We start from the raw sequence: 114359 nt of genomic DNA, 5'->3' as shown, positions 1-114359 counted from the left end.
CTGGTGGTCAAACCGCTGCGCAGCCTGGTGCAGGAGGCACAGGCCATCCGCCGCTTCGACTTCGCCTATCCGGCCAGCGGGCGCTCGCCGATTCTCGAGGTCGACCAGTTGGCGGTGTCCATGAGCAGCATGAAGGACACCCTGTCGAGCTTCCTCGACATCGCCGCCAGCCTGTCTGCGGAAACCCAGTTCGAAGCACTGATCAAACGCGTGATGGACGCTACCGTCTCCATCAGCGAGGCCCAAGGCGGCCTGCTCTACCTGCTGGACAACGACAGCGGCCGTCTGGAGCCCCATGGGCTGATCATCGACGGTCAGAGCCGCAACCTCGCCGACCTCGGCATCCACGGCCTGGCCCATGACGACCCAACCCTGCCCACCTGGTTACAACGCCCAGCCAGCGGTGGTAACAGCATCGCCACCTCCATCGGCTTTGATCAGGCGGGGAAATTCCAGGGGCTGCTGTCGGCCATGGATAGCCCGCGCCTGCACCTGATCGCGGCCGGCCTGCACAACCGTCAGGGCGATACCGTCGGCGTGCTGGTGCTGCTGCAACGTGACACCGGCGAGAACAGCGAGAGCATGCTCAGCCCCGACCGTGTCGCCTTCGTAGATGCCGTCTCAGACAGTGCAGCCCTATGCATCGAGAGCCAGCGTCTGCTGGCCAGGCAGAAGCAGTTGCTCGATGCCTTCATCCAGCTGATCGCCGGCGCTATCGACGCCAAGAGTCCCTATACCGGCGGCCACTGTCAGCGCGTACCGGAAATCACCCTGATGCTGGCGCGCGCCGCTGCCGAGAGCGACGCCCCCGAGTTTCGTGATTACCACCCAAACGACGAAGAATGGGAGGCGCTGCATATCGCTGCCTGGCTGCATGACTGTGGCAAGGTAACCACGCCGGAATACGTTGTCGACAAGGCGACCAAACTGGAAACCCTGTACGACCGCATTCACGAAGTGCGCATGCGTTTCGAGGTGCTCAAGCGCGATGCCTGGATCGCCTATTGGCGTGCCCGCACCGAAGGTGGCGAGGAGGCGGCGCTGGCCAGGCTGCGCGACCAGTTGCTGAGCGATCTGGACGACGAGTTCGCCTTCATCGCCCGCATCAATCTGGGGGGCGAAGCCATGGCCGATGCCGACCAGGCGCGCCTGCAGCAGATCGCCGAACGCCGCTGGCTACGCACCCTGGACAATCGCCTGGGCGTGTCCTGGGAGGAAGCCAAGCGCCTGGAACGCTCGACACCTGCAAGCCTGCCGGTGGAAGAACCGCTGCTCGCCGACCGCCCCGAGCACCTGATCGAGCGCGTTGGCCAGGAGGTGATCGCACCGGACAATCCCTGGGGCTTCAAGCTGGAAGTGCCGCCGTACAAATTCAACCGCGGCGAGTTGCACAACCTGAGCATCGCCCGCGGCACGTTGACGGCCGAGGAGCGCTACATCATCAATCATCACATCGTGCAGACCATCCTGATGCTCGATCGCTTGCCCTTCCCCAAGCATCTGCAGAGCGTCACCGAGATCGCCGGCGGGCACCACGAGAAGATGGACGGCAGCGGCTATCCCAAACGTCTGACGCGCGAACAGATGAGCCTGCCGGCACGCATGATGGCAATCGCCGATATCTTCGAAGCACTAACGGCGGTGGATCGCCCCTACAAGAAAGGCAAGACGCTGTCGGAGGCGCTGAACATCATGGTCGGCATGTGCAAGGGCGCGCACATCGACCCGCAGCTGTTCGCGCTGTTCATTCGCGCCGGCATCTATCGGCGCTACGCCGAACGTTTCATGCAGCCCGAACAGATCGATCAGGTGGACGAACAGATGCTCTTGGAAAAGGCAGGAGTGCTGTAGGAGCGAGCTCTGCTCGCGAAACGTTGGTCAACGCTTCGACTCGAGAGCAGAGCCGCTCCTGCAGTCAGGTATCAGGCCATGGCCTGGATCAGCCAAAAGCTGAGGCAGCGCCTGGGAACCCGGCGCCGAGTAGCTATCAAGCCTGGTTGATCGGGTTTTCCGGGTACCAGACGTCCTGCAGCGGGCTGAGCTCGAACTTCTCCAGTTCGTCACGGCCTTTCAGCCAGGCCTCGACGGCAGCGCGCTGCTCTTCATTGACCGAGCCACGCTTGGCCAGGCAGACCAGGCCGAAGTCTTCACCACCGACGTAATCCAGACCATTGCCGGCGATGGCCTGATCGAGGAACTGATCGACGAAATCGTCGAGGGTCTGATCGCTCAGGTCAGCCTTGAAGTTCAGGGTCAGCTCGAAGCCCAGCTCCTGGAATTCATCGACACAGAGCTTCTTGCGCAGACGGCGGGAACGGTTGGTCGCCATGAAACAATCCTCAAAGGTAATAACGCGCGGCACTCTAGCAGTTTCGCAGGCAGAGCGCCCGTTTTGTGTCGCCCCGCAGCCCCTCGAACATGTTGAACGCCAGCTGTTTGCAGTGGCTGTTTTTAAATAGACGAGGCCGACTGCAAGCCAATTCTTACGGCATAATGCCGACAACTTTTCCCCGAGTCGGACTGTCGTTTGTCTGTCTCTCTCGTTACTCCCGCCTGACTGCGGAAGGTTCTTGTCGATGATCCAGCGGTTTCGCCAACTGGCGCTGAGCGCCCTGCTTCTCCCCCTTGCCCTGTCCTGCCATGCTGCCAGCGCCGCACTCCCTGCCAAGGTCGAGCAGGCCCTGAAGGCCAACAAGATTTCCAACAACTCGCTGTCGGTGATGACCGTACCCCTGGGCGGCCAGGCTGGCGGCCTGCAGTTCAATGCCGATGTTTCGGTCAACCCGGCCTCGACCATGAAGCTGGTGACCACTTATGCCGCATTGGAATTGCTGGGGCCCAACCATCAGTGGAAGACCGAGTTCTATGCCGACGGCCCGCTGAAGGATGGCGTGCTGCATGGCAATCTCTACCTCAAAGGCGGCGGCGACCCGAAACTGAACATGGAGAAGCTCTGGCTGTTGCTGCGCGACCTGCGCATCAACGGCGTGCGTCAGGTCCAGGGCGACCTGGTGCTCGATCGCAGCTTCTTCGTCGCCCCGCAGTTGCCGGCATTCAACGACGACGGCGGCGATGCCAACAAGCCGTTCCTGGTGAAGCCCGACTCGCTGCTGGTCAACCTCAAGGCGCAACGCTTCATCACCCGTGCCGAAGACGGCAAGGTGAGCATCGCCATGGACCCGCCCATCGCCTCGATCCGTATCGATAACCAGGTCCGCCTGCTCAAGGCCGCCCAGTGCCCATCCTGGCCTGACATTCGCTACAACGCAGTGGATCAGTTCGATGGCACCACACTGATCGTCAGTGGCCAGTTGGCCGAAGGCTGCAGCGCGCAGACCTACCTGTCGTTGCTCGACCACCCCAGCTACGCAGCGGGCGCGGTACGCGGCATCTGGCAGGAACTGGGCGGCAAGATTCTCGGCAAGGACCGCCAGGGCCCCGTGCCGGAAAAAGCCCGCATGCTGGTACGCGCCTTCTCGCCCGATGTGGTGGAGATCGTCCGCGACATCAACAAGTACAGCAACAACACCATGGCACGGCAGTTGTTCCTCAGCATCGGCGCACAGTTCCGTACCGAAGCCGACAAGGATGACTCCATGGCCGCGCAGCGCGTCATCCGCAGTTGGCTGGCACGCAAGGGCATCACTGCACCGCACCTGGTGATGGAGAATGGCTCTGGCCTGTCGCGCGCCGAGCGCATCAGCGCACGGGAAATGGCGCTGATACTCCAGGCGGCCTGGCGCAGCCCTTACGCTGCGGAGTTCCGCAGCTCGATGCCGCTGGTGGCCATGGACGGCACCATGCGTCGACGCCTGCAGCGCACGCCGTTGGTGGGTGAGGCGCACATCAAGACCGGCACCCTGAATAACGTACGTGCCATCGCCGGCTTCAGCCGCGACAGCAACGGCCAGGACTGGGCCGTGGTCGCCATCCTCAACGACCCGAAACCCTGGGGCGCCACCTCGATTCTCGATCAGGTACTGCTCGACACCTACAGCCAACCCAAGCGCTGACGATCACGTAGCCCGAATGCAATCCGGGGCTTTTATGAACCAGGCCCCGGATTGTGTCCGAGCGACGCAATCAGCGGGCGGTGAAACGCCAGGCGCGATGGATCTTGGGATTACGCGCGAAGTCCGGGTCCAGCGTCTGCGTGCTGATTTCCTCGACCTGATAACGCGCCACCAGGCTCTCATCCAGCTGGAACTTGCGGAAGTTGTTGGAGAAGTACAGAACGCCGCCACGGGCCAGACGCGCCATGGCCAGGTCGAGCAGCTCGACGTGGTCACGCTGCACATCGAACACACCTTCCATGCGCTTGGAGTTGGAGAAGGTTGGCGGGTCGATGAAGATCAACTCGTACTCACCGCGGTCCTCTCCCAGCCAGGCCATCACGTCGCCCTGCTCCAGGCGGTGCTTGTCGGAAAAACCGTTGAGCGCGAGATTACGCCGCGCCCAGTCCAGATAGGTTTTTGACAGATCGACGCTGGTGGTGCTGCGCGCGCCACCCTTGGCCGCGTGCACGGTGGCCGTCGCGGTGTAACAGAACAGGTTGAGGAACCGCTTGCCGGCCGCCTCACGCTGCAGACGTAGGCGCAACGGGCGGTGATCGAGAAACAGCCCGGTATCCAGATAATCGGTGAGGTTGACCAGCAGCTTGACCCCACCTTCGTTCACTTCCATGAACTCGCCCTGCGCCGCCTGACGCTGATACTGCTTGGTACCGGCCTGGCGTTCACGACGCTTGATGACCACACGACTCTGCGCCACGCCCAGCGCCTGCGGGATTGCCGCCAGGGCATCGAGCAGGCGTGCCTGCGCCTTGTCCGGGTCGATCGAACGGGGCGCGGCATATTCCTGAACATGTACGTAGTCGCGGTACAGATCGACTGCCACGGCATACTCGGGCATGTCGGCATCGTACAGCCGATAGCACTCGACGCCTTCGCGGCGCGCCCACTTACCCAGTTGTTTGAGATTCTTCTGCAGACGATTGGCGAACATCTGCCCGCCTTCGGACAGACGCGCCTGTTGCGGCGCATCCTGCGCTGGCTCTTGATCGTCTTCGCGCGCACGCCGCTCACCGGTAACGAACTGCTCGGTCTGCACCTTGATCAACAACAGTTTGCAGGGCAGTGCGCCGTTCCAGAACGCGTACTGCTTGTGGCTACGCAGGCCCATGCGCTTGCCCAGTTCGGGCGCGCCGGTAAATACCGCCGCTTCCCACCCCAGGCAGGCCTGGCGCAGGCGCTCGCCGAGGTTTTGATAGAGATACAACAGGCTGGCTTCGTCGCCCAGGCGCTCGCCATAAGGCGGGTTGCTGATCACCAGGCCCTTCTGATTCTGGTCCGGGCGCGGCTCGAAACTGCCCAGCTCGCCCTGATAGATTTTCACCCAGTCGGACAGACCGGCGCGCTCGACGTTGTTGCGCCCAGGCTGGATCAGCCGCGGATCGGCTTCGTAACCACGAATCCACAACGGCGGCTTGGCCAGACCCGCTGCCGCGCGCTGCTCGGCTTCGGCGTGCAGCTTCTTCCAGATTGCCGGCACGTGGCCGAGCCAGTTGGAGAAGCCCCAGCGCTCACGCTTGAGGTTGGGGGCGATATCGGCTGCCATCAACGCCGCCTCCACCAGGAAGGTGCCCACACCGCACATCGGGTCAGCCAGGGCGCCACCCTCAGCGGCAATGCGCGGCCAACCGGCACGGATCAACACCGCCGCAGCCAGGTTCTCCTTCAGCGGCGCAGCCCCCTGCTGAAGGCGGTAACCGCGCTGGTGCAGGCTATGACCGGAAAGATCCAGGGAAAGCACCGCCTCACCGCGGTCCAGGCGCAGATGCACGCGCAGGTCCGGGTTGAGTTTGTCGATGCTGGGCCGCTCGCCGCCCGCGGTACGCAACCGGTCGACAATAGCGTCCTTGACCTTGAGTGCACCGAAGTGGGTGTTGTCGATACCCGAACCGTTGCCACTGAACTCCACTGCCAGGCTGCCGGACGGCTCCAGATGGTCTCTCCAGTCGATCGCCTGCACGCCGTCATAAAGCTCGTCGGCGTTGTTCATGGCAAAACGCGACAGCACCAACAGCACGCGGTTGGCCAGACGCGACCACAGGCACAGCCGATAAGCCACTTCGATTTCAGCGTGGCCGCGGATCGCAGCCGTTTGCTCGCGCGCTTCTTCCAGCCCCAGCGCCCTGGCCTCTTCCAGCAACAGCCCTTCTAGCCCCTTGGGGCAGGTCAGCACGATTTCGTAACGATCAGACATGGATGTTCCACTGCCTATGGCAATCAGAGAGGTGCGGCGGCGCACCTCGACTCAAAATAAGTGACAAAAGGTCACAGCGCGACCCTTCGTCGGAATAAGCAAGCACTCTCATTTGCACTAGCAAAATGACGGCATCTGCGTGCATAGCCAGATATGACGGTGCCTGGCCGAAAGAGGCTGGACGTATCACCAGCCCCCTTATGGCCTCACCCGCATTTAGGTTACGCCCTTATGACAAATCGATCATTCACAGGCCCCGGTGCATTCGTTAGAACACTACCTAAGGCTTTCGCTGCAACGGCGAAGGCACAGAAAGTTCGCCACGCCGGCAGCGGACTTTCGCAGGCAGAAGATTCTGCCCGGCCTTGCCACAAGGCCAACGGGACATAACAGTCAACAGTGAGGGCAACACCCTATGAGAAGACTTAAGCGTGATCCGTTAGAAAGAGCTTTTTTGCGCGGCTATCAGTACGGCATCAATGGTAAATCCCGCGAACTTTGCCCCTTTACCCTACCTTCGGTTCGTCAGGCCTGGCTCAATGGCTGGCGTGAGGGCCGTGGCGATAACTGGGATGGGCTGACCGGCACAGCCGGTATTCATAGACTCAACGAACTTCACGCTGTCGGCTGATCAGGAACACACCCGACTTCACCATGCCGACCCCCTCCGGGCGGCGGGCGCAAGCCCAGGGGCTCCTTCGGGAGCCCTATTTATTTACGCAGCTTATTTGCGCAGCGCGGCAATCGCATCAACCGCCTCGCGAATCAGGGCCGGTCCTTTGTAGATGAACCCTGAATAGATCTGAACCAGGCTCGCACCCGCAGCGATCTTCTCCGCCGCATGCTTGCCTTCGGTAATACCGCCAACCGCGATGATCGGCAGACGCCCCGACAACTCACCGGCCAGTACCTTGACGATATGCGTGCTCTTGTCACGTACGGGTGCACCCGACAGACCACCTGCCTCATCCCCGTGGGCCAGCCCTTCGACGCCCTCACGACTAAGCGTGGTGTTGGTGGCGATCACCGCATCCATATCAGCACCCAGCAACGCGGAAGCCACCAGCGCGGTCTCTTCATCGCTCATGTCAGGGGCAATCTTGATCGCCAGTGGCACGCGTTTGCCATGCTCCTGGGCCAGATCTTCCTGACGACGACGCAGCGCCTCGAGCAACTCCTTCAACGAATCACCGAACTGCAGACTGCGCAGCCCCGGCGTATTGGGCGAGCTGACGTTGACCGTGACGTAACTGGCGTGGGCATAAACCTTGTCCAGGCAAGCCAGGTAATCATCCACTGCCCGCTCGACCGGCGTATCGAAGTTCTTGCCGATATTGATACCCAGCACACCATTGAACTTCGCTGCCTTGACCCGCTCGAGCAAATGATCGACGCCACGGTTGTTGAAGCCCATGCGATTGATCACCGCCTCGGCCTCCGGTAGACGAAACAGTCGTGGCTTGGGGTTGCCCGGCTGCGGACGTGGGGTCACGGTGCCGATCTCGACGAAACCGAAGCCCAACTGGGCGAAACCATCGATGGCATCGCCATTCTTGTCCAACCCCGCTGCCAGACCGACCGGATTGGCGAACTGCAAACCCATCACGTTTACCGGCAGGCTGGCCGGCGCCTTGGTCAGCAGGCCGTTGAGCCCCAGCCGACCACCAGCACCGATCAGATCGATGGACAGCTCATGGGAAGTTTCCGGGGACAGTTTGAACAGCAGCTCGCGGGCCAGGGAGTACATGATCAGGCTCAGCTCGACAGGTAGAGGGTTGGCAGCCGGCGATTATAGCCGCGCAGGCGGCTCCGGCGCGAGGCAAGTGCGCCAGATCAGTCCAAAGGGCGTAAGCTCAGTAACTCGCCGGAGCTATTGAATTCCAGCACGAAGGAACCAAAGATGCCGGCGTGGGTCAAATACGGCCGCAAATGATGGGCCGGCAAACTGACGCGGCGCCCGTCGCGGCTTTGCGCCATAATCCGGTTAGCTTGGCCACGATAGATGGCCTGCAACCGTTCGGCCGATAACGCAATATCCAGCACCAAGCTGGGCATGGAGGCACCCTCGCAAATGAATGCGGCTATTTTGCCACAGACCTGTAACGCGACAGGCACTCACGCGCCGCGCTACGCTATATGGGCAATAGCCATCCGCGTCTGCCACACTGCAGCAGACGCTTCAGGAGCGATCTGCCGGCCATGAGCCTGTCCGAATCCTCAACTCTCAGCAGCCGCCTGGCTGCACTGGCTCAGCGCATGGGCCTGCTCGGCCGCAGCTCACGGCAGATATTCGCCAGGGCCAGCGCTCTGCGCCTGCCATTCAAACCCTTGCCAGCAGCGGTCGAAAGCATTGGCTGGCACGACGGCCCGCAACTGCAGCTTCTGCTCAACCTGCCTCGCGGCGCACTTTCCGGCCCCGTGCAGGAAGACAAAGCACAGGCCCACTCCGCACTGACTCAAGTAGTGGAAGCGCAAACGCAGCAACTGCAATCGTTCGATCTGCGCCTGATCGATGGCTTCGCCTGTCCTTGTCCGGTACCAGGCTACGTGAGCTTCGAAGACTACGCGGCAAGCGAACACTGCAAGCAGGTGCGCATCATCAGCTACAAGGATTTCGTCAAGACCGTCAGCCAGGCGTTGCCGCGCTTTCTCGCCGGCGAGCCGATAGAGCTGCGTCAAGCCAACTGGCGCGGCTCGCGCACCTTCTGGTCAGGGGATATGCACGGCGAAGCCTTCGCCGGAGCAATCGCCTATGCGCGCAGACGCGAACTGGAAGTGTTGCTGCCAGCCAATCTGGTTCGCTATCGTTTGAATGAAGCGGGCCTGGACAACCTGCAAAATCGCTATCACGTACTGGCCATGCCAGAGGCGGCGTGGAGTGATCCCAGTTTCATGGGGCTGCTTCTGGACAACGGCATCCCCTATGCACGCCTGTCGCTACTGAAGAAAGCCGGCACCCCGGAGTTCCTCCTCCTGCCCAAAGAGCATCAGGAAGCCACTGCACTTGGTGAGGGGTTGCGCCTGGCCGGCGCACCAGACGTGCCGAGCCATCTACGTCAGTTGGCCATCCAGCCAGCCTGAGCAGACTGGCGCGCTATTCATCGCAACCGCGCAACAGACGCCCGATCATATCCAGCGAATAACCACGATAGGCCAGAAACCGGCCTTGCTGAGCACGCTCTCGAGCATCCCCAGGAAGCCGACTGGCAAACTTGCGCTGCCAGGTTTCACGCAACTGCTCGAACCAGTCGATACCACTTTCACGCAGAGCCTGATCGACATCGCTACGCGCAAGCCCACGCTGGCCGAGCTCCTCGCGAATACGCAACGGCCCGTAGCCAGCACGCGCACGATAAGCAACGAAACTTTCCAGATAGCGGGCCTCGGATAGCAAGCCCTCCTCCGATAGCCGCTGCAAAGCCGCGTCGATCATGTCCTCGGAAGCGCCACGCTTGCGCAACTTGCGCGCAAGCTCGACGCGTCCATGTTCACGCCGCGCCAGTAGATCCATGGCCGCCCGCCTGACGGCGAGCGGGTTATCCAGTACGACGGTCATGCTCTGACGACTTAGAAGTCGACTTCAGCATCAGCCAGATCGGCAGCCGGAGCCTTGGCCGGAGTGCTGCTGACCAGCAGCTTCTCGCGAATGAGACCTTCGATCTCGCGCGCCACTTCCTGATTGTCTTCCAGGTACTTGGCCGCATTGGCCTTGCCCTGACCGATCTTGTTGCCTTTGTAGCTGTACCAGGCACCCGACTTCTCGACCAGGCCCTGTTGCACGCCGAGATCGATGATCTCGCCATTACGGTAGATGCCTTTGCCGTAAAGGATCTGGAACTCAGCCTGGCGGAAAGGTGGCGCGACCTTGTTCTTGACGATCTTCACGCGAGTTTCGCTGCCCACGACCTCTTCGCCTTCCTTCACCGCACCAGTACGGCGGATATCCAAACGAACCGAGGAGTAGAACTTCAGGGCGTTACCACCAGTGGTGGTTTCCGGGCTACCAAACATCACGCCGATCTTCATACGAATCTGGTTGATAAAGATCACCAGGCAGTTGGCGTTCTTGATGTTACCAGTGATCTTGCGCAGCGCCTGGCTCATCAGACGCGCCTGCAGACCTACGTGCATGTCGCCCATCTCGCCTTCGATTTCCGCCTTGGGCACCAGAGCTGCCACGGAGTCGACGATGATCACGTCGATAGCGTTGGAGCGCACCAGCATGTCGGTGATTTCCAGCGCCTGCTCACCTGTGTCCGGCTGCGATACCAGCAGATCATCGACGTTGACGCCGAGCTTGCCGGCATAATCCGGGTCGAGTGCATGCTCGGCATCGACGAAGGCACAGGTGGCGCCAAGCTTCTGCGCTTCGGCGATCACCGAAAGAGTCAGCGTGGTCTTACCAGAGGATTCCGGGCCGTAGATCTCGACGATACGTCCCTTCGGCAGGCCGCCAATACCCAGTGCGATATCCAGCCCCAGCGAACCGGTGGAGATAGCCGGAATGGCCTGACGCTCATGGTCGCCCATGCGCATGACCGCGCCCTTGCCGAACTGCTTCTCGATCTGACCCAGGGCAGCCGCCAAAGCGCGCTTCTTGTTCTCGTCCATTACCATCCTCACGTATTAACAAGGGCCCCTAGGGCCGCCAACAACTGTATAAGTAGCCAGTATTATTCCACAGGGCAAGTCGCCCGCCTACCCCATAAGCGGATTTTCCTCCGCCAACAGGCGCAGAAGCCCCGCCAGAGCGGCCTCGACCGTTTGTCGGCGCACCTCATCGCGGTTACCAGCAAACTGCTTTCGCACACTGAAAAGACGCTCGCCGTCGCCCCAGGCCAACCAGACCGTACCGACTGGTTTGTCCACGGAACCACCTCCCGGCCCCGCCACACCACTGACAGCCACGGCATAGCGCGCCCCGCTGTTGGCCTGAGCGCCACGCACCATCGCTTCGACTACCTCACGGCTAACGGCGCCCACACTGGCGAAAAAGTCGGCACACACAGCCAACTGCTTGGTTTTCTGGGCGTTGGAGTACGTCACATAGCCGGCCTCGAACCAGGCCGAACTGCCAGGGATACGAGTGATTGCCTCGGCAATACCGCCGCCTGTACAGGACTCCGCAGTGGTGACCTGGGCAGCTTGCACCTGTAATGCTGCACCCAGTTGTTCGGCCAGTTGGCTGATTCTGTCCATATCCACTCCTCGCTCATCGAACGGCAAACCCTACACAGCTTGCACCGCCAGTGGAAACGGCAAATTTCGTCTACTGTTATCACGGCTAGGGTGCGACAGGAGGCACTGCAATGTGGCTGTCACGGAACAAGGAACACAAGGACGCGCAGGATCTGGGAGCGGCGGAGCTACAGGCCATTCGCCAATCGATGGCGATGATCGAATTCACCCCGGACGGCATCATTCTCGACGCCAACCCAGCCTTTCTTGGCGTGGTGAATTATCGCCTGGAGGATATTGTCGGCAAACACCACCGCATGTTTTGCCCCAGAAGCCTGAGCGAGAGCCTCGCTTATCAGCAGTTCTGGCAGCGCCTACGCCAGGGTGAGCACTTCAGTGATCGATTCCCTCGAGTGACGCGAGACGGCAAGGAGGTCTGGCTGGAAGCGACCTACATGCCAATCCGTGACGCCCAGGGCTCGGTGACCAAGGTCATGAAGATTGCCACCGACATCACCCGGCAGGTAGCGGCCGAACATATGCACGAGAGCTATATCAAGGCCATCGACCGCTCCATGGCGGTGATCGAGTTCAACCTCGAGGGTCAAGTTGTCAGTGCCAACCAGAACTTCCTTGACCTGATGGGTTATCGCCGAGAGGAGGTGGTTGGCCAGCATCACCGGCTCTTCTGCCTGAACGAGGACAGCCACAGCGAGGACTACCATCAGTTCTGGGCTCGCCTTAACAAAGGCGAGTTCATGTCCGATCGCTTTCGTCGAGTGACCAAACAAGGCCGTCAGGTCTGGCTGCGCGCCACCTACAACCCCCTGTACGACGCTAACGGCCGCGTCTATGGCGTCGTGAAATTCGCCAGCGACATCACCGCTCAGGTCGAACGCCGCGACTCGGAGGCTGCCGCCGCCCAGTTGGCTCACGACATCGCCAAGGAAACCGACGTTTCCGCCGATCACGGCACGCGCACGGTAGCCCAGACCGTCGAGGTGGTTGCCGACATTGCCAGCGAACTGGCTCATGTGGCCGAACAGATAGAAGGCCTCAACAAACAATCCGAGCAGATCACCAGCATCGTTCAGGTGATCCGCAGTATCGCCGATCAGACCAATCTACTGGCACTCAACGCGGCCATCGAAGCAGCGCGCGCCGGTGAACAGGGCCGCGGCTTCGCCGTAGTGGCCGATGAAGTGCGCCAACTGGCCTCGCGAACCAGCCAGGCCACCCAGGAGATCAACGGCGTCGTTCAACAGAACCAGAGCCTTACGCGCAACGCAGTGGCCAGCATGGCAACCACGCGAGAGCGTGCACGCACCGGCGTAGACCTGGCCAACCAGGCCGGCGAAGTGATTCGTGAGATACGCAGCGAGTCGCAGCGCGTGGTTGAGGCTGTGGCCCAGTTCTCGGTGACCTTCACCGACTGACAGGTAATCGCGTCAGATTCGCAGCCCACGTGAGGGACGAAGTATGGGAAAATTCCCGGCTTCGTCACACCCACTGCACGTAAGGCCCGGCATGACCGATCTCTCCGCACACACCCCGATGATGCAGCAGTACTGGAAGCTGAAGAACCAGCACCCGGATCAGTTGATGTTCTATCGCATGGGTGACTTCTACGAGATTTTCTACGAAGACGCGAAGAAGGCAGCCAAGCTGCTCGACATCACCCTGACCGCACGCGGCCAGTCGGCCGGCCAATCGATCCCCATGTGCGGTATTCCTTTTCATTCGCTCGAAGGCTATCTGGCCAAGCTGGTCAAGCTCGGCGAGTCTGTGGTGATCTGCGAGCAAATCGGCGACCCGGCCACCAGTAAAGGCCCGGTGGAGCGCCAGGTGGTTCGTATCATCACCCCCGGCACCATCAGCGACGAAGCCCTGCTCGATGAGCACCGTGACAACCTGCTGGCCGCCGTCCTCGGCGACGAACGTCTGTTCGGCCTGGCCGTACTGGATATCACCAGCGGCCGCTTCAGCGTGCAGGAGATCAAAGGCTGGGAAAACCTGCTGGCCGAACTGGAACGCTTGAGCCCCGCCGAGCTGCTGATCCCGGATGACTGGCCGCAAGGTCTACCCGCCGAGAAGCGCAAAGGCTCGCGCCGCCGCGCGCCGTGGGATTTCGACCGCGACAGTGCCTTCAAGAGCCTGTGCCAGCAATTCAGCACTCAGGACCTGAAAGGCTTCGGCTGCGAAAACCTGACCCTGGCCATCGGCGCCGCCGGCTGCCTGCTCGGCTATGCTAAAGAAACTCAGCGCACCGCCCTGCCCCACCTGCGCAGCCTGCGTCACGAGCGCCTGGACGACACGGTGATCCTCGACGGCGCCAGCCGCCGCAATCTCGAGCTGGACATCAACCTCGCCGGCGGCCGCGACAACACCCTGCAGTCGGTGATGGATCGTTGCCAGACCGCCATGGCCAGCCGCCTGCTGGGCCGTTGGCTGAACCGCCCGCTGCGTGATCGCGCGGTGCTGGAGGCGCGCCAGGACGCCATCGCCCGCCTGCTCGATGGTTATCGCTTCGAAACGCTGCAACCGCAGCTCAAGGAAATTGGCGACCTGGAACGCATCCTTGCCCGTATCGGCTTGCGCAACGCCCGCCCACGCGACCTCGCCCGCCTGCGCGACGCTCTGGCGGCACTGCCCGAACTGCAGATGGCGATGACCACGCTGGACACCCCGCACCTGCAACAGCTGGCCGGCAGCATCTCCACCTACCCGGAACTGGCCGACCTGCTGGCCCGCGCCATCATCGACAACCCGCCGGCGGTGATCCGTGACGGCGGCGTGCTGAAAACCGGCTACGACGCCGAGCTGGACGAGCTGCAGGCGATGAGCGAGAACGCCGGCCAGTTCCTCATGGATCTGGAAGCTCGGGAGAAGGAGCGCACCGGCCTGGCCAACCTCAAGGTCGGCTACAACCGCGTGCACGGCTACTTCATCGAACTGCCGACCAAGCAGGCCGAGTCGGCGCCAGCTGACTATATCCGCCGACAGACGCTCAAAGGCGCCGAGCGTTTCATCACCCCGGAACTGAAGGAGTTCGAGGACAAGGCGCTCTCAGCCAAGAGCCGCGCCCTGGCACGGGAAAAGATGCTCTACGACGAGTTGCTCGAGCGTCTTATCGGCCATCTGGCGCCGCTGCAGGATAGTGCCGCGGCCCTCGCCGAACTGGACGTACTGAGCAACCTGGCCGAGCGCTCGCTGAACCTTGACCTGAATCGCCCGCGTTTCGTCGACGAACCATGCATGCGTATCGACCAGGGCCGTCACCCGGTGGTCGAGCAGGTGCTGACCACGCCCTTCGTGGCCAACGATCTGGATCTCGACGACAGCCGCCGCATGCTGGTCATCACCGGGCCGAACATGGGCGGTAAATCGACTTACATGCGCCAGACTGCGCTGATCGTGCTGCTGGCCCATATCGGCAGCTTCGTGCCGGCGGCGGCCTGCGAGCTATCGCTCGTCGACCGTATCTTCACCCGTATCGGCTCGAGCGATGACCTGGCTGGCGGCCGCTCCACCTTCATGGTGGAGATGAGCGAAACCGCCAACATCCTGCACAACGCCAGCGAGCGTAGCCTGGTGCTGATGGACGAGGTAGGCCGCGGCACCAGTACCTTCGACGGCCTGTCGCTGGCCTGGTCAGCCGCCGAGCACCTGGCGCGCCTGCGCGCCTTCACCCTGTTCGCCACACACTATTTCGAGCTGACCGTGTTGCCGGAAAGCGAGCCGGTGGTGGCCAACGTGCACCTCTCGGCCACCGAGCACAACGAGCGCATCGTCTTCCTCCACCACGTTCAGCCAGGCCCCGCGAGCCAGAGTTACGGCCTGGCCGTAGCGCAACTGGCTGGTGTACCCGGCACGGTAATCAGCCGCGCACGCGAGCACCTGGCGCGCCTGGAAGCCACCAGCCTGCCGCATGACCTGCCGCGCCAGGAAGCCGGCCAGCCCCAAGCGCCGATGCAAAGCGATCTGTTCGCCAGCGTGCCGCACCCGCTGCTGGAGCAATTGCACAAGATCAATCCGGATGATCTGACTCCACGCAAGGCGCTGGAGCTGTTATATACATGGAAGACGCAGATCTAACGCTCAATACAACAAACTGCTAGAATCGCGCGCAATTTTACGACCGCCCGGTTTACAGCCTGAGCCGCGGCCACAGAAAGAGCGCCTGACAGCCCTTCATAGAAAGGGCTCAGGCCGCCGCCCGAGGAGAGAATCAGAATGACCTTCGTCGTCACCGACAACTGCATCAAGTGCAAATACACCGACTGTGTGGAAGTCTGCCCGGTGGACTGCTTCTACGAAGGCCCGAACTTCCTGGTCATTCACCCGGATGAATGCATCGATTGCGCCCTGTGCGAGCCGGAGTGCCCAGCGCAGGCGATCTTCTCGGAAGATGAAGTGCCCGAAGACCAGCAGGAGTTCATCGAACTGAACGCCGACCTGGCTGAAGTGTGGCCGAACATCACCGAGAAGAAAGAAGCACTGCCGGACGCCGAAGAGTGGGATGGCGTGAAGGACAAGCTGCAACATCTGGAGCGCTGAGTTCGCCCAGAAACACAAAGACCCGCCAAGTGCGGGTCTTTTACTTTCAGGCTCCGGAACGACGGAGCGTCAGGCTGGCACTACGAATAACGCGCAAAAAAAGGGGCGGCTTGCGCCGCCCACTTTTATTCCCTAGTCCCTTTGTTTCCCAACTCATCATCCTGATGAATCGCGTCTTGCGATGTTCCTGACCCTCATCCTGATGGCCTGTGCTTGTCCCTGAGCACGGGTGTGATATTAGCCGCTTCAGGCAACCGCACAACCCGACTCAGATTGACCCAGCTTGTTCATGATTTTTTTAAAATCTTTAAAAAACAAATAGTTAAGTAAAATCTCAGTAAAAACCATGTGCTTTCAGAACATATACTGACAATACCTGTAAGCGATGGCTTACATAAGCGCGCATAAAAAACCCGGCCGGAGCCGGGTTCGTGGTCGAAGCGAAACCTCACTGAAACAAGGCGTCGCTGGACAAGCCGTTCTTCTCGAGAATCTCCCGCAGGCGCTTGAGCGCCTCGACCTGAATCTGCCGCACTCGCTCACGAGTCAGGCCGATTTCCTGCCCTACTTCTTCAAGGGTACAGCTTTCATGGCCGCGCAGACCGAAGCGGCGCACAACGACTTCCCGTTGTTTGTCGGTCAGGTCGGAAAGCCACTGATCGATGCTCTGCGACAGATCATCGTCCTGCAGCAGCTCGCAGGGATCGGTCGGGCGATCATCGGTCAGGGTATCGAGCAACGTCTTGTCCGAGTCAGGGCCTAGCGAGACATCCACCGAAGACACCCGCTCGTTGAGGCCGAGCATGCGCTTGACCTCACCCACCGGTTTCTCCAGCAGGTTGGCAATTTCTTCCGCAGAAGGCTCATGGTCGAGCTTCTGGGTCAGCTCACGAGCCGCTCGCAGGTAGACGTTGAGCTCCTTGACCACATGAATCGGCAAACGGATGGTTCGCGTCTGGTTCATGATGGCGCGTTCGATGGTCTGGCGAATCCACCAGGTTGCATAGGTCGAGAAACGGAACCCCCGCTCCGGATCGAACTTTTCCACGGCGCGAATCAAGCCGAGGTTACCCTCCTCGATCAGATCGAGCAGGGAAAGACCGCGATTGACATAACGTCGGGCGATCTTCACGACCAGCCGCAGGTTGCTCTCGATCATGCGCTTGCGCCCGGCAGGATCGCCCTTCTGCGCCAGACGCGCGAAGTGCACTTCCTCTTCGGGAGTGAGCAAGGGAGAGAAACCGATTTCGTTGAGGTAAAGCTGAGTGGCGTCTAGCGCCCGGGTGTAGTCGATGTACTTGTGCTGCTTGGATGGGGTGGCGTTCTTGGCCTTGGTACGTGCGACCGGCGCTTCCACCTCATCGCCCTGAACCTCGCCGAAAACGATGCCAGGCTCCATGAGGAGCAGTTCATCGTCGACGTCAAACTCCGGCGCTTCTTTTTTGATGAGAGCCATTGTTGTTGTCCCTAGCTGAGTTCGACAACAGACTCTGGCGGAACCGTCCTGGCCACACCTGAGCCCGTCCCTCCTACGTGATGGAACGGGTCAGCGACGGATCAACGACGTGGCAGATATTGCAGCGGATCGACAGGTTTACCTTGGCGGCGAATCTCAAAATGCAGCTTCACCCGGTCGGCCCCTGTGGACCCCATTTCGGCAATACTTTGCCCGGCTTTGACCTGCTGCCCCTCCCGTACCAACAACCTGCGGTTATGACCGTAAGCACTTACGTAGGTATCGCTGTGCTTGATGATGATCAACTCGCCGTAGCCCCGCAAACCACTCCCGGCGTACACCACTGATCCATCAGACGCAGCTAAAACAGGCTGGCCTAATTGCCCAGCGATATCAATGCCTTTATTCAAACTACCGTTTGAGGAAAAACGACTGATCACCGTGCCTTCAGTTGGCCAGGACCAACCACTGGCAGAGCGACTCACTGGAGTGACTGGCGTCGTCGCTGGCGTATTGGCTACCGGCGGGCGAGCGGGCTGAGTTGCAGGCGGCGCAGTCACGGCAACCGGTGGACGGCTGGGCACTGGCTGGGTGATAACCGTCGAGGTGGTTGGAGGCGGTGCCGAAGCGACCGGCTGACTGTTACCCACCGGGCGGTTGTCGAAACGGATCGTCTGGCCAACGCGGATCACGTAAGGATCACGCAGGCCGTTATGGGCAGCCAGCGCCTTCCAGTCCCAGCCGAAACGAAAGGCAATGGAGTAGAGCGTGTCGCCACGCTGCACCACATAGTGGCCGCTGCGCACGGGCTGACGCTGTACTACTGGAGCACGCCCCTGGTTCTGTCCACGGTCGACTACCTGCACACCACCTGGGGGCGAGCTGGCACAGCCGACCAACGCGGAGGCAGCAAGCATGGCCAGAGGCAGGCGAATGGCTGCTACTGCGCGGACTAGCACGTGAAGGACGGTCCAACTCACCCAACAGCTCCCTGAATGATTCCGAGTACGACGCCTATTGTGCCGTATTTATTCGGCGCGACCAGTATCGACTGGCCGACGACTCGCCAGCCACTCCAAACCGAGCACCAGAACGATGCCGCCGATTGCCAGCGCAATGGCAAACAGCAACTGCGGATCCTGACCACTGATTTCGGCAAATTTCCCTGGCAGCAGGTTGCTCTCCAGTAACGGCACCTGCTCGCCCTTGCTGTCGATACGCCAGCTCAGAGTCTCCTTCCAGGGCCAGACCTTGTTCAGCGAACCCAGCATCAGGCCAGCGAGAAACGCCAGACTGAGGTCACGCCAACGTGAAAGCAGCCAACTTAGCAGGCGAGCGAAACTGAGAATGCCAACCAGACAACCGCTGGCAAACACCGCCAAGACCATAAGATCGAGCTCTTTCACCGCCCCCAATACCACCGAGTAAAGACCCAGCAGAAGCAGGATGAAACTGCCCGAAATACCCGGCAGGATCATTGCGCAGATAGCGATGGCACCAGCCAGAAACAGAGTCGGCAGGTCACTGCCCCACTGCATGGGCGCCGCAACGGTGATCCAGTAGGCGAAAGCCAGACCGAGCACAAAACTCACCACCCTGCTCCAGTTCCACCGCCCGATCTCGCGCCCCACCAGATAGGTGGACACCAGAATCAATCCGAAGAAAAACGACCACACCGGAATTGGATGATGGTGCAGCAAATAGGTGATCAAGCGCGCGAGCGTCAGGATACTGGTGAGGATGCCGCACAACAGCACCAGCAGAAAGGTCGCGTTGGCCATCTGCCAGGCGTCCTTGATGCGACCACGCAGCAAAAGCAGGAGCGCTTCGGGAATGCTGGCGATGGAGCGCAGCAGCTCGTCATAAATGCCACTGATGAAAGCGATGGTGCCGCCGGAAACGCCGGGCACGACATCTGCAGCGCCCATGGCCAAGCCCTTGGCATAGAGCAGAAAATGTTTCTTCATGGATCCTTCCGGAGCGAAAAAGCGATCAGGCCAGCGGCCCGTTGAGTAATGGCACGAAACGCACCGCATCGAGCACATGCCGGGAAAAGCCCTGCTCTTCACGTACGATCAGCAACAACTGCTGCACATCGCCACTGCCGACCGGGATGACCAGCCGTCCACCTGGAGCCAGTTGATCGAGCAAGGCCTGCGGCACTTGCGCGGCAGCGGCGGTGACGATAATGCCGTTGTACGGGCCGAGCGCGTTCCAACCTTCCCAGCCATCACCCCAGCGAAAGACCACGTTGCGCAGCTTGAGTTCGACCAGACGCTCCTTGGCGCGATCCTGCAGCACCTGGATGCGCTCCACAGAGAACACCCGCTCGACCAGCTGTGCCAGCACGGCGGTTTGGTAACCGGAACCGGTACCGATCTCCAGCACCTTGTCCAGCGGGCCAGCGGCCAGCAGCAGTTCGGTCATGCGACCGACCATGTACGGCTGGGAAATCGTCTGGTTATGCCCAATGGGCAGCGCCGTGTCTTCATAGGCACGGTGCGCCAGGGCCTCATCGACGAACAGATGACGCGGTGTACGGCGGATCACTTCCAGTACCCGCGCGTTCGACAGCCCTTCTTCATAGAGGCGCTGGATCAATCGCTCACGGGTGCGTTGCGAGGTCATGCCGATCCCGCTGCGCTGCATGTCGTCCTGGCCACGCATCAGAAGATGCCCTCCAACCAGCCATCCATAGTTTCGAGAGCCTCATTGAACGTGCGATCAAGCCGTAGCGGCGTGATCGATACATAACCTTGCATCACCGCATGAAAATCAGTGCCCTGACTGCCATCCTCGACATCACCGGCTGCAGCAATCCAGTAACCTTCCTTGCCACGCGGGTTGACCACCTTGACCGGAGCCGCCGCGCGCGCGCGATGGCCAAGCCGGGTCAGCTGTACGCCACGGATATGCTCAAGCGGCAGGTTCGGCACGTTGACGTTGAGCACGGTGCGCGGCGGCAGTTCGAGCTGATCGTGCGCCTCGACCAATTTACGGGCGAAATAGGCAGCGGTCGGCAGGTTGTCGGGGAGACGCGACAGCAGCGAGAAAGCGAACGCTGGCTTGCCCAGGAAACGCCCTTCGAGCGCGGCGGCGACGGTGCCGGAATAGAGCACGTCATCACCCAGGTTAGCACCGAGATTGATGCCAGAGACGACCATGTCCGGCGTCTGCTCGAGCAAGCCATTGAGCCCCAGGTGCACGCAATCGGTCGGCGTGCCATTAAGGCTGATGTAGCCATTGGCCAAGGCCATGGGATGCAGCGGACGATCAAGAGTCAGCGCGCTGCTGGCGCCGCTCTTGTCTTCGGCAGGCGCGATCACTACGCACTCGGCATAGTCGGCCAGCGCTTGGTGCAACGCAGCGATACCGGGTGCGTTCACCCCGTCGTCGTTGGAAATCAGAATTCGCATGGAGTATCCGTCTGCCCTGCTGGCACCAGATCGAGCAATTCGCGCACCACCACGGTGGCGAAACACCCGGCCGGCAGGACGAATGCAAGTTGCAGAATATCGGGTTCGGGATAATGCCATGACAGGCCGCCGATGGGGAGGCGCAGAATTCGCCGTTCGTGCGCCATGTCCGCCTTGATCAGCCATTGCACCAGTTGCCCGGCCTCATCGGCCACCGCCTGCTCCAGCTGCTGGGTCTCACCAGCGGTCGGCAACGGACCGTCCCCCCAAAGCGGGCCGGTGGGATGCAGATCGAGAATAGCCAGGCGCGGGTCAACACACTCGGCCTCACCAGCCATGAAGAAACTACGACTGGCAGTGAAGGCCAGCAGGTCGCCGACCTGCGCCTGGTTCCAGGTACCGGCAGCCACACGCTTGGCCAGCACCTGGTTGAACAGGTAACTGCGCGCCGAAGAGAGCAGGCGCGAACGCAGATTGCGTTGCACCGGCAATTCCTGGCGCGAGGCAAAATCACGCGCCTGCTCGACGTTGCCGCCATCGAAGCCAAAGCGCTGCAAGCCGAAATAGTTGGGCACGCCTTGCTCGGCGATACGCTGCAGACGCTGCCCCAGCGCGTCGCGGTCCGCCTCAAGGGCAGTCAGGCGCAAGGTGAAGCCATTGGCGGCATGGGCACCACGCTGCAATTTGCGGTTGTGTCGCTGGCTGCGCAGGATGGCCAGATCATCGCCCTGCGCAGCGGCCAGGTCGGGGTCGGCCTTGCCCGGCAGGTGCAGACTGAACCACTGTCGGGTCAGCGCCTGACGATCCTTGAGTCCCGCGTAACTGACCGCCTTGAGCGGCAGGCCGGCAGCGCGGGCTATCCGCCGGGCGGCCTCCTCGGTATTCAGGCCACGCTTTTCCACCCACAACCACAGATGCTCACCCTGGCCAGTGAGCGGGATATCCAGTACTTCATCGACCTGAAAATCCTCGGCAGTGGCCTTGAGTACCGCACGACCACAGGCCTCGCCATGGGCGCGCGGCCCCAGCAGTTGCAGCTCGTTCATGCCTTGACCAGCAAGGCGACGGCGTGCACCGCGATACCTTCCTCACGTCCGGTGAAACCGAGCTTCTCGGTGGTGGTGGCCTTGACGTTGACCTGATCCAGTTCGATACCCAGGTCCTCGGCAATGCGCTCGCGCATGCTCTGGATATGCGGCGCCATCTTCGGTGCCTGAGCGATGATGGTGGCATCGACGTTACCCACCGCGTAGCCCTTGCCACGCACCAGGCCCATCACATGGCGCAGCAGCGCACGGCTATCGGCACCTTTGAAAGTCGGATCGGTATCGGGGAAATGTTTGCCTATATCGCCCAGCGCTACTGCACCAAGCAGGGCATCGCTCAGCGCGTGCAGCAGCACGTCGCCGTCGGAATGAGCGACAAGACCAAACTTATGGGGAATCCGTACGCCGCCGAGGGTGATGAAATCACCTTCGCCGAAGCGGTGTACGTCATAGCCATGACCGATACGCATAAAGAACAACGCCCTGAAAAAGTCAGGGCGTGATTCTAACCGCATTGCCCCGTAGCCCGGATGAAATCCGGGAAATTCGCGCCCCGGATTTCATCCGGGTTACGCCGGGAGCAAAGCGGCTGCATGGTGATGCAGGTGATCGTCGATAAAGCTGGCGATGAAGTAGTAGCTGTGGTCATAGCCTGGCTGCATGCGCAGGGTCAGCGGATGAGCAGCGGCCTTGGCCGCAGCCTGCAGTGCCTGCGGTTTTAGCTGGCCTTCGAGGAAATCATCACGATCACCCTGATCGACCAGGATCGGCAGTTTCTCGCCAGCCTCGGCGATCAGCACGCTGGCATCCCACTCACGCCAGCGCGAACGCTCCTCGCCGAGGTACAGCGAGAACGCCTTCTCCCCCCACGGACAGTTCATCGGATTGCTGATCGGTGAAAAGGCCGATACTGACTGATAACGTCCCGGGTTCTTCAGCGCGCAGATCAACGCACCGTGGCCGCCCATGGAATGCCCGGCGATACCGCGCTTGTCCGATACAGGAAAATTGGCCTCGATCAATGCAGGCAGCTCCTGCACCACGTAGTCGTACATGCGGTAGTGGCGCGCAAAGGGCTCCTGAGTGGCATTGACGTAGAATCCTGCGCCGAGGCCGAAGTCATAGGCACCATTGACGTCGTCGGCCACGCCTTCGCCACGCGGGCTGGTGTCGGGTGCGACGATGATCAGCCCCAGCTCGGCCGCCATGCGCTGGGCACCGGCTTTCTGCATGAAGTTCTCGTCGGTACAGGTCAGGCCGCTCAGCCAGTACAACACTGGCAGCTTGGCACCCTGCTCCGCCTGCGGAGGCAGATAGACGGCGAACACCATGTCGCAGTTGAGACTGCTGGAGCGATGGCGATAGCGCTTGTGCCAGCCACCGAAGCTCTTGTTGCTGGAAACGATTTCGAGGGTCATGAGCCGCTCCGTAGGGTGCGCCATGCGCACCAGGGGGTTGCGGTGCGCACAGCGCACCCCGCGAGAATCCTTGCAGCCATGAGGCCGCACGGTGTTTCGTCAGAAATGAATGACGGTGCGGATGCTCTTGCCTTCATGCATCAGCTCGAACGCCTCGTTGATTTCTTCCAGCGGCAGGTTGTGGGTGATGAAGGTGTCCAACGGAATTTCACCGTTCTGCGACTTCTCGACATAGCTGGGCAGCTCGGTACGACCCTTGACCCCACCGAAGGCGCTGCCACGCCAGACGCGACCGGTGACCAGCTGGAACGGACGGGTGCTGATCTCGGCACCAGCTGGTGCCACGCCGATGATGGTCGACTCGCCCCAGCCCTTGTGGCAGCACTCCAGCGCAGCGCGCATCAGTTGTACGTTGCCGATGCACTCGAAGCTGTAGTCGACGCCGCCATCGGTCATCTCGACGATGACTTCCTGAATCGGCTTGCTGTGCTCCTTCGGATTGACGAAATCGGTGATGCCCAGCTCACGCGCCACAGCTTCCTTGGCCGGGTTGATATCGATGCCGATGATGCGCGAAGCCTTGGCCATCTTGGCGCCGATGATCGCCGCCAGACCAATGCCACCCAAACCGAAGATGGCCACGGTGGAGCCCTCGGTAACCTTGGCGGTATTGAGCACGGCGCCAATACCGGTGGTCACGCCGCAGCCAAGCAGGCAGACCTTCTCCAGCGGCGCCTCCTTGGGGATCTTCGCCAGAGAGACTTCCGGCAGCACGGTGTACTCGGAGAAGGTCGAGCAACCCATGTAGTGGTAGACCGGCTCGCCGTTGTAGGAGAAGCGGCTGGTGCCATCGGGCATCAGCCCCTTGCCCTGGGTGGCGCGTACCGAGCTGCACAGGTTGGTCTTGTTGGATTTGCAGAATTTGCACTCGCCGCATTCAGCGGTGTACAGCGGAATCACGTGGTCGCCGACCGCCAGCGAAGTGACACCTTCACCCACCGCCTCGACGATACCGCCACCCTCGTGACCGAGAATGCAGGGGAACACGCCCTCGCTGTCCTGGCCGGACAGGGTATAGGCATCGGTGTGGCAGACACCGGTAGCGACAATACGTACCAGCACCTCTCCGGCCTGAGGTGGCGCGACATCGACCTCGACGATTTTCAGGGGCTCATTCGGGGCGAAGGCAACGGCGGCGCGGGACTTGATCATGGCAGTTCTCTCCAGGGAGCGTGGACAATGGCCGGCAGTCTAGTTCACGGCCACCAAGAGATAATCAGCGAAATAGCAAAACATTATTGCCATACAGAAATAATGTTAGCCTTCCTGTACAAAAGCAGGCCTGTCGCCGGCTGCACTCGGATCACCCACAGCGAGCTCCCAAAGGCGCAGCACGAATGCAATCAGGTACACGGGAGAAGGAGTGTCGATGAATCGCTGGGAAGGACTCGACGAATTCGTCGCCGTGGCCGAGTGCGGGCAGTTCAGTGCCGCGGCCGAGCGCTTGGGATTGTCCACTTCGCAGGTCAGCCGCCAGGTCGCACGCCTGGAAGAGCGCCTGCAGAGCCGTCTGTTCTACCGCAGCACCAGGCGGGTAGCCCTGACCGAAGCCGGCCAGTTGTTTCTGCAACACTGCCAGCGCCTGCAGGATGCCCGCGAAGAAGCGTTGCGTGCAGTCGGCGATCTTGGCGCCGAGCCAAAAGGGCTGCTACGCATGACCTGCGCCGTGGCGTATGGCGAGCGCTTCATCGTGCCACTGGTCAATGACTTCATGGCGCGACATCCACAGTTACGCGTCGAGATAGAACTGTCCAACCGCCCGCTCGACCTGCTGCACGATGGCCTGGACCTGGCCATCCGCCTGGGGCGCCTGCAGGACTCACGCTTGATGGCCGCACGCCTGGCGCCCCGCGAGATGTACCTGTGCGCAGCACCCGAGTACCTGCAACGTTACGGCCGCCCTCATTCGCTGTCGGAGCTGGCGCGCCATAATTGCCTGATCGGCAGCAGCGAGACCTGGAGCTTCGCCGAAAATGGACGGGAAACCCAGGTGCGGGTGCAGGGCAACTGGCGCTGCAACAGCGGCCAGGCCGTGCTCGACGCTGCGCTACGCGGTTTTGGCCTGTGCCAGCTACCCGATTACTACGTCCTCGAACATCTGCGTAGCGGGCGGCTGACCTCTCTACTGGAGCAGCATCGCCCACCCAATACCGCAGTGTGGGCGCTCTACCCACAGCAACGTCACCTTTCACCCAAGGTGCGCCAGTTGATCGACGCCCTGCACCAGGGGCTCAGCCAACGCATCGAATACCTCGCTCCCGCCTGAGATTTTGCAACAACCTTGTCACCCAGCTGAACAGTCATGGAATGTCACAAGTCAGGGCGAAACTTGGGCAAGACGACCGCGTCACAACCTATGCACCCCGCTCAAACGGGGCCTCACGAACTCAGCTACATGAGGACATGGTTATGCAGGTTCTGGTCAACAGTGGTAAGCACGTCACCTCCTCGATGGACTTCAAGGACGACATTCGCGGTCGCGTCCGGGACAAGCTCCAGCGCTACGAGGACCACCTCACCCGGATCGAAATTCATCTCTCCGACGAGAACGCGCTAAAAAGTGGCCCGCAGGACAAGCGCTGCAAAGTCGAGGCGCGGATGAAAGGACGCGATCCACTGACGGTCTCCCACGATGCCAGCGAACTGCAGCAGGCAATCGACGGTGCCATGAACAAGCTGACCAACGCGCTGGATCGCAACCTGGGAAAAGACGCCAAGCGCTGGACGCACTGATGCTGCGGATCGCTCAGCGACTCTCGCGCCAGATACGTTGTAGATAATGCAGATCCTCCGGGCGGGTGACCTTGAGGTTGTCCGCCCGGCCCTCGATAAGCCGGGGCGACTGCCCTGCCCACTCCATGGCCGAAGCTTCATCGGTCACTGTCACACCTTCTTTCAGCGCTTGCGCTAGAGCCTCGCGCAGCGCACCCAGACGAAACATCTGCGGCGTGTATGCCTGCCAGATCACGCGACGATCCACGGTCTCCATCACCCTGCCATCGCTTCCGGCACGCTTGAGCGTGTCGCGCGCCGGCACTGCCAGCAGGCCGCCGACCGGATCATCAGCCAGACTGCCCAACAGTCGCTCAAGGTCTTCCCTGGACAGATTGGGTCGCGCAGCGTCATGCACCAGCACCCAATCTTCGCTGTCCGCGCCCTCTGCGACTAGCGCCCCCAGCCCTGCCAATACCGAGTCGGCCCGCTCTTTCCCGCCAGGCGCCCGGCGGATACGCGCGTCGTTTGCCACAGGCAATTGTGGCCAGAACGGGTCATCCACGGCCACGCATACCACCGCTCCCAGCAGATCGGGATGGTCGAGAAAACAGTGCAGGGTATGTTCGAGAATGCAGCGGCCGGCGATCTGCAGGTACTGCTTGGGACGGTCGGCTGCCATACGTGCACCGACACCGGCAGCTGGAATCACCAGCCAGAATTTCGTGGTCATTCAGTCAGCAGATAGAGGGTTTCACCCTCTTTGAGCATGCCTAACTCCTGACGTGCCCGCTCTTCCACGGTTTCCATGCCGCGCTTGAGCTCCATCACCTCGGCCTCGAGGATACGATTGCGCTCCAGCAAACGCTCGTTCTCGCCCTTCTGTTCGGCGATCTGCTGTTGCAGACGGCTGGCAGCAGCCAGGCTGCCGTCGCCGACCCACAATCGATATTGCAGGCCAGCCAGCAACAGGATCAGCACGATGAACAGCCAGTAGGGACTACGCATGGAGCGGCTCGCAGATTGAGTCATCGGCATGGTAGGGGCTGCGTTCATGCTTGAAAAGAAGCCGTCTGATGAGTGACATGGGGTTTCGGTACCTGCATCCGTGCATTGGTTCCCAAGGATCGACGAAGCGTCCACGAAAAAGGCCATGCCCGCAATGACGCAGCCTTTGTAGGAGCGGCTTCAGCCGCGAAAAATCGCGGATAAATCCGCTCCTACAGCATGCAGCGCAAACGCAGGAATAACCACGAAAAAGGGCGACTTGCGTCGCCCTTTTCTACCACGCAGATGTCAGCCGCGGAACTCGGCGCGGCCCTTGTATGGAGCCTTGCCGCCCAACTGCTCTTCAATGCGCAGCAGCTGGTTGTACTTGGAAACGCGGTCGGAGCGGCACAGCGAACCGGTCTTGATCTGACCGGCGGCAGTACCAACGGCCAGGTCGGCGATGGTGCTGTCTTCGGTTTCGCCGCTGCGGTGCGAGATCACGGCGGTGAAGCCAGCGGCCTTGGCCATCTGGATGGCTTCCAGGGTCTCGGTCAGCGAGCCGATCTGGTTGAACTTGATCAGGATCGAGTTACCAATCTGCTCGTCGATACCGCGCTTGAGGATCTTGGTATTGGTGACGAACAGGTCGTCGCCAACCAGCTGTACCTTGGCGCCAATCTTGTCGGTCAGGACTTTCCAGCTGGCCCAGTCGGACTCGTCCATGCCATCTTCGATGGAGATGATCGGGTAACGCTCGGTCAGGCCAGCCAGGTAGTCGGCAAAGCCTTCACCGCTGAATACCTTGCCTTCGCCAGCCAGGTCGTATTGACCGTCCTTGTAGAATTCGCTCGATGCGCAGTCCAGCGCCAGGGTCACGTCGTCACCCAGCTTGTAGCCGGCGTTGGCAACGGCCTCGGCGATGGCGGCCAGGGCATCTTCGTTGGAAGCCAGGTTCGGCGCGAAACCACCTTCGTCACCCACAGCAGTGTTCAGGCCACGGGCCTTGAGCACGGCTTTGAGGTGATGGAAGATCTCGGCGCCCATGCGCAGGGCATCGGCAAAGTTCTTGGCGCCAACCGGCTGTACCATGAACTCCTGGATGTCGACGTTGTTGTCGGCGTGCTCACCGCCGTTGATGATGTTCATCATCGGTACCGGCATGGAATAGACGCCTGGGGTACCGTTCAGATCGGCGATGTGCGCGTAAAGCGGCACGCCCTTGGCCTGAGCAGCGGCCTTGGCGGCAGCCAGGGACACGGCGAGGATGGCGTTGGCGCCCAGAGTCGCCTTGTTCTCGGTACCGTCGAGCTCGATCATCGCGCGATCCAGAGCTTTCTGGTCGACAGCGTCTTTGCCCAGTAGCAGGTCACGGATCGGGCCGTTGATGTTGGCGACGGCCTTCAGCACGCCCTTGCCCAGGTAACGGCTCTTGTCGCCGTCACGCAGCTCCAGCGCTTCGCGCGAGCCAGTGGAGGCGCCGGACGGAGCGCATGCGCTGCCGACGATGCCGCCTTCCAGAATTACATCCGCTTCCACGGTGGGGTTACCACGGGAGTCGAGAACCTCACGACCCTTGATGTCGACGATCTTTGCCATTCTTGATAACGCTCCAAAGGTTGACGATAAGACGGCAGCAGCAGGCTGCACTGGGCCGCCGCTGCCGGAGGGCAGATCGACGGCTCACTCTGACTCACGGGTCAGGGGGATTTTTCTCGGGCGGCACTTTACCGGATTACAGCCGGCTCAGGCAGTCTCGATAGGAGGAAAACTCTTGATCAGGTCATCCAACTGCTTGAGCTGGGTGAGAAACGGCTCCAGCTTGTTCAGGCGCAGAGCGCATGGACCGTCGCACTTGGCGTTTTCCGGATCCGGATGGGCTTCGAGGAACAGGCCTGCCAGGCCCTGGCTCATGCCCGCCTTGGCCAGGTCGGTAACCTGGGCGCGACGACCACCAGCAGAGTCGGCGCGACCACCCGGCATCTGCAGGGCGTGGGTCACGTCGAAGAACACCGGGTACTCGAACTGCTTCATGATGCCGAAGCCGAGCATGTCCACCACCAGGTTGTTGTAACCGAAGGAGGAACCGCGCTCGCAGAGAATCAACTGATCGTTACCGGCCTCTTCGCACTTGGCCAGGATGTGCTTCATTTCCTGCGGGGCGAGAAACTGCGCCTTCTTGATGTTGATCACCGCGCCGGTCTTGGCCATGGCCACTACCAGATCGGTCTGCCGCGACAGGAAAGCCGGCAACTGGATGATGTCGCAGACTTCGGCCACGGCAGCCGCCTGGTGCGGCTCGTGCACGTCGGTGATCACCGGCACGCCGAAAATCTTCTTCACTTCCTCGAAGATCTTCATGCCCTCTTCCAGGCCCGGGCCGCGGAAGGAGGTGACGGAGGAACGGTTGGCCTTATCGAAGCTGGCCTTGAACACGTAGGGAATGCCGAGCTTCTCGGTCACCCGTACGTACTCCTCGCAGGCCTGCATGGCCAGGTCGCGCGACTCGAGCACGTTGATGCCACCGAACAGCACGAAAGGCTTGTCGTTGGCGATCTCGATGTCGCGAACCTTGATGATCTTCTGTGCCATGCCTTAAGCCTTCTTCGCTTTCTGCGCCAGGGCAGCATTGACGAAACCGCTGAACAGCGGATGGCCGTCACGCGGCGTGGAGGTGAACTCCGGGTGGAACTGGCAGGCAACGAACCACGGATGATCCGGCGCCTCGACCACTTCGACCAGTGCACCGTCGCCAGAACGGCCAGTGACCTTCAGGCCAGCCTCGGTCAGCTTCGGCAGCAGGTTATTGTTCACCTCGTAACGGTGACGATGACGCTCGACGATCACGTCCTTGCCGTAGCAGTCGTGTACCTTGGAGCCGCCCAGCAGTTGGCAATCCTGCGCCCCCAGGCGCATGGTGCCGCCGAGGTCAGAGCTTTCACTGCGTTGTTCGGTGGCGCCGGTCGCGTCTTGCCATTCGGTAATCAGGCCCACTACCGGATGAGCGCTGGCCATGTCGAATTCGGAAGAGTTGGCGTCAGTCCAACCCACGACGTTACGGGCGTACTCGATGACCGCTACCTGCATGCCGAGGCAGATGCCCAGATAGGGAATCTTGTTCTCGCGAGCGTACTGCACGGTCTTGATCTTGCCTTCCACGCCACGCAGACCGAAGCCGCCCGGCACCAGGATGGCATCGACGCCTTCGAGCAGGCCAGTGCCCTGGTTCTCGATGTCTTCGGAGTCGATATAACGCAGGTTGACCTTGGTACGGTTCTGGATGCCGGCGTGGCTCATCGCTTCGATCAGCGACTTGTACGCGTCCAGCAGCTCCATGTACTTGCCAACCATGGCGATGGTGACTTCTTTTTCCGGGTGGAGCTTGGCATCGACCACGCGATCCCACTCGGACAGGTCGGCACCGCCGCACTCCAGGCCGAAACGCTCGACGACGAAGTCATCCAGACCCTGAGCATGCAGCACGCCCGGTATCTTGTAGATGGTGTCGACGTCTTCCAGGCTGATCACCGCACGCTCTTCGACGTTGGTGAACAGAGCGATCTTGCGGCGCGAGGAGACATCGATCGGGTGGTCGGAGCGGCACACCAGCACGTCAGGCTGCAGGCCGATGGAGCGCAGTTCCTTGACCGAGTGCTGAGTAGGCTTGGTCTTGGTCTCACCAGCAGTGGCGATGTACGGCACCAGGGTCAGGTGCATCAGCATCGCGCGCTTGGCGCCCACTTCCACACGCAGTTGGCGGATGGCCTCGAGGAACGGTTGCGACTCGATGTCACCCACGGTGCCGCCGATTTCCACCAGGGCCACGTCGGCATCGCCGGCGCCCTTGATGATGCGACGCTTGATCTCGTCGGTGATGTGCGGGATGACCTGAATGGTCGCGCCCAGGTAATCACCACGGCGCTCCTTGCGCAGCACGTCCTCGTACACACGACCGGTGGTGAAGTTGTTGCTCTTGCTCATCGTGGTGCGGATGAAACGCTCGTAGTGACCCAGGTCGAGGTCGGTCTCGGCGCCGTCGTGGGTGACGAACACCTCACCGTGCTGGAACGGGCTCATGGTGCCCGGATCGACGTTGATGTAAGGGTCCAGCTTGAGCATGGTGACCTTCAGGCCCCGCGCCTCCAGGATGGCCGCCAGTGAAGCCGAGGCGATGCCTTTCCCCAATGAAGAAACAACACCACCCGTGACGAAGATGTAGCGCGTCATGAAAAACCCTAGAAGTCTGCGTTTAAGCGGTCAATGCCGCCGGGGAAAGCGAAGGAGCGCCATCAATAGCAAAAATGGCAAGCTCGCCAAGCTCCCTGAGGGAGTCGGCAAAAGCTGTATTAAGACGGGAGCGTAGTCTACCGGAAAGGCCTTACCAGCTCAAACCTTGCACGCCGATAGGCGGCGACCACTGCAGACGCACCCCGCTCGCCTGAATTACTGACGACTGCGTCAGGTTCGCCACCGCCATCAACTCATCGCCATCGAACAACAGCGGCAGGCGCGGGCGCACGAATTCCGGTACGCGCAGCTCATTGAGCAGACGCTTGAGATCGCGCCTGCCGCGCCCCGGCAGCTGCAGTGACTCACCGCCCTGGCGGTAACGCAAGTGCCAGCGACCTGGCGGCAACTCACCCTGTAGATGCACACAACCGTTACCGGGCAGCTCGACAGGCTCGGGAAACGAGCTGAAGGAAAGATCGAGTGGTTCGAGCGGCTGCAGCCACTCACCGCCAAGCCACCACAGCCGACCATCGGCACGGTGCAGCTCACCATCGGCCAGTCGCCAGATCGGTGATGCATCCACACCCGCATCACGCAGGTCACACCAGCCGGCCCAGTGGTCGCTATCGGGCATACGCGTATAAGGCGCCAACCAGTGGCGCAGCAAATTGCGCTGGCGCGCCTCACTCAACGCAGTGACAGCCGGCAGATACAGCGACGGCAACGACAACCAGGCAAACGCTGAGCCGCCATGGGCAGCGGCAAGGTCGATCTCGGCCAACTCATCCAGCAACTGCTGCGCCTCAGACAGATGGCCTGCGCTGCGCACCAGACTGCTCGACGCTTGCGGCCAGCGCTCCGCCAGCAGCGGCATCACCTGTCGCCGCAGGAAGTTGCGACTGAAACGCTCATCGGCATTGCTCGGGTCTTCGATCCAGGCAAGACCATGACCCTGCGCATAGGCCTGTAATTCAGCCCGAGAACAATCGAGCAGCGGCCGAATCAGGTGGCCCTTCCCCAACGCTCGACCAGTCGGCATAGCCGCCAGCCCGCGCACGCCGGCGCCGCGCAGCAGACGAAACAGCAGGGTTTCGGCCTGATCATCACGATGCTGAGCACTGAGCAACACCTCGCCCGGACCAAGCCGCGCAGTGAAAGCCTGATAACGCGCGTTACGCGCTGCCTGCTCGAGACTGGCGCCTGGCGCCACCTGCACCCTGACGATGTCCAGAGCAATACCCAGCCGTGCGCAAACCTGCGCGCAATGCTCTGGCCAGGTGTCAGCTGCCGACTGCAAACCATGATGGACATGAATGGCGGAAAGCGGCGGCAGCTTCTCACGCCGAGCCAGATCGGCGAGCAAATGCAGCAGCACGGTGGAGTCGAGACCACCGGAGAAGGCGATACACCAGGCAGGAGCCGTACACCACGGCTGCAGGGCCTGGCGCAGGCGAATAGAGAGATCGGTCATTGGCCAAGCTTAAACAACAACGGGCCCGAAGGCCCGTTGAGATAGACGTAGAACGAACTCAGGCGATGCCGTAGCTCATCAGACGATCGTAACGACGCTTAAGCAGCGCGTCAGTGTCGTGCTTCTGCAGACTGGCCAGTTGCTTGGTCAGCTCCTGACGAATCGACTCGGAAGCTGCGGCCGGGTCACGGTGCGCACCGCCCAACGGTTCGGCGATCACCTGATCGACGATGCCCAGATCCTTCAGACGCTCGGCGGTGATGCCCATGGCTTCGGCGGCATCCGGCGCTTTCTCGGCGGTACGCCAGAGAATCGAGGCGCAGCCTTCCGGCGAGATCACCGAGTAGGTGGAGTACTGCAGCATGTTGAGCTGGTCGCAAACACCGATGGCCAGCGCACCACCGGAACCACCTTCACCGATGACGGTGGCGATGATCGGCGTTTTCAGACGCGCCATCACGCGCAGGTTCCAGGCGATAGCCTCGCTCTGGCCACGCTCCTCGGCATCGATACCTGGGTAGGCACCGGGGGTGTCGATGAAGGTGAGGATCGGCATCTTGAAACGTTCGGCCATTTCCATCAGGCGGCAGGCTTTGCGGTAGCCCTCGGGGCGCGGCATGCCGAAGTTGCGGCGCACCTTCTCACGCACTTCACGGCCTTTCTGGTGGCCGATGATCATCACCGGCTGGTCGCCCAGGCGGGCAATGCCACCGACGATAGCGGCGTCATCAGAGAAGTGACGATCACCGTGCAATTCATCGAACTCGGTGAAGATGTGCTGGATGTAATCCAGGGTGTAAGGGCGACGCGGGTGGCGCGCGAGCTGCGCGATCTGCCAGCTGGTCAGATTGCCGAAGATGCTTTCGGTCAGGGAGCTGCTCTTGTCCTGCAGGCGGGCAATTTCATCGCCGATATTCAGCGAGTTGTCGTTACCAACCAGGCGTAGCTCTTCGATCTTGGCTTGCAGGTCGGCGATCGGCTGTTCGAAATCGAGGAAATTCGGGTTCATAGTCATCCGTCTTGCGTCGACGGCCAAGTGGCCGGGGAGCTGTATCCATTAGGCGTCCTACCTTAAGGGATAGGGCGCAGCGGGTCGACACCCTCGGGTGCCTTTGCTGTCACGAAGAGGAATTTTCCTCTCGTATATCAGCGGTAGTGCAAAAAGACGTTGTCGCGCCCGAACTGGTCACGCAATGCCTGAATCAAAGTGTCAGCCGGGTCGATTCGCCAGGCATCGCCGAATTGAAGCAAGGCCCGTGCCTCCTCGCCACTGTAGTCGACGGTCACCGGGCAAGCGCCCTTGTGCTTGCTGCACAGCTCGGCCAGCCAGCGCAGGCGGTCGCCCTTCAATGCCTCACTAGCGACCTTCACCCGCAGGCTGTCGGCCAGGCCGGTGCGCGCTTCTTCCAGGCTCATCACGCGCTTGGCGCGCAGGCGTAGGCCACCGGAGAAGTCGTCGTTGCTGACTTCACCTTCGACCACCACCAGCGCATCGTTCTGCAGCAACGCCTGGTTGCTGGCGAAGGCGTCGGCGAACAGTGAGGCTTCGATGCGCCCGGAGCGGTCGTCGAGGGTGATGAAGCCCATCTTGTCGCCCTTCTTGTTCTTCATTACCCGCAGGTTGACGATCATCCCGGCTATGGTCTGGGTATCGCGCGCCGGCTTCAGTTCGACGATGCGTTGACGGGCGAAACGGCGAATCTCGCCTTCGTACTCGTCGATGGGGTGGCCGGACAGGTAGATGCCCAGGGTGTCCTTCTCGCCTTTCAGACGCTCCTTGATCGGCAGTTCACGGGCCTTACGGTGGTTGGCGTAGACATCCGCCTCGGGCTCGGCGAACAGGCCACCGAACAAATCCATATGGCCGCTCTCGGCGCTGCGCGCAGTCTGCTCGGCGGACTGCACGGCCTCCTCCATGGAAGCCAGCAGCACCGCGCGGTTCTTGTCCACGCTGGCCTGGTAGGCCTTGAGCTCGTCCTGATAGTACGGACCGAGACGATCCAGCGCGCCGCTGCGGATCAACGCTTCCAGAGTGCGCTTGTTAATGCGCTTGAGGTCGACGCGATTGCAGAAGTCGAACAGGTCCTTGAACGGCCCGCCCTCGGCGCGGCATTCGACGATGGCCTCGACCGGCCCCTCGCCCACGCCCTTGACCGCCCCCAGGCCGTAGACGATGCGACCGTCGTCGTTGACGGTGAACTTGAATTCGGAGACGTTCACGTCCGGCGGATCGATGCGCAACTTCATGTTGCGGCACTCTTCCACCAGGATCACCACCTTGTCGGTGTTGTGCATGTCCGCCGAGAGCACCGCGGCCATGAACGGCGCCGGGTAATGCGCTTTCAGCCAGGCAGTCTGGTAGGACACCAGACCGTAAGCGGCCGAGTGCGACTTGTTGAAGCCGTAACCGGCGAACTTTTCCACCAGATCGAAGATGTTGCCCGCCAGGTTGGCGTCGATGCCGTTACTGGCACAACCTTCGATGAAGCCGCCGCGCTGCTTGGCCATCTCCTCCGGTTTCTTCTTACCCATGGCGCGACGCAGCATGTCCGCACCACCAAGGGTGTAACCGGCCATCACCTGAGCGATCTGCATCACCTGTTCCTGGTACAGGATGATGCCGTAGGTGGGCTTGAGCACCGGCTCCAGGCCAGCGTACTGGTAGTCGGGGTGCGGGTAGGACAGCTCGGCACGACCGTGCTTACGGTTGATGAAGTCGTCCACCATGCCCGATTGCAGCGGGCCAGGGCGGAACAGCGCCACCAGTGCGATCATGTCTTCCAGGCAGTCTGGCTTGAGCTTCTTGATCAGCTCCTTCATGCCGCGCGATTCAAGCTGGAAGACCGCAGTGGTCTCCGCCTTCTGCAGCATGTCGTAGGTTTTCTTGTCATCCAGCGGGATGAAGTCGATGTTGACCAGATCCTCATCCGGCGCGCCGTCGCGCTTCTGGATACGGTGGATAGTCTCCATCGCCCATTTGATGATGGTCAGCGTGCGCAGGCCGAGGAAGTCGAACTTGACCAGGCCGGCTTGCTCGACGTCATCCTTGTCGAACTGGGTCACCAGGCCGCCGCCCTCTTCGTCACAGGCGATCGGCGAAAAGTCGGTGAGTTTGGTCGGTGCGATCACCACACCACCAGCGTGCTTGCCGGTGCCGCGCACCACGCCTTCGAGCTTGAGCGACATGTCCCAGATTTCCTGGGCTTCCTCGTCGTTCTTGAGGAAGTCGCGCAGCGGCTCCTCCATCTCGTAGGCTTTCTCCAGGGTCATGCCCACTTCGAAGGGGATCATCTTCGACAGACGGTCAGCCAGGCCGTAGGACTTGCCTTGCGCCCGGGCCACGTCGCGCACCACCGCCTTGGCCGCCATCGAGCCGAAGGTGATGATCTGACTCACCGCATTACGCCCGTACTTCTCGGCCACGTAGTCGATCACCCGGTCGCGGCCATCCATGCAGAAGTCGACGTCGAAGTCGGGCATGGAAATCCGTTCCGGGTTGAGGAAACGCTCGAACAGCAGGTCATAGGCCAACGGATCGAGGTCGGTGATCTTCAGCACGTAGGCCACCAGCGAACCGGCACCCGAACCACGGCCCGGGCCAACCGGCACGCCGTTGTTCTTGGCCCACTGGATGAAGTCCATAACGATCAGGAAGTAACCGGGGAAACCCATCTGGATGATGATGTCGAGCTCGAAGTTGAGGCGATCGATATAGACCTGCTTCTTCGCCTCATAATCCGGCGTGCTCTTGGGCAGCAGCACTTCCAGGCGCTCTTCCAGACCCTCGAAGGAGGCGTGGCGCAAGTAATCGTCGATGCCCATGCCATTGGGCGTGGGGAAATCCGGCAGAAAGTATTTACCGAGCTGCACGTCGATGTTGCAGCGCTTGGCGATCTCGACCGTGTTCTCCAGTGCCTCGGGCAGGTCGGAGAACAGCTCCCACATTTCGTCGGCGCTTTTCAGGTACTGCTGATCGGAGTAGTGCCGCGGCCGGCGCGGATCGTCGAGGGTACGGCCTTCACCGATGCAGACGCGGGTTTCGTGGGCCTCGAAGTCACCCTGCTTGATGAAGCGCACATCGTTGGTCGCCACCAGCGGTGCCTCGACGCGATCGGCCAGCGCCACGGCGGCATGCAGGTATTCCTCGTCACCCACTCGGCTGGTGCGCTGCACTTCCAGATAGAAACGGTCCGGGAATACTGCCATCCATTCGCGCAGACGCGTTTCGGCCAGGGCTTCGTCACCGGCCAGCAGCGCCTGACCCACTTCGCCCTCACGGGCGCCGGACAGCGCAATCAAACCTTCTGCCGCATCCTTGACCCAGTCACGCTGGATGATCACCAGGTCGTTGCTCTGACCTTCGGACCAACCACGAGAGATCAGCTCGGTGAGGTTGCGATAGCCCTTGGCATTCATCGCCAGCAGGGTCAAGCGCGTCAGCGGGCCGTCTTCCTCGGCGCTGGCCATCCAGATATCGGCGCCGCAGATCGGTTTGACCCCAGCGCCCATGGCCGTCTTGTAGAACTTCACCAGCGAGCACATGTTGCTCATGTCGGTGACCGCCACCGCCGGCATGCCGGCCCCGGCAACGGCCTTGATCAGCGGTTTGACCCGCACCAGGCCATCGACCAGGGAGTATTCGGTGTGCAGACGCAGGTGGACGAACGCTTGAGTCATGGGCGGCCTTGCAGGTGAAAACGACAAAGCGCGGATTGTAGCCTAAGAGGGTCTGGCTGAGGGCCAGAGGTTCAACAGGCGTGGCATTTCCCGGCTTGCATCCGGGTCATGCAGCTACACGCCTTCGAGCAAGGCACGTACCGGGGCGAAGGAGCGCCGATGAATCGGCGTAGGCCCCAAGCGTATCAGCGCTTCGAGATGAACGGGCGTGGGGTAACCCTTGTGACCGGCAATTCCGTAGCCGGGATAGAGACGGTCCATTTCGAGCATTTCGCGGTCGCGGCTGACCTTGGCCAGGATCGAAGCGGCGGCGATAGCCGGAACCCGGCTGTCGCCCTTGACCACCGGCGCACTCGGCACGGCCAGCTTGGGGCAACGGTTGCCGTCGATCAGCGCCAGTCTCGGCGTTACGCTCAACCCCTCGACGGCGCGCTGCATCGCCAGCATGGTGGCATGCAGGATATTCAGGCGGTCGATCTCCTCGACTTCGGCGCGAGCGATGCACCAGGACAGGGCTTTCTCGCGGATCTCGTCGAACAGCGCTTCACGGCGCGCCTCGGAAAGTTTCTTAGAGTCGTTCAGGCCGATGATCGGCCGCGCCGGATCGAGGATCACCGCCGCCGTCACCACGGCGCCGCAGAGCGGGCCACGACCAACCTCGTCAACGCCGGCGACCAGCTCTTCGACCAGGGTAAAGTCCAATCCCAGCTGCATCAGACTCGCCCAGCGAGCTTGAGAACTGCATCAGCCGCAGACAGTGAAGCATCGCGACGCAGCGCACGGTGAATGACGTCGAAACCTTCGGTCTGCACTTGCCCACCATCGATCAGCGGTGCCACGGCCTGGGCCAATGCCTCAGGCGTCGCGGCATCCTGAATCAGCTCAGGCACCAGCAAACGCTCGGCCAGCAGATTAGGCAGCGAGATATAGGGGCTCTTCACCAGGCGCTTGAGGATACGGTAGGTCAGCGGCGCTACGCGGTACGCCACCACCATCGGCCGCTTGTACAGCAGCGCTTCCAGGGTCGCGGTGCCCGATGCGATGAGCACAGCATCACAGGCAGCCAGCGCTTCGTGGGATCGACCGTTGAGCAACGTCAGCGGCAAATCACGCCCTGCCAGCATCTGCTCCAACTGCTCACGGCGCTCGGGGGTGGCGCAAGGCAGGAGGAAACGAACACCCGGGCGAAGCGCACGCAGGCGGATCGCCGCCTCGAGAAACAGCTCACCCAAGCGCGCGACCTCGCCACCACGGCTACCTGGCATGAGCGCGACCACGGGCTCGTCTTGCGGCAGATCCAATGCCTCGCGCGCGGCGGCACGATCAGCTTGCGGTGGAATCGCATCGGCCAGCGGATGACCGACAAAGCGCACCGGCACCAGATGTTCGTCGTAGAACTGCGCCTCGAACGGAAACAGGGTCAGCATCAGATCGCAGGCTTCACGGATCTTCAGCACCCGCTTCTGCCGCCAGGCCCAGACCGAGGGGCTGACGTAATGCACGGTCTTGATCCCGGCACGGCGCAGCTTGAGTTCCAGACCCAGATTGAAATCGGGGGCATCGATACCGATGAACACATCCGGCTGCGCGGCGATCAGGTCGCGCGCCAACTGGCGGCGACGGCCAAGCAGTTCGAACAAACGACCGAGCACCTCGACCAGGCCCATCACGGCCAGGCGCTCCATCGGGAAGTAGGATTTCAGGCCCTCGGCTTCCATACGCGCACCGCCAACACCGATGAACTCGGCATCTGGATAACGCTGTTTGATAGCCTGCATCAGGCCGGAGCCGAGAATGTCACCGGACGCCTCACCGGCGACCAGTGCGACGCGAATAGGTCTGCTCATAGGAATCAGCGCGTGATGCCGCGCGTGGAGGCCTGGATCGAATCGCGGAAGATCGCCACCTCGGGGAACTGAGCAGCAGACTCGGCCAATTCGGCCAGTGCTTGCTCTACGGTCAGCCCCTGGCGATAAACCTGCTTGTAGCCCTTGCGCAATGCGGCAATGGCCTCGGCTGAGAAACCACGACGACGCATGCCCTCAAAGTTCATGCTGCGCGCTTCGGCCGGGTTACCGAATACGGTAACGAAAGCAGGCACATCCTTGCCAATCGCGGTGCCCATCCCCGAGAAGCTGTGCGCGCCAATGCGGCAGAACTGGTGCACCAGGGTGTAGCCGGACAGAATCGCCCAGTCGTCGACCCATACATGGCCAGCCAGTGCCGTGTTATTGACCAGAATGCAATGGTTACCGATCACGCTGTCATGGCCGATATGGGCATAAGCCATGATCAGGTTGTGGTCGCCAATGGTGGTTTCACTGCGATCCTGTACGGTGCCGCGGTGAATGGTGACGCCTTCGCGAATGGTGTTGTGATCGCCGATCACCAGGCGAGTGAGCTCACCTTTGTACTTCAGGTCCGGCGTATCTTCACCGACCGAAGAAAACTGGTAGATGCGGTTGTGCTTGCCAATCACGGTCGGTCCCTTGAGCACTACGTGCGGACCGATGACTGTACCCTCGCCAATTTCCACATCGGCACCAACAATGCTCCAAGGGCCAACGACAACGTCGTCAGCCAATCTGGCACTGGGGTCGATGATCGCGCGTGGGTCAATCAAACTCATAGCTTGCGTTCCGCACAAATGATTTCAGCGGAGCAGACTTCCTTGCCATCGACAGTGGCGCGGCACTCGAATTTCCAGATGCTGCGACGATCGCTCAGATACTTGGCTTCCAGCGTCAGTTGGTCACCCGGCAACACCGGCGAACGGAAACGCAGCTTGTCGGAGCCAACGAAGTAATACAGGGTGCCATCAGCCGGCTTCACGCCCATCATCTTGAAGCCGAGGATACCGGCAGCTTGAGCCATCGCCTCGATGATCAGAACGCCCGGCATGATCGGGTGCTCGGGGAAGTGACCGTTGAAGAACGGCTCATTGATGCTGACATTCTTATAGGCGCGAATCTGTTTGCCTTCGACGTCCAGGTCCACCACACGGTCCACCAGCAGGAACGGATAGCGGTGCGGCAAATATTCACGAATTTCGTTGATGTCCATCATGTCCGGTTAAGCCTGTAAGAAAAGAAAAGAGCACGGCCGCGCCGTGCTCAGGCATCAGATGAGACGTTTGCCGTCTGGGTCACGGCGGCCAGCTGTTTTTCCAGCTCACGCAGTCGCTTGGCCATCTCGTCCAACTGACGAATACGGGCCGCACTCTTCTTCCACTCGCCCGCCGGCTGCATGGCGGTACCGGAAGAATAGGCGCCCGGCTCGGTGATCGAACGGGTCACCATGGTCATGCCGGTGACGAACACGTTGTCGCACACTTCGATATGACCAACCATCCCCACACCGCCAGCGATCATGCAGTTCTTGCCGATCTTGGTGCTGCCGGAAATACCGCAGCAGCCCGCCATTGCAGTGTTGTCACCAATCTGCACGTTGTGCGCGATCATGATCTGGTTATCCAGCTTCACACCATTGCCGATCAGGGTGTCGGACAGCGCACCGCGATCCACCGTGGTGTTGGCGCCGATCTCGACGTCATCGCCGATGGTTACCCCACCGATCTGCGCGATCTTCTGCCAGACGCCCTTCTCGTTGGCGAAACCGAAGCCTTCACCACCGATCACAGCACCGGACTGGATCACCACCCGCTTACCGATCTGCACGTCGTGATAGAGCGTCACGCGCGGCGCCAGCCAGCCGCCATCACCCACCACACTGCGCGCACCGACTACACAATGGGCACCGATGCTGACATCAGCACCGATACGCGCACCGCTTTCGATAACCGCAAAAGCGCCAATACTCGCACTCGGATCGATCTGAGCGTCTTCGGCAATCTGTGCCGTGGCATGAATACCCGGCGCAGCCTTGGGCTTGCGATCGAACACATGCGACAGCTGGGCATAAGCCAGGTACGGGTTGGCAACGATCAGGGCATCGCCAGCGTAGCCTTCAGCATCGGCTGCGGTCAGAAGCACGGCACCGGCCTGAGTCTGCGCCAGAAACTTGCGGTACTGGGCATTGGCCAGGAAGCTCAACTGTTCGGGCCTGGCCTCCTGTAAGGTGGCCAGGCCCGTGATGACCTTCGCTTCGGCGCCACGCAAGGTGGCGCCAAGACGCTCAGCCAATTGGCCGAGAGTAACTGTCACTGTCATGCTTAACGCATCTGGTTCATGCGCTCGATGACCTGGCGAGTGATGTCGTACTGAGGCTTGACCTCGATCACCGCACCACGCTCGAGCACCAGGTCGAAGTTGCCGTTCTTGATCACGTCTTCGACGGCCTTATCCAGGTTCGGCTTCAGCTTGCCCAGCATCTCGCGGTCGGCGATGGCCTTGGCTTCGTTCAGTTCCTTGGATTGGAACTGGAAGTCACGGGCCTTCTGCTTGAATTCGAGCTCGAGACGCTCGCGCTCAGCCTGCTGCATCTTGTCGCCATCTTTGACCATACGATCCTGGATGCGCTTGGCGTCGCTTTCCAGAGTCTTGAGCTTGTTCAGTTGCGGACCAAACTTCTTCTCGGCATCGACGGCGTAGCGCTTGGCTGCATCCGACTCGAGCAGCGCCATCTGATAGTTCAGCACGGCCACCTTCATCTCGGCGAACGCCGGAGTGGCGATCAGGGCGGCGGTGAACAGAACCAGTTGAGTCAACTTACGCACAATGCACTCCTGCAACAAAACTGTTGGCTTTCTGTGAAACGAACTTAGAAGGTTTGACCCAGGGAGAACTGGAATACCTGAGTATCGGCATCATCCGGCTTCTTGATCGGCATGGCCAGACTGAAACTCAGCGGGCCCAACGCGGTGATCCAGGTCAGGCCAACACCCACGGAGCTGGCCATGCTGCTGAAGTCGATATTGCAGCTGTCGCTGAGCTTCTTCTGGCTCGACGAGCAGTTGGTGTCGAATACGTTACCCACATCCCAGAACAACGCGGTACGCAACGAACGCTGGTCCTTGACGAACGGCAGGGGGAACAGCATCTCGACGCCACCCTGCACCAATACGTTACCACCGAACGGCAGCGGGTCCTGATCCGGATCAGCCAGAGTACCAGGCTTGGTACCGCTGCTCGGGGTACTGCGAGGGCCCAAGCTGCTGTCCTTGAAACCACGTACCGAGTTGAAACCACCGGCGTAGTAGTGCTCGTAGAACGGCAGTTCAGCCGTGGAACCGTAGCTGTCGCCATAACCCAACTGGGTATGGAAGCGCAGGGTGTAGTTATCGCTGATCGGGGTGAACACCTGACCACGGTAGTCGAGCTTGTAGAACGACAGATCGCTACCTGGAATGGTGGTTTCCAGCACCAGGCTCTGCGAATGACCACGGTTAGCGAGAACACCACGGTTCAGGGTCGACTCGGACCAACCGATCGAACCTTTGAAGTTGAGGTAGTTATCACCCTCAGCTTCGATGAAATCAAAGATCTCATCGACGGTATAGCGACCAGTATCGATGCTGTCCTGCTGTACGGTCAGACCATAGGTCAGACGCGCGGTTTCGCTGATCGGGTAACCGATGTTGATACCTGCACCTAGGCTGTCAACCGAATAGCTGGATACATCGACATCAAGTTCATCGTAGTCGGTGGTGCGGTAGAAGGCGTTGTAACCCAGGCTCACGCCGTCGACGGTCCAGTAGGGATCAACGAAGCCAAAGCTGTATCGGGTCTGGTATTCACTGCGAGTCAGACCGATGCTGACGCGGTTACCGGTACCCAGGAAGTTGTTCTGGCTGATCGAACCACCAAGGATCAGGCCGGCGTTCTGGGCGAAACCGACGCTGGCAGTGATGGAGCCGGACGGCTGCTCTTCGACGCTGTAGTTGACGTCGATCTGGTCATCAGTGCCTGGCACTTGCGGAGTTTCGACGTTGACTTCCTTGAAGAAGCCCAGGCGCTCCAGGCGAGTCTTGGACTGGTCGATCAGGTAGGTCGATGCCCAGCCACCTTCCATCTGACGCATTTCGCGACGCAGCACTTCGTCTTCGGACTTGGTGTTGCCGCGGAAGTTGATACGGTTGACGTAGGCACGCTTGCCCGGATCGACGAAGAAGGTGATCGAAACGGTGTTGTCTTCGTCGTGCGCTTCCGGCACGCCGTTGACGTTGGCGAAGGTGTAACCCTCGTTACCCAGACGACGGGTGATCAGCTCACTGGTGGTGGTCATGATCTTGCGCGAGAAGACCTGACCTTCCTTGACCAGCAGCAGTGCGCGCACATCGTCTTCCGGGACCTTGAGGTCACCGGACAGTTTCACGTCGCGAACGCTGTACTTCTCGCCTTCTTCGACGTTGACGGTGATGTAGACGTGCTTCTTGTCCGGGGTGATGGAAACCTGCGTGGAGCTGATATCCATATTGATGTAGCCGCGGTCCAGGTAGTAGGAGCGCAGACGCTCGAGGTCACCGGACAGCTTTTCGCGGGCGTACTTGTCGTCGTTCTTGAAGAAGGATAGCCAGTTGGTGGTCTTCAGCTCGAACAGATCGACCAGATCTTGATCGGAGAACACGGTATTGCCGACCACGTTGATGTGGGAGATAGCGGCTACGGTGCCTTCGTTGATGGTGATCTTCAGCGCCACGCGGTTACGCGGCTGCGGAATCACCTCGGCTTCGATCTCGGCCGAATAACGGCCCTGAGCGACATACTGGCGCTGCAGCTCGTTACGCACGCCTTCGAGGGTGGCGCGCTGGAAGATCTCGCCCTCGGCCAGACCAGACTGGTTCAGGCCCTTGAGCAGGTCTTCAGTGCTGATGGCCTTGTTGCCTTCGATCTCGATGCCGGAGATAGAGGGACGCTCGACCACAGTAACGACCAGCACGTCGCCATCGCGACCAAGCTGAATATCCTGGAAGAAGCCGGTACGGAACAGGGAACGGGTGGCATCGACCAGCTGGCGATCATCTATCCGCTCGCCCACATTGAGCGGCAACGCGCCGAATACACTACCCGCGGAAACCCGCTGCAGGCCGTTGACGCGTATATCGGAGATGGTGAAGGACTCGGCGTGAACTTCGGCGATCATCAATGCGGACAGTACCGCAGGTAGCAGCAGACGTTTCATGAAGTCCTTTCTTATTCCAACTGACGATAAAAACTGCCGCTTAGGCGACACTTCTTTTAAATCTCAAGAACGTATTCAGTAGTGCTCACAGGCGGCTAAGGTCGTTGACCAGGGCAAGCAACATGACCCCGATAACCAGACTGATGCCGATCTGCATCCCCCAACCCTGAACCCGCTCAGACAAGGGGCGACCACGCACCCACTCGACCAGATAAAACAGCAGATGCCCACCATCCAGTACAGGAATGGGCAGCAGATTGAGAACCCCCAGGCTAATACTCAGATATGCAAGGAATTTCAGGAAATCCCCCAGCCCTGACTCAGCTGAAGCGCCCGCCACTTTAGCAATGGTTATCGGCCCACTCAAGTTTTTTACCGAGAGCTCACCGAACAGCATTTTCTTGAGGGAATCGAGGGTCAGCAGGCTCATGGACCAGGTTTGACGCATGCCCTCGACGACGCCTTCGAGCGGACCGTAGCGCACCTCGCGGAGCATCTCTGGCGGCCACTCGACACCCTGCACACCCGCGCCCAGGTAACCGCTGCGAGCCTCCCCTTCACCGCGCGACGCCAGTGTCAGCTGCACGTCCCGCTCCTGTCCTGCTCGCTCGAAGCGCAGCGTGACCGCCTCGCCCGGCAACGCCCTTACGCGATCAACCAGCCCCTGCCAGTCGGCAAGCGGCTCGCCATCGAGCGCCAGCAGTCGATCTCCGGCCTGCAGGCCTGCAGCATAGGCAGGCCCCTTGGAATCCACCTCAGCCAGAACCGGCTCCAGCACCGGGCGCCAGGGGCGAATCCCCAGCGAGCCAATCGGGTCCGGCTCGTCGACGCCACGCAACCAGTTATCCAATTGCACCTGCTTGGACGTTTCAACCGTGGAGCCCGGCTCGAGCACGCGTAGATCGAGCGTACCGCTCTCGCCCAGACGCCTTACCAGCTGCAGATTGACCGCCGCCCAACCACTGGTGGCCTCGCCGTTGACCGCAACGATCTCCTGCCCCGCATGCAAGCCGGCCACTTCCGCCAGGCTGTCAGGCTGCACGGCACCAATCACAGGCCGAACCTGCTGACTGCCGAGCATGGCAACGAACCAGAAGAACAACAGTGCCAGCAGGAAATTAGCCAACGGGCCCGCGGCCACGATTGCGATACGCTGACGAACACTCTTGCGATTGAACGATTGCTCGACCAGTTCGGGCGGTACATCGCCCTCGCGTTCATCGAGCATCTTGACGTAGCCGCCCAGAGGAATAGCCGCTACGACGAACTCAGTACCCTGGCGGTCATGCCAGCGCAGCAGTGGCGTACCGAAGCCGACGGAAAAGCGCAGCACCTTGACGCCGCAGCGGCGAGCCACCCAGAAGTGTCCGTACTCGTGAAAGGTGACCAGGACACCCAGTGCGATCAAGGTGCCAACCAGCATGTACAACCCACTCATTTCACTTCTCCAGCCCTACGAGCCGCTCAAGTACAAGACCAACACCGGCGTGATCAACGACCAACGAGCCACTGCCCAGCCAGTTCACGCGCCCGGGCATCGGCCTCGAATACTGCGTCGAGCGCTTCGACAGCCTGCACAGGCTGGGCGTTCAACACGGACTCAATCATACGCGCGATATCAGTGAAACGGATGCGCCGCTGCAGGAAAGCCTCGACTGCCACCTCATTGACCGCGTTGAGCATCGCCGGCGCACTGCCGCCGACCTGTGCCGCCTCACGCGCCAGGCGCAAACAGGGGAAACGCTGCTCGTCGGGACGTTCGAAATCCAGTCGACCGACGGTAAACAGATCCAGAGGTGATACGCCCGAGTCGATACGCTCCGGCCAGGCCAAAGCATGCGCGATGGGCGTGCGCATGTCCGGATTACCCAGCTGGGCCAATACCGAACCGTCGATGTAATCGACCAGCGAATGAATCACGCTCTGCCGGTGGATGACCACCTCGATCTGCTCGGGACGGGCATCGAATAGCCAGCAGGCTTCGATCGACTCGAGCCCCTTATTCATCATGCTGGCCGAATCGACCGAGATCTTGCGCCCCATCGACCAGTTCGGATGCGCGCACGCCTGCTCCGGCGTGACACGTTCCAGATCGGCCAACGGCGTTTCGCGAAAAGGTCCACCGGAAGCTGTCAGCAGCACGCGACGCACACCGACCGCCTGCAGACCGCGCGAATAGTCGCCCGGCAAGCATTGGAAAATCGCGTTGTGCTCGCTATCGATGGGCAGCAGCACCGCCCCGCTCTGCTTGACCGCCTGCATGAACAAGGCGCCAGACATCACCAACGCTTCCTTGTTGGCCAGCAGCACTTTCTTGCCGGCCTGCACGGCTGCCAGGGTCGGCTTGAGGCCCGCTGCGCCAACAATGGCCGCCATTACGCAATCGACGGCGGCGTCGGCAGAGACGGCGCACAACCCTGCTTCGCCAACCAGCACTTCGGTCGCCAGCCCGGCAGCGCGCAAATTGTTCTGCAACTCGAGCGCTGAATCGGCATCTGGCACCACCGCGTAGCGCGGGCGATGCTGCACGCACAGCACCTGCAGCTCTGCCAAGCGCGAAAAGCCCGTCAGCGCGAAGACGCTGTAGCGCTCAGGATGGCGCGCGATCACATCCAGCGTGCTGAGGCCGATGGAGCCAGTAGCCCCCAGTACGGTGACCTGCTGCACTGCGCTCACAGCGCTCCCCAACCCGCGAGCCAGAGCAATGCAGCGAACAGCGGAATGGCCGCCGTCAGGCTGTCGATGCGATCCAGTACACCGCCGTGACCCGGCAGCAGATTGCTGCTGTCCTTGATCCCGGACTGACGCTTGAACATGCTTTCAGTCAAGTCGCCAACCACGGAAATCAGCACCACCACGGCAGCACCGGCAAGAGCCAGCAGCAGCCCAACAGCGGACCAGCCCTGTTGCAGCCCGACCAACAGAGTGATCAACAGACTGGCCACAAGACCACCATAGAGGCCTTCCCAGCTCTTGCCTGGGCTGACTTTGGGCGCCAGTTTGCGCTTGCCAAAGGTCTTGCCGGAAAAATAAGCACCGATATCCGCACCCCAAACCAACACCATCACGGCGATGATCAGCGCATTGGCTTGCGGCCACTGCTTGAGCAGAACCAGACCCTGCCAAGCCGGCAGCAGAATCAGCAAACCAATCAGCAAACGCCCCGGCACCCCGCCCCAGAAACGACTGCTATCGGGGTAGGTCATTACCAGAAAGGTCGCGACCAACCACCACAGCACAGCCACCACCAGCAGCAGCGGGGCAACGACCGGAACCATGTACAGCAGGCCGAGCAACACGGCCACGGCAGCCGCGTAGGTCACACGCAGCGACTGAGCCTCGAACCCTGCCAGACGCGCCCATTCCCAGGCACCCAGCGTGACCACCGTACCGATGAACAGGGCAAAGGCACCGCCATCGAGCAGAAAAAAACCGCCCAGGGCGATGGGCAACAGCACCAAAGCCGTGATGATTCGTTGTTTGAGCATTAAGAGCGCGCCTCAGCTTCCACCTGCTCGCTGGTCTTGCCGAAGCGACGCTGGCGGGTAGCGAAATCGGCCAGCGCCTTGCGCATGGCCTCATGCTTGAAGTCCGGCCAATAGAGGTCGGAAAAGTACAGTTCGCTGTAAGCGAACTGCCAGAGAAGGAAGTTGCTGATGCGGTGCTCGCCGCCAGTGCGAATGCACAGGTCGGGTAACGGCAGGTCACCGGTGGCCAGGCAGCCTTGAAGCAATTGCGGCGTGATGTCTTCAGGCTGCAGGTGGCCTGCCTGCACTTCACGGGCCAAACGCTGAGCGGCCTGGGCGATATCCCACTGACCGCCGTAGTTGGCAGCGATCTGCAAGGTGAAACGACGGTTTCCGGCTGTCAGCAGCTCGGCGTCGCGCATGGCCGCCTGCAACTCGGGATGAAACCGCGAGCGGTCACCGATGATGCGCAGGCTGATGTCATTATCCAGCAGCCGCTTGGCCTCACGACGTAGCGCCCCCAGAAACAGCTCCATCAGCGCACCAACCTCTTCGGCCGGACGCTGCCAGTTCTCGCTGGAGAAGGCGAACAGGGTCAGTACCTCGACCCCCGACTCGGCACAGACCTCGATCACCGCGCGAACCGCGTCGACCCCGGCCTTGTGCCCTGCCACACCCGGCAACAGGCGCTTCTTCGCCCAGCGATTGTTGCCATCCATGATGATGGCGACATGCCGCGGCACAGCACCCTGCTTGTTCTTGTCCATGTATGGGCGCCCAGCCGTCAAACAGCCATCAGGTCCGCTTCTTTCACCTCGAGCGCCTTGTCGACATCACCGATGAACTTGTCGGTGATCTTCTGCAGCTCATCAGCAGCGCGACGCTCTTCGTCTTCGCTGATTTCCTTGGCTTTGGACAGTTTCTTCAGCTCGGCCAGCGCATCGCGACGCACGTTACGCACGGCGACCTTGGCATCTTCGGCAACGCCGCGCGCCTGCTTGGTGTAGCCCTTGCGGGTTTCCTCGGTCAGCGCCGGCATCGGCACACGAATGGTGGAACCAGCGCTGCTCGGGTTCAGACCCAGGTCCGAGGTCAGGATGGCTTTCTCGATCGCAGCGCCGAGAGTCTTGTCATGCGCGACGATCTTCAGGGTACGCGCGTCCTCAACGGTGATCGCTGCTACCTGATTGAGCGGCATGTCGCTGCCCCAGGCCGGTACCTTGATGCTGTCGAGAATGCTCGGATGGGCACGACCGGTACGAATGGAACCCAGGTTACGACCCAGCGCTTCCAGGGACTTGCTCATGCGCTCCTGAGCGTCTTTCTTGATGTCGTTGATCATTGTGCATCCTCCTCGATCAGTGTTCCTTCGGCGCCACCCACTACAACGTTCAGCAGTGCGCCGGGCTTGTTCATGTTGAAGACCCGCAGCGGCATGTTGTGATCGCGGCACAGGCAGATGGCGGTCAGATCCATCACACCCAGCTTGCGATCGAGCACCTCGTCATAGGTCAGGCGCTCGAATTTCTCGGCATGCGGGTCTTTGAACGGGTCGGCAGTGTACACGCCATCGACCTTGGTCGCCTTCAGTACCACGTCCGCATCGATTTCGATGGCGCGCAGGCAGGCGGCTGAATCGGTGGTAAAGAAGGGGTTACCGGTGCCGGCAGCGAAGATCACCACCTCACCGGTCTTCAGGTGACGCATGGCCTTGCGGCGATCATAGTGATCGGTCACGCCGACCATGGAAATCGCCGACATGACGATAGCCGGGATATTCGAGCGCTCCAGCGCATCGCGCATGGCCAGCGCGTTCATGACGGTCGCCAGCATGCCCATGTGGTCGCCGGTTACGCGATCCATACCCGCAGCGGACAACGCCGCGCCACGGAACAGGTTGCCGCCACCGATCACCAGGCCGACTTGCACGCCGATGCCGACCAACTGGCCGACCTCCAGCGCCATGCGGTCGAGCACCTTGGGATCGATGCCGAAATCTTCCGAGCCCATCAGGGCCTCGCCGCTAAGTTTGAGCAGAATGCGTTTGTAGCGAGGTTGGCGACCAGTTGTCTGCTGAGCCATTGCAAGTCTCTCCTGCGGCGATATGAAATTCGTCAGCAACGCGTTCGAGCGCTGCAATTATCCGGCACTTCGACAGCGCCAACGGCCGTTCATTGAAACGACCGCTACTTTATTCGTCATCCCTTATTCGGCAAAGAGGCCGCCCGCGCAAACGGGCAGCCTCTTTGGGGACACGTACCGAAAACGATTACTGCTTGCTGGCGGCCAGCTGGGCAGCAACTTCTTCAGCAAAGTTGTCAACCGGCTTCTCGATGCCTTCGCCCACTTTGAAGTAGGTGAAGGAAACGATTTCAGCGCCAGCTTTCTTGGCCAGCTCACCGACCTTGATTTCCGGGTTCTTGACGAACGCCTGCTCAACCAGGCTGGCTTCTGCCAGGAACTTGGAGATACGGCCGGCAACCATCTTCTCGGCGATATCGGCAGGCTTGCCCTTGAGCTTCTCTTCGTTCAGTTGCAGGAAGACAGCCTTCTCACGCTCGATCGCTTCAGCCGAAACGTCGCTTGGCAGCAGGAATTCCGGGTTGCTTGCAGCAACGTGCATCGCGATGTCTTTGGCCAGCTCGACGTCGCCGCCCTTCAGAACAACGGCAACACCGATCTTATTGCCATGCAGGTAGGAACCGACAACGTCACCCTCAACACGTACCAGACGACGGATGTTGACGTTTTCGCCTACTTTGGCGACCAGAGCGGTACGCTCGGCTTCCTGAGCTTCGATCAGCGGAGCCGCGTCGGTCAGCTTGTCAGCGAACGCCTTGTCCACGCTGCTGGTAACGAAATTCTTGAAGTCGTCCTGCAGAGCCAGGAAGTCGGTCTGCGAGTTGACTTCGATCAGCACGGCGGCCTTACCGTCGGCCTTGACGGCGATAGCGCCTTCAGCAGCAACGTTGCCAGCCTTTTTGGCGGCCTTGATGGCGCCGGAAGCGCGCATATCGTCGATGGCTTTTTCGATGTCGCCGCCGGCCTTGGTCAAGGCCTTTTTGCAATCCATCATGCCTTCGCCGGTACGCTCGCGCAGTTCTTTAACCAGTGCTGCAGTAATCTCTGCCATTTTGAAAATCCTCTCGGTAGGTCTTCAACCATCGCCCGCATCACGGACGATCAAATCTTTGAGTGGCAAAAAGGGGGCCTAGCCCCCTTTTTGCACAGCGTGTAACGCTAGATGCTTTGCGTTACCGCTTAGCCTTCGGCGCTCTCGGCAGCCGCGGCTTCTTCGATGAACTCTTCAGTGGCGCCGCCAGCGTTGCTGCGACCACGGATCACGGCGTCGGCCATGGCACCCATGTACAGCTGGATGGCGCGGATGGCGTCGTCGTTACCCGGGATGATGTAGTCAACGCCTTCCGGGCTGCTGTTGGTATCGACGATACCGATAACCGGGATGCCCAGCTTGTTGGCTTCGGTGATAGCGATACGCTCGTGGTCAACGTCGATTACGAACAGTGCGTCCGGCAGGCCGCCCATGTCCTTGATACCGCCCAGGCTGCGATCCAGTTTTTCCAGATCACGCGAACGCATCAGAGCTTCTTTCTTGGTCAGCTTGGCGAAAGTACCGTCCTGGGACTGAACTTCCAGCTCACGCAGACGCTTGATCGAGGCGCGGATGGTTTTGTAGTTGGTCAGCATGCCGCCCAACCAGCGGTGATCGACGAACGGCGAGTTGCAACGAGCAGCTTCTTCGCGAACGATCTTACCAGCGGAACGCTTGGTGCCGACGAACAGGATCTTGTTCTTGCCAGCAGCCAGCTTCTCAACGAAAGCCTGAGCTTCGTTGAACATCGGCAGGGTTTTTTCGAGGTTGATGATGTGAATCTTGTTACGCGCGCCGAAAATGTACTTGCCCATTTTCGGGTTCCAGTAACGGGTCTGGTGGCCGAAGTGCACACCGGCCTTCAGCATATCGCGCATGTTGACTTGGGACATGATAGTTCCTTGATAAGTCGGGTTAGGCCTCCACGTATCCCAGCTTCCAACCCTCGAACTTGTCGAAAGGCACCCAGGAAACCGTGTCGATACGTGTGTGGGTTTAAGCTTTCGGGCTTAGTGCCCGTAAAGCGGCGCGTTTTATACCACACAAAGCCGGCTCAGGCTACAAAAGCTGGCAAACAACGCAGTAACGTCCTGCAGCGGTTGCGGCGCCCTTTGGGGCTGGCACGGCGAAGCTGCTAACATAGCGACCTTTCCGTTCGTGCCCGAGAGCTTCATATGACCGTCACCATCAAATCCGCCGAAGAAATCGAGAAAATGCGCGTCGCTGGCCGCCTGGCCGCCGAAGTGCTGGAAATGATCGGTGAGCACGTCAAGCCAGGCGTCACCACTGAGGAAATCGACCGCATCTGCCATGACTATATCGTCAACGTGCAGCAGGCGATTCCCGCCCCGCTCAACTACAAGGGTTTTCCCAAGTCGATCTGCACCTCGATCAACCACGTGGTGTGCCACGGCATCCCCAACGACAAGCCACTGAAAGACGGCGACGTGCTGAACATCGACGTGACCGTGATCAAGGACGGCTACCACGGCGATACCAGCAAGATGTTCATGGTCGGCAAGGTGGCCGAGTGGGCCGAGCGCCTGGCCAAGATCACCCAGGAATGCATGTATAAAGGCATCGAGCTGGTCAAGCCGGGCACCCGCCTCGGCGATATCGGCGAAGTGATCCAGAAGCACGCGGAAAAGAACGGTTTCTCCGTGGTCCGCGAATACTGCGGCCATGGCATTGGCGCGGTCTTCCACGAGGAGCCGCAGGTGCTGCATTACGGCAAGGCCGGCACCGGCATGGAGCTCAAGGAAGGCATGACCTTCACCATCGAGCCGATGATCAACCAGGGTCGCCCGGAAACCCGCCTGCTCGGCGACGGCTGGACCGCCATAACCAAGGACCGCAAGCTCTCGGCGCAATGGGAGCACACCGTGCTGGTCACCGCCGATGGCTACGAGATTTTCACCCTACGCAGCGATGACACCATCGCACGCACCTCAGCTGGCCACTGACTCGTAGGGTGCGCCATGCGCACCATGAACTGAAACGGTGCGCACGGCGCACCCTACGACCCCTTATATAAGGAAGGCAACTGCATGCCGCAGATGGACCCCGAACTGTTTGACCGCGGTCAGTTCCAGGCCGAGCTGGCGTTAAAATCCAGCCCCATCGCCGCATTCAAGAAGGCCATCCGCGGCGCGCATGAGGTACTCGATGCGCGCTTTCGCGACGGCCGCGACATTCGCCGCCTGGTCGAGGATCGCGCCTGGTTCGTCGATCAGATCCTGCAGGAAGCCTGGAAGCGCTTCACCTGGAGCGAGGACGCCGACATCGCCCTGCTGGCGGTCGGCGGCTACGGCCGTGGCGAGCTGCACCCCTATTCGGACATCGACCTGCTGATCCTGCTCGACAGCAGCGACCACGAAATCTTCCGCGAGCCCATCGAGGGCTTTCTCACCCTGCTCTGGGACATCGGCCTGGAGGTCGGCCAGAGCGTGCGTTCGGTCGACGAATGCGCCGAGGAGGCACGCGCCGACCTGACGGTGATCACCAACCTGATGGAAAGCCGCACCATCGCCGGCCCGGAACACCTGCGCCAGCGCATGCAGCAGGTGACCAGCACCGACGCCATGTGGCCGAGCAAGCACTTTTATCTGGCCAAGCGCGAAGAACGCAAGGCGCGACACGGCAAGTACAACGACACCGAGTACAACCTCGAACCCAATGTCAAAGGCTCGCCGGGCGGCCTGCGCGACATCCAGACCGTGCTCTGGGTCGCGCGCCGTCAGTTCGGCACGCTGAACCTGCAGGCTCTGGTCGGCCAGGGCTTTCTGCTGGAAAGCGAATACGCCCTGCTCTCCTCCAGCCAGGAATTCTTGTGGAAGGTGCGCTACGCCCTGCACATGCTCGCCGGGCGCGCCGAAGACCGTTTGCTGTTCGATTACCAGGTTAAGATCGCCGCGCTGTTCGGCTATAAGGACGGAGAAGGCAAACGCAGCATCGAACACTTCATGCAGAAGTACTACCGCGTGGTGATGGGGATTTCCGAACTCTCGGACCTGATCAACCAGCACTTCGAGGAAGTCATCCTGCGCGCCGGCGAAAGCAGCCCGGCCACACCGCTGAACAGCCGCTTCCAGGTGCGCGACCGTTACATCGAAGTCACCCACCCGAACGTGTTCAAGCGCACACCCTTCGCCATCATCGAAATTTTCGTGCTGATGGCGCAGCACCCGGAAATCAAAGGCGTACGTGCCGACAGCATCCGCCTGCTGCGCGACAGCCGCCACCTGATCGACGACGAGTTCCGCAAGGATATCCGCAACACCAGCCTGTTCATCGAACTGTTCAAGTGCAGGGAAGGTATTCACCGCAACCTGCGGCGGATGAACCGCTACGGCATTCTCGGCCGTTACCTGCCTGAGTTCGGCCATATCGTCGGGCAGATGCAGCACGACCTGTTCCACATCTATACGGTCGACGCGCACACGCTCAACCTGATCAAGCACCTGCGCAAGTTCCGCTGGCCGGAACTTGCGGAGAAATTCCCGCTGGCCAGCAAACTGATCGACAAGCTGCCCAAGCCGGAACTGATCTACCTCGCCGGCCTGTATCACGACATCGGCAAGGGCCGTGGCGGCGACCATTCGGAACTGGGCGCAGTGGACGCCGAGGCCTTCGCCCGCCGCCATCATCTGCCGGCCTGGGATAGTGCACTGGTCGTCTGGCTGGTGCAGCACCACCTGGTGATGTCCACCACTGCGCAGCGCAAGGACCTCTCCGACCCGCAGGTGATCCACGACTTCGCCCAGTTCGTCGGCGACCAGACTCACTTGGACTACCTCTACGTACTGACAGTGGCCGATATCAACGCCACTAACCCCAGCCTGTGGAACTCCTGGCGCGCCAGCCTGCTACGCCAGCTCTACACCGAGACCAAGCGCGCCCTGCGCCGCGGCCTGGAAAACCCGCTGGACCGTGAAGAGCAGATTCGCCAGACGCAAAGCGCGGCCCTGGACACCCTGGTACGCGGCGGCACCGACCCGGACGACGCCGAACAGCTGTGGAGCCAGCTCGGCGACGACTACTTCCTGCGCCACACCGCCACCGACGTGGCCTGGCACACCGACGCCATTCTCCAGCACCCCAACGATGGCGGCCCGCTGGTACTGATGAAGGAAACCACACAGCGCGAATTCGAGGGCGGCACGCAGATCTTCATCTACGCGCCGGACCAGCATGACTTCTTCGCCGTGACCGTGGCCGCGATGAGCCAGCTCAACCTGAACATTCACGACGCGCGGATCATCACCTCCACCAGCCAGTTCACCCTCGACACCTACGTGGTACTGGATGCCGACGGCGGTTCCATTGGTAACAACCCGGCGCGTATCCAGCAGATTCGTGAAGGCCTGATCGAGGCGCTGAAGAACCCGGACGACTACCCGACCATCATTCAGCGCCGCGTACCGCGCCAGCTCAAGCATTTCGCCTTCGCCCCGCAGGTGACCATTCACAACGACGCGCAGCGCCCGGTGACCATCCTCGAGCTGACCGCACCGGACCGCCCCGGCCTGCTGGCGCGCATCGGGCGCATCTTCCTCGAATACGACCTGTCGCTGCAGAACGCCAAGATCGCCACCCTGGGCGAGCGCGTCGAGGACGTGTTCTTCGTCACCGATGCCAACAACCAGCCGCTGTCCGACCCCGAGCTGTGCGCGCGTCTACAGGAAACCATCGTCCGCCGCCTGTCAGAGCCGAGCATTCAGCCGCAGAGTCTGCAGATAAACATTTGATCGAGCCGCCCCGCTTTCCGACGTATACGAGATAACGATGAATCCAGCCCTCGACCAGCTCCAGCCCTACCCTTTCGAGAAACTGCGCGAACTGCTCGGCAGCGTAAAACCGGCCGCCGACAAGCGTCCGATTGCCCTGTCCATCGGCGAACCCAAGCATCGTTCGCCGGACTTCGTCGGCCAGGCGCTGACCGCCAACCTCGACAAGCTCGCCGTCTACCCGACCACCCTCGGCCTGCCGGAGCTGCGCCAGAGCATCGCCACCTGGTGCGAGCGCCGTTTCGGCGTACCCGGCGGCTGGCTGGATGCTGCGCGCCACGTGCTGCCGGTCAATGGCACGCGCGAAGCGCTGTTCGCCTTCACCCAAGCGGTGGTCGACCGCAACGCCAAGGGCCTGGTGATCAGCCCTAACCCCTTCTATCAGATCTACGAAGGTGCGGCCTTCCTCGCCGGTGCCGAGCCACACTACCTGCCGTGCCTGGAAGCCCATGGCTTCAACCCGGACTTCGATGCCGTGCCGGCGGAAACCTGGAAGCGCTGCCAGATTCTGTTCCTCTGCTCGCCGGGCAACCCCACGGGCGCACTGATCCCGGTCGAGACGCTGAAGAAACTGATCGCCCTGGCTGACGAGCACGACTTCGTCATCGCCGCCGACGAGTGCTACAGCGAGCTGTATTTCGATGAAGACGCGCCGCCGCCCGGCCTGCTCAGCGCCTGCGCCGAGCTGGGTCGCAACGATTTCGCCCGTTGCGTGGTGTTCCACAGCCTGTCCAAGCGCTCCAACCTGCCAGGGCTGCGCTCGGGCTTCGTCGCCGGTGACGCCAGCATCCTCAAGCACTTCTTGCTGTACCGCACCTACCACGGCTGCGCCATGCCGGTACAAACCCAGCTGGCCAGCGTTGCCGCCTGGAACGACGAAGCACACGTACGCGCCAACCGCGATATGTACCGCGAGAAGTTCGCTGCCGTGCTGGACATCCTCGCCCCGGTGATGGACGTGCAACGCCCGGATGGTGGCTTCTACCTTTGGGCAAGCACCCCGGGTGATGACACCCTGTTCACCCGCGACCTGTTCGCCGCCGAGCACGTCACGGTGGTGCCAGGTTCGTATCTGTCGCGCGAAGTGAACGGCGTCAACCCAGGCGCCGGCCGTGTGCGCATGGCGCTGGTTGCACCACTGGCCGAGTGCATCGAAGCCGCCGAGCGCATCGCCCGCTTCATTCGCGGCGCCTGAGCGACGTCAGAAGCAGCCGCGGCTAAAGCCCCTCCCACAGCTAATTGATTTGTAGGAGGGGCTTTAGCCGCGAGCCTCTAACTCCGTAGCCCGGATGCAATCCGGGGATAGCCCGCCCAAGGCCTCCCGGATTGCATCCGGGCTACGCCTATCTGTGACTCAACTCTTGTGCAGGCGCGCCTCGGCGATATCCAGATCGCGCAGGATCTCGGTCAGCATATCGTCATCCAGTTCATTGTCCTTGCGCATGCGATACAGCTCCAGCCGTTGGGTACGCAGCGCCTGCAGGCGCAAGCGATACTCCAGACGATCCACCTCACGCTGCTGCTCGCGTGCTTCGTCGCCATCATGGGCGCGCTCCAGCAGATCACGGTATTCGCTCATCAGCCGCGCCTTCACCTCCACCGAGGTGATCGCGCCCTCGGCATCGGCCGCGCGCTCATCTTCGGACTCCAGGTAGCGAATCGCCGACTCCAGCATCAGCGCACGGTGACGATTGAGCTCACGCTCGCGCAGGGCGGCGTTGTCCTGCGGGAGTCGCGGCAGGAGGCGCGGCAAGGCCACGCTGGCCACCAGCAGCGACAGCAGGATCACCCCGGCAGCGATCAGAATCAGCAGATCGCGCTGCGGAAACGCCTGCCCGTTGTTGAGCAGCAACGGCAGCGACATCACCCCCGCCAGCGTCACCGCACCGCGTACCCCGCCTAACGTCAGCACCGCACTCAGGGCGACCCGCGATTGCCCGGCAAAACGCGTCGGCTCTCCACGCAGGCGACGTACCGCACCGGACACCCGCCAGTAGCTGTAGACCCAGACGAAGCGCAGCAGCATGAGCACCGCATAGATCGCCAGCACCATGCCGGCCGCTTCCAGGGCGAACGACCAGGACGCTGCGTGCTCGCCCAATGCCGCATTGAGGATGTCGGGTAACTGCAAGCCCAGCAGCAGGAAGATCAAGCCGTTGAAGGTGAACTCCAGCAAGGCCCAGACACTGCGATTGAGCATGCGCGTGGACGTTTGCCGCGGCAGCAGATCGAGACGGCTCTGCATCATCCCTGCCGCGACTGCCGACAGAATGCCGGACAACCCCAGGTGCTCGGCCGCCACATAAGCGGCGAACGGCAGCAGCAGAAGCAGCAACACGTGCGGCGCCGGATCTTCCCAGCCGCGGGCGATCATCCAGGCGCGCAGACGCCCCAACAGGTAACTGAGCGCGACACCGATGGCCAGGCCGCCAAAGGCCACCAGCACGAACTGCAGGCTGGCATCGGTGATCGAGAACACGCCGGTGAGGGTCGCAGCCACCGCGAACTTGAACGCCACCAGGCCAGAGGCATCGTTCATCAGCGCTTCGCCCTGCAGCAGGTTGTTCAAGGTGCTCGGCAAACGGCCGTGGGTGATCGCCGCCACAGCCACCGCATCGGTCGGAGACAGCACGGCTGCCAGGGCGAAGCAGGCAGCCAGCGGCACCTGCGGCAACAGCCAGTGGATGAAGTGGCCTGCGCCGAGGATGGTGAAGAACACCAGTGCGAAGGCCAGTAGCAGGATCGGTGTGCGCAACTGGCGAAACTGCCCCTTGGGCATGCGCCAGCCATCGACGAACAGCAACGGCGGGATGAACAACAGCAGAAACAACTCGGGATCGAGCCGCACATGCAGCCCCAGCACGGGAATCGCCAACAGCGCGCCGATCAGGATCTGCAGCAGCGGCAATGGCAGGGGTATGAACTGGGCGGTAATGCGGGTGCCACTGACCACCAGCAACATGGTCAGAATGGTGTAGAGCAATTGCATGGCGTGGAACCGGCGCGAACGAGCGGGAGGCCGTGATTCTAGCGCCGTAACACATCGCAGCGACAGCCACCGCCATGCAGGGACACGACGTGGCATAATGGCCCGCCGTATATACCGGACCTTCCGGCACGCCACTCATCAGAGGAAGATCAATGAGTTACGTCCTGTATGGCATCAAGGCCTGCGACACGATGAAAAAGGCCAGAACCTGGCTCGATGAACACCAGGTCGACTATGCCTTTCACGACTACAAGAGCGTCGGAATCGACCGTGCAAACCTGGAAAAGTGGTGCAACGAGCATGGCTGGCAGACCATCCTGAACCGTGCCGGCACCACCTTCCGCAAGCTGGACGACGCGCAGAAAGCCGATCTCGACCAGGCCAAGGCCATCGAACTGATGCTGGCCCAGCCATCGATGATCAAGCGCCCGGTACTCGACCTGGGCGACAAGACCCTGGTCGGCTTCAAGCCGGATAACTACCAAGCCGCGCTGGCCTGATCACTCTCACCCGATTTCGTTGCAAGGAACCCATCTTAATGAGCACCTCCCTTTACAGCATCGCCTTTGGTGTTGGCACCCAGAACCGTCAGGGCAACTGGCTGGAAGTCTTCTACGCCCTGCCGCTGCTCAACCCGGCCAGCGAGCTGGTGGCCAAGGCCGCCGAGAAGCTCGGCTATCAAGGCGGCAACCAGGCCATCACCTTTACCACTGCGCAAGCCGCCGATCTGGCCGAAGCCCTGAAAGGCGTGGACGCTGCTCAAGCGGCGCTGCTGACCCGCCTGGCCGAAAGCCACAACCCGCTGGTCGCCACCTTCCTGGCTGAAGATGCCGCACTGACCAGCACCCCGGAGGCCTACCTCAAGCTGCACCTGCTGTCGCATCGTCTGGTCAAGCCGCACGGCCTCAGCCTGGCCGGCATCTTCCCGCTGCTGCCCAACGTGGCCTGGACCAGCCAGGGCGCTGTCGACCTGAACGAACTGGCCGAGCGCCAACTGGAAGCGCGCCTGAAGGGCGAGCTGCTGGAAGTGTTCTCGGTGGACAAGTTCCCGAAAATGACCGACTACGTGGTACCGGCCGGCGTGCGTATCGCCGACAGCGCCCGTGTGCGCCTGGGCGCCTATATCGGCGAAGGCACCACCGTGATGCACGAAGGCTTCGTCAACTTCAACGGCGGCACCGAAGGCCCGGGCATGATCGAAGGCCGCGTTTCCGCTGGCGTATTCGTCGGCAAGGGTTCGGACCTGGGCGGCGGCTGCTCGACCATGGGCACCCTGTCCGGTGGCGGCAACATCATCATCAGCGTCGGCGAAGGCTGCCTGATCGGTGCCAACGCGGGTATCGGCATTCCGCTGGGTGACCGCAACACCGTGGAAGCTGGCCTGTACATCACTGCCGGTACCAAGGTGAACCTGCTCGACGAAGGCAACGCCCTGGTCAAGGTGGTCAAGGCGCGCGACCTGGCTGGTCAGCCGGACCTGCTGTTCCGTCGCAACTCACTGACCGGCGCCGTGGAGTGCAAAACCCACAAGTCGGCCATCGAGCTGAACGAAGCCCTGCACGCCCACAACTGAAAAGCTGGTTTAACGCTGCTGCGCTAGCCCATACTGCGTTGCAATAAGGCTCGGATCGGTCATCAGACCAGTAAAGTCGCCCGCGACTCCGACCGTTCCTCGCCTTATCGCGCCTTGTCTGGCCGTCGCTCGCTACACGTTAAACCCAACTTTTAACCGCCGGATGATCTCTGGAAGCATCCATGTCACTGATCTCCCCCTGGCGTGCCGACTTCCCCGGCATTCTCGCCCTCGCAGCCGAAGGCCAGACCTACCTGGACAGCGCCGCCACTGCGCAAAAACCGCAGGCGGTGCTGGACGCTTTGCTCGGCTACCTGGCCAGCGGCGTGGCCAACGTGCATCGCGCCCAGCATCTGCCAGGCGAGCGCGCCACCCGTGCCTTTGAGGCGACACGCAGCCAGGCGGCGCAGTGGCTGAATGCGGCCAGCGCCGAGGAGATCATCTTTACCCGCGGCACTACCGAATCATTGAACCTGCTGGCCTACGGCCTGGAGCACTTGCTGCAGCCGGGCGAGCAGATCGTCATCAGCGCACTGGAACACCACGCCAACCTGCTGCCCTGGCAGCAACTGGCCAAGCGTCGCGGCCTGGAACTGGTGGTCCTTCCGCTCGATGACGCCGGCAGCATCGACCTTCAACAAGCGGCCAGGCTGATCGGCCCGCGCACCCGCCTACTGGCAGTCTCGCAACTGTCCAACGTACTGGGTCGCTGGCAGCCGCTGGACGAGCTGCTGGCACTGGCGCGCACGCAAGGCGCCCTCACTGTGGTCGACGGCGCTCAGGGCGCGGTGCATGGTCGTCATGACCTGCAAGCGCTGGGCTGCGACTTCTACGTCTGTTCGTCACATAAGCTCTACGGCCCGGATGGCGTCGGCCTGCTATATGGCCGCCGCGAAGCGTTGGGCCAATTGCAGCACTGGCAATTCGGCGGCGAGATGGTGCTCGATGCCGACTACCATGAGGCGCGCTTTCGCCCAGCTCCACTGGGTTTCGAGGCTGGCACACCAGCGGTTTCTGCGGTCATCGCGCTGGGCGCTGCACTGGACTGGCTGAACGGCCAGGATCACGCAGCCGTGGCACGTCATGAGGCGACCCTGCATGCCGAACTGCTGGCCGGCCTGCAGGCGCGTGACGGTGTTCGCCTGCTGGGCCAACCCCAATTGGCCCTGGCCAGCTTTTGTGTCGACGGCGTGCATAACGCCGACCTGGCGCACCTGCTCAGCGAACAGGGTATCGCTGTGCGCGCCGGGCATCACTGCGCCATGCCACTGATGAAAGGTCTCGGCTTGAGTGGTGCGATTCGCGTATCGCTCGGCCTGTACAACGACGGCGAGGACCTGCAGCGCTTCTTCAGCGCCCTGGATAACGCCCTGGAGCTGTTGCGATGAAATGCCGCCAATTGCTCGTTGCAGGAGTGGCTTCAGCCGCGAATATCGGTACCCGGACCATCGCGGCTGAAGCCGCTCCTACATGCTACGGGAGTCTCTCGCCATGAGCCTGCCAGTCGCCGCTCAGGAAGCACTGGCAGCTTTTACCGCCTGCCCCGGCTGGGAGCAGCGCGCGCGCCTGCTGATGCAATGGGGTGAGCGCCTGGCGCCATTGAGCGACGCCGAGCGGGTCGACGAGCACCGTGTGCATGGCTGCGAGAGCCTGGTCTGGCTGATCGCCGAGCGCAGCGGTGAACATCTGCACTTTCGCGCCAATAGCGACGCCCGTCTGCTACGCGGCCTGCTTGCCGTATTGCTGGCGCGGGTCGATGGCCTTAGCGGTAACAAACTGGCGGCGCTCGACCTGGTCGACTGGTTTGAACAATTGGGCCTGCAACGGCAGCTCTCGCCGTCACGCAGCAATGGGCTCAATGCGGTGCTGCAGCGTATGCGAGAACTGGCGCAAGAAAGCTAGAAGCTGGTTCGGTCTCGCCCGGCATCGATGATGTATGCTCGCGGCCCTCGAACTCATGGAGCGAGTCATGCCTATTTTTATCCGCGTAGGGCTAGCCGCCCTGCTCAGCATCGCCGTGGTTTACTTCGGCCCCCAGTTTCTTGGAGCAATGCTGGCATTTCTGCCGGACGCCGTTTACGAGGTGCTGCCAATGCACCCCTTCATCTTGATCCTGGTTTTGTCCGGTCTGCTTGCCGGGATTTGCCTGGCGCTGATGGCTCCGAATCGGCGTCTCGTCACCAGCGGCTTGGTCGCATTCGGCTTGATCGCCCTAGGCAGCATCAGTTTCTATAGCAATCTATGCAGCCCAGAAGAAACGTAGCGCATCCATGATGACTGGGCCGCCATCCCGCAGTACAACCTGGGACAACCCCTGGATCAGCAACCGTTGCAATTCGGTGCGCTCACCAGCGTCAGCTACGACTGCATATTGCCTGAGACTGGCAGGGACAGCGTAGGCGCCATCACTGGGGATCTGTTGACCAGCTTTCTGGGGGTAGCCTTGGGCATATTGCTGATCCCGCGCCGCCGGCAGCGCTCAACCGCCGAAATCATCTAGGCATTGTGCAGCGAGGCTCAGCCCCGCTCACGCAAGGTCAAACCCCGCAGGAAATTGCGCAGAATCTGGTCGCCGCACTCGCGAAAATGCTTGTGCCCCGGTGCCCGGAACAATGCGCTGAGCTCGGTCTTGGTCATCGGCAGGTCAGCCGCTTGCAGAATGGACTGAATATCATCGTCACGCAGCTCGAATGCCACGCGCAGCTTCTTCAGGATCAGGTTGTTGGTCAGGCGCTTTTCCATCGGCAAGCGCGGCCGGCTGTCGTCCTTGCCACGCTTGTGGAACACCAGCCCTTCGAGCACGTGCGCCAGCAGCACATCGTTGCACGAGCGATAGCCTGGCTCGTCCTCGTGCAACAGACAGGCCGAGATCAAACCCGGCTCGACGGGATAATCCGCCAACCGGCAGAGTTCTTCCAGCTTGGCGTCGCTGACGTCTAACAGATAGCGCAGGCTGCGCAGTACATCGTTATTGAGCATGCAAAAGACTCTTGAGAACGGAATTCGGCGAGTGCCGTTCAATCTCGCGCCAGCGGAGTTGACTGGCTGGGTTTCCAGTCATCGGCATCGCCGGAGTTGAGTGCCTGCTGCAGTCGCTGCAGATCACCACGGTTGGCGAACTCACGCAGCCCGGCATTGAACTTGCGCAACAGCATGACACTTTCCGGATCGTCCTTGCGAAACAACAGGCGCAGAGGCTCTGTATTGAGCTGACGCGGATGGTGAATGATGTTACCGCCGTCTTTTCGAAACAGCCGGCGCAACATGGCGTAACCCACCGCACGATCCTGCGGGTGCAAGTCGATGCGCCCCAGTTCAAGCAGACGGAAGCTGGTGTCTTCCTTGCCATTTTGCTCGACGTTGAGCCGACCGGCCTGCAACGCTGCATCGAACGCCGGGCCGTAGGAGTAACCCAGAGTCGTGCCAATACGGTAGCTCAGTAAATCCTCGACCGTGGTCCAGTCGAACGCCTGCTCGCGACGATGGAACAGGACGATCTCTCCGCGCACCAGCGTGTCGCTACAAATCCCATAGTTGAGCCGGCTGGGCGTACAACTGTAGGGCATGATCGCGTGCAACTGCCCCTGCTGCAGCATCAGCACATTGCGGTCCCAGGGACGAAAGACGTACTCGACCTGATAGCCCGCCTCAGCAAAGACAGCGCTGATCAGACGCGCCAGAGCACCACCGTCACTACGCTCCTGATCGACGTAAGGCGCCCAGTCGCCGGTACCGATAAACAACTTCTTGGGTTCAGCCTGAACCGGTCCCATCGCCACCCACAACAAAGGCAACGCCAGGGAGGCGAACATCCGTGCCCAGCGTCTTTTCAGAGAGACGCTACAAAACAGGTACGACACAAATCACCTCTGATACGAATCATCTACGACGCCTCCCTGTCAGTTACGGCAACCTCTCCCATCTCGCCCCAGCATAGCCAAACGAAGCATGGCCGGGGATTTTTCAAGCCTTGGGCAGACGCTCCGCCGGGCGGCGTGCGCCAGCCACCAGCTTGTCCACCAGCTTGGCCGCTGCAGCCATACCGAAGCTGGCGGTGACCATCATCACGGCACCGAAGCCGCCGGCGCAGTCGAGGCGCACGCCTTCTCCGACGAAGCCCTTGGCCTGGCAGACCGTGCCGTCCGGCTTGGGATAGCGCAGCTGCTCGGTGGAAAACACGCAGGGCACGCTATAGGTGCGTCCCGGTGTACGAGAGAAACCGTAATCGCGACGCAGCAGGCTGCGCACCTTGGCCGCCAGCGGATCGTTGAAGGTCTTGTTCAGGTCGGTGACCTGAATTTGCGTCGGATCGACCTGCCCGCCCGCCCCACCGGTGGTAACGATCTGAATCTTGCGCCGCTTGCACCAGGCGATCAGCGCCGCCTTGGCCGGCACGCTGTCGATGCAATCGATGACCCCGTCGAGCTGCTCGGTGATGTACTCGGCCATGGTTTCGCGGGTGACGAAATCCGCCACCGCATGCACCACGCAGGCCGGGTTGATAGCGCGGATGCGCGCGGCCATCTCATCGACCTTGGCCTTGCCTATCGCACCTTCGACGGCATGCACCTGGCGATTGGTGTTGGTAATGCAGACGTCGTCCAGGTCGAACAGGGAGATCTCGCCCACGCCCGAGCGCGCCAGCGCCTCGGCCGCCCAGGAGCCGACACCGCCGATGCCGACTACCGCCACATGCGCGGCCGCCAGGCGTTGATAGCCTTCCTGGCCGTAGAGCCGGGCTATGCCGCCAAATCGCTGATCCTCAGTACCCATTACACCCCCTTCAGGAAGGCGCGCATTATAGAGATAGCACCCTGCCCACCCAAGCCCGCCATGCAGGTCAGCCGTCGGCCAGTCGCAGCAGGCCGCTTTTATGGCGAAGATGCCGTACGGCGCGCCTTATCACCTGATCGGTAACGACTTTTGCTTTAAGATGGCCAGCCTTCACGCTAGCTGTCGTACCGGAGCCATCATGACCGCCCCCCTCACCCCGACCCTGGACCTCGCCTTCGACCTGATCCGCCGCCCGTCCGTGACCCCGGTCGACGAAGGCTGCCAGGAGCTGATGATGCGCCGCCTGGCCGCCTGTGGCTTCGAGGTCGAGCACATGCGTATCGAAGAGGTGGAGAATTTCTGGGCCAAGCGCGGTGGTGACGGCCCGGTGCTATGCTTCGCCGGCCACACCGATGTGGTGCCCACCGGCCCGCTGGACGCCTGGCAGTACCAGCCGTTCGATGTGCGCGTGGATGAAGACGGCATGCTCTGCGGCCGTGGCGCAGCGGACATGAAAGGCAGCCTGGCGAGCATGATCATCGCCGTTGAGCGCTTCGTCGCCGACTACCCAGAGCACAAGGGCGCGATCAGCTTTCTGATCACCAGCGACGAAGAAGGCCCGGCGCAGCACGGCACCAAGGCGGTGGTCGAGCGCCTGCGCGAGCGCAACGAGCGCCTGGACTGGTGCATCGTCGGTGAGCCGTCGAGCACCACCCTGCTCGGTGACGTGGTCAAGAACGGCCGTCGTGGCTCGCTTGGCTGCACCCTCACCGTGTACGGCAAGCAGGGCCACGTGGCCTACCCGCACCTGGCGAAGAACCCGATTCACCTGGCCACCCCGGCGCTGGCCGAACTGGCCGCCGAGCACTGGGATCACGGCAACGACTACTTCCCGCCGACCAGCTTCCAGGTGTCCAACCTCAATTCCGGCACCGGTGCAACCAACGTCATCCCCGGCGAGCTGAAGGCGGTGTTCAACTTCCGATTCTCCACCGAATCTACCGTCGAAGGTCTGCAGCAACGCGTCACCGCCATCCTCGACAAGCATGGCCTGGACTACCACCTGGAGTGGGCCCTGTCCGGCCTGCCCTTCCTTACCCAGCCGGGCGACCTGCTGGACGCCGTGGCCGCCAGCATCAAGGCCGTCACCGGCCGCGACACCACCCCATCGACCTCTGGCGGCACCTCCGACGGGCGCTTCATCGCCACCCTCGGCACCCAGGTGGTCGAGCTCGGCCCGGTCAACGCCACCATCCACCAGATCAACGAGCGTGTACTGGCCAGCGATCTGGACCTGCTCACCGAGGTTTACTACCAGACCATGGTGAAGTTGCTGGCATGAGCCTGATCTGCCCCATCTGCCAAGCGCTGCTGATGCCCAGCGGCAACGGCCTGGCTTGCGAAAACCGGCACAGCTTCGACCGCGCGCGCCAGGGGTACTACAACCTGCTGCCGGTACAACACAAGAACAGTCGCGACCCCGGCGACAATGCCGCCATGGTCGAGGCTCGCCGGCGTTTTCTCGACGCAGGCCACTACGCGCCGCTGGCTGCTCGCCTGGCCGCACTGGCTGCCGACTACAAGCCGGTGCGCTGGCTGGATATCGGTTGTGGCGAGGGTTACTACACGGAACAGATCGCCCGTGGCCTGCCCGCCGCCGACGGTTATGCCCTGGACATCTCTCGTGAGGCGGTCAAACGCGCGTGCAAACGTGCTCCGCAGTTGAACTGGCTGGTGGCGAGCATGGCCCGCGTGCCCTTGGCCGATGCCAGTTGCAGCCTGCTCGCCAGCGTCTTCAGCCCACTCGACTGGAACGAGGCCAAACGCCTGCTCGCCCCCGGTGGCGGCCTGCTGCGCATGGGCCCGACCCGTGGCCACCTGATGGAGCTGCGGCAGAAGCTGTACGACGAGGTGCGCGACTACGACGACGAGAAGCACCTGGCGCTGATTCCGCCCGGCATGCACTTCGCCCACAGCGAGACCCTCGAATTCCCGCTGCATCTGGCCGAAGCACAGGCTCGCGCCGACCTGCTGGCCATGACCCCGCACGGCTGGCGCGCCAGTGCCGAACGTCGCGAGGCGGTGATCGCCGAGCCCTTCGATGTCACCGTTTCAATCCGCTACGATTGGATCACCAAAACCCAGAGCCCACGCTCTCAGGACTGAAAGCCATGCGCCAACCTGATATCGAGATCTACCTGAAAGACGCCGAACGTGACGCCGTGGCGCAATGGCTGGGTGAAGCCCTTGGCCCTTGCAGCGACTGGCAGCAGAAAGGCCAGACCTTCAAGTGCAAGGCCGGGGAAGTGCCGGTGACCTGGCTGCCGAAAGCCGTGGGCAAATGGCACAGCCTGTATCTGGAAAGCGACGCCACGCCCTGGGCCGACGACCTGGCCTGCGCCCGCGCCGCCCATGCCGCGCTCGGCGTGCAAGTGCGCTGCGCACCGGGCACCTGGGTAGAAGATGAAAGCGATGAGGAAGCTGATCGCTGGATCAAGGTCGACGCCGATGGTGAAACCGAGATCGTCTGGCGTACTGAATAAAAGCGGCCGCTTGGCGCAGCAGTAAATCTGTAGGAGCGGCGCCCCGCCGCGAATCAGGACGACAAGCTTCGCCCCGGGGCGGGGCTCCTACGCAAGGCTGCGTGGGGTCATTATCTTCGCCAGTAGCCGGATGTAATCCGGGGAAAACCAGTCCATTTCCCCGGATTACATCCGGGCTACAGGTCTGCGCCACCCCATGCGTTCAGGTTCAACGAACGCCATAAACAACAAGGCCCGTCATCGACGGGCCTTGTTGTATGTCGAGCAGGAGCTCAGACTGCGGAGACGTCTTCCGCTTGCAGGCCTTTCTGGCCCTGGGTCACACCGAACTCGACCTTCTGGCCTTCGACCAGAGTGCGGTGGCCGTCGCCACGAATAGCGCGGTAGTGAACGAACACGTCCGGGCCGCTTTCGCGCTGAATGAACCCGTAACCCTTGGAATCATTGAACCATTTGACGGTTCCCGTCTCACGATCTGCCATTACCAACTTCTCCAAACTCGCTATGTTTTTATTGTCCCGAAGGCGCTTTGACGGCTCGGTAAAAACGGTCCTCTCAGCGTTCGCCACCCCCGGCAATCGAGCATGGAGCAGGTCAAGCGATTCGCGTTCTTGCTGCAGCCGAAGGCCGAGTATAAAGCATGAATTGTGGCTGAAAAGCACTTTTTAAAAACCGCCAAGAACCCAGAAGATATGCAGGTTACAGCTTGTTTTATGAGCTTTTAACTAACAGATCGCGCAACTTCTTGACCAGCCATTGCACCTGAATCAGGCGCGAGACGACCCGCTATCCGAGTACCAGCCAATGCTGCTCACCCTGCTCGCTCATCGAGCGTCTGTTAACCCAAACCAATAGACTCAATGGCTGCACCGGCCCCAGCCTGAACCAGCAGCTCGAGCGCACAGCGTTGTGACCTCTTGAGGATATGGTTGCCTGGATGAAATGGCGCACAGGTTGCTGGGGCAACATGAATCTCCAGCCTGGCTGCGTCCAACGTCTTCGCTTTGACGCTATGCTCCACCCGCTCGTATCAACAAGGACGTAAACATCGATGGACTTCATTGCACGCAATTTCAGATGGCTGATGCTGCTATCTGGCGTTCTCACAGCGACCATGTTCTACGGTCTGTTCGCTCCACAGGAGGCGCTGCAGTCGATGTTTGGCGCATCCTTCGACGGGCAGTTGCAATCCTTGGTCGTTCGCAGTTGGTCGGCGCTGATCGGGTTGATGGGCGTACTGCTGATCTATGGTGGGCTGAGCCCGAAGCATCGGGCTCTCTGCGCCGTCATTGCCGCGTTGAGCAAGGCCATCTTCGTGTCGCTGTTGCTGATCCATGGCCAGGACTACCTGAGCAAGGCCGCGCCCGCCGTCGCCCTGGATCTGCTGGTGATCGCCTTTACCCTGCTGTACCTGCTGACCTTGCCAAAGCGGCATAGCGTCTGAGGCGAACCTCATGCGAATGATCAGGCATATCCTTTGGCTGGACTGCATGGCCGCAGCAGTCGCGGGGGTTCTCGTGTTGTCGTTCGCCGCCTGGTTGAGCGAGTGGTATGCCCTGCCCCGCGAGCTGCTGAGCTTCATCGGTGCGGTCAATATCGCCTATTCCTGCTTTTCCTTTTCGCTGGCGATTCGTGTGCGGCGCTCCGAAGCGCTGATCAAACTGCTGGCAGTGGCCAACGGATTCTGGGCGTTGGTATGCCTTGGCATCGCTGCGACCTTTGCCCCGGTCATGACGCTACCGGGGTTTTGCCATGTGCTCGGCGAGGCTGCGTTCGTCGCAGGCTTGGGCATACTGGAGTGGAAATGGCGCAGGCAGCTGCTGGTGGCTGGCGAACAGGGCGTTTCGACTCAGCCTATCGCGGACCAGTAGCCGTCCAAGGTACTCAGGCGAAGATCCGTAGATGGCTGCTCAAGCCATCATCAACCCTATCCGTCAGCGCTGTGAAAGCGATTCTTGCCCGCGTGCTTGGCCGCATACATGGCCTGGTCCGCACGTTTGAGCAGGTCTTGGCCGCTTTCACCGTGCAGCGGAAACAGAGCGGCGCCGACACTAGCCGATATCCGCACCACGCTACCATCCAGGTCGAATGGACGTGCCAGAACATCCAGCACCTTGAGCGCCACCGTCTCGCAATCCTGACTGCCGTGCAGATTGGCCAGGACGATGCCGAACTCATCACCGCCGAAGCGTGCGACCGTGTCCGTGCTGCGCACACATCCTTCCAGACGCCTGGCGGCCATCTGCAGCAGGCTATCGCCGGCCGTATGACCGTGGCGGTCGTTGATTTCCTTGAATCCATCCAGGTCGATATAGAGCACGGCGCACAGCTGCTGCTGGTCGCGCACGGACTCCAGCGCCTGGTCAAGGCGCTGGTGGAACCTGACGCGGTTGGCCAACCCGGTGAGGGCGTCATGCTCGGCGTCATGACAAAGGCGCGCTTCCAGGTGCTTGCGCTCGGTGATGTCCTGCGTGACCAGCACCAGGAACTCCGGGTGACCATGGCGATTGCGGACGACGCTTGAGGCCTCGCATACCCAGATCAGCGAGCCATCCTCACGCCGATAGGTTTTCTCGATTTCCGGGGAAAGCGCACGTGCCTCGCTGAGCAGTTGCTCGCTCAGAAAGCTGCGGGCTGCGGCAGCTACTTCAGCGTCGCTCAGGTCGAAAATGTTGGCGCCTTGCAGCGCCTCGGCCGGGCGCCCCAGCATGCGTGCGAACTTCTCGTTGACCCGCAGTATCCGACCCTCGGGGCTGATGTGGGCGATACCCATGGCCGCCTGGTGAAAGGTGGCGCGAAACAGCGCTTCGCTGCCTTGCAGGGCATCGGTGGCTGCGCGTTGGCGAACCAGCATCAGCGCCAGCAGGCCAACGAACAGCATGACCACCAGGGTGACGCCGACTGCGGCCATCAGGTAGGTAGAGCGCCGCTGCAAGGTCGTCGCCATCTCCTCGTCGTAGGCGGTGGCCACGGTAATCATCAGGGGATAACCGCTCATGGTGCGGTAGCTGACGATACGGGCGACGCCATCGAGCCCCTCGCCACTGTCGTGGAAATCATCGGCGTCATGCAGCTTTTGCCGCTGGAACCAGGCCAGCGACTCGGCACCCAGGCCAAATTCGCTGCGTGCGCCGATCTTGCGCGCACGTATCACGCCGTCGAGGCCAGCGAGCTCCAAAAGCCCCTGCGGGCCCAGATCGACCTGCTGGAAGAAACGCGTGACGTCCTCTGGACGCACGGCCATCACCACGACGCCGGCGAAGCTGCCGTCATCGCGCTCGATACGTAGCGACATGGGAATCAGCCAACGCCCGGAAACCCGCCCGAGTACCGGCTGATTGATGAACAGATGATCGATACGAGCATCGCGCTGCGCCGTGAAGAACTCGCGGTCGGCGTAGTTGACCGGGCCGGTGTTCTGGCTGCTGCTGACGATATCGCCCTGCTCGTCCACCACGCTGACGATGGTGAACATCTCCTCGCGGATCACGCCCTCCTCGACCCAGCGGCGCAGGTCGATGGCCTTACCCTGCCGGCGGTACTGCTCGCGCACGAAAGCCGCCACCTGCTCGGCCGCCTTCAGCGCGCGGAACACCTGCTGCTCGAAAGCGATGGCCAGGCTGGAGTTGGCTGCCATTTCCGCAGCCAGCGCCTGCTCACGTTCGAAGGCGATGCGTTGCAGGGTGATCAGCCAGACAATGGCAACGAACACGCTCGCCAGAACGATCAGCAGGTTCAAGGGTGTTGCGATTCGAGGGCGTCGAGCGACGGCATCATGCGCGTCAATCGGCGTGCTGGGCGGGGTCATCGCCTTGTTCTCCAAGCCTTTCACGGGCGGGCTGTTTTCTAGCTGTTGGGGCCAGGGTCTGTTGCCCTTGGGTTCAGCGTCGCGGGGCGTGATCCATCGCCTTGCGTTGAATCATAGGCATTGTTGCGCCACTGTGCTGCCATCATGCGGTAATGGGTTTTGCCCGAAAATCGAGCTTGCGGCAGACTGACGACCGACGCTGCACCTCAGCCACATCACTTCGAGCCGAGCGGCATCCGCACTGCTCCTGCTCAATTTCTTCGACAACCGCCTGCCTTCGAGGCCTGCCTTGGAAACCACGGTCTTTCTCGCCGTCATCGCCGCCGCTGCCCTGCATGCCGGCTGGAACGCTCTGCTCAAGATTGGTCTGGATCGCTTCCTCACCGCCACGCTGATTCAGATCGGTGCCGGCCTGGTGGCGCTCTGCGCCCTGCCGCTGGTGGCGCTGCCACAAGCCTCGGCCTGGCCGTGGATCGCGCTGTCGGCGTTGCTGCATATTGGCTACAACTTCTTCCTCGCCCGCGCCTACCAGTACGGCGACCTGGGCCAGGTCTACCCGATTGCGCGGGGCAGCTCACCGCTGATGGTCGCCCAGCTGTCGCTGCTGCTGTTGCATGACGGGCTCGGTGCCCTGCAGTTGCTGGGGTTGCTGGTTCTGGTGCTAGGCATCTGGCTGATGGCGCTGCGCGGCGGCCATCACAAGGCGCCACAGGGGGCGATGCTGGGCTGTGCGTTGATGACGGCAGTGTTCATCGCCGGCTACACCCTCAGCGATGCCATGGGCGCGCGCAACAATGGCGATGCGCTGGGTTATTCGCTGTGGCTGTTCACCGTCAACGGTGTGGTGATGGCTGCGGTATTGGCCATCAGCCGAGGGCCGCGCGCCTTCCTGCAGCTGGGCCCGCACTGGCGTGGCGGGCTGGCTGGCGGGGCGATGTCGATGGCAGCCTACACCATCGTCATCTGGGCCATGACCCAGGCGCCGGTGGCATTGGTTTCGGCCTTGCGCGAGACCAGCGTGGTATTCGCCGTGCTACTGGGGGTGGTGTTGCTGAAGGAGAGGTTGCGACCGATTCGCCTGGTGGCGTGCGCGGTGATCGCGGCTGGCGTGGTAGTGATGAAGTTGGCGTGAGGCCCGCGGCTGATCGCGCCGGCCACCAGACCACAACTCCTGTTGGACTGAAGCGGTATGCCCCCGGCCAAAGCTGCTGAATTGCGAGATCACAACTTGGTGGGCTGAAGCCCACCCTACTACGCTGAAGCGGATCGCCGCCCGGCCTACCCTACGACCCTGCAGCAACATCGCAGCGACGTGGTCGGCTGACTCGGCCCCCACTACAGGAACACCTGTAGGAGCGAGCTCTGCTCGCGAACCCCCAAGCGCAAGAGCTTCGCGAGCAGAGCTCGCTCCTACCCGGTACACCAACGCAACCAGCGTCAGGAGGCGTGCCGCAGCATCGGGTCGAGCTGACTCGGTATTCCAATCGGGAACCCGGGACCCGCTTTGCAGTTCTGTTGATCAACGGGTGCTGAGTCATCGACCGTTTTTTCGTCATACGCTGCCTGCATGCTGGCCGGGCTGACTGCCTGGACGCACGAGTTTTTTGTGTCCTGCCATCCATGGCGGCCACCTCAAGGGCCGTCGCGGAGCGACGTCAAAAACTTCTCCCGGAAGTTTTTTGCCGGCCAGGCGGGCTTGCGGCACACTAGCGCCCTTCCCGAGCCACCGCTCGTTTTGCCATACAAGCAGAGTCCGTATGACCCGTTCCCCCTTCCGCCGCCTCGTCTTCGGATCGTTGCGCCGCCTGCTGTACCTCTGGGTACGCTCGGAAACCATCAACCAGTCCGCCTTCACCCTCAAGCTCGACCGCAGCAAGCCGGTGTTCTACGTGCTGCAGCAGCCCTCGGTTAGCGACCTGGCAGTGGTCGACCGCGAGTGCACCAAGGCCGGCCTGCCGCGCCCGGTGTTGCCGGTAGCGGTCGGGGAACATATCGAGCCCGCCGCCTTCTTCTACCTGACGCCGGAGCCGGACTGGTTCGGCCGCCAGGACAAGCGCGGCATCTCGCCAACCCTCGATCGCGTGGTCACCGCCCTCAGCCAGCATGCCGTGGACGACGCGCAGATCGTCCCGGTCAGCGTGTTCTGGGGGCAGTCGCCGGACCGCGAAACCAGCCCCTGGAAACTGCTGTTCGCCGACAGTTGGGCAGTCACCGGGCGCCTGCGCCGACTGGTCAGCATCCTGATTCTCGGGCGCAAGACCCGTGTGCAGTTCTCCACGCCGATTCACCTGCGCGAACTGGTCGAGCAGGACAAGGGCAAGGAGCGCACCCTGCGCATGGTGCACCGCATCCTGCGTGTGCACTTCCGCAACCAGAAGGCAGCGGTGATCGGCCCGGACGTGTCGCACCGACGCAATCTGGTCAAGGGGCTGGTGCATGACCCGATGGTGCGCCAGGCGATTGCCGAGGAAGCCGAGCGTGAGAAGATCAGCCTGGAAAAGGCCGAAGCCCAGGCGCTGCGCTACGGCAACGAGATCGCCTCGGACTACACCTACACGGTGATCCGCTTCCTCGAACTGGTGCTGAGCTGGTTCTGGAACAAGATCTACGACGGTATCAAGGTGCACAACGTCGAAGGCGTGCGCGACATCGCCCAGGGCCACGAGGTGATCTACGTACCCTGCCACCGCAGCCACATCGACTACCTGCTGCTGTCCTACCTGCTGTTCCGCAATGGCCTGACGCCGCCGCATATCGCCGCCGGCATCAACCTCAACATGCCGGTGATCGGCGGTCTGCTGCGCCGGGGCGGCGCCTTCTTCATGCGCCGCACCTTCAAGGGCAACCCGCTGTATACGGCGGTGTTCAACGAATACCTGCACACCCTGTTCAGCAAGGGCTTCCCGGTTGAGTACTTCGTCGAGGGCGGCCGTTCGCGCACCGGGCGCATGCTGCGACCGAAGACCGGCATGCTGGCCATCACCCTGCGCAGCTTCCTGCGCAGCAACCGCCTGCCCATCGTCTTCGTGCCGGTGTACATCGGCTACGAGCGCGTGCTGGAAGGCCGCACCTACTTGGGCGAGCTGCGCGGCGCGAGCAAGAAGAAGGAATCGATCTTCGACCTGTTCAAGGTGCTCGGCGCGCTCAAGCAGCGCTTCGGCCAGGTCTCGGTGAACTTCGGCGAGCCGATCAAGCTGGCCGAATTCCTCGACCAGCAGCAGCCGGGTTGGCGTGAACAGGAGCTGGGCCCGCAGTACCGCCCGGCCTGGCTCAACGACACCACCAATCGCCTCGGTGAGCGCGTGGCGCGCCACCTCAACGAGGCGGCATCGATCAACCCGGTCAACCTGGTAGCCCTGGCACTGCTGTCCACCAGCAAGCTGGCCCTGGACGACCGCGCCCTGGCGCGCGTACTCGACCTGTATCTGGCGCTGCTGCGCGCGGTGCCCTACTCGCCGCATACCACCCTGCCGGAAGGCGACGGCGCGGCGCTGATCGAGCACGTCAAGGGCATGGACCTGCTGGCCGAACAGAAGGATGCGCTGGGCAAGATTCTCTATCTGGACGAGCAGAACGCCGTCCTGATGACCTACTACCGCAACAACGTGCTGCATATCTTCGCCCTGCCGGCGCTGCTGGCCAGCTTCTTCCAGAGCAGCGCGCGGATCAGCCGCGAGCAGATCCTGCGCTATGCCGGCGCGCTGTATCCGTATCTGCAATCCGAGCTGTTCATCCGCTGGGAACAGAGCGAACTGGAAGGCGTGATCGACCAGTGGCTGGCGGCGTTCGTCGAACAGGGCCTGCTCAAGGTCGAGGGCGACGTGTACGTGCGCCCGGCGCCCAGCTCACGCCAGTTCGTGCTGCTGACGCTGCTTTCGCGCTCGGTGGCGCAGACTCTGCAGCGCTTCTACATGGCCATCGCCCTGTTGCTCAACGCCGGGCAGAACGCGATCAGCGCCGAGGAGCTGGAGGATCTGTGCACGGTCATGGCCCAGCGCCTGTCGATCCTGCATGGCCTGAACGCACCGGAGTTCTTCGACAAGAGCCTGTTCCGCCACTTTATCCAGAGCCTGCTGGATCAGGGCGTACTGCGCCAGGACGAAGCCGGCAAGCTCAGCCATCACCCGCTGCTCAGCGAGCTTGCCGAAGGCGCCGCCAAGCGCGTTCTGCCAGCGGAGATTCGCCTGTCGATCCGCCAGGTGGCACTGGACCGCAACGAAGATGAACCGGCCGCGCCGTGATGTGTGCAGGGTGCGCTGTGCGCACCTTCGAATCACCTTAGTCACCGGTGCGCACAGCGCACCCTACCGCCCCGCTACTGCCTCGGATGGATGTCACGTGTTACATCCACCATGGCGCCGGCTCGAGATCACCAGACGAACCTGTCACGGGTTTGGCAGTCAGTGATAGACCACATACTGGCAGGAGGCCCTGGCCATGATCGACTCCCTGATGTTGAGCGCTGCACGCATCACCACCCTGGCCGCGGGGCAGATACTGACCAACGCCAGTGGTTTCTTCTTCCGCCGGGAGCAACGGCTGTTTCTCGTCACCAGCCGCCATGTCGTCCTCGACGAGCCCAATGGCCACCAGCCGGACAGTCTGCAGATCGAACTGCATACCGACGCGAACAACCTGGCCAGCACCGTCAGCTTCTCCATTCCGCTGTATGACGGCGAGCAGCAGCTGTGGCGACAAGGCATGGATGGCGCAGGCGAGATCGATGTGGCGGTGATCGAGCTGGATCAGGCCGCTCTTCCCAACGGCGGCGCCTACCAGGCCTTCACCCCGCAGCACCTGCTACAAGCCGACGAACATGTAGAAATTGGCTCGACGCTGCTGGTGGTCGGCTTCCCGCTGGGATTTCAGGACACCCTGCACCGCATGCCGGTGGCGCGTCACGCCGGGTTGGCCTCCTCTTTCGGTCTGCGCTTTCAAGGGTTGGGTTACTTTCTCACCGACGGCCGCACCCATCGCGGCATCAGTGGCGCGCCCGTAGTCAAGCGCGCCAGCGTCGATGGCGACCTGCCCTGGCATCTGCTCGGCATCCACTCGACCCGCCTGCTCGGCAATCGCGACGAGGATCAGGACGAGGCGCTGGGTCTGAACTGCACCTGGTATGCCGATATTCTGATGACGCTGACGGAGTGATCAGCCTGCCCATCGCCCGGACGTAAACTGAGCAATCACCCTGCTAAAACCCCTCCCACAGCCACGGCGGGATCTGCGGGAGGGGCTTCAGCCGCGAAAGATTCAGCTCACGAATATCAGCGACCCAAGAAAAACCCGCCCTGCGCATCACGCAGGGCGGGTTCTTTTACAGCGGTTAAAGCCTTACAGCGTCACGGGCGTCGGCTCGGGCTCGGCGGCCATTTCCACGTCAGGCGCCACTTCGATGTGTTGCAGCTCGAGACGCTCGCTGCTCCACTGACGAATACGGTTGGTCAGTGCCAGGTCGTCGTTCAGCTTCTGCCCGTACGACGGGATGATCTCCTTCAGGCGCGCTTGCCACTCAGGAGTGGCGACCTTGTCAGCGAAGGCCTTCTCGATCAGGTGCAGCATGATCGGCGCGGCAGTGGAGGCACCCGGCGAGGCGCCCAGCAGCGCGCTGATGCTGCCGTCGGCAGAGGTCACCACTTCGGTGCCGAACTGCAGCACGCCGCCCTTCTCGGCATCCTTCTTGATGATCTGCACGCGCTGGCCAGCATTGATCAGCTCCCAATCGGCGTCCTGCGCCTCCGGGAAGTACTCGCGCAGCGAGGCCATGCGGTCTTCCTGGCTGAGCATCAGTTGGCCCATCAGGTAGGTGCTCAGCGACCAGTTGTCCATGCCGGCGTTGACCATCGGCATGAAGTTGTCAGTGGTCATGCTGCTGAACATGTCGAGCAGCGAGCCGTTCTTCAGGTACTTGGTGGAGAAGGTGGCGAACGGGCCGAACAGCAGCACGTTCTCGCCGTCGATCACGCGAGTGTCCAGGTGCGGCACGGACATGGGCGGCGAGCCGACCGACGCCTTGCCGTAGACCTTGGCCAGGTGCTGGGCAACCACGTCCTGGTTACGCGTCATCAGGAACTGGCCACCAACCGGGAAGCCGGCGTAGCCCTTGGCTTCTTCGATGCCGGATTTCTGCAGCAGCTTGAGCGCACCACCACCGGCGCCGATGAACACGAAGCGTGCATTGATGCTCTGCTCGGCGCCGCCCTTGGCCAGGTCGGCCACGGTCACGCGCCAGGTGCCGTCATCGTTGCGCTGCAGGTCGCGAACTTCGTGTTCCAGGTGCAGGCTGGCCTGCTCCTTGCCAATCAGCGAGTCGATCAACTGACGGGTGATCTCGCCGAAGTTGACGTCGGTACCGATGGCCATGCGGGTGGCGGCAACCTTCTGCTGCGGATCACGACCTTGCATGATCAGCGGCACCCACTGAGCGATCTGCGCGTGGTCCTCGGTGAACTCCATGCCGCGGAACAGGTTGCTGTGCTGCAGGGCGGCGTGGCGCTTGCGCAGGTACTCGACGTTGTCGTCGCCCCAGACGAAGCTCATGTGCGGAGTGATGTTGATGAAGCTCTTGGGCTTGCTCAGCACGTCGCGCTCGATCTGTGTGGCCCAGAACTGCTTGGAGATCTCGAACGATTCGTTGATCGCGATGGCCTTGCTGATATCGATGCCACCGTCGGCGGTTTCCGGGGTGTAGTTCAGCTCGCAGAAAGCCGAGTGGCCGGTGCCGGCGTTGTTCCAGCCATTTGAGCTTTCAGCGGCTACCTTGTCGAGGCGCTCGTAGATTTCGATGCTCCAGTCCGGCTGCAGCTCGTGGAGGTAGGTGCCGAGGGTGGCGCTCATCACGCCAGCGCCGATCAGCAGCACGTCGACGGTTTTCTCGGGCTCGCGGGGCTTGGAGCAACCGATCACGCTGAGACAAAGCAGCGTCAGCAGGATTTTTTTCATGGGACAGTCCTATTCGTCGCACGACGGCAAGGGCCGTGCAGGCAAGGTTTCGGGCAGCGGCCGTTTGGGCCGCACATGAGCGATAGCCGCAGATCTGCGACAGGGCAAAAGGAAGGGGGTTCCAGGCCTCTTGGCGGGCGTGTTCCGATCGCGTCGCGTGCTAGAGCAATATGCGTGCCGCTGAATGGATTCAGCAGGCCGAATGCGGCTTTCTGCCACACAGCAGGCTCGGTGCTGGCGAGAACTCGCCAGCACCACGTAAAGAGCCCCTTGGAAATGGCGGAATCCCGCCCGATTCAGGCCAGCAGCAGAGGCAGCAGCAAGGCAGTGCCGATACCCAGCAGGCTCATCGCCAGGGCGGCGAAGGCGCCGCACTCCTCCCCTTCCTGCAAGGCATGGGCGGTGCCGATGGCATGGGCGTTGATGCCGTAGCTCAGGCCACGCGCCGCCGGGTGATCGACGCCCGCCCAACGTAGCAGCAGCGGCCCCATGGCCGTGCCAATCACACCGGTGAGCATGACCATCACCGCCGCCAGCGACGCCACGCCGCCGATCTGCTCGGCCACCGGCATGGCAATCGGCATGGTCGCGAATTTCGGCGCCAGGCTCATCACCACGCTCCAGTCGGCGCCCAGCGCCCAGCCGATGGCCAGGGTCAACGCCACCGACAGCACACCGCCGGCCGTAAGGGTGATCAGCACCGGCCAGAACAACTGGCGGATGCGCTTGATGTTATGTTGCAGCGGCACCGCCAGGGCCACGGTGGCCGGCCCCAGCAGCCAGGCAACGGGCTCGGCGCCAGCGCGGTAGGTGGCATAGTCCACCCCGCACAGCAGCAAGGTGGTTACGATCAGCGTCACCGACACCAGAACCGGCTGCAGCAGCAGCCAGCCGCTGCGGCGATAGAGCCAGGCGGCGATCAGAAAGGCGGCCAGCGTCAGTGCGATGGCGAATAGCGGGTGATGAGTCAACAGGGTCATCCCTTGCGCTCCTGACGGCGGATCAGCGTCTGCAGCAACCAGCCACAGAACGGCACGGTCACCAGCAACGACAGCACCAGCGCGGTGACAATCACCGGTAGCTCACCGAGCAGCAGATCGCTGCTGGTCATGATCCCAGAGGCCGGTACGGCCAGCAGCAGCGGCAGATACGGCAGTAAACCACCGGCGGCCTGCTGCAGCGGCTCGGGCACGGCCCCGCGCCACATCAGCCAGACCGAGAGCAGCAGCAGGCCGATGATCGAGGCCGGCAGCATCGGCAACAGCCAGTGATTGAGCGCCACGCCGAACAATTGCAGCAATACCAGCCAGAACAGGCCACGCACCATCATGATCTCGACTCCTCCTTATGGCGCCCCCGACGAAACAGCGGACGCGGCTCGATAACCGAGCGACCATACAACACACTGAGCCCTTGCAGGCCCTTGAGTGCATCTTCCAGCGATTTGTCGGCGCGCACGGCGAAGGCATCGAAGCCGCACTGGCGCATGTGCGCCAGTTGGTCGCGCAGCACATCGCCCACCGCGCGCAACTCGCCGCGCCAGCCCAGTCGGGTACGTAGCAGGTAGGCCTGGCTGTAGCCACGGCCATCGCGAAAACTGGGGAAGTCGATGGCGATCAACGGCAGACTGGTGAGAAACGGCTGCAGCGCCTCCGGCTCGTCATCCACCTGCAGCAGCAAGCCATCGGCGCTCACCGCCCTACCCTCCAGCACCTCCACAGACTGCCGCTCACGCCAGGCCGCCAGCGGCAGGATCAATGGCGCGTCAGCCTCAGCGTCGAGTTGCCAGGGATCATCGTCGACGATGCAAGCCTGGCCCTCGACCAGGCGAATCAGGTTATTCATGCCACCTCCTCGCGGCTGTACACGCTCGCCTTGAAAGGCTCCAGGCCGATGCGCTGGAAGGTGTCGAGAAAGCCTTCGTTGACCTGCCGCTGATCGACGTAGGTACGCACGATGCGCTCGATCACCTCGGGCACCTGTTCGGCAGCGAACGACGGGCCGATCACCTTGCCCAGCGCCGCCTGCTGGCCCTGGCTGCCGCCGAGGGTGAGCTGGTACCACTCGCTGCCGTTCTTGTCGACGCCGAGGATGCCGATGTTGCCGATATGGTGATGGCCGCAGGCGTTCATGCAGCCGGAGATGTTCAGGCTCAGCTCGCCCAGATCATGCAGGTAGTCGAGATCGTCGAAACGCTGCTGGATGGCCTGGGCAATGGGGATCGACTTGGCGTTGGCCAGCGAGCAGAAATCACCACCGGGGCAGGCGATGATGTCGGTGAGCAACCCGGCGTTGGCCGTGCCCAGCCCGGCTGCTTCGGCCTCCCGCCATAGCGCGTAGAGGTCGGCCTTGCGTACATCGGGCAGCACCAGATTCTGTTCGTGGGCGACGCGAATCTCGCCGAAGCCGTAGCGCTCGCTCCAGTCGGCCACGGCCTCCATCTGCTCGGCCGTGACGTCGCCGGGCGGAGCGCTGATGCCGGGCTTGGTCGACAGCACCACGCTGAGGTAACCGGGCACCTGGTGTGCCATGACATTGCGCGAAACCCAACGGGCGAAGGCCTCGTCGCGCGCCAGGTGGGTGCCGAAGTCGAGGTCGAGGGCGTCCTGCGGCACGTAGTCCGGCTTGTGGAAGGAGGCCGCGACGCGCTGGTACTCGTCCTCGGTCAGTTGCGCCGGGCCGTCCTTGATCGGCTGCCACTCGCGCTCCACCTCATTAGCGAAGGCCTCGATGCCAAGGGCCTTGACCAGGATCTTGATCCGCGCCTTGTACTTGTTGTCGCGTCGGCCGTGGCGGTTGTACACGCGCAGGATGGCCTCGACGTAGGACAGACAGTCCTGCCAGTGCAGACCCTCGCGCAGGGTCTGGGCGATGATCGGCGTACGCCCAAGGCCGCCGCCGACCAGCACACGCAGACGCAGCTCGTTGGCCTGGTCGCGATACAGCTGCAGGCCGATGTCATGCACCTGAACGGCTGCGCGGTCCTGCTCAGCCGCGCACAGGGCGATCTTGAACTTGCGCGGCAAGAACAGGAATTCCGGATTGACCGTCGACCACTGACGAAGGATCTCGGCCAGTGGGCGTGGGTCGAGGTACTCGTCGGCAGCGACGCCGGCGAAAGCCTCGGTAGTGACGTTGCGCACGCAGTTGCCGGAAGTCTGGATGGCATGCATGTCGTGATCGGCCAGCCAGTCGAGGATGTCCGGCACACGCTCCAGCTCGATCCAGTTGAACTGAATGTTCTGCCGCGTGGTGAAGTGGCCGTAACCGCGGTCGTACTCGCGGGCGATATACGCCAACGCACGCATCTGCTTGGCCGACAGGGTGCCGTAAGGGATGGCCACGCGCAGCATGTAGGCATGCTTTTGCAGGTACAGGCCGTTCTGCAGGCGCAGCGGCAGAAACTCCTCCTCGCTCAGTTCATCGGCCAGGCGCCGCTGTACCTGGTCGCGGAACTGGGCGACGCGTTCGCGCACCAGCGCGCGGTCATAATCGTCGTATTGGTACATGCAGGCAGGCCTCCTGATCACGGGGCGTCGACTATGCCTGCCAGGCGTGCACCGAAAACAGCGCCAGAAAAGCCTTAAAAAAGCGGATCAGATAGACACGACAGTGACCAGCGCAGGTCACTGATTGGCGCGGCGCGATGTCGCAGGGCATACGTTGCATAGCCAGACGGCAAAGCTCCAGACGCCAGAAATGGCAGGGCCTGGCGACCTTTCTGACATTTTTCCCTACGTCCAACGCGGTCATCTGATCCGCTTTTTTATCGAAAACCTGAGCCTGTTTTGCGATCAGTTGCCCCCGGATCATGGCGCCAGCCTGATAAACGCCTGATGAGGGCAACTAAATGACCGATCTGATCCCCGTGCGCAGCGTCGAGACCATCGACCCGAGCAAACCCATCCGCCTGACACCGGCCCAGGCCGGCGGACCGATCCATACGCGCAGCTTCACCGGACGCTTTCGCAACCTGCGTCTGCTCGGTGCCGGCCTGCTGTTCCTGCTGTTCTTCGGCACCGCCTGGATCGATTGGCACGGCCGCCAGGCCGTGCTCTGGGATCTGGATAACCGCCAGTTCCATATCTTCGGCGCGACCTTCTGGCCACAGGATTTCATCCTGCTCTCGGCGATCCTGATCATCGCCGCCTTTGGCCTGTTCTTCATCACCGTGCTGGCTGGCCGCGTCTGGTGTGGCTACGCCTGCCCGCAGAGCGTATGGACCTGGGTGTTCATGCGCGTGGAGCAGATCACCGAGGGCGACCGCGGCCAGCGCATCAAGCTCGACGCCGCGCCCTGGTCGCTGCAGAAACTGGCACGGCGCAGCGCCAAGCACGGCCTGTGGCTCGCGGTTAGCCTGGTCACTGCCCTGGCCTTCGTCGGCTACTTCACTCCGGTGCGCCAACTGACGCTTGACCTGGCGACCCTCGAAGTCGGTGCCACCACGGCGTTCTGGGTACTGTTCTTCACCGCAGCCACCTACATCAATGCCGGCTGGCTGCGCGAAAAGGTATGCCGCGACATGTGCCCCTACTCGCGCTTCCAGAGCGTGATGTTCGACAGCGATACGCTGGTCATCTCTTACGACGCCGCCCGCGGCGAGAACCGTGGCCCGCGCCGCAAGGACGCCGACTACAAGGCCGAAGGCCTGGGCGATTGCATCGACTGCACGATGTGCGTGCAGGTCTGCCCCACCGGCATCGACATCCGCGACGGCCTGCAACTGGAGTGCATCGGCTGCGGCGCCTGCGTCGATGCCTGCGACAGCATCATGGACAAGCTCGGCTATGACCGTGGCCTGGTGCGCTACAGCTCCGAGAACGAGCTGGCCGGCGGCAAGACCCACTGGTTGCGCCCTCGCCTGATCGGCTACGCGGCGATGCTGGCAGTGATGATCGGCGCCTTCGTCTGGGCGCTGGCCGAACGCCCGCTGATCTCGCTGGACGTGACCCGCGACCGTGGCCTGTTCCGCGAGAACGCTCTGGGCCAGATCGAGAACATCTACAGCCTGAAGATCATCAACAAGACCCAGCAGCCGCGCAGCTATGCCATCAGTTTGGTCGAGCCCGGCGACTTCGAGCTGCATGGCCCAAGCACGCTGAACCTGGCGCCGGGGGAGATTCGCGACCTGCCGGTAAGCGTCGCGCTGACGGCGTCGCACAACGCTGCCGGGCCGCAGACCTTGCGTTTCGAAGTGCGCGACAAGGCCGATTCGCAGAGCCATGTGAGCACCAAGAGCACCTTCTTGGCACCGCTGCGTTGAGACTTCGTGGCTTGGATGAAATCCGGGGCGGCCGCTGTCCGCTGCCCGGATTGCATCCGGGCTACGGGTGCCACGAGCCTTGCAGGAGCGGCTGGGCGGCATTGCGTTTCAACCGCGAAACCGCTGCGCCGCATCGATCGCGGCTGAAGCCGCTCCTACAGTCGATATACATCCCCACTCACGAGGCACTGCCATGTCTGCCGCTCACCCCGTAAAGTGTTCGCCCGTACCCTTTGCGGCGGTGAACCAGGACAGGATGAAACGCTACGAAAAATTTGCCGACGAGATCGCCGAGCTGATCCGTACCGGCGTGCTCGGCCCCGGTGAGAAAGTGCCCTCGGTGCGCCATGCCAGCCGCACCTACGGCGTCAGCCCGTCCACCGTGTTCCAGGCCTACTACCTGCTGGAGGATCGCGGCCTGATCCAGGCCCGCGCCCGTTCCGGGTACTTCGTCCGCGAACACGCCAAACGCCCGCTGCACGAGCCGGAACTGACCGCCCACGCGGCGCAGACCACCGAGGTGGACGTCAGCGAACTGGTGTTCTCCGTACTCGCCTCGCTGAAGGACCCGCATACCGTCCCCTTCGGCTCGGCCTTCCCCAGCCCCGACCTGTTCCCCCTGCCGCGTCTGGCCAAGAGCATGGCGCACGCGCTGCGCATGCTCTCGCCGCACGAGATCATCGCCGACATGACCGCCGGCAACGCCGACCTGCGCCGGCAGATCGCCCTGCGCTACATGGTCAGCGGCGTGATGCTGCCGATGGAGGAGCTGGTGATCAGCAACGGCGCCATGGAGGCGCTCAACCTCTGCCTGCAGTGCGTGACCCAACCGGGCGACCTGGTGGCCATCGAGTCCCCCACCTTCTACGCCTGCCTGCAGGTGCTGGAGCGCCTGCAGCTCAAGGCCGTGGAAATCCCCGTGCACCCGCGCGAAGGCATCGGCCTGGGTGCCCTGTCCGATAGCCTCAAGCAACTGCCGATCAAGGCCTGCTGGTTCATGAGCAGCCTGCAGAACCCGCTCGGCGCCAGCATGAGCGAGACCAAGAAGCAGGCGCTGTACGAGCTGCTGGTCGAGCATCAGGTACCGCTGATCGAGGACGACGTGTACGCCGAGCTGTACTTCGGCAGTCACCCGCCCAAACCGGTGAAGAGCTTCGACCGCGAAGGGCTGGTGATGCATTGCAGCTCTTTCTCCAAGAGCCTGGCGCCGGGCTATCGCATCGGCTGGGTAGCCGGCGGGCGCTATGCCGAACAGATCGCCCGGCTCAAGCTGATGACCACCATCTCGCCGTCGGTGCCGGCACAGGCGGCGCTGGCCGACTACCTGCAGCACGGCGGCTATGACCGTCACCTGCGCAAGCTGCGCCACTCGCTGGAAATGCAACAGAGCGCGATGCTCACCTCCGCCGCCCGACACTTTCCCGCCAGCACGCGGGTCACAAGGCCTTCGGGTGGCTACTTCCTCTGGTTCGAATTCCCCGAGCGCCTGGACTCGCTGCAACTGCTGCGCCTGGCGCTGGCCCAGGGCATCAGCCTGGCGCCGGGGCCGATCTTCTCCGCCAGCCAGGGCTTTCGCCACTGCGCACGGCTCAACTACGGCCATCCATGGAGCCCGCGCAGCGAACAGGCCATGGAAGTGCTCGGGCGCCTGGTGGCGGGGTTGCTCTGACACCTGGTGCGCACAGCGCACCCTACGGATGACCTGCGCCACCTACGTAGGGTGCGCCATGCGCACCGACTGATATAAAGCGGGCACATCCTGGGAGCGCTCTACTTCCACCAATACTCCACCTGCACACCGAAGTTGGAGCCGTTGCGCGCGCTGCCGAAGGCGCCGTTCTCGGACAATGCCGAGCCGTCGGCCAACAGGTTGGCGGCCTGTTGCGCAGCGCGGTTCCAGCTGGCGTAGGTGTAGTACAGGCGGATTTCCGGACGTTCCCAGAAGCCAGGACCTGAGGGCGACCAGGTCGGCGCGATGGTGAACTTGGTCAGCTTGCGCGTACCACCGGGCGCCTCGACCTGATCGCGACCGATCTCGCCGACCAGCTTGAACTGCTCGGTGAAGGCATAGCTGGTACGGCCACCGACGGACAGCCAGTTCTGATCCGCACCATCCGGACGCTTGTCACGCTGATAAACCAGCTGCACCTGGCCGCCAAGACGCGGGGTCATCTGGAAGTCGAAGAACTCCACCAGACGCCAACTGCTACTGCTGCTGTCGAGGGTCGGATCACCGGTGTAGCCCAGTGCGGTGCCCGGCCCACGTCCATATTGCAGAGCGACGGTATTGACCCCACCGAGAAAGTCCTGCTGCTTGTGCTGCGCGGTCACCGCCCAGCCACTGTGGCTGTCGGTGCTATCCGGTTTGTCGATGTAGCTGACGCCCACTTCCAGCTCGCCGCCGGGGTTGACCTGGAAGCCGCCAACGTTGAAATCGTGGCGGTTGATATAGGGCTCCTGGTCGTAGTTGTCCTTGCGCGAGAACACGTAGCTGTACTTGAGGTCGCCGATCTTCATCTCGTCGATACCGAAACCGGTGGCACTCTGGTTCCAGTAGTAGAAGTCGGAGATATGGATGTCGTTACGTTTGTAAAAACGCCGTCCGGCCCACAGCGAACCACCGTTCAGCGCCGGCATGTTGCTCCACTCCGCGTACATCTGGTTCATCCGCGCGGAGCCATAGTCACCAGTGAACTTCGGTGTGTGGCCGTACTGGTTGTAGAGCTGGGCCATGCCCTCGACGCTGATCACCGAGCCGTCGTCCAGGCGAAACAGATCCTGACGCAAATCCAGCTCGATGTACTGCTCGCACTCGTTACCCAGGCGGTACTTCGATTGCGCCCCCGGTAACTGGAAGCACTGCTGCGTGCCGCCGGTGTCCGCGCCACCGATACCGCTGCGTACGTAGCCGGTGAACTCGACGGCCTGCACCTGCGGGGTGGCCAAAGCCAGTGCCAGCAAGCAGGGGGCGCCGAGTGAACAGGTGAGGGTTTGCTGTGTGGTCTTCATCGTTGCTCCTGATTGTTTTTATTGAGCGATGCTGCGGAATAGCCGCCGCAGCGACGGTTTTTCGTTTCCCTGGTGCGCACGACACCTCCTACGTGACTGGGTACGTCGCGTAGCCCGGATGCAATGCGGAAGGTTGTTTCGGCAGAGCCCGGATTTCATCCGGCTACACGGCTAACCGCGCTTCAATTGCGCCACCTTGTTGTCAGTGGCCTGGCGCTTTTTTGCCAGCAGGCGCTCGCCGCTCTGGGCGTCGAACAGCAACACCCGGCTCGGCTCGAAACGCAGCGACAGCGTGCTACCCACCTGCGGCGTCATGTCCGGCGCCAGGCGGCAGCAGACCTTGGTCTGGTTGAGGTTGACGAACACCAGGGTGTCCGGCCCGGTGGGCTCGGTGACCTCCACTTCGGCGCAGATACTCGGTGCCTCAGTACCGTCGTCGGCAGCCAACTGGATCTGCTCGGGACGAATACCGAGGATCAGGTCGCGGTTCTCCATGCCTGCCTCCAGCTCGCCCAACGGCAGTTCGCAGCGCGCCTGCCCGGCGACGCCGAGCGACGAGCTGAGCACGGCCCAGCACTGGCCATCGCGACGCTGCAGGCGCACAGGGATGAAGTTCATCGGCGGCGAACCGATGAAACTGGCGACGAACAGGTTGGCCGGGTCGTTGTAGATCTGCTGTGGCGTGCCGAACTGCTGAATGATGCCGTCCTTCATCACCGCCACCTTGTCGCCCAGGGTCATGGCTTCGATCTGGTCGTGGGTGACGTACACCGTGGTGGTCTTCAGGCGCTGGTGCATCAGCTTGATTTCGGTACGCATCTCCACGCGCAGCTTGGCGTCGAGGTTCGACAATGGCTCGTCGAACAGGTAGATCTTCGGTCGCCGCGCCAGCGCCCGGCCCATGGCCACGCGCTGCTGCTGGCCGCCGGACAGCTGGCCGGGCTTGCGCTGCAACAGGTGCTCGATCTGCAGCAGCTTGGCCACCCGCGCCACTTCTTCGTCGATGTCAGCCGGGGCCATCTTGCGCATCTTCAGGCCGAAGGCGATGTTGTCGCGCACGTTCATGGTCGGGTACAGCGCGTAGGACTGGAACACCATGGCGATGTCGCGATCCTTCGGGCTCATGCCGCTGATGTCGGCGCCGTCCACCAGGATCGCGCCACCGCTGATGCTTTCCAGCCCGGCGATGCAGTTCATCAGAGTGGACTTTCCGCAGCCGGACGGGCCAACCAGGATCAGAAACTCGCCAGAATCGATCGACAGTTCGATGTTCTTCAGCGTGTCGGCCAGGCCGCTGCCGTAGGATTTGTTGACGTTGCGCAGTTCGAGGGTAGCCATGTTGCGTTCTCCAATCTCTGAGGCGTCAGCCTTTCACCGCGCCGGCCGTCAGGCCGCGCAGAAAGTACTTTCCAGCCACGATGTAGACCAGCAGGGTCGGTAGCCCGGCGATCATCGCGGCGGCCATGTCGACGTTGTATTCCTTGGCGCCGGTGCTGGTGTTGACCAGGTTGTTCAGCGCCACGGTGATCGGTTGCGCGTCGCCACTGGCGAACACCACGCCGAAGAGGAAGTCGTTCCAGATCTGGGTGAACTGCCAGATCAGGCAGACCATGATGATCGGCACCGACATGGGCAGCAGAATCCGCCCGAAGATGGTGAAGAACCCGGCGCCATCGAGCCGCGCCGCGCGCACCAGGGCATCGGGCACGGTGACGTAGTAATTGCGGAAGAACAGCGTGGTGAAGGCGATGCCGTAGACCACATGCACCAGCACCAGGCCGGCCGTGGTATTGGCCAGGCCCAGCTTGCCGAGGGTGAACGAGGCCGGCAGCAGCACGGTCTGGAATGGCAGGAAGCAGCCGAACAGCAGCAGGCCGAAGAACAGCTGCGAGCCACGGAAGCGCCACATCGACAGCACGTAGCCGTTCAACGCGCCGACGGCGGTGGAAATCAGCACGGCAGGAATGGCGATCTTCACCGAATTCCAGAAGTAGCCATCGACCACGCTCCAGGCCTTGACCCAACCGATCAGGGTTAAGGTCTCGGGCCAGGAGAGCAGGTTGCCGGTGCGAATGTCCTCGGGCGTCTTGATGCTGGTCAGCAGCATCACCACCAGCGGCACCAGGTACAGCGCGGCGGCAAACAGCAGGGTGGCGTGGATGGCCAGGCGGCTCGGGCTGATCGCCCTCATCCGGCGCTTTGCGCCACTGTCTCCCGAGGGCAGAAGGTCAGCGGCAGATCGTCGCTGCGCGACGCTCGCATCATTCATGGCGTTTGCCTCGCAGTTCCGAATAGAGGTACGGCACCAGCAGCGTGAGGATCGCGGCCAGCATCAGCATCGCGCTGGCCGAACCGATGCCCATCTGGCCGCGGCTGAAGGTGAAGGAGTACATGAACATCGCCGGCAAGTCGGAGGAGTAGCCGGGGCCGCCTGCGGTCATCGCCGCCACCAGGTCGAAGCTCTTGATGGCGATGTGCGCGAGGATCATCACCGCGCTGAAGAACACCGGGCGCAGGCTCGGCAGGACGATGCGCAGGTAGATGGTCGGCAGCCCTGCCCCATCCACCTGAGCAGCGCGGATGATCGACTGGTCGACGCTGCGCAGCCCGGCCAGGAACAGCGCCATGACGAAGCCCGAGGCCTGCCACACCGCTGCGATAACCAGGCAGTAGATGACCCGGTCCTGATCCACCAGCCAGTCGAGGCGAAAGCCTTCCCAGCCCCAGTCACGGAGCATCTTGTCCAGACCCAGGCCGGGGTTGAGCAGCCACTTCCAGGCGGTGCCGGTGACAATCATCGACAGCGCCATGGGGTACAGGTAGATGGTGCGGATGAAACCTTCGCGGCGGATGCGCTGGTCCAGCAGCACCGCGAGGAACACGCCGATCACCAGGCTGATGCCGATGAACAGGCCACCGAACACCAGCAGGTTCTGGCTCGCGACCCACCAGCGGTCGTTGTCCATCAGGCGCATGTACTGCTGCAGTCCGACCCACTTGTAGCTGGGCATGAAACTGGAGTTGGTGAACGACAGCACCAGGGTCCAGAGGATGTAGCCGTAGAAACCGACCAGCACCACCAGCATGCTCGGCGCCAGCACCAACTTGGGCAGCCAGCGTTGCAGTACATCGAGTGGGGAGGTCTTGGTCATTACCGTGGTGACACTCATCGGACATTACCAGTTGGCGAAGTGAAATCCGGGCCGAGCGCCGCCCTGACGGGGCCAGAGCCCTGTCGTGCGAGGCGGTGCTTGGGAGTTGGGCCGGCAGCGCCGGCCCGGTGGCGCTACTGAGCAGCCTTGATCGCTGCGTAGATCTGCGCGCCGGCCTTGCTCGGGTCGGCGTTCTTCTCACTCATGAAGTTGGTCACCACATCAAAGATGGCGCCCTGCACGGCGAGGTTGGTGGCCATGCTGTGGGCCATGCTCGGTTCCAGCTTGCCGTTCTTGTCGGCCTCCTGGAAATCCTTCATCGAGGCCTGGGCGCAGCTGTCGAACTTGCTCATGTCCAGGTCCGAGCGTACCGGAATCGAGCCCTTGTTCTCGTTGAACACGTACTGGAACTCAGGCTCCAGGGCGATGCGTGCCAGGGCATGCTGGGCGGCGATATCGCCTTCGTTCTTGAGCTTGAACATGGCCATGGAGTCGATGTTGTAGGTGTAGCTGCCGGCGGTGCCCGGCATCGGCACGCACTGGTAGTCCTTGCCTGCCACCTTGCCGGCGGCCGTCCATTCGCTCTTGGCCCAGTCGCCCATGATCTGCATGCCAGCCTTGCCGTCGATCACCTCGGCGGTGGCCAGGTTCCAGTCGCGCCCGGCGCGGTTGTCGTCCATGTAGGTGGAGAGTTTTTTCAGCGCGGTGAACACCTCAGTCATCTGCGCGCTGGTCAGGGTCGCCTCGTCGTTCTCGACGAACGCCTTGTGGAAGCCCTCGGCGCCCATGATGCTCAGCACCAGGCCTTCGAACACGGTGCTGTCCTGCCAGGGCTGGCCGCCGTGGGCCAGTGGGATGAAGCCGGCAGCCTTGAGTTTGTCACCGGCAGCGTAGAGTTCGTCGAGGGTGATCGGCGCCTTGTCGATACCGGCCTTCTCGAACACCTGCGGATTGATCCACAGCCAGTTGACCCGGTGGATGTTCACCGGCACCGCGACGTAGTGACCGTCGTACTGCATGGTTTTGGCAACGGTCTTCGACAGCAGGCCATCCCAGTCGTTGGCCTGGGCCACTTCATCCAGTGGCGCGAGCAGATCCAGCGCGCCCCACTCCTGCAGGTCGGGACCTTTGATCTGCGCCGCCCCCGGCGGGTTGCCGGACACCACACGGGTCTTGAGCACGGTCATGGCGGCGGAACCGGCGCCACCGGCCACGGCGCCGTCTTTCCAGGTGAAACCATCCTTCTCGACCAGGTCACGCAGAACCTTCACCGCAGCAGCTTCACCACCGGAGGTCCACCAATGCACCACTTCCACCGTACCTTTGGAGTCGGCGGCCAGCGCGGTGAAGGGAAACATGGAGGCGAGAGAAACGGCGGTAGCGAGGCGAGTAATAGCGTTCATCGGAGTACCTTTCTTGTTGTTATCGGGCAAGTCGTGGCGCTTGCGTTAACAGGGAGTGTAATCAGGGTCGTTGCCGGCTCGGGTAACGAAAGGATGCATGAATGTCACCGCCTCGTTACATCGGCGGCAAGCGCCGTGGCCAAGCTCGGCGCTAGCGCCAGAGGCGGCAGCAGCAATGCCTGGTAGGCGTGGTAGAGATCGGGCTTACCAGCCCAGATACGGGCGGCCGGCTGGTTGTGTTCATCGAGTTCGTGGTGCCAGCTACCGCCGTGCAGGTCGATGAAATGCTCGGTGATGAACGCCCAGCCCTGCCGATACCACTGCTCGTAGGCCGCTTCGCCGCTTCGCTGCACAAGCGCCGCCGCCGCCGCAACGGCCTCGGCATGCACCCAGTGCAGGCGTGCGCGAACCACCGGTTGCTGGTTCCAGTCGAGGCTGTAGACCAACCCCGGCGCACCGTCAGCCTGCCAGGCATGCTGGCAGGCGCTGGCGAACAAACCCTTGGCATCGGCCAGCAGCCAGTCTGGCGCGGCGAGCCCGGCCTGGGCCAGCGCCGCTTCCAGATGCAGCAGCAGGCGCGCCCACTCGAAAGCATGACCAGGCGTGCTGCCGTAAGGACGAAAGGGGTCGGCGCGGTTATCCGCGTTGTACTCCGGCAGCGCCTGCCAGTGCGCATCGAAGTGCTCGACCACGACGTGCCCGCATGCGGCGGCGTGCCGATGGATCAGGCGCTCGGCGATACGCAGCGCGCGCTGCAACCAGAGCGCATTGCCGGTGACATCGGCCAGGGCGAGAAAGGCTTCCACGCCATGCATGTTGCTGTTGGCGCCGCGGTAAGCCTCCTCATCACGCCAGTCACGGTTGAAGCTCTCGCGCAGCGCGCCCTCCTCTTCGCTCCAGAAATGCCGCTCGATGATCTCGATAGCGTCATCGAGCAACGCCTGCGCGGCAGGACGACCAGCGACCCTGGCGGAGCTGGCCGCCAGCGCGACGAAGGCATGCAGGTAGGCGGACTTGCCGCCGCTGCGCGTCGCATCGGCGAACCAGCCGCCGTGCGCCTCGTCCCACAGCGCGCCGCGCAGTGCAGCAAGGCCATGGTCGACCAGCGCGGCATAGCCGGGAACGCCCTGGATATGTGCCAGGGCGAAACAGTGAGTCATGCGCGTGGTGTGAATCAGCTCGGCAATCGCGCCCTCGGGCAAGCGCCCGTGCGCATCGAGCGCGGCGAAGCCCTGCTCGACCTTCGCCCCACGTGCGAACGGCAGCAGGCGCAGGCCTTCGTCATTCAGCCAGGTGAGGTGAGCGGGCTGGCATAGCCAGCTGTCGGGGCGCCAGGCAGGTGCTTTCACGGTTGTGCTCCATACGCAGCGCGGCTTGATGCCGCTGGGTCGAAGCCGGATTCTAGTCAGTGCCATCCGTGGCTCCGGTCACGAAAGCGCGCGCCTTTGTCACCGTTCGGTGACATTCACTCTGGCGTACGCGGCAGACGCAGGGTGACGCGCAAGCCGCCCTCGCGCAGGTTACGCAGGCTGACTTCACCGCCATGGCTGTGGGCGATGTTGCGCGCGATGCCAAGGCCCAGGCCGTAGCCCTGCTGCTGCCCGGCCAGGCGAAAATGCGGCTCGAACACCTGCTCCAGGCGTTGCTCCGGCACACCTGGGCCGTCGTCATCGACATGCAGGACGAAGGCTGCGTTGTCGTCCTCGATATGCAGATGCGCGTTGTGCCCGTACTTCAAGGCGTTGTCGATCAGGTTGCCAATGCAGCGGCGCAGCGCCAGCGGCTTGCCCGGATACGGCGCGCAGGCCTCGCCATCGAGGGTCACGCGGCCGTTGCCTGCCGGCGCCAGGCAGGGTTCGACCAGGCAATGCAGCAAGTGGTTGAGGTCCACCGGCTCGATGTTCTCGTGAATGTCGGTGTCCTTCACGCACTGCAGCGCGCCTTTGACCAGTAGCTCGAGGTCATCCAGATCACGACCGAACTTGGTCTGCAGACTTTCATCGTCGAGCAGCTCGACGCGCAGGCGCAGGCGCGTGATGGGCGTGCGCAGATCATGGGAAATGGCACTGAACAGCTGGCTGCGCTCGGTCAGGTAGCGGCTGATGCGTTCGCGCATGGCGTTGAACGCACGGGCCACCTCGACCACCTCGCGGCCTCCACCTTCGGCCACCGGCTCCACCTCGGCGCCCAGCGACATATGCCGCGCGGTGCGCGCCAGGCGCTTGAGCGGGCGGCTCTGCAGGTGCACCAGCAAGCCAATGAACAGCAGCAGGAAGGCCGTGGTCAGCAGGATGAACCACAGCTGCTGGGTCGGCAGGATGGGCTCCTCCAGACTGGTGTAGGGTTCGGGCAGCAACGAGGCGATGTACAGCCACTCCCCCGGCGCCAGCTGGATCTGCGTCACCAACACGGGGGGATTGACCGGTTCCAGAGTCAGCGCGTAATGCGCCCAGGAGCGCGGCAGTTCGTCGAGTTTCAGGCCGCCGTTGAAGATGCGCAGGTCATCCGGGCTGACGAAGGTCACCGAAATGTCCGCGGCAGTGCCCAGCGACTGGTGTAGCACTTCGGCCACCGCCTCGGTCACCGCCTGCTTGCGCGGCGTGACCGGCAGCAACTCCATCTGCAGCGGACGATCATTGAGGCTGACCACGAAGCGCGTGCCACCCATGCTACGCAACTGATCGAGCACCAGCGGCCGATACGCCACCGGCAGCGAGCGGAAGTAACGCACGCTGGCGGACATCGAATGCGCAAGGCTGCGCGCAGTGGTGACCAGGCCTTCGAGCTGGGTAGCGCGCAGTTGCGACAGCCAGATCACGCTGGACAGCGTCTGCGCTGCCAATATCGCCAGCAAGGTGAGCAGCAGCATGCGCCCGAGCAACGAGCGCGGCAGCCAGCGCCGCGGGTTAACGCCCATCGCCGGCCTGCAGGCTGACCGTGGCCGCCAGTTGGTAGCCGCTGCCACGCACGGTGCGGATCAGCCGCGGCGGCTTGTCCGTATCGCGCAGGCGCTGACGCAGGCGGCTGACGGCCATGTCGACGATGCGTTCCAGCGGCATCACCTCGCGGCCACGGGTGGCGTTGCCGATGGTGTCGCGGTCGAGAATCTGCTGCGGGTGATCGAGAAACAGCTTGAGCAGGGCGAAGTCGGCACCTGACAGAATCACCTCCTCGCCGTCACGGTGAAACAGCCGATGACTGACCATGTCCAGGCGCCAATCTTCGAAGGCCAGCACCTCGCCGCTGCGCTCCAGGGTGAACTGCGCGCGGCGCAGCAAGGCCTTGATCCGCGCCAGCAATTCGCGCGGGCTGAACGGCTTGCCGAGGTAGTCGTCGGCGCCCAGCTCCAGACCGATCACGCGGTCGGCTTCGTCGGAGCTGGCGGTGAGCATGATGATCGGCACCTGGGCGAAGCGCTGGTGCTCGCGCACCCAGCGGCACAGGCTGAAGCCGTCCTCGTCGGGCAGCATCACATCGAGAATCACCAGGTCGGCCGACTCCGCACACAGGCTATGGCGGAAGGCGGCGCCGTCGGCCACGGCGCGCACCTGAAAGCCAACACGACTCAGGTAGGTATCGAGCAGTTCGCGAATTTCCTGGTCGTCATCGACCAGCAGAATCGATTTGCCGGGCTGGCTCATGGTCCGCCACCTTTCTTGTTATGACTGTGTAGCCCGGATCAAATCCGGGGCGCTATCAATGCTTCTCCCGGATTGCATCCGGGCTAAGTTCCGATGCCTGTTGCAAGGCCACACCGGCGCCGGTCAGGCCGGGATACTCGGCCGTCACCAGCCACACTGGAATGCCGTGAAGGTAATCGCTCATGCAACCCTTGTCGCTGAAGCTCTTGGCAAAACCGCTGGCGAGAAAACGCTCGGCAAAACGCGGCACCACGCCGCCGACGATGTACACCCCGCCGCGCGCGCCCAACGTCAGCACATTGTTGCCGGCCACACGCCCGAGCCAGCGACTGAACTGCTCCAGCACTTCGCCAGCAACAGGCTCGCCCGCCAGGCCGGCAGCGGTGATCGCCGCCGGCGTCACATGCTGCAGCGGCTGACCGTCGAGCTCGCAGATGGCTCGATACAGCACCAGCAGGCCGTTGCCACTGAGCACATCTTCGGCGCGCACGTGGCCCAGCTGTCGATAGAGAGCCTGCCAGAGCTCGGCTTCGCGCGGGCTACCGATGGGCAGGTCGACATGGCCGCCCTCACCTGGCAGCACCAGCCAGCGCCCCTGCGCCTGCGCCTGCTCCAGCAGCGTGCCGACACCGAGACCGGTGCCAGCGCCGATCACCAGGGCCGGACGGTCTGCCTGCGGCTCGCCCGGGCACACCTGCACACGCTCGTGCTCGGCGATGCGGGTCATGCCCAGGGCCATGGCGGAGAAGTCGTTGACCATCAGCAGGCGGTCGATCTGCAACGCCTCGCAGAACGCCGCACGGTCGATGCGCCAGTGATTGTTGGTGAAGCGAAACAGGTTGCCGCTGACCGGCCCGGCACAGGCCAGGCATACCGAGCCAATGGCCCCCGGCTGCAGACCCTGGGCCTGCAGATAGGCGGCAATGGCCTGCTCCGGCCCAGCGAAATCGGCGGTCGGCAGAACCTGCACCGCCTCCAGTTGCTCGTCACGCCACAGGGCGAAGCGTGCGTTGGTACCACCGATATCACCGACCAGAGCCAGTTTCACTTGAACTCCTCCGGAGCGAAGGCCGTTCGATGATCGGCAACTGCAGAAAAGTGAGGATGCATGGCATCGACTCCAAACTCGAATTATTTTTGTAGTTCAAACAACGCGCACCACAGTAAACCCGAAAATTACGCCTATCAAGCCGGCCAAAGTAGTAATAACAACAATATTCAATGCCAACCCATAGCCTTCGACCCGCTCAACGGATTCAGCCCTCGGCATGATCCCGGACAATATCGGCGGCGTTGCGGCGCCCTAGACTCGCACCGGCGTATGGCGGGTATCAACCGCCGCCTTGGTCATCCGCACGGAGAGCTGCAGCATGTCACCCGATATCGTCATCGTCGGCGCCGGCCCGGCGGGCCTGTGCCTGGCACGCGCCCTGTCCGGGCATGGCCTGTCCATCGTGGTACTGGAACGCCAGGCCGAGCAGGCCCTGGCCGAACCGACCTTCGATGGCCGCGAAATCGCCCTCACCCATGGCTCGCAGGCGCTGCTCGAACGCCTCGGCCTGTGGGCACGCCTGCCCAGCGAAGACGTTGCCGTGCTGCGTGATGCCCAGGTATTCAACGGCCCCTCGCTGTTCGCCCTGAAGATCCGCGCCGAGCAAGCCGGCGCCGAGCGCCTCGGCCATCTGGTGGCAAACCAGGCCATTCGCAGCGCTGCCTATCAAGCCGTGAGCGACTGCGCCGATGTACAACTGCTGTGCGACACCAGCGTGCGTGCCATCCAACAAGGCGAGCATGAAGTGAAGCTGGTGCTGCAGGACGACCAGGTGCTACAACCGCGCTTGCTGGTCGCCGCCGATAGCCGTTTCTCCGACACCCGTCGCCAACTCGGCATCGGCGCGCAACTCAAGGACTTCGGCAAGAGCATGCTGGTGTGCCGCATGCAGCATGAACAGGATCACCAGCAGGTGGCCTGGGAATGGTTCGGCTACGGCCAGACCCTGGCCCTGCTGCCGCTCAATGGCCAGCAATCGTCCCTGGTGCTGACCTTGCCGCCGCGCGAGATCGAACGTCTGCAGAAGCTGGACGAAGCCACCTTTGCCCGCGAGATGGAGCAACGCTTCGACCGCCGCCTGGGCGCCATGCAACTTCTCAGCAGCCGCCACGTTTACCCGCTGGTGGGCGCCTATGCGCGGCGCATGGTCGGCAATCGCTGCGCCCTGCTCGGCGATGCCGCCGTGGGCATGCACCCAGTCACCGCGCATGGCTTCAACTTCGGTCTGATTGGCGTGCAGCTGCTCAGCGAGGCGCTACTGGCCGCCCATCGCAAACGCCAGGACATCGGCTCAACGTCGGCGCTGACCCGCTACGAACGCCAGCTACGTCTGGCTACCTGGCCGCTGTACCAGGCCACCAACCTGCTGGTGGAGCTGTACACCAACGACCACCTGCCCGCCCGTCTGCTGCGCGGCGCCGGCCTGCGTGTGGCGCAGGGTCTGCTGCCGTTGAAGAAGGGCATTGCTCGCCACCTGACCGCCCAGGCCTGAGCCCTGCAAGCGCGCGCCGAACGTGGCGCGCGTCACCTGCCGCTCCATCTGATACGCATCAGACAGCAGTTTCTGAGTCGGTTTTGTTTTCCCCAGCCTCCCTACAGTTTCGCCATTCGCGCGGCTGCGCCCGCATTACTGTATGGAAGGTTACCGCGATGCAATCTGCTGCTCCCCACCCGGCCTACAACTACAAGGTCGTTCGCCAAGTCACCATCATGACCCTCTTCTGGGGCGTGGTGGGCATGTGCAACGGCGTGTTCATCGCCGCCCAACTGGTCTGGCCGGAGCTCAATTTCGACACACCCTGGCTGAGCTTCGGCCGCCTGCGCCCACTGCATACCAGCCTGGTGATCTTCGGCTTCGCCGGCAGCGCGCAGTTCGCCGCCAGCTACTACGCCGTGCAGCGTACCTGCCAGACACGACTGTTTTCCGACAAGCTGGCCGCCTTCACCTTCTGGGGCTGGCAGGCGACCATCCTGATCATGCTGGTGACCCTGCCCATGGGCCTGACCACCACCAAGGAATACGCCGAGATCGAATTCACCGGCGCGGTGTGGATGGCCATCGTCTGGGTCGCCTACGGCATCGTCTTCTTCACCACCCTGACGCAGCGCAAGACCCGCCACATCTACGTCGGCAACTGGTTCTTCGGCGCCTTCATCGTGGTCATCGCCATGCTGCACATCGTCAACCACCTGTCGGTGCCGGTGAGCTGGTTCAAGTCCTACTCGATCTACTCCGGTGCCACCGATGCCATGGTGCAGTGGTGGTATGGGCACAACGCGGTGGGCTTCTTCCTCACCACCGGTTTCCTGGGGATGATGTATTACTTCGTGCCCAAGCAGGTGAACCGGCCGGTGTATTCCTACCGCCTGTCGATCGTCCACTTCTGGGCGCTGATCACCCTGTACATCTGGGCTGGCCCGCACCACCTGCACTACACCGCCTTGCCGGACTGGGCGCAGAGCCTGGGTATGGTGATGTCGATCATCCTCCTAGCGCCAAGCTGGGGCGGCATGGTCAACGGCATGATGACGCTGTCCGGTGCCTGGCACCTGCTGCGCACCGACCCGATCCTGCGCTTTCTAGTGGTGTCCCTGGCGTTCTACGGCATGAGCACCTTCGAAGGCCCGATGATGGCGATCAAGACGGTCAACGCACTGTCCCACTACACCGACTGGACCATCGGCCACGTGCATGCCGGCGCCCTCGGCTGGGTGGCGATGATCACCTTCGGCTCGCTCTATCACCTGATCCCGAAAGTCTTCGCTCGCGACAGCATGTACAGCACCGGCATGATCAACGCGCACTTCTGGCTGGCGACCATCGGCACCGTTCTGTACATCGCCTCGATGTGGGTAAACGGCATCACCCAGGGCCTGATGTGGCGCGCGGTGAACGAGGACGGCACCCTCACCTACTCCTTCGTCGAGGCGCTGGAGGCCAGTCACCCCGGCTTCGTGGTACGCCTGGTCGGCGGTCTGTGCTTCCTCGCCGGCATGCTGCTGATGGCGCTCAACACCTGGCTGACGCTGCGTCGCCCGGCCACCGAGTCGCACGATGCCGCAGAGGCCGCTCATGCTAGCTGAAGCCTGGTGGATGATCGCCCTGGCGGTGTTCTTCCTCGGCGTGCAACTGAGCCTCGGGCGCGGCAGCCAGCGTGACCTCAACGAAGCCACCATGCTGCCGTTTGCCGACGATCCCGAAGTGGCCCGACGGATCGAGCGCGATACCGGGCGCAGCACCCGCGGCTGCGCCTGCCCCGGTACGTGCAGCGGGAGCTGCGAGCATCAGGGACAGCAGGAGTTCTGAGGGCGCTCAGACCCACTGATCATTACGCTTGCGCTTGACCCGCAGCATGGTCGGCAAAATCAGCCCGAGCAGCAGCCCGGCGCCGGCGATGCTGCCGCCATAGGCCATGTAGCGCATCAGCACCTGCTGCTGCTCCTCACCCAGTTGCGCCTGGGCATCGCGCAGCTGCGAACGGGTGGTGGTCAGCTCGGCGTCCAGCGCGCCGCGGGCGGCCTGCAGCTCGTCGATCAGGTTCTTGCGCGTGTCGAGGGTTTCCTGCATGCCTTGCACGCGAGCCTTCCAGGCATCGTCGATGCCTTTGAGCTCAGCGCTGAGGTCGGCGACTTTCTGTTCCAGTTGCGGCAGACGTTCGGTCTGGCCTGGCACCGATTGCAGGTCGCGGCTGGGGATCCAGACGCTGTTGCCGCTTGCGCTACGCACCTGGCTGTAGTCGCCCTGAGTGCGCAGCAGCTCCACTTTTTCCCCGGAAACCAGCGTGCCGACGATACGGTAGCCATCGGTAGGGCCACTGCGTACATAGGTATTCAGGCTGTCGCTGACCCAGCGCTGGTTACTGGCGGCCTCTTCCGCCAGTGACGGCTGCACGCCGCCGAGCAGGCCACCGAGTAGCAGGCAGGCACCGAGAATGCGGGGTTGGAGTGGAGCATGACGAGATAAAAACATGGGGCGATCTTCACATGGCAGTCAGACGAACCCGGCGAACGGGATGAACGATGCCGGCCACACGCACGAGCATATGCTCAAGCACGATCCAGGCAGAATCCGCGACGTAGACGCCACACTAACGGCCAATAGCCATCAATTCCTGCCGGTACGGGCCGACAGCAGACAGACATTGGCCACTTGCTTCGAGTTCACTCGCAGCAGGAGATGGTAGATGGACGGATCGTCGTCTCAGAACCTGTTCACGATCTCGCGAGCTAGAGCCAGGCAAGGCGAAACCAGGCGAAAAACGCTCGGAGTCGCGTTCGACTTTACGAGTTGTAAATGAGCATTTTGAGCGTGGTTTCAACGCAGCAGGGCCGACGCGCAGCAGATCGTGAACAGGTTCTCAGGCGTTGTGGCGCTGCACGAAGGAGCAGAAGTCCGCCAACGGCATCGGCCCGCCAAGCAGGTAGCCCTGGAACTGGCTGCAGCCGTTATCAGCCAGAAACCGCCGCTGCGCCTCGGTTTCCACGCCCTCGGCGATCACCGTCATGCCCATGCTCTGCCCCAGGGCGATCACCGTACGCACGATGGTTTCGCTGTTGGCATCGGTGAGCACGTCGCAGATGAACGACCGGTCTATTTTCAGTTTGCTCAGCGGCAGACGCTTGAGGTGGCTGAGGGAAGAAAAACCGGTACCAAAGTCATCCAGCGAGAAGCGCACGCCCTGCTCGACCAGCGCCGCCATCTTGCGCGTAAGGTCCTCCATGTCGCGGACGATCAGCGTCTCGGTCAGCTCCAGCTCCAGGCGCTGGGCATCGATACCGTGACGCTCGATCAGGCCGAGGATTTCGGCGACGAAACTGCTCTGCGAGAATTGCTTCTGACTGATGTTCACCGCCAGCCCCACATCGCCAAAGAGCGGGTCATCCTTCCATTGCCGCAAGCGCGCGGCCGTTTGCTCCAGCACCCACTGGCCAATGGGGATGATCAACCCGGTGTTCTCGGCGTGGTCGATGAACTCACCGGGCGCCAACAAACCACGCTGCGGGTGCTGCCAGCGAATCAGCAATTCGGCACCGATCACCCGGTTGGCGTCATTGAGCTGCGGTTGGTAATACAACACGAACTGCCGTTCACGCACGGCCGCGCGCAAGTCACGATCCAGCTCCGAGCGCTCGGCGGTATCGCTTTGCAGGATGTGCAGGAGCAAGAAAAACAGCGCCATGGCGGCAACGCCCTGCACCCAGGAGCCGACGATGCGCACATCGTCCGGCAGTGCATAAAGATCGGTGGGCCGCCAGTTGGACGCGGCCAGCGCAACGAACAGCAGCAGGCAAAACAGGCACATGCCGTAACGCAGCCACAAGGGCTCATCGCGGAAGGCCATCAACGCACCGACGGCCACCGGCAGCAGATAGAGATGAGTCGCACGCGGCGCCGTGAGCGTCGGCGGGTCGAGCAGCAGGGTCGAGGCGACGACGATAAGGATCAGCGCACCGAACAGAATCAGGTTGGCGCTGCGCGCCTGGTTGCGCAGGGTCAGCGCGAAAACCGCCACACCGCTGCAGACGATAGCCACATCCATGATGACGATGGCCCAGTAGCCGCGAGAGGAAAAGAACAGCCCCCAGAGCAGGCCCATCACGATCATCACCACGCTCGACAGCATGCGCATCCGGCGCTCGCGGCGCTGGCCGACCAGAGCCAGGTCTGCACCATGCCAGAGTTTGCGAACGCGTCTGCCGAAGCTGGAGAGTGATGGCATGATGAAATCCTGATTCGATCACTTCATTCTTGAAGCTGCCTGGCCGAATGCAAGTTTCCCAGATGCTTTTAATGCTGCCAGTGCGCCTCACTGGCCAAGCGTTCGGCCATCAAGTCCATCGGCCTCCGCCATGGTGATACCCCTCCCACCGCCTACAACGCCCCTGTGCGCTGCTATTGCCCCATCTACCGCCGCGCCAGACGCGCCGCTCATATGAACGGTAGGGCCGACCTTTGCGCTCCACATCTATACAAAAGCTGTACAACTTTATTTTTTGTACATATATTAAATTCAAACAGGGCTCGTACAACGCTTGCACACCTTGCTCCAGGCCTGCTTGCCACGACCGACGACAGCCCAAACAAGCTGCGCAATCCGGCAACACTCTCTCCCCTTTTTTTGGTTGCCGGATTTTTTTACTCAACGCCCGTCGCCGCCGGGCGCCTAATCAACGGCTGGACGCGGCCCCCGTCAGCCGCCTCAGAGGCAACGACCATGGCCACCCTGATTCGACCTCTGCCCCCTGCCGTATTGCTGTTTTTGCTGCTGCTCGGCCAGCCAGTGCAGGCCACCACCCAGGACGGCTGGCGTGAACAACTACCGCAGGCCAGTCTGGTGGGCAGCGGCGACTTCAGCTGGTTCGGTTTCTCGGTCTACAACGCCAAACTTTGGAGCCCAGTGCAGCGCGTGGATTTCTCCCAGCCCTTCGCTCTGGAGCTAACCTACCGGCGCACCATCAGCCGGGAAACCCTGGTCGATACCAGCCTCGACGAAATTCGCCGGATCAACGGCGAGCCCCTCGACAGCGAACAGCAGAGCGTCTGGACGAAACAGATGAGCCAGGCTTTCGTCGACGTGAAGGATGGCACGCGCATCACCGGCGTATTCCTGCCCGGCGAGGGCTGCCGTTTCTATGTCGATGGCAAGCTGCAACACGTGATCGACGACCCGGAGTTCGCCCGTGCCTTCTTCTCCATCTGGCTCGACCCGCAGACCCGCAGCCCGAAACTGCGTGCCGCCCTGCTTGGCCTTAACCCATGAGGTACTACATGAAAGCCCTATTGATCGTGCTGAGCACTCTGCTGCTGATCAGCTGCGGCCAGGTCCCGGTCGAGCGTTACGCCAACGAGAAACCCGTGCTGGATCTGCCCACTTACTTCTCCGGGCCGGTGCAGGCCTGGGGCATGTTCCAGGATCGCTCCGGTGAGGTGATCAAGCGCTTCCACGTAGACATCCAGAGTCGCCGCGACGGCGAAAAACTGATTCTCGACGAGCGCTTTCTGTACAGCGACGGCACCCGCCAGCGCCGGGTCTGGACCCTGACCCCGGACGGTGAAGGACGCTGGATCGGCACCGCCGACGACGTGGTCGGCGAAGCCATCGGTGAAGTGGCTGGCAATGCTCTGCGCTGGCGTTATCACCTCAACCTGCCGGTGGATGACAGCACCTACGTCGTCTACTTCGACGACTGGATGTACCTGATGGATGACGACACCCTGATCAACCGCTCGGCCATGAGCAAGTTCGGCATCGAGCTGGGCCAGGTCACGCTGTTCTTCCGCCGGGGCGCTGCCACACCATGACCCTGCACAGCCTCGGTAGCGGCTACAAGACGCTGGTGATTGGCGCCAGCGGCAGCCTTGGCCAGGCTTTCTGCCAGGCGCTGCGTGCCGACCCCAACTGCGCCAGCGTGCGCGCGCTGAGCCGCAGCAGCGCGCCGGCGCTCGATCTTGAGGCGCCGGCCAGCATTGCCGAAGCTGCCGCGGCACTGGCCGACGAAGGGCCTTACCAACTGATTCTGCACTGCGCCGGATTGCTCCATCGCGACGGTATCGCACCGGAGAAAAGCCTGGCCGCCATCGAAGCCGATGCCTTGCAGGCCGTGTTCCAGGTCAACGCATTGGGACCGGCGCTGGTGCTGCGCCACTTCCTGCCGCTGCTCGACAAACAGGGCGCCATGGCCATGCTCTCGGCCAAGGTCGGCAGCATCGGCGACAACCGTCTCGGTGGTTGGTACGCCTACCGTGCGTCCAAGGCGGCGCTGAACATGCTGATCAAGACAGCCGCCATCGAGCTGGCACGCAGCAAGCCCAAAGCACGACTGCTCAGCCTGCATCCCGGCACAGTGATTTCGCCCTTGTCACAGCTCTTTCGCGGCGCCACAGCCGCACGACCGGCCGAACAGGCAGCAGCGGAAATGCTAAGGGTGATCGATGCATTAGGGCCCGAGCACAGCGGCAGCTTTCACGCCTACGACGGCCAGCCCCTGCCGTGGTAACAGGCTTGAGCATCAGGGCCGTTGCTGCCCGGCACCCTTGAGAAAGAACTGCTCCAGCACCGCCAGCGAACGCGCACTGGCGGCGCGGCCACGGCGCTCGGCATCGACCATGCCATAGACAAGCGATACGAACAGTTCGGTCAGCAGCTCGGCGGTGATGTCGATGCGGAAGTACCCCTCCTGCTGGCCACGCAGGAAGAAGCTGTCCAATGCATCGGTGTAGGCGACCCAGCGCGCCCCATCCTGGTCCGGATCGAGGCTGTCCGGGCGGTACTGGAAGATCATGAACACCAGCAATTCGCGGTGTCTGAGGTGATTCTCGATCAGGTCACGCAATGCAGGCGCCACATCGGCAACCTGCAGGTCGGCGTCTTCGATCACCTGATTGAGCGCTGCCTGGCTGTGATTCATCAGGCGCTCGACCAGGCTGTCACGCGTGCCACAGAAACGATGCAAGGTGGCCTTGCTGACGCCCGCAGCTTCGGCCAGGTCTTTCAGCGTCGCCCGCGGGCGATCGACGATGGCAACAGCCAGGGCCTTGAGCAGCTTTTCATCATTGGACATCGAAGGCCTCCAGCTTGAGCAGCGCGCATTGTGCAGAAAAAGTCCCCAGACTCAACGGGGACTTACAATTTTGCTCACAGAAGACCCATATGAGTCAATATTGACTCATTTAAGCCAAAGTACGATCATTCGCGCCTTTCAGGGAACATGAATCTCAATCCAGGTGACAGGCATGAGCAGAATTCGCGGACGTTACGTTTTTTCAGTGGTCACTCTGCTGGCGGCAATCGGCCTGGCCGGCTGCGACAAAGGCGAGCAAGGCTGGGGCGAGGCGCCGCCACGCGAAGTCGACGTACTGACCGTCAAGCCCGAGCCGTTCACCGTGATCGCCGAACTGCCAGGCCGTATCGAACCGGTGCGCACCGCTGAAGTACGCGCCCGGGTCGCCGGCATCGTGCTCAAGCGCACCTTCGAGGAAGGGAGCGACGTCAAGGCCGGCGACCTGCTGTTCCAGATCGACCCGGCGCCGTTCAAGGCCGCCCTGTCCCGTGCCCAGGGCGAACTGGCGCGCGCCGAGGCGCAGCTGTTCCAGGCTCAGGCCACGGTCAAGCGCTACGAGCCGCTGGTGAAGATCGATGCCGTCAGCAAGCAGGACTTCGATGTAGCCAAGGCCGCCCTGCAAAGCGCGCAGGCCGACAAGCGCTCGGCACAAGCCAGCGTTGAAACGGCACGCCTTGATCTGGGTTACGCCGAAGTCCGCGCGCCGATTGCCGGGCGCATTGGCCGTGCCCAGGTGACCGAAGGCGCACTGGTCGGCCAGGGTGAAGCCACCCTGCTTGCGCGCATTCAGCAGCTCGACCCGGTGTATGCCGACTTCACCCAGCCAGCCGCCGATGCCCTGCGCCTGCGTGCAGCCATCGCCGATGGCAAGGTCTCCGGTGCCGCCGACCAGCAGCTGTCGCTGCGCGTAGACGGCACCGATATCGAGAGCAAAGGCACCCTGCTGTTCACCGATATCTCGGTGGATCGCAGCACCGGCCAGATCGCTCTGCGCGGGCGTTTCGACAACCCGCAAGGCGTGCTGCTGCCCGGCATGTACGTACGTGTGCGCACCCCGCAAGGCCTCGATCAAAACGCCATTCTGGTGCCGCAACGCGCCGTTCAACGCTCTGCCGATGGCCAGGCAAGCGTGATGTTGCTGGGCGCTGACGACACCGTCGAGTCACGCCCGGTCGCCACTGGCGCCATGCAGGGTTCGCGCTGGCAGATCAGTGAAGGCCTCAAGCCGGGTGACAAGGTCATCGTCAGCTCGTTGTCGGCGATCCGCCCCGGTGCCAAGGTGGTGCCCCGCGAAGAAGGCGCGCCAGCGTCCGACGCCGCCAGCCAACCCAAGGCGCAATAAGCCGGAGTCCATGACATGACGCCCCAGTTTTTCATCAAACGCCCGCGCTTTGCCTGGGTGGTCGCGCTGTTCATCTCGATGGCAGGTTTGTTGGCCATCCCGTTTCTGCCGGTGGCCCAGTACCCCAACGTGGCGCCACCGCAAATCACCGTCACCGCCACCTACCCCGGCGCGTCGGCTCAGGTACTGACCGATTCGGTGACCAGCGTCATCGAGGACGAGCTCAACGGCGCGAAGAACATGCTGTACTTCGAGTCGACCAGCAACGCCAACGGCATCGCCGAAATTACCGTGACCTTCCAGCCCGGTACCGACCCGGATCTGGCCCAGGTCGACGTGCAGAACCGCCTGAAGAAGGCCGAGTCACGCATGCCGCAGGCGGTACTCACCCTGGGCATTCAGACCGAGCAGGCCACCGCCGGCTTCCTGCTGGTCTACTCGCTGCGTTACAAGGACGGCGACAAGAACGCCAACACCACGGCGTTGGCGGACTACGCCGTGCGTAACGTCAACAACGAGATTCGCCGCCTGCCCGGCGTCGGCAAGCTGCAATTCTTCGACTCCGAAGCCGCCATGCGCGTGTGGATCGACCCACAGAAACTGGTCGGTTACGGCCTGTCCATCGACGACGTCAATCAAGCGATCCGTACCCAGAACGTCCAGGTGCCGGCCGGCGCCTTCGGCAGCACACCAGGCTCAAGCGAACAGGAGCTGACCGCCACACTGACCGTCAAGGGCACGCTGGACAACCCGGAGGAGTTCGCCGCCATCGTGCTGCGCGCCAACCAGGACGGTTCGCAACTGACCCTGGGCGACGTCGCACGCATCGAAGTCGGCCGCCAGGATTACAACTTCGGCTCGCGCCAGGATGGCAAGCCTTCCGTCGCCGCCGCCGTGCAGCTGGCGCCTGGCGCCAACGCCATCCAGACCGCCAAGCTCGTCAAAGAGCGTCTGACCGAGCTGTCCGCGAACTTCCCGGACAACGTCGAATTTTCGGTGCCTTACGACACCTCACGCTTCGTCGACGTGGCCATCCAGAAAGTCATCACCACCCTGGCCGAAGCCATGTTGCTGGTGTTCCTGGTGATGTTCCTGTTCCTGCAGAACCTGCGCTACACGCTGATTCCCACCATCGTGGTGCCGGTGTGCCTGCTCGGCACGCTGACCTTCATGTACCTGCTGGGCTTCTCGGTGAACATGATGACCATGTTCGGCATGGTGCTGGCCATCGGCATTCTGGTCGACGACGCCATCGTGGTGGTGGAGAACGTCGAGCGGATCATGGCCGAAGAAGGTCTGGCACCATTACCGGCGACCATCAAGGCGATGGGCCAGGTATCCGGGGCAATCATCGGTATTACCCTGGTGCTGTCGGCGGTGTTTCTGCCATTGGCGTTCATGGCCGGCTCGGTCGGGGTGATCTACCAACAGTTCTCACTGTCGCTGGCGGTATCGATCCTGTTCTCCGGCTTCCTGGCACTGACCTTCACCCCGGCCTTGTGCGCCACCCTGCTCAAGCCGATCCCGCAGGGTCACCATGAAAAAACCGGCTTTTTTGGCTGGTTCAATCGCCAGTTCACCCGACTGACTGGCCGCTACACCGCGTTGAACAAGACCCTGGTGCCGCGCGCAGGGCGCTTCATGTTCATCTATATCGGCATCGTCGTGCTGATGGGGTTCTTCTACCTGCGCCTGCCGGAATCCTTCGTGCCGGTGGAAGACCAGGGCTACATGATCGTCGATATCCAACTGCCTCCAGGTGCCACCCGCGAACGCACGTCAGCAGCAGGTGAAGAGCTGGAAGCCTTCCTCGCGTCTCGCGAAGCGGTAGCCACCTCCTTCCTGGTGATGGGCTTCAGCTTCTCGGGCATGGGCGAAAACGCCGCCATTGCCTTCCCTCTGCTCAAGGACTGGTCCGAGCGCGATAGCTCGCAATCCGTGCAGGCGGAAACCGAGGCGGTCAACGCTCACTTCGCCAACCTCGATGACGGCGCGATGATGGCCGTGCCGCCTCCGCCTATCGAAGGCCTGGGTAATTCCGGCGGCTTCTCGCTGCGCCTGCAGGACCGCGGCAGCCTGGGCCGTGAAGCGCTGCTCGCCGCCCGCGACCAACTGCTCGGCGAGGTCAACGGCAACCCGCTGTTCCTCTACGGCATGATGGAGGGCCTGGCCGAAGCGCCACAATTGCGCCTGGTCATCGACCGCGAGAAAGCGCGTAGCCAGGGCGTCGCCTTCGACTCGATCAGCACCGCGCTGTCCACCGCCTTCGGCTCTGCGGTGATCAACGACTTCGCCAACGCGGGTCGCCAGCAGCGGGTCGTCGTGCAGGCCGAACAGGCCGCGCGAATGACCCCGGAAAGCGTGCTCAAGCTGCATGTGCCCAACGATAGCGGCAGCCTGGTGCCACTGAGCGCCTTCGTCACCACCCAGTGGGAACAAGGCCCGGTACAGATCGCCCGCTACAACGGCTACCCGTCGATCCGCATCTCCGGCGACGCCGCCCCCGGAGTCAGCACCGGTGACGCCATGGCCGAACTGGAGCGCATCGCTGCTGAGTTGCCGGAAGGTATCGGCTACGAATGGACCGGGCTGTCCTATCAGGAGCGGGTTGCCAGCGGCCAGGCGGTGATGCTGTTCGCGCTGGCCATCGTGGTGGTGTTCCTGTTGCTGGTCGCACTCTACGAGAGCTGGGCGATTCCGCTGGCGGTGATGCTGATCGTGCCGGTCGGTGCACTCGGCGCGGTGCTGGCAGTGACCGCCGTCGGCCTGCCCAACGACGTGTACTTCAAGGTCGGCCTGATCACCGTGATCGGTCTGGCAGCGAAGAACGCCATCCTGATCGTCGAGTTCGCCAAGGACTTGTGGGAAGACGGCTACTCGCTGCGTGACGCCGCCATCGAGGCAGCGCGCATGCGTTTCCGCCCGATCCTGATGACCTCCATGGCCTTCATGCTCGGCGTGGTGCCACTGGTGATCGCGTCCGGCGCCGGCGCCGCCAGCCAGCGCGCCATCGGTACCGGTGTGCTGGGCGGCATGTTCAGCGCGACGCTTCTCGGGGTGATTTTCGTGCCGATCTTCTTCGTCTGGGTGCTGTCGCTGATGCGTGCCAAACCTCAGCAAACCGACAACCATCCCCTGCACAAAGCGGAGTAATGCGATGACTAGTCACTTCATACTCCGCCCCGCTCTGCTGACCCTGGCCATCGCCCTCGGCGGCTGCTCGCTGGCGCCGACCTACGAGCGCCCGGCTGCGCCGGTGGCGGCAGACTGGCAGGTGGCCAATGCCAATGGCACCAATGCGCAAGCGCTGGACTGGCAGACCTTCATCGTCGATGCCGACCTGCGCCGCGCGGTGGATACCGCGCTGAACAACAACCGCAGCCTGCGTCAGGCCCTGCTGGACATCGAGGCGGCGCGTGCGCAGTACCGCATCCAGCGTGCCGACCGTCTGCCGTCGATCAACGCCAATGCCAAGGGCAACCGCCAGCGCGTGCCGGCCGATCAGTCGCAGACCGGCCGTTCGGAGGTCGCCAGCGTCTACCAGGTCGGTCTGGGTCTGGCCGAGTACGAGGTCGACCTGTTCGGCCGCGTGCGCAACCTGTCCGAGGCCGCCCTGGAAACCTATCTGGCTACAGAGGAAGCGACCCGCGCCACGCAGATCAGCCTGATCGCCGAAGTGATCCAGGCCTACCTGACCCGCGATGGCGCGCTACGCCGCCAAGTGCTGGTGGAGCAGACCCTGGAAAGCCGCCTGGCATCGCTGGAGTTGGTCAGCAAACGCCGTGAAGTTGGCGCCGCCACCGCCCTGGATTACCAGGAAGCGGTCGGCCTCGCCGAGCAGGCCAAGGCCGAACGGGAAAGCACCGAACGCCAGCTGCGCCAGGCGGACAACGCCCTGGCGCTGCTGCTCGGCACGCCAGACGCCGGGCAATTCTTGCCGTCGACCCCACGCGACGAGCTGATGGTGCTGCAAGACATCGCCCCTGGCACCAGCTCGGAACTGATCGAGCGCCGCCCCGACATTCTTGCCAGTGAGCACCGCCTCAAGGCGCGCAATGCCGATATCGGTGCGGCCCGTGCGGCGTTCTTTCCGCGTATCACCCTGACCGGCTCGGTGGGCAGTTCCAGCACCGAGCTGTCCGGACTTTTCGAGGGCGGCTCGCGGGCCTGGAGCTTCGCCCCGACGCTGTCGCTGCCGATCTTCGCTGGAGGTCGCAACCGCGCCAATCTGGATCTCGCCGAAGTCCGCCAGGACGCCGCCGTGGCCAACTACGAAGGCACCATCCAGACCGCCTTCCGCGAAGTTGCCGACGCCCTTGCCGCCACCGACACACTGCGCCGCGAAGAAACTGCGCGGCGTGCCCTGGCCGAATCCAGCCGAGCGGCCGAAGCCCTGGCTGAAGCCCGCTACAGAGGCGGTGTGGATGACCATCTGCGCTACCTGGATGCGCAACGCAGCAGCTTCAACGACCAGACCACGCTGATCCAGATCAGCACCGACCGCCAACTGGCGCTGGCCGATCTGTTCCGGGCGCTGGGTGGCGGCTGGCAGCGCTAGCCTGCTCACCCGCCACAAACGACAACGCCACGCTTATGCGTGGCGTTGTCGTTTTCGATCAATACGTATTTGACCTAGCCAGCGCCCAGCAGATCGTTGGCATCGAGCAGACGCCAGGCGATTTCCGGTCTTTTCTCCATGGCCCGGCGAATCGCCGCCGGAATGCTCTGCCGCGTCTTGCGGCACAGCCCTGGACGAGCATCGAAGTGCATATTGATACCGCGCATGCTGCGAACCTCGCCGTGACTCGGTTCGATGTGCAGGCGAATGCCCAGCTGTTCGAGCATGCGTTGCTGCATGCGCTGCAGGTCTTCCAAGCTCTGCAGGTTTTCCAGGCGTTCGAGCAAGCGCTGCTCTTCGTTACGCGTCAGCAACAGCACGCGCGTGTCGGCGCCCGGCACGCCCAACAACTCATCGCGCTGGCAGTCACAAGCAGCCGGCGGGCAGGGATTTCTGAGGGGAAGCGGTGAATTCATGGCGCTGATCATAGCCATAGCCGCGCGCGCTGCCCATCCACGCCTATCGGTTGGCTTGCCTACGCTGCAGACTCCGTTAAGCTCACAGCATTTCCCCCGATGCAAGGATCATCATCATGCTGCGCCTCACTACTCTTGCCGCTGGCCTGCTGCTCTCGGCTAACGTCTTCGCGCTGTCCCTCTCCGACCTGAGCCAGCAGGACGCCAGCGGCGGCCTGAAAGACGCGCTGATCCAGGGCGCCCAGGTAGCCGTCAAGCAGCTGGGCGCGCCCGGCGGTTTCAGCAACAACCCGGACGTGCGTATCGAGCTGCCCGGCAAACTCGGTAAAGCCGCCAAGACCATGAAGATGATGGGCATGGGCGCGCAGGTCGATCAGCTCGAAGCGAGCATGAACAAGGCCGCCGAAGCCGCCGTGCCGCAGGCTCAGGCGCTGTTGCTCGACGCGGTGAAGAAGATGACCGTGGCCGACGCCAAGTCGATTCTCAGTGGCCCGCAGGACTCGGCCACCCAGTACCTGAACAAGAGTAGCCGCGAGCAAATCCGCGCCAAGTTCCTGCCCATCGTCAAGCAAGCCACCGACCAGGTCGGCCTGGCTCAGCAGTACAACGCCTTCGCTGGTCAGGCCGCCAGCTTCGGCGTGGGCGATGCCAAGAACAGCACGGTGGAAAGCTACGTGACCGAGCAAGCGCTGGACGGTCTGTTCGAGATGATTGCCAAGCAGGAAGCCAGCATCCGCCAGAACCCGGCCGGCGCCGCTACCAGCCTGGCGAAGAAGGTATTCGGCGCACTCTAATCCCTCCTCGGCAACACCCGGAACCGGGGCAAGCCTTTGCGGGCTTGCCCCGGTTTTTGTTTTATCCACCAGGCCTGAGCAGAAATTGCGGCATCGTGTTGGCCGACGGATTCGCGGATAAATCCGCGCCTACAAAAGCCAACCCGGCGACCGACATGAATGAGACTTCGAACATGTACACAAACAAAAAAACCGCCGGGCTTTTGGCCGGGCGGTTTTTTTAGTTGCCGTTGCCGATCAGGCGCAGGCGGCTTGCATCTGCTTGTGCGTATCGATGAGGTGCTGCACCACGCCAGGATCGGCCAGCGTGGAGATGTCGCCGAGGGAATCGTATTCGGCGGTGGCGATCTTGCGCAGGATACGGCGCATGATCTTGCCCGAGCGGGTCTTCGGCAAGCCCGGAGCCCACTGAATCACGTCCGGCGTGGCGATCGGACCGATCTCCTTGCGCACCCAGTTGCGCAGTTCCTGACGCAGTTGTTCCGATGCTTCTTCGCCCGCATTGAGGGTGACGTAGACGTAGATGCCCTGCCCTTTGATGTCGTGCGGTACACCGACCACCGCGGCCTCGGCCACTTTCGGGTGGGCGACCATGGCGCTTTCCACTTCGGCGGTACCCATGCGGTGGCCGGAGACGTTGAGTACGTCGTCGACACGGCCGGTGATCCACCAGTAGCCGTCTTCGTCGCGCCGCGCACCGTCACCAGTGAAGTACATGCCACGGAAGGTCTTGAAGTAGGTGTCGACGAAGCGGTCATGGTCGCCGTACAAGGTGCGCGCCTGGCCCGGCCAGGAATCGATGATCACCAGGTTGCCTTCGGCAGCGCCTTCGATGATGTTGCCCAGGTTATCCACCAGCGCCGGCTGTACGCCGAAGAACGGACGTGCGGCGGAGCCCGGTTTGAGGCCATGGGCACCCGGCAGCGGGGTCATCAGGCAGGCGCCGGTTTCGGTCTGCCACCAGGTGTCGACGATCGGGCAACGGCTCTGACCGACGTTCTCGTAGTACCACTGCCAGGCTTCCGGGTTGATCGGCTCGCCGACCGAACCGAGCAGGCGCAGACTGGAACCATCGGCGCCTTCGACCGCGGCCTTGCCCTCGGCCATCATGGCGCGAATGGCGGTCGGGGCGGTGTAGAGAATGTTGACCTTGTGCTTGTCGACGATCTTGGCAACGCGGGAAACGTCCGGATAGTTCGGCACGCCTTCGAACATCACGGTGGTGGCGCCGTTGGCCAGCGGCCCGTAGACCAGGTAGGTGTGACCGGTGACCCAACCGATATCGGCGGTGCACCAGAAGACTTCGCCCGGACGGTAGTCGAACACGCGTTCATGAGTCAGCGAGGCGTACACCAGGTAGCCGCCAGTGGTGTGCAGCACGCCCTTGGGCTTGCCGGTAGAACCGGAGGTGTAGAGGATGAACAGGGCTTCTTCAGCGCCCATTTCCTTGGGTGCACAGACGCTGCCAGCCACCTTCATCAGGTCTTCGTACCAGATGTCGCGATGCTGGTTCCACTTGATCTCGGAGCCAGTGCGCTGCACCACGATGACCTTCTGGATGCTGCGGGTCTCGGGGTTGGTCAGGGCGTCGTCGACGTTGGCTTTAAGCGGTACTTTCTTGCCGCCACGCAGCCCTTCGTCAGCGGTGATCACCACCTTGGACTGGCAATCGATGATGCGCCCGGCCAGCGCCTCGGGGGAGAAGCCGCCGAATACCACGGAATGGATTGCGCCGATGCGCGCACAGGCCAGCATGGCCACCACGGCTTCCGGGATCATCGGCATGTAGATGGTCACCACGTCGCCGCGGTGAACGTCCTGGCCGCGCAGGGCGTTGGCGAACTTGCACACCTGTTCGTGCAGTTCGCGGTAGGTGATTTCCCGGTGCTCGGAAGGATCGTCGCCTTCCCAGATGATCGCGATCTGGTCACCGCGCTCTTCCAGGTGACGGTCGAGGCAGTTGTAGGAGACGTTCAGGGTGCCATCGGCGAACCACTTGATGTCGACATGGTGATCGTCGAAGGTGGTCTGCTTGACCTTGTTGTAAGGCTTGATCCAGTCGATCCGCTTGCCCTGCTCGCGCCAGAAACCCTCGGGGTTGACCACGGACTGTTGGTACATGGCCTTGTAGGTGGCCTCGTCAGTGAGGGTCCGCGCGGCCACTTCGGGACGCACAGGGTAAAGAGACGCAGCACTCATGAAATCACCTCGACGGGGAGTTGTTTTTGTATGGTGCCTTTTGTATCTCCCGACCCTTCGTGAGGCCATTCGACCATGGTCTTACCGCTCTAAGACCATGGTCTTGAAGCCCTGCCTGGCATATGGCGAGCCAATTCGACAGCGTCATGGATACGTCGAGGCGCGCAGATAAAAAACCCGGCACAAGGCCGGGCACAGAGGTAGACACAATTGCTCAGCTCATCCCCAGCCAGTTCGGCAGAGCCATGGACACGGCCGGGATGTAGGTGATGATCATCAGGAAGCTCAGCAGCAGCATCAGCCAGGGCATCGCCGCGCGGATCACTGCCGTGAGTGGCATCCCCGTCACCGCCGAGGTGACGA

General features: G+C 62.4%; 102 protein-coding genes and 1 pseudogene (1 of these 103 running past the window's edge). 37 read left to right on the top strand and 66 right to left on the bottom strand.

Translation table 11 applies throughout. From position 1 onward, the window contains the following. A protein-coding gene (locus tag CXP40_RS18805) for an HD domain-containing phosphohydrolase (protein ID WP_106734998.1) crosses the window boundary here: on the top strand, positions 1–1851 show its 3' portion. 1101 nt of this gene lie to the left of the window's left edge; the window shows 1851 of its 2952 coding nt (coding positions 1102–2952); its start codon lies beyond the left edge, outside the window; it ends in the stop codon at positions 1849–1851. Positions 1852–1987: 136 nt separating this feature from the next. On the opposite strand, the gene CXP40_RS18800 is transcribed toward CXP40_RS18805, so the two are convergent. After that, positions 1988–2329 carry a YggL family protein gene (locus tag CXP40_RS18800; RefSeq protein WP_045735171.1) on the bottom strand — a complete coding sequence of 114 codons (342 nt, stop codon included), beginning with the start codon at positions 2327–2329 and terminating at the stop codon, positions 1988–1990. A 247-nt stretch (positions 2330–2576) separates the two neighbouring features. On the opposite strand from CXP40_RS18800, the gene dacB reads away from it, so the two are divergent. Further along, positions 2577–4013 (top strand): D-alanyl-D-alanine carboxypeptidase/D-alanyl-D-alanine-endopeptidase, encoded by a 1437-nt coding sequence (gene dacB, locus CXP40_RS18795; RefSeq protein ID WP_106734997.1) that lies wholly within the window; start codon positions 2577–2579, stop codon positions 4011–4013. A 70-nt stretch (positions 4014–4083) separates the two neighbouring features. Here dacB and rlmKL read toward each other — a convergent pair whose 3' ends face one another. Then, entirely contained in the window at positions 4084–6264 is a 2181-nt protein-coding gene (gene rlmKL / locus CXP40_RS18790) for a bifunctional 23S rRNA (guanine(2069)-N(7))-methyltransferase RlmK/23S rRNA (guanine(2445)-N(2))-methyltransferase RlmL (protein WP_106734996.1), read from the bottom strand. 415 nt (positions 6265–6679) lie between these two features. On the opposite strand from rlmKL, the gene rmf reads away from it, so the two are divergent. Beyond that, positions 6680–6895 (top strand): ribosome modulation factor, encoded by a 216-nt coding sequence (gene rmf, locus CXP40_RS18785; protein WP_003244273.1) that lies wholly within the window; start codon positions 6680–6682, stop codon positions 6893–6895. Positions 6896–6988: 93 nt separating this feature from the next. On the opposite strand, the gene CXP40_RS18780 is transcribed toward rmf, so the two are convergent. Together CXP40_RS18780 and CXP40_RS18775 are read right to left on the bottom strand one after the other, a co-directional pair. Continuing rightward, positions 6989–8011, bottom strand: a complete 1023-nt coding sequence (locus CXP40_RS18780) for a quinone-dependent dihydroorotate dehydrogenase (protein WP_106734995.1) — start codon at positions 8009–8011, stop codon at positions 6989–6991. Between the two features lie 86 nt (positions 8012–8097). After that, the gene (locus tag CXP40_RS18775; protein ID WP_106734994.1) at positions 8098–8319 is read right to left on the bottom strand and encodes a DUF2835 domain-containing protein; all 222 of its coding nucleotides are present in this window, start codon (positions 8317–8319) and stop codon (positions 8098–8100) included. Between the two features lie 144 nt (positions 8320–8463). Between CXP40_RS18775 and CXP40_RS18770 the strand changes: the two genes are divergently transcribed. Then, positions 8464–9345, top strand: a complete 882-nt coding sequence (locus tag CXP40_RS18770; protein WP_106734993.1) for a DUF6685 family protein — start codon at positions 8464–8466, stop codon at positions 9343–9345. A 13-nt stretch (positions 9346–9358) separates the two neighbouring features. Here CXP40_RS18770 and recX read toward each other — a convergent pair whose 3' ends face one another. The 3 genes from recX to CXP40_RS18755 all read right to left on the bottom strand — a co-directional run bounded on the left by recX (position 9359) and on the right by CXP40_RS18755 (position 11463). After that, positions 9359–9820, bottom strand: coding sequence for a recombination regulator RecX (recX, locus tag CXP40_RS18765; RefSeq protein WP_099523409.1), 462 nt, complete (start codon positions 9818–9820; stop codon positions 9359–9361). 11 nt (positions 9821–9831) lie between these two features. Next, entirely contained in the window at positions 9832–10875 is a 1044-nt protein-coding gene (gene recA, locus CXP40_RS18760) for a recombinase RecA (RefSeq protein ID WP_106734992.1), read from the bottom strand. 87 nt (positions 10876–10962) lie between these two features. Further along, entirely contained in the window at positions 10963–11463 is a 501-nt protein-coding gene (locus CXP40_RS18755; protein ID WP_106734991.1) for a CinA family protein, read from the bottom strand. A gap of 110 nt (positions 11464–11573) precedes the next feature. On the opposite strand from CXP40_RS18755, the gene CXP40_RS18750 reads away from it, so the two are divergent. The 3 genes from CXP40_RS18750 (at position 11574) to fdxA (ending at position 15999) form a co-directional block, all read left to right on the top strand. Then, entirely contained in the window at positions 11574–12878 is a 1305-nt protein-coding gene (locus CXP40_RS18750) for a PAS domain-containing methyl-accepting chemotaxis protein (RefSeq protein WP_106734990.1), read from the top strand. 91 nt (positions 12879–12969) lie between these two features. Continuing rightward, the gene (gene mutS, locus CXP40_RS18745) at positions 12970–15537 is read left to right on the top strand and encodes a DNA mismatch repair protein MutS (protein WP_099523420.1); all 2568 of its coding nucleotides are present in this window, start codon (positions 12970–12972) and stop codon (positions 15535–15537) included. Positions 15538–15675: 138 nt separating this feature from the next. Beyond that, positions 15676–15999 carry a ferredoxin FdxA gene (gene fdxA, locus CXP40_RS18740; RefSeq protein WP_017678218.1) on the top strand — a complete coding sequence of 108 codons (324 nt, stop codon included), beginning with the start codon at positions 15676–15678 and terminating at the stop codon, positions 15997–15999. A gap of 448 nt (positions 16000–16447) precedes the next feature. On the opposite strand, the gene rpoS is transcribed toward fdxA, so the two are convergent. The 9 genes from rpoS to CXP40_RS18695 all read right to left on the bottom strand — a co-directional run bounded on the left by rpoS (position 16448) and on the right by CXP40_RS18695 (position 24547). Further along, positions 16448–17455: an RNA polymerase sigma factor RpoS gene (rpoS, locus tag CXP40_RS18735; protein ID WP_004424060.1), complete on the bottom strand. Its 1008-nt coding sequence runs from the start codon at positions 17453–17455 to the stop codon at positions 16448–16450. A 101-nt stretch (positions 17456–17556) separates the two neighbouring features. Further along, positions 17557–18435, bottom strand: a complete 879-nt coding sequence (locus CXP40_RS18730; RefSeq protein ID WP_179544462.1) for a peptidoglycan DD-metalloendopeptidase family protein — start codon at positions 18433–18435, stop codon at positions 17557–17559. Positions 18436–18483: 48 nt separating this feature from the next. Then, entirely contained in the window at positions 18484–19422 is a 939-nt protein-coding gene (locus CXP40_RS18725) for a DUF368 domain-containing protein (protein WP_106734989.1), read from the bottom strand. Positions 19423–19447: 25 nt separating this feature from the next. Next, positions 19448–20083: a protein-L-isoaspartate(D-aspartate) O-methyltransferase gene (locus tag CXP40_RS18720; RefSeq protein WP_177429695.1), complete on the bottom strand. Its 636-nt coding sequence runs from the start codon at positions 20081–20083 to the stop codon at positions 19448–19450. Positions 20084–20121: 38 nt separating this feature from the next. Then, on the bottom strand, positions 20122–20871 hold the full coding sequence (surE, locus tag CXP40_RS18715; RefSeq protein WP_106734987.1) for a 5'/3'-nucleotidase SurE: 750 nt from the start codon (positions 20869–20871) through the stop codon (positions 20122–20124). Further along, on the bottom strand, positions 20859–21917 hold the full coding sequence (gene truD, locus CXP40_RS18710) for a tRNA pseudouridine(13) synthase TruD (protein WP_106734986.1): 1059 nt from the start codon (positions 21915–21917) through the stop codon (positions 20859–20861). The genes surE and truD overlap by 13 nt, the downstream gene beginning before the upstream one ends. After that, the gene (gene ispF / locus CXP40_RS18705) at positions 21914–22387 is read right to left on the bottom strand and encodes a 2-C-methyl-D-erythritol 2,4-cyclodiphosphate synthase (RefSeq protein ID WP_004424049.1); all 474 of its coding nucleotides are present in this window, start codon (positions 22385–22387) and stop codon (positions 21914–21916) included. Before ispF ends, truD begins: the two co-directional genes overlap by 4 nt. A 99-nt stretch (positions 22388–22486) precedes the next feature. Then, positions 22487–23335, bottom strand: coding sequence for an S-formylglutathione hydrolase (fghA, locus tag CXP40_RS18700; RefSeq protein ID WP_106734985.1), 849 nt, complete (start codon positions 23333–23335; stop codon positions 22487–22489). Between the two features lie 99 nt (positions 23336–23434). Continuing rightward, positions 23435–24547, bottom strand: a complete 1113-nt coding sequence (locus tag CXP40_RS18695; protein WP_106734984.1) for an S-(hydroxymethyl)glutathione dehydrogenase/class III alcohol dehydrogenase — start codon at positions 24545–24547, stop codon at positions 23435–23437. Between the two features lie 217 nt (positions 24548–24764). On the opposite strand from CXP40_RS18695, the gene CXP40_RS18690 reads away from it, so the two are divergent. Together CXP40_RS18690 and CXP40_RS18685 are read left to right on the top strand one after the other, a co-directional pair. Further along, the gene (locus CXP40_RS18690) at positions 24765–25661 is read left to right on the top strand and encodes a LysR family transcriptional regulator (protein WP_106734983.1); all 897 of its coding nucleotides are present in this window, start codon (positions 24765–24767) and stop codon (positions 25659–25661) included. 143 nt (positions 25662–25804) lie between these two features. Continuing rightward, positions 25805–26128: an HPF/RaiA family ribosome-associated protein gene (locus CXP40_RS18685; protein WP_099523440.1), complete on the top strand. Its 324-nt coding sequence runs from the start codon at positions 25805–25807 to the stop codon at positions 26126–26128. A 13-nt stretch (positions 26129–26141) separates the two neighbouring features. Here CXP40_RS18685 and ispD read toward each other — a convergent pair whose 3' ends face one another. The 23 genes from ispD to rpsB form a co-directional block, all read right to left on the bottom strand. Next, a complete protein-coding gene (gene ispD / locus CXP40_RS18680; protein WP_106734982.1) occupies positions 26142–26840 on the bottom strand; it encodes a 2-C-methyl-D-erythritol 4-phosphate cytidylyltransferase in 699 nt (232 codons plus the stop codon). Next, positions 26837–27115 (bottom strand): septum formation initiator family protein, encoded by a 279-nt coding sequence (locus CXP40_RS18675; protein ID WP_106734981.1) that lies wholly within the window; start codon positions 27113–27115, stop codon positions 26837–26839. Before CXP40_RS18675 ends, ispD begins: the two co-directional genes overlap by 4 nt. A 288-nt stretch (positions 27116–27403) precedes the next feature. Further along, positions 27404–28693: a phosphopyruvate hydratase gene (eno, locus tag CXP40_RS18670; protein WP_099523446.1), complete on the bottom strand. Its 1290-nt coding sequence runs from the start codon at positions 28691–28693 to the stop codon at positions 27404–27406. 147 nt (positions 28694–28840) lie between these two features. Further along, a complete protein-coding gene (gene kdsA, locus CXP40_RS18665; protein ID WP_106734980.1) occupies positions 28841–29686 on the bottom strand; it encodes a 3-deoxy-8-phosphooctulonate synthase in 846 nt (281 codons plus the stop codon). 3 nt (positions 29687–29689) lie between these two features. Continuing rightward, positions 29690–31321 (bottom strand): CTP synthase, encoded by a 1632-nt coding sequence (locus tag CXP40_RS18660; RefSeq protein ID WP_106734979.1) that lies wholly within the window; start codon positions 31319–31321, stop codon positions 29690–29692. Positions 31322–31472: 151 nt separating this feature from the next. Next, positions 31473–32795, bottom strand: a complete 1323-nt coding sequence (gene tilS / locus CXP40_RS18655) for a tRNA lysidine(34) synthetase TilS (RefSeq protein ID WP_106734978.1) — start codon at positions 32793–32795, stop codon at positions 31473–31475. A gap of 58 nt (positions 32796–32853) precedes the next feature. Next, positions 32854–33804: an acetyl-CoA carboxylase carboxyltransferase subunit alpha gene (locus CXP40_RS18650; protein ID WP_106734977.1), complete on the bottom strand. Its 951-nt coding sequence runs from the start codon at positions 33802–33804 to the stop codon at positions 32854–32856. Positions 33805–33941: 137 nt separating this feature from the next. After that, on the bottom strand, positions 33942–37472 hold the full coding sequence (gene dnaE / locus CXP40_RS18645) for a DNA polymerase III subunit alpha (RefSeq protein WP_106734976.1): 3531 nt from the start codon (positions 37470–37472) through the stop codon (positions 33942–33944). Between the two features lie 114 nt (positions 37473–37586). Then, complete coding sequence (gene rnhB / locus CXP40_RS18640; RefSeq protein ID WP_106734975.1) at positions 37587–38186, bottom strand: ribonuclease HII; 600 nt, start codon at positions 38184–38186, stop codon at positions 37587–37589. Then, positions 38186–39319 carry a lipid-A-disaccharide synthase gene (gene lpxB, locus CXP40_RS18635; RefSeq protein WP_106734974.1) on the bottom strand — a complete coding sequence of 378 codons (1134 nt, stop codon included), beginning with the start codon at positions 39317–39319 and terminating at the stop codon, positions 38186–38188. The genes rnhB and lpxB overlap by 1 nt, the downstream gene beginning before the upstream one ends. 5 nt (positions 39320–39324) lie before the next feature. After that, positions 39325–40101 carry an acyl-ACP--UDP-N-acetylglucosamine O-acyltransferase gene (gene lpxA, locus CXP40_RS18630; protein ID WP_106734973.1) on the bottom strand — a complete coding sequence of 259 codons (777 nt, stop codon included), beginning with the start codon at positions 40099–40101 and terminating at the stop codon, positions 39325–39327. After that, positions 40098–40538: a 3-hydroxyacyl-ACP dehydratase FabZ gene (fabZ, locus tag CXP40_RS18625; RefSeq protein WP_003244215.1), complete on the bottom strand. Its 441-nt coding sequence runs from the start codon at positions 40536–40538 to the stop codon at positions 40098–40100. Before fabZ ends, lpxA begins: the two co-directional genes overlap by 4 nt. A 47-nt stretch (positions 40539–40585) precedes the next feature. Continuing rightward, complete coding sequence (lpxD, locus tag CXP40_RS18620) at positions 40586–41641, bottom strand: UDP-3-O-(3-hydroxymyristoyl)glucosamine N-acyltransferase (RefSeq protein ID WP_106734972.1); 1056 nt, start codon at positions 41639–41641, stop codon at positions 40586–40588. 2 nt (positions 41642–41643) lie between these two features. Then, on the bottom strand, positions 41644–42147 hold the full coding sequence (locus tag CXP40_RS18615; RefSeq protein ID WP_099523471.1) for an OmpH family outer membrane protein: 504 nt from the start codon (positions 42145–42147) through the stop codon (positions 41644–41646). Between the two features lie 44 nt (positions 42148–42191). Further along, positions 42192–44552, bottom strand: coding sequence for an outer membrane protein assembly factor BamA (gene bamA / locus CXP40_RS18610; RefSeq protein WP_106734971.1), 2361 nt, complete (start codon positions 44550–44552; stop codon positions 42192–42194). Between the two features lie 85 nt (positions 44553–44637). Continuing rightward, a complete protein-coding gene (rseP, locus tag CXP40_RS18605) occupies positions 44638–45990 on the bottom strand; it encodes a sigma E protease regulator RseP (RefSeq protein ID WP_106734970.1) in 1353 nt (450 codons plus the stop codon). Between the two features lie 53 nt (positions 45991–46043). Continuing rightward, positions 46044–47228: a 1-deoxy-D-xylulose-5-phosphate reductoisomerase gene (gene ispC / locus CXP40_RS18600; protein WP_106734969.1), complete on the bottom strand. Its 1185-nt coding sequence runs from the start codon at positions 47226–47228 to the stop codon at positions 46044–46046. Continuing rightward, positions 47225–48040: a phosphatidate cytidylyltransferase gene (locus tag CXP40_RS18595; RefSeq protein ID WP_106734968.1), complete on the bottom strand. Its 816-nt coding sequence runs from the start codon at positions 48038–48040 to the stop codon at positions 47225–47227. The genes ispC and CXP40_RS18595 overlap by 4 nt, the downstream gene beginning before the upstream one ends. After that, positions 48040–48786 carry a polyprenyl diphosphate synthase gene (gene uppS, locus CXP40_RS18590; RefSeq protein WP_106734967.1) on the bottom strand — a complete coding sequence of 249 codons (747 nt, stop codon included), beginning with the start codon at positions 48784–48786 and terminating at the stop codon, positions 48040–48042. Before uppS ends, CXP40_RS18595 begins: the two co-directional genes overlap by 1 nt. Positions 48787–48803: 17 nt before the next feature. Then, complete coding sequence (gene frr, locus CXP40_RS18585; RefSeq protein ID WP_106734966.1) at positions 48804–49361, bottom strand: ribosome recycling factor; 558 nt, start codon at positions 49359–49361, stop codon at positions 48804–48806. Continuing rightward, positions 49358–50101 (bottom strand): UMP kinase, encoded by a 744-nt coding sequence (gene pyrH / locus CXP40_RS18580; protein ID WP_004424012.1) that lies wholly within the window; start codon positions 50099–50101, stop codon positions 49358–49360. Before pyrH ends, frr begins: the two co-directional genes overlap by 4 nt. A 187-nt stretch (positions 50102–50288) precedes the next feature. After that, the gene (tsf, locus tag CXP40_RS18575) at positions 50289–51152 is read right to left on the bottom strand and encodes a translation elongation factor Ts (RefSeq protein WP_099523486.1); all 864 of its coding nucleotides are present in this window, start codon (positions 51150–51152) and stop codon (positions 50289–50291) included. A gap of 128 nt (positions 51153–51280) precedes the next feature. Next, positions 51281–52024 carry a 30S ribosomal protein S2 gene (gene rpsB / locus CXP40_RS18570; RefSeq protein WP_106734965.1) on the bottom strand — a complete coding sequence of 248 codons (744 nt, stop codon included), beginning with the start codon at positions 52022–52024 and terminating at the stop codon, positions 51281–51283. 282 nt (positions 52025–52306) lie between these two features. Here rpsB and map point away from each other — a divergent pair, with 282 nt between their 5' ends. From map to dapC, 3 genes are all read left to right on the top strand, one after another. Further along, a complete protein-coding gene (gene map, locus CXP40_RS18565; RefSeq protein WP_099523490.1) occupies positions 52307–53095 on the top strand; it encodes a type I methionyl aminopeptidase in 789 nt (262 codons plus the stop codon). A gap of 84 nt (positions 53096–53179) precedes the next feature. Next, positions 53180–55879 (top strand): [protein-PII] uridylyltransferase, encoded by a 2700-nt coding sequence (locus CXP40_RS18560; protein WP_106734964.1) that lies wholly within the window; start codon positions 53180–53182, stop codon positions 55877–55879. A 37-nt stretch (positions 55880–55916) separates the two neighbouring features. Beyond that, positions 55917–57113 carry a succinyldiaminopimelate transaminase gene (dapC, locus tag CXP40_RS18555; RefSeq protein ID WP_106734963.1) on the top strand — a complete coding sequence of 399 codons (1197 nt, stop codon included), beginning with the start codon at positions 55917–55919 and terminating at the stop codon, positions 57111–57113. Between the two features lie 159 nt (positions 57114–57272). Here dapC and CXP40_RS18550 read toward each other — a convergent pair whose 3' ends face one another. Then, positions 57273–58907, bottom strand: a complete 1635-nt coding sequence (locus tag CXP40_RS18550) for a Na+/H+ antiporter (protein ID WP_106734962.1) — start codon at positions 58905–58907, stop codon at positions 57273–57275. 152 nt (positions 58908–59059) lie between these two features. On the opposite strand from CXP40_RS18550, the gene CXP40_RS18545 reads away from it, so the two are divergent. From CXP40_RS18545 to CXP40_RS24010, 5 genes are all read left to right on the top strand, one after another. Next, positions 59060–59407, top strand: a complete 348-nt coding sequence (locus CXP40_RS18545) for an ArsC family reductase (protein ID WP_099523498.1) — start codon at positions 59060–59062, stop codon at positions 59405–59407. Between the two features lie 38 nt (positions 59408–59445). Then, entirely contained in the window at positions 59446–60480 is a 1035-nt protein-coding gene (gene dapD, locus CXP40_RS18540; protein ID WP_099523500.1) for a 2,3,4,5-tetrahydropyridine-2,6-dicarboxylate N-succinyltransferase, read from the top strand. A 182-nt stretch (positions 60481–60662) separates the two neighbouring features. Then, the gene (locus CXP40_RS18535) at positions 60663–61868 is read left to right on the top strand and encodes an aminotransferase class V-fold PLP-dependent enzyme (RefSeq protein WP_106734961.1); all 1206 of its coding nucleotides are present in this window, start codon (positions 60663–60665) and stop codon (positions 61866–61868) included. A gap of 103 nt (positions 61869–61971) precedes the next feature. Beyond that, on the top strand, positions 61972–62382 hold the full coding sequence (locus CXP40_RS18530; RefSeq protein WP_106734960.1) for a SufE family protein: 411 nt from the start codon (positions 61972–61974) through the stop codon (positions 62380–62382). Positions 62383–62449: 67 nt separating this feature from the next. Further along, entirely contained in the window at positions 62450–62743 is a 294-nt protein-coding gene (locus CXP40_RS24010) for a hypothetical protein (protein WP_256579486.1), read from the top strand. A gap of 254 nt (positions 62744–62997) precedes the next feature. On the opposite strand, the gene CXP40_RS18520 is transcribed toward CXP40_RS24010, so the two are convergent. The 3 genes from CXP40_RS18520 to tcdA form a co-directional block, all read right to left on the bottom strand. Beyond that, positions 62998–63459, bottom strand: coding sequence for a DUF1456 family protein (locus tag CXP40_RS18520; RefSeq protein ID WP_106734959.1), 462 nt, complete (start codon positions 63457–63459; stop codon positions 62998–63000). A 38-nt stretch (positions 63460–63497) separates the two neighbouring features. After that, positions 63498–64292, bottom strand: coding sequence for an ABC transporter substrate-binding protein (locus CXP40_RS18515; protein WP_106734958.1), 795 nt, complete (start codon positions 64290–64292; stop codon positions 63498–63500). Between the two features lie 151 nt (positions 64293–64443). Continuing rightward, positions 64444–65253, bottom strand: coding sequence for a tRNA cyclic N6-threonylcarbamoyladenosine(37) synthase TcdA (tcdA, locus tag CXP40_RS18510; protein WP_106734957.1), 810 nt, complete (start codon positions 65251–65253; stop codon positions 64444–64446). Positions 65254–65452: 199 nt separating this feature from the next. On the opposite strand from tcdA, the gene dapE reads away from it, so the two are divergent. From dapE to CXP40_RS18495, 3 genes are read left to right on the top strand one after another with little or no spacing between them, the layout of a single operon-like run. Next, a complete protein-coding gene (gene dapE / locus CXP40_RS18505) occupies positions 65453–66595 on the top strand; it encodes a succinyl-diaminopimelate desuccinylase (RefSeq protein ID WP_106735021.1) in 1143 nt (380 codons plus the stop codon). After that, a complete protein-coding gene (locus CXP40_RS18500; protein ID WP_106734956.1) occupies positions 66592–67419 on the top strand; it encodes a putative RNA methyltransferase in 828 nt (275 codons plus the stop codon). The genes dapE and CXP40_RS18500 overlap by 4 nt, the downstream gene beginning before the upstream one ends. A 5-nt stretch (positions 67420–67424) precedes the next feature. Next, a complete protein-coding gene (locus CXP40_RS18495) occupies positions 67425–67796 on the top strand; it encodes a hypothetical protein (RefSeq protein ID WP_106734955.1) in 372 nt (123 codons plus the stop codon). Positions 67797–68068: 272 nt separating this feature from the next. On the opposite strand, the gene CXP40_RS18490 is transcribed toward CXP40_RS18495, so the two are convergent. Continuing rightward, positions 68069–68278: a cold-shock protein gene (locus CXP40_RS18490; RefSeq protein ID WP_004423973.1), complete on the bottom strand. Its 210-nt coding sequence runs from the start codon at positions 68276–68278 to the stop codon at positions 68069–68071. A 569-nt stretch (positions 68279–68847) separates the two neighbouring features. Between CXP40_RS18490 and CXP40_RS18485 the strand changes: the two genes are divergently transcribed. Both CXP40_RS18485 and CXP40_RS18480 read left to right on the top strand, forming a co-directional pair. After that, positions 68848–69240, top strand: a complete 393-nt coding sequence (locus CXP40_RS18485) for a hypothetical protein (protein WP_106734954.1) — start codon at positions 68848–68850, stop codon at positions 69238–69240. Positions 69241–69250: 10 nt separating this feature from the next. Next, positions 69251–69667, top strand: coding sequence for a hypothetical protein (locus CXP40_RS18480; RefSeq protein WP_256579485.1), 417 nt, complete (start codon positions 69251–69253; stop codon positions 69665–69667). Between the two features lie 56 nt (positions 69668–69723). Here the strand turns inward: CXP40_RS18480 and CXP40_RS18475 are convergent, their stop codons facing one another. After that, positions 69724–71535 carry a sensor domain-containing diguanylate cyclase gene (locus tag CXP40_RS18475; protein ID WP_218239069.1) on the bottom strand — a complete coding sequence of 604 codons (1812 nt, stop codon included), beginning with the start codon at positions 71533–71535 and terminating at the stop codon, positions 69724–69726. Positions 71536–71893: 358 nt separating this feature from the next. On the opposite strand from CXP40_RS18475, the gene CXP40_RS18470 reads away from it, so the two are divergent. The 3 genes from CXP40_RS18470 (at position 71894) to CXP40_RS18460 (ending at position 76755) form a co-directional block, all read left to right on the top strand. Then, a complete protein-coding gene (locus CXP40_RS18470; RefSeq protein WP_106734951.1) occupies positions 71894–72736 on the top strand; it encodes an EamA family transporter in 843 nt (280 codons plus the stop codon). A gap of 625 nt (positions 72737–73361) precedes the next feature. After that, positions 73362–75845 carry a glycerol-3-phosphate 1-O-acyltransferase PlsB gene (gene plsB, locus CXP40_RS18465; protein WP_106734950.1) on the top strand — a complete coding sequence of 828 codons (2484 nt, stop codon included), beginning with the start codon at positions 73362–73364 and terminating at the stop codon, positions 75843–75845. A gap of 196 nt (positions 75846–76041) precedes the next feature. Then, complete coding sequence (locus tag CXP40_RS18460) at positions 76042–76755, top strand: serine protease (protein ID WP_106734949.1); 714 nt, start codon at positions 76042–76044, stop codon at positions 76753–76755. A gap of 183 nt (positions 76756–76938) precedes the next feature. Here CXP40_RS18460 and CXP40_RS18455 read toward each other — a convergent pair whose 3' ends face one another. From CXP40_RS18455 to CXP40_RS18430, 6 genes are all read right to left on the bottom strand, one after another. Continuing rightward, positions 76939–78546, bottom strand: a complete 1608-nt coding sequence (locus tag CXP40_RS18455) for a malate:quinone oxidoreductase (RefSeq protein WP_106734948.1) — start codon at positions 78544–78546, stop codon at positions 76939–76941. Positions 78547–78842: 296 nt separating this feature from the next. Continuing rightward, positions 78843–79526: an LrgB family protein gene (locus CXP40_RS18450; protein WP_106734947.1), complete on the bottom strand. Its 684-nt coding sequence runs from the start codon at positions 79524–79526 to the stop codon at positions 78843–78845. Then, on the bottom strand, positions 79523–79876 hold the full coding sequence (locus CXP40_RS18445; protein WP_003462101.1) for a CidA/LrgA family protein: 354 nt from the start codon (positions 79874–79876) through the stop codon (positions 79523–79525). The genes CXP40_RS18450 and CXP40_RS18445 overlap by 4 nt, the downstream gene beginning before the upstream one ends. Continuing rightward, positions 79873–80391, bottom strand: a complete 519-nt coding sequence (locus CXP40_RS18440; RefSeq protein WP_106734946.1) for a DUF934 domain-containing protein — start codon at positions 80389–80391, stop codon at positions 79873–79875. The genes CXP40_RS18445 and CXP40_RS18440 overlap by 4 nt, the downstream gene beginning before the upstream one ends. Continuing rightward, the gene (locus tag CXP40_RS18435; RefSeq protein WP_106734945.1) at positions 80388–82055 is read right to left on the bottom strand and encodes a nitrite/sulfite reductase; all 1668 of its coding nucleotides are present in this window, start codon (positions 82053–82055) and stop codon (positions 80388–80390) included. The genes CXP40_RS18440 and CXP40_RS18435 overlap by 4 nt, the downstream gene beginning before the upstream one ends. 31 nt (positions 82056–82086) lie before the next feature. Continuing rightward, positions 82087–82359 carry a hypothetical protein gene (locus tag CXP40_RS18430; protein WP_106734944.1) on the bottom strand — a complete coding sequence of 91 codons (273 nt, stop codon included), beginning with the start codon at positions 82357–82359 and terminating at the stop codon, positions 82087–82089. 37 nt (positions 82360–82396) lie between these two features. Between CXP40_RS18430 and ccoG the strand changes: the two genes are divergently transcribed. Together ccoG and mapR are read left to right on the top strand one after the other, a co-directional pair. Next, the gene (ccoG, locus tag CXP40_RS18425; RefSeq protein WP_106734943.1) at positions 82397–83809 is read left to right on the top strand and encodes a cytochrome c oxidase accessory protein CcoG; all 1413 of its coding nucleotides are present in this window, start codon (positions 82397–82399) and stop codon (positions 83807–83809) included. Between the two features lie 256 nt (positions 83810–84065). Further along, a complete protein-coding gene (gene mapR / locus CXP40_RS18420; RefSeq protein ID WP_106734942.1) occupies positions 84066–85478 on the top strand; it encodes a GntR family transcriptional regulator MpaR in 1413 nt (470 codons plus the stop codon). Positions 85479–85579: 101 nt separating this feature from the next. Here the strand turns inward: mapR and CXP40_RS18415 are convergent, their stop codons facing one another. The 9 genes from CXP40_RS18415 to CXP40_RS18375 all read right to left on the bottom strand — a co-directional run bounded on the left by CXP40_RS18415 (position 85580) and on the right by CXP40_RS18375 (position 96062). Next, positions 85580–86818, bottom strand: a complete 1239-nt coding sequence (locus CXP40_RS18415) for a carbohydrate porin (RefSeq protein ID WP_106734941.1) — start codon at positions 86816–86818, stop codon at positions 85580–85582. A 171-nt stretch (positions 86819–86989) separates the two neighbouring features. Beyond that, on the bottom strand, positions 86990–88156 hold the full coding sequence (locus CXP40_RS18410; RefSeq protein ID WP_106734940.1) for an ABC transporter ATP-binding protein: 1167 nt from the start codon (positions 88154–88156) through the stop codon (positions 86990–86992). A gap of 25 nt (positions 88157–88181) precedes the next feature. Beyond that, entirely contained in the window at positions 88182–89009 is an 828-nt protein-coding gene (locus CXP40_RS18405; RefSeq protein ID WP_106734939.1) for a carbohydrate ABC transporter permease, read from the bottom strand. A gap of 70 nt (positions 89010–89079) precedes the next feature. Beyond that, complete coding sequence (locus CXP40_RS18400; protein WP_106734938.1) at positions 89080–89988, bottom strand: carbohydrate ABC transporter permease; 909 nt, start codon at positions 89986–89988, stop codon at positions 89080–89082. A gap of 116 nt (positions 89989–90104) precedes the next feature. Then, positions 90105–91373, bottom strand: coding sequence for an ABC transporter substrate-binding protein (locus CXP40_RS18395; RefSeq protein WP_106734937.1), 1269 nt, complete (start codon positions 91371–91373; stop codon positions 90105–90107). Positions 91374–91477: 104 nt separating this feature from the next. Continuing rightward, on the bottom strand, positions 91478–92722 hold the full coding sequence (locus tag CXP40_RS18390) for an AGE family epimerase/isomerase (RefSeq protein WP_256579482.1): 1245 nt from the start codon (positions 92720–92722) through the stop codon (positions 91478–91480). Positions 92723–92838: 116 nt separating this feature from the next. Continuing rightward, positions 92839–94290: an ATP-binding protein gene (locus tag CXP40_RS18385; RefSeq protein ID WP_106734935.1), complete on the bottom strand. Its 1452-nt coding sequence runs from the start codon at positions 94288–94290 to the stop codon at positions 92839–92841. Further along, the gene (locus tag CXP40_RS18380) at positions 94280–95014 is read right to left on the bottom strand and encodes a response regulator (RefSeq protein ID WP_106734934.1); all 735 of its coding nucleotides are present in this window, start codon (positions 95012–95014) and stop codon (positions 94280–94282) included. Before CXP40_RS18380 ends, CXP40_RS18385 begins: the two co-directional genes overlap by 11 nt. 55 nt (positions 95015–95069) lie before the next feature. Beyond that, the gene (locus CXP40_RS18375; RefSeq protein WP_106734933.1) at positions 95070–96062 is read right to left on the bottom strand and encodes a glucokinase; all 993 of its coding nucleotides are present in this window, start codon (positions 96060–96062) and stop codon (positions 95070–95072) included. 322 nt (positions 96063–96384) lie between these two features. Here CXP40_RS18375 and ubiM point away from each other — a divergent pair, with 322 nt between their 5' ends. The 3 genes from ubiM (at position 96385) to CXP40_RS18360 (ending at position 99372) form a co-directional block, all read left to right on the top strand. Further along, positions 96385–97557, top strand: coding sequence for a 5-demethoxyubiquinol-8 5-hydroxylase UbiM (ubiM, locus tag CXP40_RS18370; protein WP_106734932.1), 1173 nt, complete (start codon positions 96385–96387; stop codon positions 97555–97557). Between the two features lie 158 nt (positions 97558–97715). Then, positions 97716–99149, top strand: coding sequence for a cytochrome-c oxidase, cbb3-type subunit I (gene ccoN / locus CXP40_RS18365; RefSeq protein WP_106734931.1), 1434 nt, complete (start codon positions 97716–97718; stop codon positions 99147–99149). Next, a complete protein-coding gene (locus tag CXP40_RS18360; protein ID WP_106734930.1) occupies positions 99139–99372 on the top strand; it encodes a cbb3-type cytochrome c oxidase subunit 3 in 234 nt (77 codons plus the stop codon). The genes ccoN and CXP40_RS18360 overlap by 11 nt, the downstream gene beginning before the upstream one ends. A gap of 6 nt (positions 99373–99378) precedes the next feature. Here CXP40_RS18360 and CXP40_RS18355 read toward each other — a convergent pair whose 3' ends face one another. After that, positions 99379–100035 carry a TIGR04211 family SH3 domain-containing protein gene (locus CXP40_RS18355; RefSeq protein WP_099523573.1) on the bottom strand — a complete coding sequence of 219 codons (657 nt, stop codon included), beginning with the start codon at positions 100033–100035 and terminating at the stop codon, positions 99379–99381. A 388-nt stretch (positions 100036–100423) separates the two neighbouring features. After that, a complete protein-coding gene (locus CXP40_RS18350) occupies positions 100424–101785 on the bottom strand; it encodes a bifunctional diguanylate cyclase/phosphodiesterase (RefSeq protein ID WP_106734929.1) in 1362 nt (453 codons plus the stop codon). 495 nt (positions 101786–102280) lie between these two features. On the opposite strand from CXP40_RS18350, the gene CXP40_RS18345 reads away from it, so the two are divergent. The 3 genes from CXP40_RS18345 to CXP40_RS18335 are packed head-to-tail and all read left to right on the top strand — an operon-like array spanning position 102281 to position 104063. Then, the gene (locus tag CXP40_RS18345; protein WP_106734928.1) at positions 102281–102826 is read left to right on the top strand and encodes a chalcone isomerase family protein; all 546 of its coding nucleotides are present in this window, start codon (positions 102281–102283) and stop codon (positions 102824–102826) included. Positions 102827–102834: 8 nt separating this feature from the next. Next, a complete protein-coding gene (locus CXP40_RS18340) occupies positions 102835–103368 on the top strand; it encodes a DUF3833 domain-containing protein (RefSeq protein ID WP_106734927.1) in 534 nt (177 codons plus the stop codon). After that, positions 103365–104063 (top strand): SDR family oxidoreductase, encoded by a 699-nt coding sequence (locus CXP40_RS18335; RefSeq protein WP_106734926.1) that lies wholly within the window; start codon positions 103365–103367, stop codon positions 104061–104063. The genes CXP40_RS18340 and CXP40_RS18335 overlap by 4 nt, the downstream gene beginning before the upstream one ends. Positions 104064–104075: 12 nt before the next feature. On the opposite strand, the gene CXP40_RS18330 is transcribed toward CXP40_RS18335, so the two are convergent. After that, positions 104076–104627, bottom strand: a complete 552-nt coding sequence (locus CXP40_RS18330) for a TetR/AcrR family transcriptional regulator (protein WP_106734925.1) — start codon at positions 104625–104627, stop codon at positions 104076–104078. 172 nt (positions 104628–104799) lie between these two features. Here CXP40_RS18330 and CXP40_RS18325 point away from each other — a divergent pair, with 172 nt between their 5' ends. The 3 genes from CXP40_RS18325 to CXP40_RS18315 are packed head-to-tail and all read left to right on the top strand — an operon-like array spanning position 104800 to position 110527. Next, the gene (locus tag CXP40_RS18325; RefSeq protein ID WP_106734924.1) at positions 104800–105969 is read left to right on the top strand and encodes a MexC family multidrug efflux RND transporter periplasmic adaptor subunit; all 1170 of its coding nucleotides are present in this window, start codon (positions 104800–104802) and stop codon (positions 105967–105969) included. A gap of 15 nt (positions 105970–105984) precedes the next feature. Next, positions 105985–109122 (top strand): efflux RND transporter permease subunit, encoded by a 3138-nt coding sequence (locus CXP40_RS18320; RefSeq protein WP_106734923.1) that lies wholly within the window; start codon positions 105985–105987, stop codon positions 109120–109122. 4 nt (positions 109123–109126) lie between these two features. Beyond that, positions 109127–110527 carry an efflux transporter outer membrane subunit gene (locus tag CXP40_RS18315; RefSeq protein ID WP_106734922.1) on the top strand — a complete coding sequence of 467 codons (1401 nt, stop codon included), beginning with the start codon at positions 109127–109129 and terminating at the stop codon, positions 110525–110527. A gap of 74 nt (positions 110528–110601) precedes the next feature. Here CXP40_RS18315 and CXP40_RS18310 read toward each other — a convergent pair whose 3' ends face one another. Then, positions 110602–111003: a hypothetical protein gene (locus CXP40_RS18310; RefSeq protein ID WP_106735020.1), complete on the bottom strand. Its 402-nt coding sequence runs from the start codon at positions 111001–111003 to the stop codon at positions 110602–110604. A gap of 116 nt (positions 111004–111119) precedes the next feature. On the opposite strand from CXP40_RS18310, the gene CXP40_RS18305 reads away from it, so the two are divergent. After that, positions 111120–111797: a DUF4197 domain-containing protein gene (locus CXP40_RS18305; RefSeq protein ID WP_106734921.1), complete on the top strand. Its 678-nt coding sequence runs from the start codon at positions 111120–111122 to the stop codon at positions 111795–111797. Between the two features lie 237 nt (positions 111798–112034). Here the strand turns inward: CXP40_RS18305 and acs are convergent, their stop codons facing one another. Then, the gene (acs, locus tag CXP40_RS18300; protein WP_106734920.1) at positions 112035–113996 is read right to left on the bottom strand and encodes an acetate--CoA ligase; all 1962 of its coding nucleotides are present in this window, start codon (positions 113994–113996) and stop codon (positions 112035–112037) included. 214 nt (positions 113997–114210) lie between these two features. Further along, positions 114211–114359, bottom strand: a pseudogene (locus CXP40_RS18295) (C4-dicarboxylate ABC transporter permease); the annotation flags it as partial.

It is taken from the genome of Pseudomonas sp. YY-1, assembly GCF_002843095.1.
Taxonomy (GTDB): Bacteria; Pseudomonadota; Gammaproteobacteria; order Pseudomonadales; family Pseudomonadaceae; genus Aquipseudomonas; species Aquipseudomonas sediminis_A.
This window is presented reverse-complemented; position numbering and strand designations above follow the sequence as displayed.

What these genes read in the sequence shown, in the direction of transcription:
- CXP40_RS18800 (WP_045735171.1), bottom strand. Translation starts at nt 2,329, where the DNA reads ATGGCGACCAACCGTTCCCGCCGTCTGCGCAAGAAGCTCTGTGTCGAT.
- dacB (WP_106734997.1), top strand. Translation starts at nt 2,577, where the DNA reads ATGATCCAGCGGTTTCGCCAACTGGCGCTGAGCGCCCTGCTTCTCCCC.
- rlmKL (WP_106734996.1), bottom strand. Translation starts at nt 6,264, where the DNA reads ATGTCTGATCGTTACGAAATCGTGCTGACCTGCCCCAAGGGGCTAGAA.
- rmf (WP_003244273.1), top strand. Translation starts at nt 6,680, where the DNA reads ATGAGAAGACTTAAGCGTGATCCGTTAGAAAGAGCTTTTTTGCGCGGC.
- CXP40_RS18780 (WP_106734995.1), bottom strand. Translation starts at nt 8,011, where the DNA reads ATGTACTCCCTGGCCCGCGAGCTGCTGTTCAAACTGTCCCCGGAAACT.
- CXP40_RS18775 (WP_106734994.1), bottom strand. Translation starts at nt 8,319, where the DNA reads ATGCCCAGCTTGGTGCTGGATATTGCGTTATCGGCCGAACGGTTGCAG.
- CXP40_RS18770 (WP_106734993.1), top strand. Translation starts at nt 8,464, where the DNA reads ATGAGCCTGTCCGAATCCTCAACTCTCAGCAGCCGCCTGGCTGCACTG.
- recX (WP_099523409.1), bottom strand. Translation starts at nt 9,820, where the DNA reads ATGACCGTCGTACTGGATAACCCGCTCGCCGTCAGGCGGGCGGCCATG.
- recA (WP_106734992.1), bottom strand. Translation starts at nt 10,875, where the DNA reads ATGGACGAGAACAAGAAGCGCGCTTTGGCGGCTGCCCTGGGTCAGATC.
- CXP40_RS18755 (WP_106734991.1), bottom strand. Translation starts at nt 11,463, where the DNA reads ATGGACAGAATCAGCCAACTGGCCGAACAACTGGGTGCAGCATTACAG.
- CXP40_RS18750 (WP_106734990.1), top strand. Translation starts at nt 11,574, where the DNA reads ATGTGGCTGTCACGGAACAAGGAACACAAGGACGCGCAGGATCTGGGA.
- mutS (WP_099523420.1), top strand. Translation starts at nt 12,970, where the DNA reads ATGACCGATCTCTCCGCACACACCCCGATGATGCAGCAGTACTGGAAG.
- fdxA (WP_017678218.1), top strand. Translation starts at nt 15,676, where the DNA reads ATGACCTTCGTCGTCACCGACAACTGCATCAAGTGCAAATACACCGAC.
- rpoS (WP_004424060.1), bottom strand. Translation starts at nt 17,455, where the DNA reads ATGGCTCTCATCAAAAAAGAAGCGCCGGAGTTTGACGTCGACGATGAA.
- CXP40_RS18725 (WP_106734989.1), bottom strand. Translation starts at nt 19,422, where the DNA reads ATGAAGAAACATTTTCTGCTCTATGCCAAGGGCTTGGCCATGGGCGCT.
- CXP40_RS18720 (WP_177429695.1), bottom strand. Translation starts at nt 20,083, where the DNA reads ATGACCTCGCAACGCACCCGTGAGCGATTGATCCAGCGCCTCTATGAA.
- surE (WP_106734987.1), bottom strand. Translation starts at nt 20,871, where the DNA reads ATGCGAATTCTGATTTCCAACGACGACGGGGTGAACGCACCCGGTATC.
- truD (WP_106734986.1), bottom strand. Translation starts at nt 21,917, where the DNA reads ATGAACGAGCTGCAACTGCTGGGGCCGCGCGCCCATGGCGAGGCCTGT.
- ispF (WP_004424049.1), bottom strand. Translation starts at nt 22,387, where the DNA reads ATGCGTATCGGTCATGGCTATGACGTACACCGCTTCGGCGAAGGTGAT.
- fghA (WP_106734985.1), bottom strand. Translation starts at nt 23,335, where the DNA reads ATGACCCTCGAAATCGTTTCCAGCAACAAGAGCTTCGGTGGCTGGCAC.
- CXP40_RS18695 (WP_106734984.1), bottom strand. Translation starts at nt 24,547, where the DNA reads ATGATCAAGTCCCGCGCCGCCGTTGCCTTCGCCCCGAATGAGCCCCTG.
- CXP40_RS18690 (WP_106734983.1), top strand. Translation starts at nt 24,765, where the DNA reads ATGAATCGCTGGGAAGGACTCGACGAATTCGTCGCCGTGGCCGAGTGC.
- CXP40_RS18685 (WP_099523440.1), top strand. Translation starts at nt 25,805, where the DNA reads ATGCAGGTTCTGGTCAACAGTGGTAAGCACGTCACCTCCTCGATGGAC.
- ispD (WP_106734982.1), bottom strand. Translation starts at nt 26,840, where the DNA reads ATGACCACGAAATTCTGGCTGGTGATTCCAGCTGCCGGTGTCGGTGCA.
- CXP40_RS18675 (WP_106734981.1), bottom strand. Translation starts at nt 27,115, where the DNA reads ATGCGTAGTCCCTACTGGCTGTTCATCGTGCTGATCCTGTTGCTGGCT.
- eno (WP_099523446.1), bottom strand. Translation starts at nt 28,693, where the DNA reads ATGGCAAAGATCGTCGACATCAAGGGTCGTGAGGTTCTCGACTCCCGT.
- kdsA (WP_106734980.1), bottom strand. Translation starts at nt 29,686, where the DNA reads ATGGCACAGAAGATCATCAAGGTTCGCGACATCGAGATCGCCAACGAC.
- CXP40_RS18660 (WP_106734979.1), bottom strand. Translation starts at nt 31,321, where the DNA reads ATGACGCGCTACATCTTCGTCACGGGTGGTGTTGTTTCTTCATTGGGG.
- tilS (WP_106734978.1), bottom strand. Translation starts at nt 32,795, where the DNA reads ATGACCGATCTCTCTATTCGCCTGCGCCAGGCCCTGCAGCCGTGGTGT.
- CXP40_RS18650 (WP_106734977.1), bottom strand. Translation starts at nt 33,804, where the DNA reads ATGAACCCGAATTTCCTCGATTTCGAACAGCCGATCGCCGACCTGCAA.
- dnaE (WP_106734976.1), bottom strand. Translation starts at nt 37,472, where the DNA reads ATGACTCAAGCGTTCGTCCACCTGCGTCTGCACACCGAATACTCCCTG.
- rnhB (WP_106734975.1), bottom strand. Translation starts at nt 38,186, where the DNA reads ATGCAGCTGGGATTGGACTTTACCCTGGTCGAAGAGCTGGTCGCCGGC.
- lpxB (WP_106734974.1), bottom strand. Translation starts at nt 39,319, where the DNA reads ATGAGCAGACCTATTCGCGTCGCACTGGTCGCCGGTGAGGCGTCCGGT.
- lpxA (WP_106734973.1), bottom strand. Translation starts at nt 40,101, where the DNA reads ATGAGTTTGATTGACCCACGCGCGATCATCGACCCCAGTGCCAGATTG.
- fabZ (WP_003244215.1), bottom strand. Translation starts at nt 40,538, where the DNA reads ATGATGGACATCAACGAAATTCGTGAATATTTGCCGCACCGCTATCCG.
- lpxD (WP_106734972.1), bottom strand. Translation starts at nt 41,641, where the DNA reads ATGACAGTGACAGTTACTCTCGGCCAATTGGCTGAGCGTCTTGGCGCC.
- bamA (WP_106734971.1), bottom strand. Translation starts at nt 44,552, where the DNA reads ATGAAACGTCTGCTGCTACCTGCGGTACTGTCCGCATTGATGATCGCC.
- rseP (WP_106734970.1), bottom strand. Translation starts at nt 45,990, where the DNA reads ATGAGTGGGTTGTACATGCTGGTTGGCACCTTGATCGCACTGGGTGTC.
- CXP40_RS18595 (WP_106734968.1), bottom strand. Translation starts at nt 48,040, where the DNA reads ATGCTCAAACAACGAATCATCACGGCTTTGGTGCTGTTGCCCATCGCC.
- uppS (WP_106734967.1), bottom strand. Translation starts at nt 48,786, where the DNA reads ATGGACAAGAACAAGCAGGGTGCTGTGCCGCGGCATGTCGCCATCATC.
- frr (WP_106734966.1), bottom strand. Translation starts at nt 49,361, where the DNA reads ATGATCAACGACATCAAGAAAGACGCTCAGGAGCGCATGAGCAAGTCC.
- pyrH (WP_004424012.1), bottom strand. Translation starts at nt 50,101, where the DNA reads ATGGCTCAGCAGACAACTGGTCGCCAACCTCGCTACAAACGCATTCTG.
- tsf (WP_099523486.1), bottom strand. Translation starts at nt 51,152, where the DNA reads ATGGCAGAGATTACTGCAGCACTGGTTAAAGAACTGCGCGAGCGTACC.
- rpsB (WP_106734965.1), bottom strand. Translation starts at nt 52,024, where the DNA reads ATGTCCCAAGTCAACATGCGCGATATGCTGAAGGCCGGTGTGCACTTC.
- map (WP_099523490.1), top strand. Translation starts at nt 52,307, where the DNA reads ATGACCGTCACCATCAAATCCGCCGAAGAAATCGAGAAAATGCGCGTC.
- CXP40_RS18560 (WP_106734964.1), top strand. Translation starts at nt 53,180, where the DNA reads ATGCCGCAGATGGACCCCGAACTGTTTGACCGCGGTCAGTTCCAGGCC.
- dapC (WP_106734963.1), top strand. Translation starts at nt 55,917, where the DNA reads ATGAATCCAGCCCTCGACCAGCTCCAGCCCTACCCTTTCGAGAAACTG.
- CXP40_RS18550 (WP_106734962.1), bottom strand. Translation starts at nt 58,907, where the DNA reads ATGCAATTGCTCTACACCATTCTGACCATGTTGCTGGTGGTCAGTGGC.
- CXP40_RS18545 (WP_099523498.1), top strand. Translation starts at nt 59,060, where the DNA reads ATGAGTTACGTCCTGTATGGCATCAAGGCCTGCGACACGATGAAAAAG.
- dapD (WP_099523500.1), top strand. Translation starts at nt 59,446, where the DNA reads ATGAGCACCTCCCTTTACAGCATCGCCTTTGGTGTTGGCACCCAGAAC.
- CXP40_RS18535 (WP_106734961.1), top strand. Translation starts at nt 60,663, where the DNA reads ATGTCACTGATCTCCCCCTGGCGTGCCGACTTCCCCGGCATTCTCGCC.
- CXP40_RS18530 (WP_106734960.1), top strand. Translation starts at nt 61,972, where the DNA reads ATGAGCCTGCCAGTCGCCGCTCAGGAAGCACTGGCAGCTTTTACCGCC.
- CXP40_RS24010 (WP_256579486.1), top strand. Translation starts at nt 62,450, where the DNA reads ATGCCTATTTTTATCCGCGTAGGGCTAGCCGCCCTGCTCAGCATCGCC.
- CXP40_RS18520 (WP_106734959.1), bottom strand. Translation starts at nt 63,459, where the DNA reads ATGCTCAATAACGATGTACTGCGCAGCCTGCGCTATCTGTTAGACGTC.
- CXP40_RS18515 (WP_106734958.1), bottom strand. Translation starts at nt 64,292, where the DNA reads ATGTTCGCCTCCCTGGCGTTGCCTTTGTTGTGGGTGGCGATGGGACCG.
- tcdA (WP_106734957.1), bottom strand. Translation starts at nt 65,253, where the DNA reads ATGGGTACTGAGGATCAGCGATTTGGCGGCATAGCCCGGCTCTACGGC.
- dapE (WP_106735021.1), top strand. Translation starts at nt 65,453, where the DNA reads ATGACCGCCCCCCTCACCCCGACCCTGGACCTCGCCTTCGACCTGATC.
- CXP40_RS18500 (WP_106734956.1), top strand. Translation starts at nt 66,592, where the DNA reads ATGAGCCTGATCTGCCCCATCTGCCAAGCGCTGCTGATGCCCAGCGGC.
- CXP40_RS18495 (WP_106734955.1), top strand. Translation starts at nt 67,425, where the DNA reads ATGCGCCAACCTGATATCGAGATCTACCTGAAAGACGCCGAACGTGAC.
- CXP40_RS18490 (WP_004423973.1), bottom strand. Translation starts at nt 68,278, where the DNA reads ATGGCAGATCGTGAGACGGGAACCGTCAAATGGTTCAATGATTCCAAG.
- CXP40_RS18485 (WP_106734954.1), top strand. Translation starts at nt 68,848, where the DNA reads ATGGACTTCATTGCACGCAATTTCAGATGGCTGATGCTGCTATCTGGC.
- CXP40_RS18480 (WP_256579485.1), top strand. Translation starts at nt 69,251, where the DNA reads ATGCGAATGATCAGGCATATCCTTTGGCTGGACTGCATGGCCGCAGCA.
- plsB (WP_106734950.1), top strand. Translation starts at nt 73,362, where the DNA reads ATGACCCGTTCCCCCTTCCGCCGCCTCGTCTTCGGATCGTTGCGCCGC.
- CXP40_RS18460 (WP_106734949.1), top strand. Translation starts at nt 76,042, where the DNA reads ATGATCGACTCCCTGATGTTGAGCGCTGCACGCATCACCACCCTGGCC.
- CXP40_RS18455 (WP_106734948.1), bottom strand. Translation starts at nt 78,546, where the DNA reads ATGAAAAAAATCCTGCTGACGCTGCTTTGTCTCAGCGTGATCGGTTGC.
- CXP40_RS18450 (WP_106734947.1), bottom strand. Translation starts at nt 79,526, where the DNA reads ATGACCCTGTTGACTCATCACCCGCTATTCGCCATCGCACTGACGCTG.
- CXP40_RS18445 (WP_003462101.1), bottom strand. Translation starts at nt 79,876, where the DNA reads ATGATGGTGCGTGGCCTGTTCTGGCTGGTATTGCTGCAATTGTTCGGC.
- CXP40_RS18440 (WP_106734946.1), bottom strand. Translation starts at nt 80,391, where the DNA reads ATGAATAACCTGATTCGCCTGGTCGAGGGCCAGGCTTGCATCGTCGAC.
- CXP40_RS18435 (WP_106734945.1), bottom strand. Translation starts at nt 82,055, where the DNA reads ATGTACCAATACGACGATTATGACCGCGCGCTGGTGCGCGAACGCGTC.
- CXP40_RS18430 (WP_106734944.1), bottom strand. Translation starts at nt 82,359, where the DNA reads ATGATCCGGGGGCAACTGATCGCAAAACAGGCTCAGGTTTTCGATAAA.
- ccoG (WP_106734943.1), top strand. Translation starts at nt 82,397, where the DNA reads ATGACCGATCTGATCCCCGTGCGCAGCGTCGAGACCATCGACCCGAGC.
- mapR (WP_106734942.1), top strand. Translation starts at nt 84,066, where the DNA reads ATGAAACGCTACGAAAAATTTGCCGACGAGATCGCCGAGCTGATCCGT.
- CXP40_RS18415 (WP_106734941.1), bottom strand. Translation starts at nt 86,818, where the DNA reads ATGAAGACCACACAGCAAACCCTCACCTGTTCACTCGGCGCCCCCTGC.
- CXP40_RS18410 (WP_106734940.1), bottom strand. Translation starts at nt 88,156, where the DNA reads ATGGCTACCCTCGAACTGCGCAACGTCAACAAATCCTACGGCAGCGGC.
- CXP40_RS18405 (WP_106734939.1), bottom strand. Translation starts at nt 89,009, where the DNA reads ATGAGGGCGATCAGCCCGAGCCGCCTGGCCATCCACGCCACCCTGCTG.
- CXP40_RS18400 (WP_106734938.1), bottom strand. Translation starts at nt 89,988, where the DNA reads ATGAGTGTCACCACGGTAATGACCAAGACCTCCCCACTCGATGTACTG.
- CXP40_RS18395 (WP_106734937.1), bottom strand. Translation starts at nt 91,373, where the DNA reads ATGAACGCTATTACTCGCCTCGCTACCGCCGTTTCTCTCGCCTCCATG.
- CXP40_RS18385 (WP_106734935.1), bottom strand. Translation starts at nt 94,290, where the DNA reads ATGGGCGTTAACCCGCGGCGCTGGCTGCCGCGCTCGTTGCTCGGGCGC.
- CXP40_RS18380 (WP_106734934.1), bottom strand. Translation starts at nt 95,014, where the DNA reads ATGAGCCAGCCCGGCAAATCGATTCTGCTGGTCGATGACGACCAGGAA.
- ubiM (WP_106734932.1), top strand. Translation starts at nt 96,385, where the DNA reads ATGTCACCCGATATCGTCATCGTCGGCGCCGGCCCGGCGGGCCTGTGC.
- ccoN (WP_106734931.1), top strand. Translation starts at nt 97,716, where the DNA reads ATGCAATCTGCTGCTCCCCACCCGGCCTACAACTACAAGGTCGTTCGC.
- CXP40_RS18360 (WP_106734930.1), top strand. Translation starts at nt 99,139, where the DNA reads ATGCTAGCTGAAGCCTGGTGGATGATCGCCCTGGCGGTGTTCTTCCTC.
- CXP40_RS18355 (WP_099523573.1), bottom strand. Translation starts at nt 100,035, where the DNA reads ATGTTTTTATCTCGTCATGCTCCACTCCAACCCCGCATTCTCGGTGCC.
- CXP40_RS18350 (WP_106734929.1), bottom strand. Translation starts at nt 101,785, where the DNA reads ATGCCATCACTCTCCAGCTTCGGCAGACGCGTTCGCAAACTCTGGCAT.
- CXP40_RS18345 (WP_106734928.1), top strand. Translation starts at nt 102,281, where the DNA reads ATGGCCACCCTGATTCGACCTCTGCCCCCTGCCGTATTGCTGTTTTTG.
- CXP40_RS18340 (WP_106734927.1), top strand. Translation starts at nt 102,835, where the DNA reads ATGAAAGCCCTATTGATCGTGCTGAGCACTCTGCTGCTGATCAGCTGC.
- CXP40_RS18335 (WP_106734926.1), top strand. Translation starts at nt 103,365, where the DNA reads ATGACCCTGCACAGCCTCGGTAGCGGCTACAAGACGCTGGTGATTGGC.
- CXP40_RS18330 (WP_106734925.1), bottom strand. Translation starts at nt 104,627, where the DNA reads ATGTCCAATGATGAAAAGCTGCTCAAGGCCCTGGCTGTTGCCATCGTC.
- CXP40_RS18325 (WP_106734924.1), top strand. Translation starts at nt 104,800, where the DNA reads ATGAGCAGAATTCGCGGACGTTACGTTTTTTCAGTGGTCACTCTGCTG.
- CXP40_RS18320 (WP_106734923.1), top strand. Translation starts at nt 105,985, where the DNA reads ATGACGCCCCAGTTTTTCATCAAACGCCCGCGCTTTGCCTGGGTGGTC.
- CXP40_RS18315 (WP_106734922.1), top strand. Translation starts at nt 109,127, where the DNA reads ATGACTAGTCACTTCATACTCCGCCCCGCTCTGCTGACCCTGGCCATC.
- CXP40_RS18310 (WP_106735020.1), bottom strand. Translation starts at nt 111,003, where the DNA reads ATGAATTCACCGCTTCCCCTCAGAAATCCCTGCCCGCCGGCTGCTTGT.
- CXP40_RS18305 (WP_106734921.1), top strand. Translation starts at nt 111,120, where the DNA reads ATGCTGCGCCTCACTACTCTTGCCGCTGGCCTGCTGCTCTCGGCTAAC.
- acs (WP_106734920.1), bottom strand. Translation starts at nt 113,996, where the DNA reads ATGAGTGCTGCGTCTCTTTACCCTGTGCGTCCCGAAGTGGCCGCGCGG.